The 115,343-nt window shown below is 37.3% G+C and carries 93 protein-coding genes, 13 tRNA genes, 7 rRNA genes, 2 pseudogenes and 2 riboswitches (2 of these 117 running past the window's edge); of the genes and pseudogenes, 95 read left to right on the top strand and 20 right to left on the bottom strand.

Annotation, left to right across the window (positions count from 1 at the left end; translation table 11 throughout):
- The 4 genes and pseudogenes from glmS to glpK all read left to right on the top strand — a co-directional run.
- On the top strand, window positions 1-1,495 hold the 3' portion of the coding sequence (glmS, locus tag AC0L8O_RS21630) for a glutamine--fructose-6-phosphate transaminase (isomerizing) (protein ID WP_473445262.1). Its footprint begins 311 nt before the window's first position; only the last 1,495 of its 1,806 coding nucleotides appear in the window; its start codon lies off the left edge, out of view; the stop codon is at window positions 1,493-1,495.
- Window positions 1,496-1,879: 384 nt separating this feature from the next.
- On the top strand, window positions 1,880-2,371 hold the full coding sequence (locus AC0L8O_RS21625; RefSeq protein WP_473445260.1) for an RNA polymerase sigma factor: 492 nt from the start codon (window positions 1,880-1,882) through the stop codon (window positions 2,369-2,371).
- Window positions 2,371-3,282, top strand: a complete 912-nt coding sequence (locus AC0L8O_RS21620; protein ID WP_473445259.1) for a sigma factor regulator N-terminal domain-containing protein — start codon at window positions 2,371-2,373, stop codon at window positions 3,280-3,282. Before AC0L8O_RS21625 ends, AC0L8O_RS21620 begins: the two co-directional genes overlap by 1 nt.
- Before the next feature lie 89 nt (window positions 3,283-3,371).
- Window positions 3,372-4,908: pseudogene (glpK, locus tag AC0L8O_RS21615) on the top strand (glycerol kinase GlpK).
- A gap of 74 nt (window positions 4,909-4,982) precedes the next feature.
- Here glpK and AC0L8O_RS21610 read toward each other — a convergent pair.
- Window positions 4,983-5,303 carry a thioredoxin family protein gene (locus tag AC0L8O_RS21610; protein WP_216776964.1) on the bottom strand — a complete coding sequence of 107 codons (321 nt, stop codon included), beginning with the start codon at window positions 5,301-5,303 and terminating at the stop codon, window positions 4,983-4,985.
- Between the two features lie 164 nt (window positions 5,304-5,467).
- On the opposite strand from AC0L8O_RS21610, the gene AC0L8O_RS21605 reads away from it, so the two are divergent.
- The 4 genes from AC0L8O_RS21605 to AC0L8O_RS21590 all read left to right on the top strand — a co-directional run bounded on the left by AC0L8O_RS21605 (window position 5,468) and on the right by AC0L8O_RS21590 (window position 9,126).
- On the top strand, window positions 5,468-6,217 hold the full coding sequence (locus AC0L8O_RS21605; protein WP_473445257.1) for a GTP cyclohydrolase II: 750 nt from the start codon (window positions 5,468-5,470) through the stop codon (window positions 6,215-6,217).
- Window positions 6,210-7,301 carry a bifunctional diaminohydroxyphosphoribosylaminopyrimidine deaminase/5-amino-6-(5-phosphoribosylamino)uracil reductase RibD gene (gene ribD, locus AC0L8O_RS21600; protein WP_473445255.1) on the top strand — a complete coding sequence of 364 codons (1,092 nt, stop codon included), beginning with the start codon at window positions 6,210-6,212 and terminating at the stop codon, window positions 7,299-7,301. Before AC0L8O_RS21605 ends, ribD begins: the two co-directional genes overlap by 8 nt.
- 330 nt (window positions 7,302-7,631) lie before the next feature.
- Window positions 7,632-8,414 (top strand): alpha/beta hydrolase, encoded by a 783-nt coding sequence (locus AC0L8O_RS21595; protein WP_473445253.1) that lies wholly within the window; start codon window positions 7,632-7,634, stop codon window positions 8,412-8,414.
- A 226-nt stretch (window positions 8,415-8,640) separates the two neighbouring features.
- Window positions 8,641-9,126 (top strand): GNAT family N-acetyltransferase, encoded by a 486-nt coding sequence (locus AC0L8O_RS21590; RefSeq protein WP_473445251.1) that lies wholly within the window; start codon window positions 8,641-8,643, stop codon window positions 9,124-9,126.
- Between the two features lie 83 nt (window positions 9,127-9,209).
- Here the strand turns inward: AC0L8O_RS21590 and AC0L8O_RS21585 are convergent, their stop codons facing one another.
- Window positions 9,210-10,193 (bottom strand): DMT family transporter, encoded by a 984-nt coding sequence (locus tag AC0L8O_RS21585; RefSeq protein WP_473445249.1) that lies wholly within the window; start codon window positions 10,191-10,193, stop codon window positions 9,210-9,212.
- A gap of 162 nt (window positions 10,194-10,355) precedes the next feature.
- Between AC0L8O_RS21585 and AC0L8O_RS21580 the strand changes: the two genes are divergently transcribed.
- From AC0L8O_RS21580 to AC0L8O_RS21570, 3 genes are all read left to right on the top strand, one after another.
- Window positions 10,356-10,874, top strand: a complete 519-nt coding sequence (locus AC0L8O_RS21580; protein WP_473445247.1) for a YfiT family bacillithiol transferase — start codon at window positions 10,356-10,358, stop codon at window positions 10,872-10,874.
- 337 nt (window positions 10,875-11,211) lie between these two features.
- Window positions 11,212-11,835 (top strand): LysE family transporter, encoded by a 624-nt coding sequence (locus AC0L8O_RS21575; protein WP_078433562.1) that lies wholly within the window; start codon window positions 11,212-11,214, stop codon window positions 11,833-11,835.
- Between the two features lie 69 nt (window positions 11,836-11,904).
- Window positions 11,905-12,516 (top strand): class I SAM-dependent methyltransferase, encoded by a 612-nt coding sequence (locus tag AC0L8O_RS21570; protein WP_473445245.1) that lies wholly within the window; start codon window positions 11,905-11,907, stop codon window positions 12,514-12,516.
- A 30-nt stretch (window positions 12,517-12,546) separates the two neighbouring features.
- On the opposite strand, the gene AC0L8O_RS21565 is transcribed toward AC0L8O_RS21570, so the two are convergent.
- Both AC0L8O_RS21565 and AC0L8O_RS21560 read right to left on the bottom strand, forming a co-directional pair.
- Window positions 12,547-13,014, bottom strand: a complete 468-nt coding sequence (locus AC0L8O_RS21565; protein WP_473449081.1) for a divergent PAP2 family protein — start codon at window positions 13,012-13,014, stop codon at window positions 12,547-12,549.
- 105 nt (window positions 13,015-13,119) lie between these two features.
- Complete coding sequence (locus AC0L8O_RS21560; protein WP_473445243.1) at window positions 13,120-13,701, bottom strand: LOG family protein; 582 nt, start codon at window positions 13,699-13,701, stop codon at window positions 13,120-13,122.
- 236 nt (window positions 13,702-13,937) lie between these two features.
- Between AC0L8O_RS21560 and AC0L8O_RS21555 the strand changes: the two genes are divergently transcribed.
- The 8 genes from AC0L8O_RS21555 to AC0L8O_RS21520 all read left to right on the top strand — a co-directional run bounded on the left by AC0L8O_RS21555 (window position 13,938) and on the right by AC0L8O_RS21520 (window position 23,458).
- Window positions 13,938-14,687 carry a hypothetical protein gene (locus AC0L8O_RS21555; protein WP_473445241.1) on the top strand — a complete coding sequence of 250 codons (750 nt, stop codon included), beginning with the start codon at window positions 13,938-13,940 and terminating at the stop codon, window positions 14,685-14,687.
- Between the two features lie 190 nt (window positions 14,688-14,877).
- Complete coding sequence (locus tag AC0L8O_RS21550; protein ID WP_473445239.1) at window positions 14,878-15,960, top strand: D-alanine--D-alanine ligase; 1,083 nt, start codon at window positions 14,878-14,880, stop codon at window positions 15,958-15,960.
- A gap of 92 nt (window positions 15,961-16,052) precedes the next feature.
- Window positions 16,053-17,414, top strand: coding sequence for a UDP-N-acetylmuramoyl-tripeptide--D-alanyl-D-alanine ligase (locus tag AC0L8O_RS21545; protein WP_473445238.1), 1,362 nt, complete (start codon window positions 16,053-16,055; stop codon window positions 17,412-17,414).
- Window positions 17,415-17,483: 69 nt separating this feature from the next.
- Window positions 17,484-18,191 carry an alpha/beta hydrolase gene (locus AC0L8O_RS21540; protein WP_473445236.1) on the top strand — a complete coding sequence of 236 codons (708 nt, stop codon included), beginning with the start codon at window positions 17,484-17,486 and terminating at the stop codon, window positions 18,189-18,191.
- A 499-nt stretch (window positions 18,192-18,690) separates the two neighbouring features.
- Window positions 18,691-20,172 carry a degradosome RNA helicase CshA gene (gene cshA / locus AC0L8O_RS21535; protein ID WP_473445234.1) on the top strand — a complete coding sequence of 494 codons (1,482 nt, stop codon included), beginning with the start codon at window positions 18,691-18,693 and terminating at the stop codon, window positions 20,170-20,172.
- A gap of 297 nt (window positions 20,173-20,469) precedes the next feature.
- Window positions 20,470-21,435, top strand: a complete 966-nt coding sequence (gene uvsE, locus AC0L8O_RS21530) for a UV DNA damage repair endonuclease UvsE (RefSeq protein ID WP_473445232.1) — start codon at window positions 20,470-20,472, stop codon at window positions 21,433-21,435.
- A 117-nt stretch (window positions 21,436-21,552) separates the two neighbouring features.
- Complete coding sequence (locus AC0L8O_RS21525; protein ID WP_473445230.1) at window positions 21,553-22,032, top strand: PH domain-containing protein; 480 nt, start codon at window positions 21,553-21,555, stop codon at window positions 22,030-22,032.
- Window positions 22,019-23,458, top strand: a complete 1,440-nt coding sequence (locus AC0L8O_RS21520; protein ID WP_473445228.1) for a PH domain-containing protein — start codon at window positions 22,019-22,021, stop codon at window positions 23,456-23,458. The genes AC0L8O_RS21525 and AC0L8O_RS21520 overlap by 14 nt, the downstream gene beginning before the upstream one ends.
- A gap of 45 nt (window positions 23,459-23,503) precedes the next feature.
- Here the strand turns inward: AC0L8O_RS21520 and AC0L8O_RS21515 are convergent, their stop codons facing one another.
- Window positions 23,504-24,226 carry a rhomboid family intramembrane serine protease gene (locus AC0L8O_RS21515; protein WP_473445226.1) on the bottom strand — a complete coding sequence of 241 codons (723 nt, stop codon included), beginning with the start codon at window positions 24,224-24,226 and terminating at the stop codon, window positions 23,504-23,506.
- Between the two features lie 302 nt (window positions 24,227-24,528).
- Between AC0L8O_RS21515 and acpS the strand changes: the two genes are divergently transcribed.
- The 13 genes from acpS (at window position 24,529) to AC0L8O_RS21450 (ending at window position 36,266) form a co-directional block, all read left to right on the top strand.
- Window positions 24,529-24,894, top strand: coding sequence for a holo-ACP synthase (gene acpS / locus AC0L8O_RS21510; protein WP_473445224.1), 366 nt, complete (start codon window positions 24,529-24,531; stop codon window positions 24,892-24,894).
- 201 nt (window positions 24,895-25,095) lie between these two features.
- Window positions 25,096-26,115: a LolA family protein gene (locus AC0L8O_RS21505; protein WP_473445222.1), complete on the top strand. Its 1,020-nt coding sequence runs from the start codon at window positions 25,096-25,098 to the stop codon at window positions 26,113-26,115.
- A 168-nt stretch (window positions 26,116-26,283) separates the two neighbouring features.
- The gene (gene alr / locus AC0L8O_RS21500; RefSeq protein WP_473445220.1) at window positions 26,284-27,453 is read left to right on the top strand and encodes an alanine racemase; all 1,170 of its coding nucleotides are present in this window, start codon (window positions 26,284-26,286) and stop codon (window positions 27,451-27,453) included.
- Between the two features lie 705 nt (window positions 27,454-28,158).
- Window positions 28,159-28,509: a type II toxin-antitoxin system endoribonuclease NdoA gene (ndoA, locus tag AC0L8O_RS21495; RefSeq protein ID WP_026562078.1), complete on the top strand. Its 351-nt coding sequence runs from the start codon at window positions 28,159-28,161 to the stop codon at window positions 28,507-28,509.
- Between the two features lie 450 nt (window positions 28,510-28,959).
- Window positions 28,960-29,790 carry an STAS domain-containing protein gene (locus AC0L8O_RS21490; RefSeq protein ID WP_473445218.1) on the top strand — a complete coding sequence of 277 codons (831 nt, stop codon included), beginning with the start codon at window positions 28,960-28,962 and terminating at the stop codon, window positions 29,788-29,790.
- A 3-nt stretch (window positions 29,791-29,793) separates the two neighbouring features.
- On the top strand, window positions 29,794-30,156 hold the full coding sequence (locus AC0L8O_RS21485; RefSeq protein WP_026562076.1) for an STAS domain-containing protein: 363 nt from the start codon (window positions 29,794-29,796) through the stop codon (window positions 30,154-30,156).
- A gap of 3 nt (window positions 30,157-30,159) precedes the next feature.
- Window positions 30,160-30,561: an anti-sigma regulatory factor gene (locus AC0L8O_RS21480; RefSeq protein ID WP_026562075.1), complete on the top strand. Its 402-nt coding sequence runs from the start codon at window positions 30,160-30,162 to the stop codon at window positions 30,559-30,561.
- A gap of 10 nt (window positions 30,562-30,571) precedes the next feature.
- Window positions 30,572-31,579: a SpoIIE family protein phosphatase gene (locus AC0L8O_RS21475; RefSeq protein ID WP_473445216.1), complete on the top strand. Its 1,008-nt coding sequence runs from the start codon at window positions 30,572-30,574 to the stop codon at window positions 31,577-31,579.
- A 56-nt stretch (window positions 31,580-31,635) separates the two neighbouring features.
- Window positions 31,636-31,968, top strand: coding sequence for an anti-sigma factor antagonist (locus tag AC0L8O_RS21470; protein ID WP_473445214.1), 333 nt, complete (start codon window positions 31,636-31,638; stop codon window positions 31,966-31,968).
- The gene (gene rsbW, locus AC0L8O_RS21465; RefSeq protein ID WP_026562072.1) at window positions 31,965-32,447 is read left to right on the top strand and encodes an anti-sigma B factor RsbW; all 483 of its coding nucleotides are present in this window, start codon (window positions 31,965-31,967) and stop codon (window positions 32,445-32,447) included. The genes AC0L8O_RS21470 and rsbW overlap by 4 nt, the downstream gene beginning before the upstream one ends.
- Window positions 32,413-33,204 carry an RNA polymerase sigma factor SigB gene (gene sigB, locus AC0L8O_RS21460; RefSeq protein ID WP_473445212.1) on the top strand — a complete coding sequence of 264 codons (792 nt, stop codon included), beginning with the start codon at window positions 32,413-32,415 and terminating at the stop codon, window positions 33,202-33,204. The genes rsbW and sigB overlap by 35 nt, the downstream gene beginning before the upstream one ends.
- Entirely contained in the window at window positions 33,201-33,800 is a 600-nt protein-coding gene (locus tag AC0L8O_RS21455; RefSeq protein ID WP_026562070.1) for a PP2C family serine/threonine-protein phosphatase, read from the top strand. The genes sigB and AC0L8O_RS21455 overlap by 4 nt, the downstream gene beginning before the upstream one ends.
- 303 nt (window positions 33,801-34,103) lie before the next feature.
- Window positions 34,104-36,266, top strand: coding sequence for a Tex family protein (locus AC0L8O_RS21450; protein ID WP_473445210.1), 2,163 nt, complete (start codon window positions 34,104-34,106; stop codon window positions 36,264-36,266).
- Window positions 36,267-36,287: 21 nt separating this feature from the next.
- On the opposite strand, the gene cmpA is transcribed toward AC0L8O_RS21450, so the two are convergent.
- On the bottom strand, window positions 36,288-36,401 hold the full coding sequence (gene cmpA, locus AC0L8O_RS21445) for a cortex morphogenetic protein CmpA (protein WP_098799762.1): 114 nt from the start codon (window positions 36,399-36,401) through the stop codon (window positions 36,288-36,290).
- Between the two features lie 92 nt (window positions 36,402-36,493).
- Here cmpA and AC0L8O_RS21440 point away from each other — a divergent pair, with 92 nt between their 5' ends.
- The 22 genes from AC0L8O_RS21440 to tsaD all read left to right on the top strand — a co-directional run bounded on the left by AC0L8O_RS21440 (window position 36,494) and on the right by tsaD (window position 47,560).
- A complete protein-coding gene (locus AC0L8O_RS21440) occupies window positions 36,494-36,952 on the top strand; it encodes a SprT family protein (RefSeq protein ID WP_473445208.1) in 459 nt (152 codons plus the stop codon).
- Between the two features lie 130 nt (window positions 36,953-37,082).
- Window positions 37,083-37,157, top strand: a tRNA-Asn gene (locus tag AC0L8O_RS21435).
- A 3-nt stretch (window positions 37,158-37,160) separates the two neighbouring features.
- Window positions 37,161-37,251: transfer RNA gene (locus AC0L8O_RS21430), tRNA-Ser, on the top strand.
- Window positions 37,252-37,261: 10 nt separating this feature from the next.
- Window positions 37,262-37,333, top strand: a tRNA-Glu gene (locus AC0L8O_RS21425).
- Window positions 37,334-37,429: 96 nt separating this feature from the next.
- Window positions 37,430-37,506, top strand: a tRNA-Asp gene (locus AC0L8O_RS21420).
- Window positions 37,507-37,579: 73 nt separating this feature from the next.
- Window positions 37,580-37,654, top strand: a tRNA-Gln gene (locus AC0L8O_RS21415).
- A gap of 61 nt (window positions 37,655-37,715) precedes the next feature.
- Window positions 37,716-37,791: transfer RNA gene (locus tag AC0L8O_RS21410), tRNA-Lys, on the top strand.
- A 12-nt stretch (window positions 37,792-37,803) separates the two neighbouring features.
- A tRNA-Leu gene (locus tag AC0L8O_RS21405) sits at window positions 37,804-37,889 on the top strand.
- Window positions 37,890-37,901: 12 nt separating this feature from the next.
- Window positions 37,902-37,987 (top strand) — tRNA-Leu (locus AC0L8O_RS21400).
- Window positions 37,988-38,074: 87 nt separating this feature from the next.
- Window positions 38,075-38,151 (top strand) — tRNA-Arg (locus AC0L8O_RS21395).
- An 11-nt stretch (window positions 38,152-38,162) separates the two neighbouring features.
- Window positions 38,163-38,239: transfer RNA gene (locus AC0L8O_RS21390), tRNA-Pro, on the top strand.
- Between the two features lie 12 nt (window positions 38,240-38,251).
- Window positions 38,252-38,325 (top strand) — tRNA-Gly (locus AC0L8O_RS21385).
- Window positions 38,326-38,433: 108 nt separating this feature from the next.
- Window positions 38,434-39,984, top strand: a 16S ribosomal RNA gene (locus AC0L8O_RS21380).
- 227 nt (window positions 39,985-40,211) lie between these two features.
- A 23S ribosomal RNA gene (locus AC0L8O_RS21375) occupies window positions 40,212-43,140 on the top strand.
- Window positions 43,141-43,348: 208 nt separating this feature from the next.
- A 5S ribosomal RNA gene (gene rrf, locus AC0L8O_RS21370) occupies window positions 43,349-43,464 on the top strand.
- The 16S, 23S and 5S rRNA genes sit together here with 13 tRNA genes alongside, the layout of an rRNA operon.
- A gap of 11 nt (window positions 43,465-43,475) precedes the next feature.
- Window positions 43,476-43,552: transfer RNA gene (locus AC0L8O_RS21365), tRNA-Met, on the top strand.
- A 76-nt stretch (window positions 43,553-43,628) separates the two neighbouring features.
- Window positions 43,629-43,705: transfer RNA gene (locus tag AC0L8O_RS21360), tRNA-Asp, on the top strand.
- A gap of 229 nt (window positions 43,706-43,934) precedes the next feature.
- Window positions 43,935-44,921: a thiamine-phosphate kinase gene (gene thiL / locus AC0L8O_RS21355; RefSeq protein ID WP_473445206.1), complete on the top strand. Its 987-nt coding sequence runs from the start codon at window positions 43,935-43,937 to the stop codon at window positions 44,919-44,921.
- 10 nt (window positions 44,922-44,931) lie between these two features.
- The gene (tsaE, locus tag AC0L8O_RS21350) at window positions 44,932-45,417 is read left to right on the top strand and encodes a tRNA (adenosine(37)-N6)-threonylcarbamoyltransferase complex ATPase subunit type 1 TsaE (protein WP_473445204.1); all 486 of its coding nucleotides are present in this window, start codon (window positions 44,932-44,934) and stop codon (window positions 45,415-45,417) included.
- Window positions 45,386-46,075, top strand: a complete 690-nt coding sequence (gene tsaB / locus AC0L8O_RS21345) for a tRNA (adenosine(37)-N6)-threonylcarbamoyltransferase complex dimerization subunit type 1 TsaB (RefSeq protein WP_473445202.1) — start codon at window positions 45,386-45,388, stop codon at window positions 46,073-46,075. The genes tsaE and tsaB overlap by 32 nt, the downstream gene beginning before the upstream one ends.
- 13 nt (window positions 46,076-46,088) lie before the next feature.
- Window positions 46,089-46,541, top strand: a complete 453-nt coding sequence (gene rimI, locus AC0L8O_RS21340) for a ribosomal protein S18-alanine N-acetyltransferase (protein ID WP_473445200.1) — start codon at window positions 46,089-46,091, stop codon at window positions 46,539-46,541.
- Complete coding sequence (gene tsaD, locus AC0L8O_RS21335) at window positions 46,538-47,560, top strand: tRNA (adenosine(37)-N6)-threonylcarbamoyltransferase complex transferase subunit TsaD (RefSeq protein WP_473445198.1); 1,023 nt, start codon at window positions 46,538-46,540, stop codon at window positions 47,558-47,560. The genes rimI and tsaD overlap by 4 nt, the downstream gene beginning before the upstream one ends.
- A gap of 406 nt (window positions 47,561-47,966) precedes the next feature.
- Here the strand turns inward: tsaD and AC0L8O_RS21330 are convergent, their stop codons facing one another.
- On the bottom strand, window positions 47,967-49,901 hold the full coding sequence (locus tag AC0L8O_RS21330) for an ABC-F family ATP-binding cassette domain-containing protein (RefSeq protein ID WP_473445196.1): 1,935 nt from the start codon (window positions 49,899-49,901) through the stop codon (window positions 47,967-47,969).
- A 307-nt stretch (window positions 49,902-50,208) separates the two neighbouring features.
- On the opposite strand from AC0L8O_RS21330, the gene moaC reads away from it, so the two are divergent.
- From moaC to tatC, 4 genes are all read left to right on the top strand, one after another.
- Window positions 50,209-50,697: a cyclic pyranopterin monophosphate synthase MoaC gene (moaC, locus tag AC0L8O_RS21325; RefSeq protein WP_473445194.1), complete on the top strand. Its 489-nt coding sequence runs from the start codon at window positions 50,209-50,211 to the stop codon at window positions 50,695-50,697.
- A 186-nt stretch (window positions 50,698-50,883) separates the two neighbouring features.
- Window positions 50,884-51,528, top strand: coding sequence for a redox-sensing transcriptional repressor Rex (locus AC0L8O_RS21320; protein ID WP_026561987.1), 645 nt, complete (start codon window positions 50,884-50,886; stop codon window positions 51,526-51,528).
- 24 nt (window positions 51,529-51,552) lie between these two features.
- Window positions 51,553-51,750, top strand: a complete 198-nt coding sequence (locus AC0L8O_RS21315; protein ID WP_026561986.1) for a twin-arginine translocase TatA/TatE family subunit — start codon at window positions 51,553-51,555, stop codon at window positions 51,748-51,750.
- Window positions 51,751-51,768: 18 nt separating this feature from the next.
- A complete protein-coding gene (tatC, locus tag AC0L8O_RS21310) occupies window positions 51,769-52,515 on the top strand; it encodes a twin-arginine translocase subunit TatC (RefSeq protein WP_026561985.1) in 747 nt (248 codons plus the stop codon).
- 14 nt (window positions 52,516-52,529) lie between these two features.
- Here tatC and AC0L8O_RS21305 read toward each other — a convergent pair whose 3' ends face one another.
- Both AC0L8O_RS21305 and AC0L8O_RS21300 read right to left on the bottom strand, forming a co-directional pair.
- The gene (locus AC0L8O_RS21305) at window positions 52,530-52,733 is read right to left on the bottom strand and encodes a YdiK family protein (RefSeq protein WP_026561984.1); all 204 of its coding nucleotides are present in this window, start codon (window positions 52,731-52,733) and stop codon (window positions 52,530-52,532) included.
- Complete coding sequence (locus AC0L8O_RS21300; RefSeq protein WP_473445192.1) at window positions 52,730-53,455, bottom strand: lysostaphin resistance A-like protein; 726 nt, start codon at window positions 53,453-53,455, stop codon at window positions 52,730-52,732. Before AC0L8O_RS21300 ends, AC0L8O_RS21305 begins: the two co-directional genes overlap by 4 nt.
- Window positions 53,456-53,772: 317 nt before the next feature.
- Between AC0L8O_RS21300 and groES the strand changes: the two genes are divergently transcribed.
- From groES to AC0L8O_RS21260, 8 genes are all read left to right on the top strand, one after another.
- Window positions 53,773-54,060 (top strand): co-chaperone GroES, encoded by a 288-nt coding sequence (groES, locus tag AC0L8O_RS21295; RefSeq protein WP_473445190.1) that lies wholly within the window; start codon window positions 53,773-53,775, stop codon window positions 54,058-54,060.
- Between the two features lie 48 nt (window positions 54,061-54,108).
- A complete protein-coding gene (groL, locus tag AC0L8O_RS21290) occupies window positions 54,109-55,746 on the top strand; it encodes a chaperonin GroEL (protein WP_473445188.1) in 1,638 nt (545 codons plus the stop codon).
- Window positions 55,747-56,093: 347 nt separating this feature from the next.
- Window positions 56,094-56,825 carry an ATP-binding cassette domain-containing protein gene (locus tag AC0L8O_RS21285; RefSeq protein WP_473445186.1) on the top strand — a complete coding sequence of 244 codons (732 nt, stop codon included), beginning with the start codon at window positions 56,094-56,096 and terminating at the stop codon, window positions 56,823-56,825.
- Window positions 56,822-57,631, top strand: a complete 810-nt coding sequence (locus AC0L8O_RS21280; protein WP_473445184.1) for an ABC transporter permease — start codon at window positions 56,822-56,824, stop codon at window positions 57,629-57,631. Before AC0L8O_RS21285 ends, AC0L8O_RS21280 begins: the two co-directional genes overlap by 4 nt.
- A gap of 62 nt (window positions 57,632-57,693) precedes the next feature.
- Window positions 57,694-58,407, top strand: coding sequence for an ABC transporter permease subunit (locus AC0L8O_RS21275; RefSeq protein ID WP_473445182.1), 714 nt, complete (start codon window positions 57,694-57,696; stop codon window positions 58,405-58,407).
- A 241-nt stretch (window positions 58,408-58,648) separates the two neighbouring features.
- A complete protein-coding gene (locus AC0L8O_RS21270) occupies window positions 58,649-59,539 on the top strand; it encodes a response regulator transcription factor (protein ID WP_473445180.1) in 891 nt (296 codons plus the stop codon).
- Entirely contained in the window at window positions 59,475-60,920 is a 1,446-nt protein-coding gene (locus AC0L8O_RS21265; protein ID WP_473445178.1) for a sensor histidine kinase, read from the top strand. Before AC0L8O_RS21270 ends, AC0L8O_RS21265 begins: the two co-directional genes overlap by 65 nt.
- A 19-nt stretch (window positions 60,921-60,939) precedes the next feature.
- The gene (locus AC0L8O_RS21260; protein WP_473445176.1) at window positions 60,940-61,644 is read left to right on the top strand and encodes a response regulator transcription factor; all 705 of its coding nucleotides are present in this window, start codon (window positions 60,940-60,942) and stop codon (window positions 61,642-61,644) included.
- Window positions 61,645-61,793: 149 nt separating this feature from the next.
- Here the strand turns inward: AC0L8O_RS21260 and AC0L8O_RS21255 are convergent, their stop codons facing one another.
- From AC0L8O_RS21255 to AC0L8O_RS21230, 6 genes are all read right to left on the bottom strand, one after another.
- The gene (locus AC0L8O_RS21255; protein ID WP_473445174.1) at window positions 61,794-63,194 is read right to left on the bottom strand and encodes a S8 family peptidase; all 1,401 of its coding nucleotides are present in this window, start codon (window positions 63,192-63,194) and stop codon (window positions 61,794-61,796) included.
- A 77-nt stretch (window positions 63,195-63,271) separates the two neighbouring features.
- Entirely contained in the window at window positions 63,272-64,639 is a 1,368-nt protein-coding gene (locus AC0L8O_RS21250) for a lanthionine synthetase C family protein (RefSeq protein WP_473445172.1), read from the bottom strand.
- 10 nt (window positions 64,640-64,649) lie between these two features.
- Window positions 64,650-66,491, bottom strand: a complete 1,842-nt coding sequence (locus tag AC0L8O_RS21245) for an ABC transporter ATP-binding protein (protein ID WP_473445170.1) — start codon at window positions 66,489-66,491, stop codon at window positions 64,650-64,652.
- The gene (locus AC0L8O_RS21240) at window positions 66,488-68,425 is read right to left on the bottom strand and encodes a lantibiotic dehydratase (RefSeq protein WP_473445168.1); all 1,938 of its coding nucleotides are present in this window, start codon (window positions 68,423-68,425) and stop codon (window positions 66,488-66,490) included. The genes AC0L8O_RS21245 and AC0L8O_RS21240 overlap by 4 nt, the downstream gene beginning before the upstream one ends.
- Window positions 68,419-69,702 carry a lantibiotic dehydratase family protein gene (locus AC0L8O_RS21235; RefSeq protein ID WP_473445166.1) on the bottom strand — a complete coding sequence of 428 codons (1,284 nt, stop codon included), beginning with the start codon at window positions 69,700-69,702 and terminating at the stop codon, window positions 68,419-68,421. The genes AC0L8O_RS21240 and AC0L8O_RS21235 overlap by 7 nt, the downstream gene beginning before the upstream one ends.
- A gap of 109 nt (window positions 69,703-69,811) precedes the next feature.
- A complete protein-coding gene (locus AC0L8O_RS21230) occupies window positions 69,812-69,973 on the bottom strand; it encodes a gallidermin family lantibiotic (protein WP_473449077.1) in 162 nt (53 codons plus the stop codon).
- Window positions 69,974-70,810: 837 nt separating this feature from the next.
- Between AC0L8O_RS21230 and AC0L8O_RS21225 the strand changes: the two genes are divergently transcribed.
- The 12 genes from AC0L8O_RS21225 to AC0L8O_RS21170 all read left to right on the top strand — a co-directional run bounded on the left by AC0L8O_RS21225 (window position 70,811) and on the right by AC0L8O_RS21170 (window position 83,957).
- Window positions 70,811-71,518: a hypothetical protein gene (locus tag AC0L8O_RS21225; RefSeq protein WP_473445164.1), complete on the top strand. Its 708-nt coding sequence runs from the start codon at window positions 70,811-70,813 to the stop codon at window positions 71,516-71,518.
- A gap of 1,168 nt (window positions 71,519-72,686) precedes the next feature.
- Window positions 72,687-73,661, top strand: a complete 975-nt coding sequence (locus AC0L8O_RS21220; RefSeq protein ID WP_473445162.1) for an aldo/keto reductase family protein — start codon at window positions 72,687-72,689, stop codon at window positions 73,659-73,661.
- An 83-nt stretch (window positions 73,662-73,744) separates the two neighbouring features.
- Complete coding sequence (locus tag AC0L8O_RS21215; RefSeq protein WP_473445160.1) at window positions 73,745-74,761, top strand: aldo/keto reductase; 1,017 nt, start codon at window positions 73,745-73,747, stop codon at window positions 74,759-74,761.
- A 231-nt stretch (window positions 74,762-74,992) separates the two neighbouring features.
- Window positions 74,993-76,105 carry a hypothetical protein gene (locus tag AC0L8O_RS21210; protein ID WP_473445159.1) on the top strand — a complete coding sequence of 371 codons (1,113 nt, stop codon included), beginning with the start codon at window positions 74,993-74,995 and terminating at the stop codon, window positions 76,103-76,105.
- A 102-nt stretch (window positions 76,106-76,207) separates the two neighbouring features.
- On the top strand, window positions 76,208-77,164 hold the full coding sequence (locus AC0L8O_RS21205; RefSeq protein WP_473445157.1) for a glycine-rich domain-containing protein: 957 nt from the start codon (window positions 76,208-76,210) through the stop codon (window positions 77,162-77,164).
- A gap of 367 nt (window positions 77,165-77,531) precedes the next feature.
- A complete protein-coding gene (locus AC0L8O_RS21200) occupies window positions 77,532-78,875 on the top strand; it encodes a Spo0B domain-containing protein (RefSeq protein WP_473445155.1) in 1,344 nt (447 codons plus the stop codon).
- Between the two features lie 20 nt (window positions 78,876-78,895).
- On the top strand, window positions 78,896-79,099 hold the full coding sequence (locus AC0L8O_RS21195; protein WP_473445153.1) for an ATP-binding protein: 204 nt from the start codon (window positions 78,896-78,898) through the stop codon (window positions 79,097-79,099).
- A gap of 23 nt (window positions 79,100-79,122) precedes the next feature.
- On the top strand, window positions 79,123-79,803 hold the full coding sequence (locus tag AC0L8O_RS21190) for a response regulator (protein WP_473445151.1): 681 nt from the start codon (window positions 79,123-79,125) through the stop codon (window positions 79,801-79,803).
- Window positions 79,804-79,975: 172 nt separating this feature from the next.
- A complete protein-coding gene (locus AC0L8O_RS21185; protein ID WP_473445149.1) occupies window positions 79,976-80,947 on the top strand; it encodes a tripartite tricarboxylate transporter substrate binding protein in 972 nt (323 codons plus the stop codon).
- Between the two features lie 99 nt (window positions 80,948-81,046).
- Window positions 81,047-81,496: a tripartite tricarboxylate transporter TctB family protein gene (locus tag AC0L8O_RS21180; RefSeq protein WP_473445147.1), complete on the top strand. Its 450-nt coding sequence runs from the start codon at window positions 81,047-81,049 to the stop codon at window positions 81,494-81,496.
- An 18-nt stretch (window positions 81,497-81,514) separates the two neighbouring features.
- Window positions 81,515-83,017 (top strand): tripartite tricarboxylate transporter permease, encoded by a 1,503-nt coding sequence (locus tag AC0L8O_RS21175; protein ID WP_473449075.1) that lies wholly within the window; start codon window positions 81,515-81,517, stop codon window positions 83,015-83,017.
- A gap of 358 nt (window positions 83,018-83,375) precedes the next feature.
- A complete protein-coding gene (locus AC0L8O_RS21170; RefSeq protein ID WP_473445145.1) occupies window positions 83,376-83,957 on the top strand; it encodes a nitroreductase family protein in 582 nt (193 codons plus the stop codon).
- 57 nt (window positions 83,958-84,014) lie between these two features.
- Here AC0L8O_RS21170 and AC0L8O_RS21165 read toward each other — a convergent pair whose 3' ends face one another.
- A complete protein-coding gene (locus tag AC0L8O_RS21165) occupies window positions 84,015-85,199 on the bottom strand; it encodes a DUF4317 domain-containing protein (RefSeq protein WP_026561969.1) in 1,185 nt (394 codons plus the stop codon).
- Window positions 85,200-85,503: 304 nt separating this feature from the next.
- Here AC0L8O_RS21165 and AC0L8O_RS21160 point away from each other — a divergent pair, with 304 nt between their 5' ends.
- Entirely contained in the window at window positions 85,504-86,634 is a 1,131-nt protein-coding gene (locus AC0L8O_RS21160; protein WP_473445143.1) for a CAP domain-containing protein, read from the top strand.
- 96 nt (window positions 86,635-86,730) lie between these two features.
- On the top strand, window positions 86,731-86,841 hold the full coding sequence (locus tag AC0L8O_RS21155) for an anti-repressor SinI family protein (protein ID WP_473445141.1): 111 nt from the start codon (window positions 86,731-86,733) through the stop codon (window positions 86,839-86,841).
- A gap of 58 nt (window positions 86,842-86,899) precedes the next feature.
- Here the strand turns inward: AC0L8O_RS21155 and AC0L8O_RS21150 are convergent, their stop codons facing one another.
- The 3 genes from AC0L8O_RS21150 to AC0L8O_RS21140 all read right to left on the bottom strand — a co-directional run bounded on the left by AC0L8O_RS21150 (window position 86,900) and on the right by AC0L8O_RS21140 (window position 92,607).
- Window positions 86,900-88,021: a response regulator gene (locus tag AC0L8O_RS21150; RefSeq protein ID WP_473445139.1), complete on the bottom strand. Its 1,122-nt coding sequence runs from the start codon at window positions 88,019-88,021 to the stop codon at window positions 86,900-86,902.
- A gap of 140 nt (window positions 88,022-88,161) precedes the next feature.
- Window positions 88,162-91,137 carry an ATP-binding protein gene (locus AC0L8O_RS21145; protein WP_473445137.1) on the bottom strand — a complete coding sequence of 992 codons (2,976 nt, stop codon included), beginning with the start codon at window positions 91,135-91,137 and terminating at the stop codon, window positions 88,162-88,164.
- Between the two features lie 222 nt (window positions 91,138-91,359).
- Window positions 91,360-92,607, bottom strand: coding sequence for a sensor histidine kinase (locus AC0L8O_RS21140; RefSeq protein ID WP_473445135.1), 1,248 nt, complete (start codon window positions 92,605-92,607; stop codon window positions 91,360-91,362).
- Between the two features lie 265 nt (window positions 92,608-92,872).
- Here AC0L8O_RS21140 and AC0L8O_RS21135 point away from each other — a divergent pair, with 265 nt between their 5' ends.
- Window positions 92,873-93,196 carry a hypothetical protein gene (locus AC0L8O_RS21135; protein WP_473445133.1) on the top strand — a complete coding sequence of 108 codons (324 nt, stop codon included), beginning with the start codon at window positions 92,873-92,875 and terminating at the stop codon, window positions 93,194-93,196.
- A 38-nt stretch (window positions 93,197-93,234) separates the two neighbouring features.
- On the opposite strand, the gene AC0L8O_RS21130 is transcribed toward AC0L8O_RS21135, so the two are convergent.
- Complete coding sequence (locus AC0L8O_RS21130) at window positions 93,235-94,413, bottom strand: DUF418 domain-containing protein (protein ID WP_473445131.1); 1,179 nt, start codon at window positions 94,411-94,413, stop codon at window positions 93,235-93,237.
- Window positions 94,414-94,565: 152 nt separating this feature from the next.
- On the opposite strand from AC0L8O_RS21130, the gene AC0L8O_RS21125 reads away from it, so the two are divergent.
- The 14 genes and pseudogenes from AC0L8O_RS21125 to AC0L8O_RS21060 form a co-directional block, all read left to right on the top strand.
- Window positions 94,566-95,285, top strand: coding sequence for a response regulator transcription factor (locus tag AC0L8O_RS21125; RefSeq protein ID WP_473445129.1), 720 nt, complete (start codon window positions 94,566-94,568; stop codon window positions 95,283-95,285).
- Window positions 95,282-97,042: a sensor histidine kinase gene (locus tag AC0L8O_RS21120; protein ID WP_473445128.1), complete on the top strand. Its 1,761-nt coding sequence runs from the start codon at window positions 95,282-95,284 to the stop codon at window positions 97,040-97,042. Before AC0L8O_RS21125 ends, AC0L8O_RS21120 begins: the two co-directional genes overlap by 4 nt.
- Before the next feature lie 159 nt (window positions 97,043-97,201).
- Window positions 97,202-98,164 (top strand): AAA family ATPase, encoded by a 963-nt coding sequence (locus AC0L8O_RS21115; RefSeq protein WP_026561957.1) that lies wholly within the window; start codon window positions 97,202-97,204, stop codon window positions 98,162-98,164.
- Window positions 98,165-99,373: a DUF58 domain-containing protein gene (locus tag AC0L8O_RS21110; protein WP_473445126.1), complete on the top strand. Its 1,209-nt coding sequence runs from the start codon at window positions 98,165-98,167 to the stop codon at window positions 99,371-99,373.
- Window positions 99,370-101,583: a transglutaminase TgpA family protein gene (locus AC0L8O_RS21105; protein WP_473445124.1), complete on the top strand. Its 2,214-nt coding sequence runs from the start codon at window positions 99,370-99,372 to the stop codon at window positions 101,581-101,583. The genes AC0L8O_RS21110 and AC0L8O_RS21105 overlap by 4 nt, the downstream gene beginning before the upstream one ends.
- A 24-nt stretch (window positions 101,584-101,607) precedes the next feature.
- Window positions 101,608-101,709: riboswitch (purine riboswitch) on the top strand.
- A gap of 205 nt (window positions 101,710-101,914) precedes the next feature.
- Window positions 101,915-103,456 carry a glutamine-hydrolyzing GMP synthase gene (gene guaA / locus AC0L8O_RS21100; RefSeq protein ID WP_473445122.1) on the top strand — a complete coding sequence of 514 codons (1,542 nt, stop codon included), beginning with the start codon at window positions 101,915-101,917 and terminating at the stop codon, window positions 103,454-103,456.
- An 84-nt stretch (window positions 103,457-103,540) separates the two neighbouring features.
- Window positions 103,541-103,642: riboswitch (purine riboswitch) on the top strand.
- Between the two features lie 130 nt (window positions 103,643-103,772).
- Window positions 103,773-105,095, top strand: coding sequence for an NCS2 family permease (locus AC0L8O_RS21095; RefSeq protein ID WP_473445120.1), 1,323 nt, complete (start codon window positions 103,773-103,775; stop codon window positions 105,093-105,095).
- 430 nt (window positions 105,096-105,525) lie between these two features.
- Window positions 105,526-107,076, top strand: a 16S ribosomal RNA gene (locus tag AC0L8O_RS21090).
- A 227-nt stretch (window positions 107,077-107,303) separates the two neighbouring features.
- Window positions 107,304-110,232, top strand: a 23S ribosomal RNA gene (locus AC0L8O_RS21085).
- 220 nt (window positions 110,233-110,452) lie between these two features.
- Window positions 110,453-110,568, top strand: a 5S ribosomal RNA gene (rrf, locus tag AC0L8O_RS21080).
- Window positions 110,569-111,104: 536 nt separating this feature from the next.
- Window positions 111,105-112,779 (top strand): annotated as a pseudogene (locus AC0L8O_RS21075) (DUF6044 family protein).
- Window positions 112,780-112,795: 16 nt separating this feature from the next.
- Entirely contained in the window at window positions 112,796-113,809 is a 1,014-nt protein-coding gene (locus AC0L8O_RS21070; RefSeq protein ID WP_473445118.1) for a glycosyltransferase family 2 protein, read from the top strand.
- Window positions 113,781-114,197, top strand: coding sequence for a GtrA family protein (locus AC0L8O_RS21065; RefSeq protein WP_473445116.1), 417 nt, complete (start codon window positions 113,781-113,783; stop codon window positions 114,195-114,197). The genes AC0L8O_RS21070 and AC0L8O_RS21065 overlap by 29 nt, the downstream gene beginning before the upstream one ends.
- A 288-nt stretch (window positions 114,198-114,485) precedes the next feature.
- Window positions 114,486-115,343 (top strand): 16S ribosomal RNA (locus tag AC0L8O_RS21060); it runs 693 nt beyond the window's last position.

Below are 115,343 nucleotides of genomic sequence, written 5' to 3'. Positions count from 1 at the left end.
CTATTCAATTTTAAAACGTGAGCATTTGCAAGACGTTCAGTTAAAAAGTGATACAGATACTGAAATTATTGTTCAAGTAATCGAAAAGTTCGTAAAAGAAGGATTAGAGGTTGAGGAAGCGTTCCGTCAAACGTTATCAATCTTAAAAGGCTCATATGCAATAGCATTATTGGATGAGCAAAATCCTGACATGATTTATGTTGCGAAAAATAAAAGTCCACTTCTAGTTGGTTTAGGCGATGGAAGCTTTAATGTAATTGCGTCAGATGCAATGGCAATGCTTCAAGTGACAGACCAGTACGTGGAAATTATGGATAAAGAAATGGTATTCGTTGAACGCGAAACTGTTACAATAAAAGATTTAAAAGGTAATGTAATTGAACGTGCTCCTTACAAAGCTGAGCTTGATGCAAGTGACATTGAAAAGGGCACATATCCTCACTACATGTTAAAAGAGATTGATGAACAACCATTAGTAACAAGAAAAATCATTGCAAAATACCGCAATGAAGATGGTGGCATTACAGTTGATGCCGATATCGTCGAGGCAGTTAACAGCGCGGACCGTATTTATATCATTGCAGCAGGTACCAGCTACCATGCAGGATTAATCGGTAAACAATTTATTGAAAATTGGGCGAAGATCCCTGTTGAAGTGCATATTGCAAGTGAGTTTTCATACAATATGCCACTCTTATCGCCAAATCCACTCTTTATTTTCATCTCACAAAGTGGAGAAACAGCGGACAGCCGTTCAGTATTAGTTCAAATAAAAGAACTTGGTCATAAAGCATTAACAATTACGAATGTTCCGGGATCTACGCTATCTCGTGAAGCGGATTATACACTATTATTGCATGCCGGTCCTGAAATTGCTGTTGCATCTACAAAAGCATATACAGCACAATTAGCTGTCTTATCGATCCTGGCAGCTGTTGCAGCAGAAGCAAAAGGTCAATCTTTAGAATTCGACCTGACAAAAGAACTTGGTATTGTAGCAAATGCAATGGAAGTTTTATGTGACCAAAAAGAAGAAATGGAAGCAATCGCAAAAGAATTCTTTGCAACAACACGTAATGCATTCTTTATCGGACGCTCTGTTGATTACTATGTTGGTCTTGAAGGTGCATTAAAACTAAAAGAAATTTCCTACATCCAAGCAGAAGGATTTGCAGGTGGAGAGTTGAAGCACGGTACAATCGCTCTCATCGAGAACGGTACACCAATCATTGCTTTAGCAACACAAGAACATGTAAACTTAAGCATTCGTGGTAATGTGAAGGAAGTAGTGGCTCGTGGAGCTAATCCATGTATTATCTCAATGAAGGGTCTAGAAGAAGAAGACGATCGTTTTGTTCTTCCGAGCATTCATGAGGAATTAGCGCCTTTAGCTGCCGTTGTACCGCTACAACTGATCTCTTACTATGCAGCATTACACCGTGGTTGTGACGTAGATAAGCCTCGTAATTTAGCTAAGAGTGTGACGGTTGAATAATTTTAAAGCAAAAGTATAATAGTCAATATAAAACAAAAAAGCCAAACCTAGTATCAAGGTTTGGCTTTTTGTTTTGCCCTATTTTTAGAATAAGGTATTTGTATTTGGAATATTATGTTAGTATTTTAGGAGACATTGGAAATGCCCTTGATGATAATAAGTAAAGGGCGTTTTGAAATAAAGAAGTTGCATTATGAGTAGAATTACTATGCAATTATAAAATAGAAGACCAAACATTTAGTATGGTACCTATAGATAGAACTCTTAATAAGAGAGTTACATCTATAGGTATTTTTTATAAAATGAGATTTCAAACTAAATAGTTAAAAAACTGTATACCTTTGTTTGACTCCATTCGTTGTATAAGTATAGGGAGGAAAAAAGATGAAAAAGGAAGATGTAGTAGCCTCCTATCTTATCAGTGTAGGAGAGGAAGTGTTCAAGCTATTATCAGCGAGGGGAGCAAAAAAAGAGGACGCGGAAGATATCATACAAAATACATTCTACAAAATTTACACACTGTTGGATGACCTGACAGAGAGTACTATACGTCCTTGGTTTTTTAGGGTGGCATTGAATCAGTATATTGATTTAAAAAGAAAAAAGGAGCAGCAGAACATTTATTTATCTGAAGAAATTTATTCCAAACTAATGCAGGTAGAGGATGAATTTGTTGCCATTTTAAACAAAGATGAAATTGTGTATTTATTAAAAGATGTTAAAAAAGAATACAAAGAAATTTTTCTCCTAAAGTATTATTATGACTTTTCATATGAAGAAATTGCTCCTATTTTGGGCATTCAAGTTGATAGTGTAAAGCAAAAACTATATCGAGCACGAAAATTAATCCATTCGAAAATAGGAGGGAAATGTTAATGGACTCATCGTTAAATAATGCGTTAAAAAGGGCTAAACGAAAACAAATAATTAAAATGATTATTACTACAATCATTGTCGTACTCTTTCTATTACCGATACTCTACAAAACAGGAAACTACTTTGCAGCGAAAAGTTCTACAAGACTTCATGAACGACTCTTCTTACATAACGAAATTGCTGAACCAAATATCCAAATTGATTCCCAAGTAACAAGTAATTCTTCGATGTTTGGTGGTACTATCATTACGAATCGTTCCAAGAACATTAATGGCTATTTAGTGCAATGGAGCACACTCACCAGTTCGTATGATTGGATTCGACTCAAAATAGACCACAATGAACTAATACCGGGAACTTACTGGTCTGACAATGAGTTCTATGAATATGATAAACAAACAAAGAATAAAGTTGCGACATTCTATCATCCGTTTATTCAAGAATACTATGATGGAATTCAAAATGAACTTGATGAAATTTCTCAAATGGAGAACTATGTTGCTGAGGTCGCTATATCGTTTGATAAACCATATACTTTACAGGAAGTACAAGCAAAAATTCCGAATAACTTAAACATTGTATGGTTGTACATGACATCACCAATCACAGATGAAAGTAATGACCCTGCTGGTATGCCTGTATATGGTTTTGATCCATCGGATTCACCTAAAGAAGCATACCATCGTTTTATTGATGCGCTTGAAGAGTATGATGCTGATGGTAGTAACGAAACAATTAGGGAGTACTTGAAGGTAAATAGAAACAAAGAAATGACGGAAGTGAAAATATTGGGAGTCATGCTTACTGGCCAAACTGAAAACTTCAAAGCTTTGGAAAATCAAGATTTTATTCGTGGTGCATCAGTAGGTACTACTGCAGAAATAGTTCCTTACATAAAACCGGAAAAATGAGACCAAAAATTTGGTCTCTATTTTTTCACTAGCGGAAAGGGTTTTCCCTAACAACAAAGAAGTATGTATATACATACCCATAGTGATGAATGGAGGACGTAGTTGTGACAAAGAAATATATTCTTGCTTTAGATCAAGGGACAACAAGCTCAAGGGCTATTCTGTTTAATAAAAAAGGAGAAATTGTTGAAGTCGCTCAACGGGAATTCCCTCAATATTTTCCGCACCCGGGCTGGGTAGAACATAATGCATTGGAAATTTGGAGTTCTGTACTAGCGGTGATAGCTGAATTATTAGCAAAAACAGCTATCTCACCTAAAGAAATTGCCGGCATTGGTATTACCAACCAACGTGAGACAGCCGTTGTTTGGGAGAAAGATTCAGGGAAGCCTGTTTATAATGCGATTGTGTGGCAATCAAGACAAACAGCTGATATATGTGAAATGTTAAAGGAAAGCGGTCATCAAGATGTATTTCGCAAGAAAACAGGATTATTAATAGATCCTTATTTTTCAGGAACAAAAGTAAAATGGATTCTTGACCATGTCGAGGGAGCAAGACAAAAGGCAAATGAAGGTAAACTGCTTTTTGGAACGATTGATTCATGGTTGATCTGGAAGCTTTCTGGTGGAGCAAAGCATGTCACCGATTATACAAATGCATCTAGAACTCTTATGTATAATATTTTTGATTTGCAATGGGATGATGAGTTACTAACTATTTTAGATGTTCCAAAATCTATGTTACCGGAAGTTTGTTCTTCTTCAGAGGTGTATGCCGAAACGGTTGATTATCATTTCTTTGGGGAAGCCGTCCCGATTGCAGGTGTTGCTGGTGATCAACAGGCTGCATTGTTTGGACAAGGCATGTTATGAGAAAGGAATGGCAAAAAACACCTACGGAACAGGCTGCTTTATGTTAATGAACACAGGTGAGAAGGCAGTATCTTCAGATAATGGATTATTAACAACCATTGCTTGGGGCATTGATGGCAAAGTTGAATATGCACTGGAGGGTAGTATATTCGTGGCAGGTTCAGCAATTCAATGGCTGCGTGATGGATTAAGAATGATCGATAATGCTCCTATATCGGAAAAATATGCTGAAAGGGTTGAATCAACAGAAGGTGTCTATGTTGTACCTGCATTCGTAGGATTAGGGACCCCATATTGGGACAGTGATGCAAGAGGTGCCATTTTCGGTTTAACGCGTGGAACGACGAAAGAGCACTTTATTAGAGCTACGCTTGAATCACTAGCCTATCAGACGAAGGATGTTTTAAAGGCAATGGAAGCAGACTCACGTATCAAGCTAAAGAAACTTCGTGTTGACGGTGGAGCTGTAAAAAATAATATGCTTATGCATTTTCAGAGTGATATTCTAAATGTTTCTGTGGAGCGTCCGATTATCAATGAAACAACTGCTTTAGGAGCGGCTTATTTAGCAGGACTTGCCGTTGGATTTTGGCAGGATCGTAAAGAGATTGCATCACTGTGGAAGGTGGAACAATCGTTCGAACCAGGTATGGATGAACAACGACGAAATGAACTTTATGATGGTTGGCAAAAAGCAGTGAAGGCTACAATGGGGTTTAAACCAGATGAAAATAAAAGTAATAGAAGTTGAATCTGAGTTTAATAAAATTTCCGAGGGTAAACACCTAGTGGGTTTACCTTCGGAAATTCCCATGTTTTTCTATCTTATTTAACGGATTCTGATAAAAACTCAATCACTTGATCAGGAGTTTTAGCGTTAGCACTATGTAAATGGGCTAGTTTTTCACCATTTTTAAACACCAATAAGCTTGGAATTCCCATAACACTATGTTTCTCTGCAATTTCTGGTAGTTCGTCTTTGTCAATTTCATACATCGTCACATTACCAACCTCTTCAAAAACAGTTGGCAAAAACATATCCATACGTTTGCAATCAGGACACCAGTCTGTAACGAATTTTACTACTACAGGTTCCTCACTTGTAATCAGATCTTGAAATTGTTTGTCTGTTTTTATATGTTCCATCATGATCACCTCTAGTACTTATTTTACCCATTTCTTGATGAAAAAAAGGATTTTGTCTATAACTTATTAGTTGGTAGAGAAAATCAGAAAAGTTGACGTGATTTATCTCCAAAACGTATACTTACTTACAATAAGTAAGTTAAATGTTAAGGGGAGAAAAATGTATGATTGAAGCAATAAAGGAGATTCCTCTAAAAACCTTAGAAGATAAAATAAAGGCAGTATCCTATGAAGAGGGAATGACATATATAGTTGGCCCAATTAATCTGCCAATTCAATTAGATGATGAAACATTATTTTTTAAATGGTATTGCTGGCTGAATGTAGAAGGGGAACAAGATTTTTCGTTGGAAGTGTTAATAGATAGATTACCTACTCTTGAATTAGCTGGTCAGCAGCAATCAAGTGTTCTGGTATACGGTGATTTTGAAACAGAAGAATCTGCACTTATCCGGATGCACAGCATATGCCATACAGGTGATATATTTGGAAGTAAAAGATGTGATTGTGGTTATCAATTAAAACAATCGTTAAGAATGATAAAAGAACATGGTGCTGGAGCATTATTCTACCTGGCAAATCATGAGGGTAGGGGAATAGGTTTATTTAGCAAGGCCTTTGCGTATCTTCTTCAGGAGGATGGATTAGACACTGTGGAGGCAAATGAGCAATTAGGGTTTGCCGATGATATGAGAAGCTATGAAGAGGCTATACGAGTGTTAGCATCTCTTAGAGAATTACCTGTTACATTAATTACAAATAACCCCCTTAAGCTTGAGGCACTTCAAAAGTCCGGTGCAAATGTAGATGGACGAATACCATTATGGGGAGATGTATCACACTATAATCAGCGATATTTAAAAACAAAAATGGATAAGGCTGGCCATTTTAGAGGAGGCTTTACGATTGAGTGAACATGAGATTTATATGAAATTAGCCATTAATAATGCGGCTGCGATGAAAGGACAGACTGAACCAAACCCATTGGTAGGTGCTGTTATTGTCAATCAAAACCGTATCGTAGGCGTAGGAGCACATTTAAAAGCAGGTGGTCCGCATGCTGAAATTCATGCTCTCAATATGGCGGGTGATCTGGCAAAGGGAGGCACAATGTATGTTACCCTCGAACCTTGTTCACATCACGGTCGAACAGGTCCATGTGCAGTTGCAATTGTAGAAGCCGGTATCAAAAAAGTAGTTGTTGCAACTCTTGATCCAAATCCACTTGTTGCAGGGAATGGGATAAAGATCTTAAAAGATGCCAATATAGATGTGACTGTTGGTGTTTGTGAAGAAGAATCCATTATGATGAACGAAGTATTTAATAAATTTATTACAACAAAGATCCCGTTTATTACGATGAAATCTGCTACAACTCTAGATGGCAAAATATCTTCTTTTACATCTGATAGTAAATGGATCACATCAGAAGAAGCAAGAAGAGATGTTCATCAATTAAGACATGAGCATGCCGGAATATTAGTAGGAGTTCAGACTGTCATGAAGGATGACCCTGAATTAACAACGAGAATTGAACATGGGAGAAATCCTGTACGCATCATTCTTGACAGTCGCTTAACTACACCGCTTCACTCTAAAGTAGTGACAGATCAACAGGCTGAAACATGGATCTTCACATCCCAAAACTTTTCACACTCTGCTAAGGACCAATTGGAAGCTTTAGGAGTAAATGTATTTATTACTTCTGGTGTTAAGCAGGTTGATTTACATGATACAGTCAGAATACTTGGTGAGAATGGTGTCTCTTCTATCCTGATTGAAGGTGGAGGAGAAGTGAATGCATCTTTTCTAGATAAACAATTAGTTGATAAGATCGTATTATATATGGCTCCTAAGATGATAGGAGGAAAAGGTGCCCCCGGTTTCATTGGTGGTCACGGAATTGAAAAGATGGCAGATGCTATTACTATAAATCATCTAGATATAATGAAAATAGGAAATGATTTTAAGTTTACAGGTTATCCGAGTTATAAATAAAGGCTGTTTTTTCAAAGATTGTTGCTTATGATTATTATTTTAACTTTATAGCTCAATGGAACGAACTAATTTAACCCAGAAAAATGCTTTTTAAAAACAAAGTATGCAAAACAGCCTTAATAAAAAAGGATGAAGTCAAATAATCTTGGCATCATCCTTTTTTAACATCAATCTCTGGTTGTGTAAAATGAAGGAATAGGATAAAATGAAAATATAAAACCAAGTAAACTTATAAGAATAATTTAAATTAAGGTGTTTAAATAAAAGCAGTAAACCTGGGATCTAGTAAATATGTAGGTAATATTAGAAGAAATAAGGAGGCGGTCTATTATGAATAACGAATTGCATCCCGTTCTTTCAGGAGCAGAAAGTTTATTTTTCAAAGGAAATGAAACAGGAATTGTTTTATGCCACGGTTTCAATGGTACACCGCAGAGTATGGAATATATAGGGGAAAACCTTGCTAAATATGGCTATACAGTCTCTATTCCCAGATTAAAGGGACATGGTACTCATGTGAAAGATATGGAATCGAGTACCTATGAGGAATGGATCGAAAATCTTCAGAACGCTTATGAAACATTGAAGCAAACTTGTGAAAGGGTTTATATAGTAGGGCAATCAATGGGAGGAGCTTTAACACTTCAAGTAGCTTTTAGACAGTATGTAGATGGCATCTTCCTCATTAATGCCGCTGTTACAGATGTTGCATACAATGAGTATCGATTTGAAAATACATTGAGCATGATTGAAGAGGGTAATCCTGATATAAAAAAACATGCTGTACATGAAATTACGTATAATCAAGTCCCGTTAAAAGCTATTCATCAATTGCTTGATTTAATGGATCATACAAAAAATAAATTGAAACATATATCAATTCCAACTATCATTTTTAAGTCGAAAATTGACCATGTTGTTTCACCAACAAATTCTGATTATATATATAACAACATCTCTTCTTCAGAAAAGTTGCTAATTGAATTGAAAAATTCATACCATGTTGCTTCAATGGATTATGATGCACCATTTATTGTGGATAACATTCATGAGTCTATTACAAACCTTAAAAAAAATCATCCATTTCAAGTGATTGGTAGTAGTTCCGTTTAATAATAGTATGTGGATAACATAGGTACTTACCCACAAGTTATCCACATATCAACTGAATTATCAACAATTTTGTAAACACTTTCAGCATTTCAGTTATTTTATTATTGAGGTTTCCATCCTATTAGGGCAATCTCTATTGAAATCGTTTGCATTTTTATTCGTTTTATGAAAAATAAATGTTATAATCTGTAATTATCTACTAAACTTTTTATTAAAGAGGGATTTTATGACATTACAAATTCGTAGAATGAATGAAGGGGATATAGAGCAAGTACAACTTGTTGCTAAGTCAAGCTGGCATAGTACATATAAGGGAATTATACCTGACCATATACAGGAGAGTTTTTTTAATACCGCATATTCATATGAGATGTTAATGCAGAGATTAACGGAAACACTATTTCTTGTTGCTGAACAAGAAGGTAATATTATTGGTTTTGCAAATTTCACCCCTCTTAAAGATGAAAAAAAGGTTGAGCTTGGAGCCATTTATTTATATGAGGAATACCAGGGTAATGGAATTGGCACAGAACTTTTAAAGACCGGTCTAGAGGAGTTGCAGTGCTTAAGGAAAATGTACGTAAACGTGGAGAAAGATAATCAAAGTGCTGTAAACTTTTATAAATCAAAAGGATTTATGATAGAAACAGAATATGATGATGTGTTTGACGGGCATACATTAAAAACAGTCAGGATGATGCTGGAAAAATAAATGCTGAGCCTGGTGTGTGAAAATAAGAGAAAAGGATAAGCGTACAATCGTTGCTTATCCTTTGAGGGCCTTAACTGATTTGATTATGAAAATTGTTTGGTAGCTTCAGGTTTTACTGTTTGTGTTACTTTGTCACTTCTGGAAATATAACTATGTAACACCATACCGACCATAACTAATGCCATCCCGGAGAGGGAAAGAGAGGTTGGCAAAGCTGCTCCTAAGAATAGAATTTCACCTAATAAAACAAAAAGTACTTGAATCGACTGAGTTGCCTCGACTGCTGCTAGCTGTGCCATATTATGTTGTACCATATTCGTAGCTTGAAAGAATAGTAAAGTTGCGATTAAGCCTGAACATATGGCTACCCAAAAGGATTGGATTGTTTGTGTTTTTGTCGGCAGACCTGTTGTGGATAAAGCAAAGATGGCAAAAATAATCCATAAAGGCAAGCTGCCTAATGTCATTCCTAAAACACGCTGAAATACATCTAATCTACCATCACAAAGTGCCATCATTTTGCGGTTTCCAAGCGGATAGGCAAATGAAGCAATGAGAACTGGGATGATCGTTAGCAATACAGGTTTTAGTGATAAATGACTGGCATGTTCATATTGCATAACGGCAACACCTAGAAGAATGATCATTGACATGCTCAGACCTTTGAGAGGGATTTGTCCCCGAACTTTTAAAGGGCCATTCGCTGTTTGAATTTCCTTGAAAAAGAGCGGAGCAAGAAGTGAGCCTGAAAGAATTGTCATTTGCCAAGTTGCCGCAATTAACCAACCGGGGCCAAATGCACCTGCAAAACAGATCGGAGCATAAAATAAACCAAATCCCACTGTACCCCATAATAGCCATTGAGCTGGATGTTTTTTCATTTCCTTCATAAGTGGTGACCATTTTTTTGTCACTATGACAAAAAGAATAAGAAAAGGGAGCATGAAAAAATACCTCAAGGATGAACTCCATAACCAACTTCCTCCAGATAACTCCATAGAACGATTTAAGACAAATGTAAAGGCAAAAAAGAAGGAAGAACAAACTCCCAGTAGGATAGCTCTCAAAGTAAACACCCCCAACGATATAATTTACAATTTAATGGAAAGAGATTGATCATACTATAACATAATAATAATATAAAGTGTGATTTTTCTGTATTGTTCGAAAGTTCCTTTAGAAATATAATGAAACAAACGATAATCTTGTAATGGAGAGTGAAAAGGATAATGAAAAAAAATCTGCAGTACCCCATCGGCGAATTTGTACCTCCTGAAAATATTACTGAAAAGGATTTAAAAGGGTGGATTGATACAATAGAAGGGGCTCCTGAACAACTAAGGAAAGTCCTTGATTCACTGCCGGAATCGTTAGTAGATACTTCTTATCGGCCTGGAGGCTGGACCGTAAGACAAATTGTCCATCATCTTGCTGATAGTCATATGAACAGCTATATACGTTTTAAGTTGGCACTTACAGAAAATTGCCCGACTATAAAAGCATATGATGAAAATGCTTGGGCTAATTTACCAGATTGCCAGACTTCAATAGAGGTATCCCTTCAGTTGCTGGAATCTCTCCATAAACGCTGGTGTCATCTGTTAAAGTCTATGTCATTATCAGACTTTGAAAAGGCTTTTTATCACCCTGAAACTAAGCAAGATGTTAAGCTGTCAACAAATATTGCATTATATGCATGGCATAGTAAACATCATATTGAACATATTAAATTAGTTTCGGTGCATTAAATAGCCGTAGCATTCTCTTTTTAGGGAATGTTTTTTTATCGTCAGGAAATGATAAAATTCTTGAACTGTGGATAAGTGCGCGACATCCAGCTCCAGCGCCTAGCCCCTCTAGGGTCTAGCCACAAAGGAATTGAAGACAAAGAACGTCTTCTATTCCTTTGCGTCTTATTTGCCCGAGGCTGTTCAAGGCGCCTGCGCTTTTGTTCTGAAAAAATATTATAGTAAATATTGAAAGTGAAACTTAAAAAACTTAGCCTACATAAACTGGGATTTTCCTGAATATGATGTACAAGCATACATAATTAAATGGTTACATCAGATACTGGAGGTTTGGATGTTGAGTAGTTTATTTAGCTATGTTTTTCTAGGTGTATCTTTGGCAGCACCAATCGGCCCTGTCAATGCAGGTCAAATTGATCGGGGGATAAAAGGCGGATTTTTCCATGCCTGGCTGTTTGGACTTGGCGCTACAACAGCTGATGTCGTATACATGTTTTTAGTATACCTGGGCTTTGTTAATATTCTTCAAATCTCTATTGTGCAAACTTTTCTATGGTTATTTGGATTTTTTGTTTTGGTGTATACAGGAATTGAAAGTCTACTATCTGCTAAAAAACATACGATGATCAATGGAAGAGGAAGTGTAAGCTACACTAAATCATATTTTTCCGGTTTTTTTATGTCCTTACTTAATCCGTTGAGTATCTTATTTTGGATTGGGATATATGGATCTATCTTAGCAAACACCGTAGTAACTGAAGGTGCTGCACATTTTATTTTTTATTCTGCTGCTATTCTCTGTGGTGTATTATTATGGGATTTTATGATGGCGATTCTTTCAAGTTTTTTGAGAAAGTATTTAACACATACATTACTTGCAGCTATTTCAGTTATTTCGGGAATTTCGTTAATTTTATTCGGTTTGTATTTTGGTTATCAAGGAATAAAAGCGTTATTTTGATTTAAAGTGAATTGTGTTTATGAAGGAATGAATAGGGTTATTGATAAGGGACCGAAGATGGAGAAAGAGGTGCCGAAATTGATAAAATCCTTCAAAAAACAATTTAGTGTTCCAAAAGGATACTTAGGAAAAATTGCTGGGAATATCATGGCATTAGAAAATAAACGCTTAAACCATTGGACCCTATCGTTATTGAATATTAACAGTAATGATTATGTACTTGAAGTGGGGTATGGACCCGGTGTGTGTATGAAGAAAATCCTCCAAGATTATTCTGAAGTGACAATACACGGAATTGACGTTTCTGAAACAATGAAAGAGCAGGCTGAACATAGATTAAAAGAGTTTATCGAAGCTGAAAGAGCGAAGGTTTTGGTTGGAGATATAGAAAGAGCAGAGCTGCCAAATGATCGTTACAACAAGGTACTCTCAGTTAATAACTACACCATTTGGAAGCGACCAAAAAAGGGATTAGAGCGTTTGTATAAATCGATGAAGGAAAATGGACAGATTGCTATTACTATGCAGCCGAGAGAAGAAAATGCAAGTACAATAAAAACAAGAATGTTTGCGAATCAAATTTATCATGACCTATGTGATTGTGGGTTTAAAGATGTAAATATCTCTTATAAGCGGCTTTATCCAATCCTTGCCGTTTGTGTGACGGCAACCAAGGTATAAAAAATCATGATATGAAGAGATAACTTCATATCATGATTTTTTAAATATAGAGCTAACCAATCCTATTAGGATACCTAAACACGCGCCACCTGCAACTTCAGCGGGCTGGTGACCAAGAAGTTCATTTAATTCTTTTTCTTGTTTCACATGAAAAAGACCAGGCATATGTCCGGATAAAAGTTCTATATCTGCATCAAGATCGTTTACGATCTTTGCAATCTCACCTGTGTGTCTTCTTATTCCTTGTGCATCATACATGACAATAATTCCAAAAATAACGGCTAAAGCTGTTTCAACAGAGTGCACACCTTTTTTAGTTGCAACATATGTTGCGAGAGCTGATACTCCTGCTGAATGTGAACTGGGCATTCCGCCTGTTTGGAAGATTGGTCGCCAATCCCAAACATCATTCTCTTTTTTGTGTGTAAATATTTTAAGACCTTGTGCAATTCCAATCGCTGAAAGAGCGGTCCAAATTCCTCGATTCATTTCCCTCACCTCTATGTGAGTAGTGTTTATCAAAATGAAAACTATATGCAAAGGGAAAAAAGAAAACTTTTAAAGAAGTAGGGATATTGAGGTAAAACAAACATAGGTAGTTACCTATGTTTGTTCAGAAGTAATCCATTTTGTTAATAAAGGTGGTTTATACGTACGGAATTTATTGATAAGTTCTTGTGGATCCTGTTCGACGATCACCATGGAATGATATTCAGGTTTTAAAAATTCTTCTTGAATCATGTGGTTAAAGAAAGCCAACAGTTTGTCATAGTATTGATTGGCATTAATCATTCCGATCGGTTTTTGATGTTCCCCTAGTTGAGCCCATGTGTATACTTCAAAAAATTCTTCCATCGTACCGGGCCCCCCAGGTAGCACAATGAATCCATCTGAGAGTTGTTCCATTTTTGCTTTGCGTTCGTGCATAGTATTGACAACAAGTAACTCTGTTAGGTTTGTATGTGCAAGTTCCCTTTCCATTAACATTTTTGGAATGACCCCAATAACCTCCCCACCAGCTTGAAGTGCTGCGTTAGCTACTGAGCCCATCACCCCGAGTTTAGAACCGCCGTAGACAAGAGTTATTTCTTCTTTGGCTAATTGTCTTCCGAGTTTTTCTGCTGCTTCTAAATATAAAGAAGAAGCACCCGGACTTGATCCACAAAAAACACTAATTCGCTTCATCTTCTTCCCTCCATTTCTAAAATGCTAAGGCACCTTTTAGTTCAATTCCTTGTTTAAGAACTACTTACTCTCTAGTTTAGATTGTTTTTAGCAAGATGAACATAATGTTTACACCTTTTTTAAAATTAAAATGAACTACCTTTTGTTCTTATATCAATTTGATGTTTTTTTACATAATTTTCAAGTATAAGTGGGAAGTTAGAAGCGTACTTATGTATTTTAGGAGAGATGCAAAGATGACGTTAGGATTGAAATGGTTTGTTATGGATTCGCTTCAGTCGTATATACAGGAAAATGAATTAGGTAATGCTGTTGATTTTTATTACGAAAAACTAAAGGAAACAAAAGGTAAAGTCCTTGAATTAGGTCAGAATCATTTGCATTTGCTTCCGCTATTTATCGCTCGTGGTTTGAAGATGGAAGGTGTCATTGAATCTGAGACTGGGAAAAAAGATTGTTATGAAAAATGTACAGAGGGTAGCCAGTCTCCAAAATTACTGCAAGCAATGCTTCCTAATTTCAAAACAGCCTCGTTATATGAAGTTGTCATCCTTCCTTTTGGAGTTGTGTCTTCAACGTCAAGAAGAGTAGATGCAATAAAAATAGTGAAAAATAGTTATGATCATTTAAAAGAGAGCGGTATCTTCATTGTTGATCTTTTTTTACAAAGTGAACTTTCAGTTCTGCAAGCGGAAAACCTAGTTCTTGAAAAAAATGATAACTTGTTTGTTGGAGAATCTAAACTTGTAAAGCTGGACTTAATCGAACAAAAAGCGACATATACCTTATCGATAGAACATTGGAAAGAAGGACAAAATCCATATAAGGAAAGTAAGGTTCAAACATATACATGGTTTGGAATTAAGGAATTTAAGTTAATTCTTGAAAGAGTAGGGTTTTCATCTGTAACAGTCTATGCAGACTACTCCAGTAGCAATCATGATTTATCAGAAGGAAAGGTGTTTACGTTTTTCGCTCAAAAATAAAGGCAAAACCTCCTCGGAAAATTCTTATTCTAAACAGTGTCACCCTATAAAATGTTGGTTGTAAACGGATTATATAGTGACAGTGACAAGTTTCCCGAAAACTTATTACATAAAAAAGGAATCATTAATAACAATTTTGCCTTAAAGTGATAAAATAAGAATGATGAAAGAACTGAGGAGGATAATCTAGATGAAAATGAAATTAGGTCTTATCTATGGTGGGAAGTCTGCAGAGCATAATGTTTCCCTGCAAACGGCCTTAGCTGTTATAAATGCTTTAGATATGAGTAAATTTGATATACATCCTATATATATTAAAGAAGATGGAGAATGGGTAAGAGGTAAGGCATTAAATGCGCCTGTCAAGGAAGTGAGTTCATTAAGACTGCAGGGAAATGGAGATGTTATTTCACCTGTTTCTCTTAATTCTGATTTATTTCCTGCAACTGTAGCAGAACAAGATAAAATTGATGTCATTTTCCCACTTCTGCATGGACCAAATGGTGAAGATGGTACAGTTCAAGGGCTTCTTGAGTTATTAAACATTCCATATGTAGGGAACGGTGTATTAGCATCTGCAGCTGGAATGGATAAGGTTGTCATGAAGAACCTCTTTGCTCAGGCAGGCTTAGCACAGGCAGACTATGTATCTTTTATTAAAAGTGATTATGATCAGTCACCGGAAACTGCTTGTGAAGAAATCGAAAAAAGACTTGGATACCCTTGCTTTGTAAAGCCTGCTAATCTTGGCTCAAGTGTTGGGATCAATAAATGTCAGGACCGTCTTTCATTAGAGGGGGCAATTAAAGAAGCCTTTGAATATGATCGGAAGGTTATTATTGAAGAAGCAATTACAGGTAGAGAAATAGAAATTGCTGTAATCGGAAACGATCAACCTCAATGTTCAGTTGTGGGTGAAATTGCTCCGAAAAAAGAGTTCTATGATTATAAAGCGAAGTATGAAGATGGAGATACAGATTTAATCATCCCGGGAAATGTGACAGATACAGAGTATGAAATGATTAAAGAAATGGCGATCGCATCCTTTAAAGCAATAGATGGTTCAGGTTTGGTTCGTGCAGACTTTTTCCTAACAGAGGATGGCAGAGCATTAATAAATGAAGTGAATACAATGCCGGGGTTTACTCCATATAGTATGTTCCCGCTAATGTGGAAGCACACGGGACTAGAATATGCACAACTCATCGAAAAGTTAGTAGATCTTGCATTAGAACGTTATGAGCAAAAACAACAAATTAAACATTCTTTCTAAAATAAAAAAAGCGTTTATATAAGATGAATGAGGGGAACTGAATAAAGCACCAGTCAGTTCCTTTTTCCATTTAACAAAATAGGAGTGGGGATATGATTAAAAGATCGTTGCTTGATATAGAAAAAATGGTAGATGGATATGGTTTAGAGGAAGAATATAAGAACCTTTACATCTCAGGTGTTACAACAGATTCCCGTCAGGTTGGAAAAGACAGTTTGTTCATACCACTTGTGGGGGATATTTATAATGGTCATGAGTTTGGAGAAAAGGCTTTAAAAGATGGAGCCACAGCAGTGCTTTGGCAAAAGTCGGAGAAGAATCCACCAAAAGATGCTCCGGTGATTTTTGTCGAGGATACACTTACAGCATTGCAGGCACTTGCGAAATCGTACTTGAGCCAACTGCAGGTAAAAGTTGTTGGAATCACAGGTAGTAATGGAAAAACAACAACAAAGGATATGGTGGCATCTCTATTAGAAACCACATATAACGTACATAAAACAAAGGGTAATTTCAATAATCATATTGGATTACCATTAACTGTATTAAGTATGAGTGAAGAAACTGAAGTGGCTGTACTGGAAATGGGGATGAGCGGCAAAGGTGAAATAGAGCTTTTATCAAAAATTGCTCATCCAGATGTAGCGGTTATTACAAATATTGGTGAATCACATTTAATGGATCTGGGCTCAAGAGAAGGAATTGCAGAAGCAAAACTGGAAATTACAAAAGGATTAAAAAGAGAGGGCTTGTTCATTTATCATGGAGACGAACCTTTGCTGCAGGAAAGAGTATCAGACTTATCGTTAAAAACAGCTACATTTGGTGAAAAGTCAACAAATGATTATTATCCGGCAGAGATCACCCAGAAGCTAACTGGTACATCATTTAGAATGGGAAATGAGGAATACTTTATTCCGGTCCTAGGAAAACATAATGTTTGGAATGCTTTAGCTGCATATGCTGTTGCTGAACATTTAGGTGTAAAAAAGGAAGATATTAAGGAAGGCTTTTTATCGATTAAGGTTACGGGTATGCGCTTGGAATTAATTGAAGCAAAAAGTGGTGCGTCTATCATTAATGATGCGTATAATGCCAGTCCTACTTCAATGAAGGCAGCAATTGACTTAATAGAAAACCTAAATGGGTTTGGGCAAAAGTTTGTTGTTCTTGGCGATATGTTGGAACTGGGTGAGGAAGAAAAAGAATATCATCGTGAGGTAGGGAGAGCGATCAAGCAAAATAACATCTCACATATCTTTACCTTTGGACCTTTAGGTGCAGAAATAGCTGCAGGGGCAAAAGAAAATTTTGCTCAAGAATTTGTTCATCATTTTGAAGAGAAAAGTGCATTGATTACATTGTTAAAATCACTGGTTCAAAAGAATGATGTTGTGCTTGTGAAAGCATCAAGAGGGATGAAGCTTGAAGAGGTAGTGAACGCTCTTATTTAATAATAATTCCCTATTGGGAACTGATAAATATGGATTTTCTGATACCGTTCAAAGGAGGCTTTTAATTCTATGAAAGGCTGTCTATTTATTCATGGTTTTACAGGTGCCCCTTATGAGGTTGAGCCGTTAGCGAGCTATATTAAGGAAAAAACAGGCTGGGTTGTTAAGGTGCCAACCCTGCCTGGACATGGTGTAACTCTTTCCTTAAAGGGGCATACATATATGGAATGGATTACACATGCTGAACAAGAGCTTTTAACCTTAATGGATGAGGTGGATGAGGTGTATGTAATTGGTTTTTCAATGGGAGGGATCATTGCCTCTTATTTAGCAGCTAATTATAATATCCAAAAGTTGGTTTTGCTTAGTGCCGCAGCATATTATGTAAATCCCAAACAAATCTTCCTTGATTCAAAAGAAATGATAAAAGATTTAATGAATGGGAATATTAAAGATAATGAGCTGTTTAACCGGTATAAAAAGAAAATCATGCATACACCAATTAAAGCTACTATTGAATTTCAAAAACTTGTGAAGAAAGTAAAGCCCTATTTTCAATATCTCAACATACCAGTTTTGATTATTCAGGGTGAGTGTGATGGAATTGTACCGGTGAAAAGTGCTTATTATTTATATAACAGCATTCCTTCAAAACAAAAAAAGCTACACTTATTACCGTGTTCAAAGCATCACGTTTGTCACGGAGATGATTATGAAGACCTAAAAAACTATGTAGAAGAATTTCTATATAAAGAAGATAAAGTACTAACACAATGATCTTTTAGGTCTTTTGTAAGGTGTATATTTAACAGATTTTGTTTTTCTGGTTTTGACATTAAGTTGAAATACATGGCTGGTAGTGGTATGATTACATTTAAAGTGTTTGCGGGCTTTAAATAAGGTAAACTGCTGCCCTTCGTTAATAAAGGGCATTTTTTCTTGCAAATAATCAGAACGGTTTAACATGTATAAGGAAAACTTTGTCATAAGATATAACATGTTTTCTAACACACCTGACTGTTTTTTCATGATGACACAACAGTTGATAATCTTTTTTTATACTATTAATAAGCATATAGCATATGGAAGATAGTATAAGAAGAACGAAGGCTTTCGCCATTAAAACTTGTCGACAAGCCAAGTTTTTCTAATGTTTCTGGTAGTGACCAGAGATTAGGATTGAATATAAACATCGTTTCATTATGAAGACGATTTTGGATTACCTATAAGGTCTGTAAATATTTACAGCAAACGATATAAAAGGAGTATGAATACATTGACAATAACGTTTCAAGATTTAGGTTTAAGTTCGTCATTGATGGAATCTATTAGCAAAATGGGGTTTGAAGAACCTTCACCAATTCAAGCCCAAACCATTCCGTTAGCCTTGCAGAAGAAGGATGTTATCGGGCAAGCACAAACAGGAACTGGAAAAACAGCCGCATTTGGTATCCCTCTTATTGAGAAAATTGATGTGAAAAATAACAATATACAAGCTGTTGTTGTTGCTCCTACTCGTGAATTAGCAATTCAAGTTTCAGAAGAACTATATAAAATTGGTTATCATAAACGCTCTCGTGTTCTTTCTATTTATGGTGGTCAGGATATTAACAGACAAATTCGTTCTCTTAAGAAAAATCCACACATCATTGTTGGAACTCCTGGTCGTTTACTTGACCATATTAATCGTAAAACAATTCGCTTAAACAACGTTCATACGATGGTTTTAGATGAAGCAGATGAAATGCTAAACATGGGATTCATTGAAGATATTGAATCAATCCTTTCAAATGTACCTGATGACCGTCAAACATTACTTTTCTCAGCTACAATGCCTGACCCGATTCGTCGTATTGCAGAAAAGTTTATGACAGAGCCTGAGCTTGTAAAAGTAAAAGCGAAGGAAATGACAGTTCCTAATATTACACAATATTATTTAGAAGCACAGGAAAGAAAGAAATTTGATATCTTAACAAGACTACTTGATATCCAATCACCTGAGCTTGCCATTGTGTTTGGTCGTACAAAACGACGTGTTGATGAATTATCTGAAGCATTAACTTTAAGAGGTTACACAGCAGAAGGAATTCACGGTGATTTAACACAAGCTAAACGTATGTCAACATTACGTAAGTTCAAAGAAGGTGCGATAGAAGTTCTGGTTGCAACAGACGTTGCTGCGCGTGGATTAGATATCTCTGGGGTAACACATGTTTACAACTTTGATGTACCACAAGATCCAGAAAGTTATGTTCACCGTATTGGACGTACTGGTCGTGCAGGTAAAACAGGTATGGCGATGACGTTTGTTACACCAAGAGAATTGGATATTGTGAAAAATATCGAGCGCACAACAAAACGCAAAATGGAACGTATGAAGCCACCGACTCTTGATGAAGCAATTGAAAGTCAACAACAGATGACAGTTGAAAAAATGCGCTCAATTATTGAAAACGATAATTTATCTTTCTACAAGCGTACAGCTGAAGAGCTTTTAGAAGAGTTTGATGCACAAGTAGTTGTAGCTGCTGCCATCAAATACATGACAAAAGAGCCTAACTCTGTTGAAGTAAAATTAACGGAGGAAGCACCAGCATACTCTAAATCTAAAAACAAAGGTCGTTCTTCTAACAACAACAGAAGAAAAGGTGATTTCAACCGCAGAGATGGACAAAAAAACCGTTCATCATACGGAAGCCGTGACCGTAATAAAAGTGGCCAAGGTAACAAACAACGCCGCTACTCTAACTCAAAATAATAAGTTTAGGAAGACTGAATCGTGATTAAGATTCGGTCTTTTTTGCTTAGGAAACTAAAAATTCTTTGTAATGGGGATAAGCGGCATCCAGCTCCGCAGCACAGGACGTGCAAGTGCAGTCGTTGCGACAGGTCGTCGCGGGTCAAGCCAATTTAGAATTGAAGGCAAAGAGCACCTTATATTCTAAATAGCCTTATTTGTCCTGGGTTGTTCAAGGCGCTTGCGCTTTTTTGGTTTTATATGAAATTAATAGTTGGGGAAGCTAAGGGAAAATGGGTTAAAGAGGTGTAATGTAACATGACCATTATCCAATTAGGCTATGTAGCGATGAGTATGAATTTGCAAAATTGCTCTCCCTCTCAGACGATGACATATGCTCAATTTCAAAAAATTCAAGACAGAGAAGCTGTTATTAAGAAACTTGAAAAAATTGCAAGGTCAAATCTCTCAAATTGTCTGCGGTTATTAAAGCATAATCTTGCTCATGACATTCACTTTTTTCGGTTTAGCTCAAAACTAATTCCTCTTGCTAATCATGAAGAACTGAGTGACTGGAAGTACATGAGAAACCTTTACGGACCACTACAAGAAATAGCAGAGTTTATTGGACAACACCCTATGCGAGTTGGGTTTCATCCGGATCATTTTGTTGTCTTGAATTCAACGAAACCGGAAATTATGAAAATGTCTGTCAAAACATTACATATGCATGAAATGTTGCTGAAAGGCATAGGGGTGAATCCTGAACATCGGTGTGTTATTCATATAGGTGGAGCTTATGACGATAAAATAAAGGCGTTAGAACAGTTTATTCATAATTGGGGGCTAATTCCAGCCTCCTTACAAAGAATGCTTCTTTTTGAAAATGATGATACAACGTTCCATTTACAAGATGCCCTTTATTTATGTGAAAAGCTTGGAGTGCCTCAAGTGTTTGACTATCATCATCATTTAGCCTTCCATGAAGAACCGGAATGGGAGAAGCAGTGGGAGAGAGTTATTGGTACTTGGCATGCATCTCCACTACCAGTTAAAATGCATATTTCAAGTCCAAAAAATGAAAAAGATTTTAGAGCTCATGCGGATTATATAGATCCAAACATGTTTTTGAACTTCTTACATAGTGTAAAGGGAAGTGTTCAGCAAATTGACTGTATGATCGAAGCGAAACAAAAAGATAATGCCTTATTTCAATTGGTAACAGATTTACAATCGGAAAAAAGCATTGAATGGATAGATCAGTCATCTTTTAAAATACATTAAATCCCCTCTGAAGAATATAAGCTTACTGTGCTATAATAAAATGGGATAATTTTCTTTTTTTATTATTGGAAAGCATAAGAAAATAGTTAAAATTTAAGCTTTGAAGGGGAGAGAAGGTTGAGGAAACAACCGCAAAATCAGATTAGTCTAAGGGCGCTAACTGTATGGAGATTTAGTGCTTTGATAAGTGCCGGACTATCATTATTAATCTTGATTGGTCTGGGGATTGGTGCCTATTTTCTTGAGCTGTCGTACTGGTATACTGTTGGTGCAGCTGGGATATGGGTGATTTACTCAATCATTAGTATATTTATAGTCCCAAAGGTCAGACATCGAGTATGGAGATATGAAGTTCATGAGCATGAAATTGATTTGCAATTTGGCCTCTTTATTATTAAGAGGGTGTTAATACCGATGGTAAGGGTTCAGCATGTAGATACCCACCAAGGGCCGCTTCTTAGAAAGTATAAATTAGCGTCAATTGAAATCTCAACAGCTGCTACAAAGCATGAAATACCTGCACTTGATCTTGCAGAGGCAGATCAGCTAAGAGATCATATCTCAAGGTTAGCAAGGGTGACAGATGATGATGTTTGAGCCGAAGAGAATTCATCCTGTAGGAATGATTTTGAGCTTTGTTAACATGATAAAGTCATACATTATACCTGCAATTATCTTCTTTTTCGTTAGTAGTAATGAATCCTTCAATTTATATATTATTATTGGAGGATGTCTTCTAATTTTATTCGTTGTGGTGACCAGTATATTAGAATGGTGGAAATTCACCTATATCATTGAAAATGGAGAATTAAGGATTGAACATGGAATATTCGTTAAGAAAAAAAGATATATTCCCATTGAGAGAATCCAAACCATTAATGTAAGCGCAGGAGTTATTCAGCAAATTTTCCGCTTGGTGAAGTTGCAAATTGAAACGGCTGGAAGCGGAATGGAAGCTGAAGTGAGTTTAACTGCTATTAAGAAACAAGAAGCGGATCGAATTCAGGAGGAAATATCCAAGCATAAGCAGCTATCGAAGTTATCGATTAGTGAGGATGAACAAGAAGAAGTCCTACTTGATCAGCCAACCTATAAAATGACTACAAAGGATTTATTAGTTGCTGCTAGTACTTCTAGTGGAATTGGCGTAATAATCTCAGCCGTAGCTGCCTTCGTTTCTCAATTTGATGAATTTATCCCGTATGATCAAGTTATCGATCGCTTCGACTTTTTAACAAATGCAAGTATTACCCTCTATGCAATTCTAATTTTTATTGCTTTTTTTATCGCATGGATACTGAGTATCATTGGTGTAGTCTTAAAGTATGCTTATTTTACTGTCATTAAAGCTGAGGAAGAACTAAAAATATCCAGAGGGATTTTTGAGAAAAGACAAATTACCATTCCAACAAAACGTATTCAAGCGATCCAAATTGTTCAAAATCCTCTAAGACAGCTCTTAGGATACACAACAATTTATATTGAAAGTGCGGGAGGAAATTCAGGGGATGAAGGTCTTTCTACCATTTTATTTCCTGTTGTACCAAAGAGAAACGTTGAACAGCTTTTATTAGAGTTTCTACCGGATTTTAAACAGCAAAGTGACTTGCATCGATTACCAAAGAGATCAATGATCCGCTATTGTTTCCGAAAGACAATACCTGCTCTTTTCGTCATGATACCGGTAGCGTATTTTCTTCAACCTTGGGGCTATGTATCCATCATTCTTTTACCTGTTGCTGCTTGGTGGGGATATGCTACCTATAAGGATGCAGGATGGAATTATCACGGAGATCAATTAAATATTGTATTCCGTATCATTTCCAAAACACATGTGCTTGTTAATCGGAATCGACTACAGTCTGTTAAGAGTAAAACAACGTACTTTCAAAAAAGAGTATCCTTACAAACCTTTGAATGTACAATAAAGTCAGGACTACTGGGACGCAATTTTACAGTTAAAGATCTTGATCAACAGGATGTGGAAAAGATCATAAACTGGTATTCATATGAAAAAAGTTAATAAGCTAATTAAAGAAACAGACACAGCAATTGGCTGTGTCTGTTTCTATAAAAGCCTAAAGATTAGGCCCAGTAAAATAAGGATAATAAACAAAATCCAAATGATATGCTTAGGGCTGAAGTTAAGACTGAATTTAGTTCGACTGTAGCTTGGGCTGTAAAAGGATTGGTGTGAAAATTGAGCGCTTTTCCTGATAACAAAGGGAGCAAATATAAATCCACCAATCATTCCAAATATATGTGCAACAACATTAATGTTTGTATTGAAAAAGGTCATAACAAGACCGATGACTAAAATGCTGATGATCATTTGCGAATTTGCTTGATCAATGAGCCCTTTTCTAAAAACAACAATAAATAGATATACACCTAAAATGCCGAAAATAGCACCAGAGGCCCCTATATGAGAATATTGAAGCGGTTCAATTATAAACGTTGCTATATTGGCAACCACTCCAGAGCTGATATAGATCAAAATAAATTTTGCTTTTCCCAGCATTCTCTCTAAAGCTGGCGCAAATAAGATAAGAGAGATGGAATTAAAAAACAGATGACCAAACGCAATATGTAAAAAGATAGGTGTAATAAGTCTCCAATACTCTCCGTTTGCAATCCCGGCATTATATCCATCTAATAAACCTAATAAGATCTTGAGTTGAGGTATAGGTATCTGAAGTAGTAACCAAAATAAGATGTGAATACAAACAAGAAACGATACAACAGGGTATAATTGAAGAAACGTACGAAAGTTTTCAGATCTAGTAAACATGTGTCCTCCTTGCAGTTATTTATTTTTAAGCTGGCAGGCGAATAGCTTTTTAAAAAGGTAAGAAAGTATAAATTTTTGTACTTAGTGATGGTGTCCAGCTCCAGCACCTAGCCCCTCTAGGGTCTAGCCACAAAGGAATAGAAAACAAAGAACGTCTTCTATTCCTTTGCGTCTTATTTGCCTGAGGCTGATCAAGGCGCTTGCGCTTTTCTTATCTTTACTATTAGTTTTATACTAACACGAATATGTACAAGATATGGCAATTAGTACTATTAATAGGTTTGGAAGGTGTTGTTATACATATGATAACAGGAATCGGCTTGGATATAATTGAACTTGATCGCATAAGAAGAATTGTTGAGCGCCAACCGGGCTTTATAAAGCGGATTCTAACGATGAATGAAATTGAGAAGTTCGCAACTCTTTCGAAAGAAAGAAAGGTTGAATTTTTAGCAGGGCGATTTGCTGCTAAAGAGGCCTATTCAAAAGCACTGGGAACAGGAATTGGTGAGGGAATAGGATTTCAAGATATCGAGGTTATTAATGATGAAAAAGGAAAACCGTACATCAATATATTAAAAGAAACACCGGAAAACCCAAGTATTTTTGTTTCCATTACACATACGCGCCAATACGCAGCTGCTCAAGTGATTTTACAAGAGAGGTAAGGGAAGTAGTCCTTACTTCTTTTTTCTTTTTCCTGGCTAGTTTGCATATTCGATAGTGTTGTCTCATATATTGGGTAATGCGATAGGGAAGACAAGTTGTTTTCTTAGATATCATCTGTAGATAAACTTGAGAGTTATGGGATGAGGTCTAGTGAACATTCTTCCTGTATAACGTTATATGAGGCAAAGGGGTTGAAAAAGTTGAAAAAAAGCTTGGTGTTATTATTAGTAGGGCTTTTAACAGTACTAGTTCTAGCGGGATGTGGGGAGAAATCACAGGCTGATGTCGTCCAAGCATTGGAAAAGAAAATTGAAGAAATGTCAGGTTACAAAGCAAAGGGAAAAATGACACTTCAAACAGGAAGTGAACCACAGGAGTATGAAATTGAAATTTGGCATAAAGGACCGACGTACTATCGAGTAAATCTGAAAAATTCGCAAAAAGATCAAAGTCAGATGATTTTGCGTAATGATGAAGGTGTATTCGTGTTAACTCCAGCACTTAATAAGAGTTTCCGATTCCAAAGTGATTGGCCTCAAAACAGCAGTCAAGCATATCTCTTTGAATCATTAGTTAGTGATATTTTAAAGGATACAGAAGCGAAATTTAGTGCTGCTGAGGACAAATATGTATTTGAAACAAAAACAAATTATCAAAATAATAAAATGCTACCAGCACAGGAAATTACGTTTAATAAAAAAGATTTAGCTCCTACAATGGTGAAAGTTATGGATACTGACAGAAACCCACTAGTTGTTGTTGAATTTTCAAGCTTTGAATTTAATGCATCGTTTGATGACAACTCATTTGATGTAGAAAAAAATATGTCGAGTGCTCAAATTGAAGTTCCGACAATGGCAACAGGAGACCGTGAGCCATTTGCTGTAAAGTATCCTTTAGAGCAACCAAACGGTGTTAAGCTTCTGGAGGAAACGGAAGTCGAAACTGATAATGGTAAACGAGTGATCTTAAGCTTTGGCGGAGAAAAATCATTCACGTTAATTCAAGAGACTGCAGAGATTGCGACACCGGCATCAGCTTCAGCATCAACATATGTTGATGGATACCCTGCTGATTTAGGATTTACAATCGGGGCGATGTCAGAGAATTCTTTAACATGGTCACATGATGGCGTAGATTATATGCTAGCCTCAGAAGATTTAACGGAAGAAGAAATGTTAATGGTTGCCCAATCAGTCCAAGGTCAAACAGCTAAGTAAAAAATCGGGTGGTCATCCACCCGATTTTTCTCTTCAATTTATACCCCTCACATTTTACCACATGGATATTTTTACCCAATTTCCTCAAATTTTTCTCATCATTATTTGACATTACTGTCTCTTAATCGGGATAATCATTCTTAGAAGATAAGATGAGGAAGTGGAGTTATGCAAGTGGGTTTTTATCGTGATACATGGGTGGAAGTAAATCTGGATGCAATTGAACATAATGTTAGAAGGATGAAAAAACATATAGGTGAAAAAGTAAAATTAATTGCTGTTGTCAAAGCAAATGGTTATGGACATGGGGCAAAGCAAGTGGCTGAATCAGCACTTCAATCTGGTGCATCGATGCTTGCTGTTGCGTTTATAGATGAAGCCATATCTTTAAGGCAACAAGGGATTAAGGCTCCAATATTGGTGTTGGGGGCAATTCGTGCTGCTGATATTGAACTTGCCGGTAAGTTTGATCTTATTCTTACGTGCTTTTCAATTGAATGGCTTAAAGAGGCAAGTGAGAATTGTGAGTCACAGGGGATTCATCTTCATATTAAGGTTGATACGGGTATGGGGCGCTTGGGAGTAAGAGAAGAGCATGAGTTGAAGGAAATAGTTGAGTTTGTTGATTCTTCACCATACTTTCAAATTACAGGGATCTTCACGCATTTTGCAACAGCTGATGAAGATGAACCATCATATTTTTTAACCCAATACGAAAGATTTCAGCAATTTCTATCAGTTATTGATCATGAACAATTACTTGTTCACTGTGCAAATAGTGCAACAGGATTAAAATTTTCTACAAACTTATATAATGCAGTGAGACTAGGGATTTCGATGTATGGATTATCCCCTTCAGTAGAAATGAAAAATAAACTTCCCTTTACATTGGAAGAAGCTTTTAGTCTACAAACGAAATTAGTTCATGTGAAAAAGGTACCGAAAGGAACAAAGATTAGCTATGGTGCCACTTATGAGACGCAGCAAGATGAATGGATTGGAACGTTGCCAATTGGATATGCTGATGGATGGATAAGAAAATTAAAAGACTCAGAAGTATTAATTGATGGTAAACGCTTGTCACTAGTAGGAAGAATTTGTATGGATCAGTGTATGGTAAGGCTACCTTACGAATTGCCTATAGGTACTAAAGTAACGCTGATTGGTGAGCAAAAGGGACAAAAAATTTCAATAGATGAGGTTGCAAAGCGACTTGATACAATTAATTATGAGATTCCTTGTATGATCTCAACACGTGTTCCTCGTACGTATCTGAAAGATAAACAAATTTCGGAACAAAGCAATCCTCTTTTAACTAATATGTCCAAGGAATCCTAACTTTTGAAATGTCACCAAGATAATGAATAAATTAAATATACATGACGATAATAGAGAAGGGTAAACATTTAAGGGTAGTCACGATCTTTTCTTTTGTATAAATATCAAGGATGCAGACTAAAGCACTTGTGCTTTTCTTTATTCGGTAAAGAAATATATTTAATTGGTACTAAGTTTTAGTGTCTAGCTCCAACGCCTATCACCTTACAAACTTCAGATCATCTCCCTACTTTAAGTCAACATCGGTTTGCTTCGCCTACCGTGTTTAAATCTTTAGTCGATGCTTCTCCAGTTTGTGCGGCGATGATCAAGGCGCTTATGCTTTTCTTATTAAAATGCTTTGCATCTCGTAAAGTAAATGTTATTATTAAATGTGGAATGAATATAATAGGATGGTAAGTTTGGTGGAGGTGTATGTTTGTGTCTGAATCCAGCGCAACAACAGAAATTTTAATTCAGTTACCTCAAGCATTAGTATCGGAATTGGATGGACTGGTGAAACAGGAGAACGGAAACAGAAACGAGCTTATTTATCAAGCGACAAAAATGTATATTAGAGAGCGTAAAAAACGTCAGATTCGTGAATCTATGCGACGTGGATACATGGAAATGGCAAAGATTAATTTAAACATTGCATCTGAAGCATTTTTGGCAGAATCTGAAGCTGACCATACCGTAGAACGCTTAGTAAGCGGGGTTAATCATTTGATTGTTAAACGTGGCGACGTTTATTTTGCCGATCTTTCCCCTGTTGTAGGCTCTGAGCAAGGCGGAGTACGTCCGGTATTAATTATTCAAAATGATATTGGGAACCGCTTTAGTCCTACAGTCATTATAGCGGCAATTACGGCGCAAATTCAAAAAGCAAAATTGCCAACTCATGTTGAGATTGATGCGAAGCGTTACGGGTTTGAAAGGGATTCGGTTATCCTTCTTGAACAGATTCGAACGATTGATAAACAAAGACTGACTGACAAAATTACCCATCTTGATGATGAAATGATGGATAAAGTTGATGAAGCTTTACAAATAAGCTTAGGACTTATCGATTTTTAATGTATGTTAATAATAGAACCGCGAACTTAAAACAAAAGGGTGCCAATTAAAGCATCCTTTTTTGTTTTATTAGAAAGTTCTATGTATAAAGATCTATTTGCCTAAGGCTGATCAAGGCGCTTGCACTTTTGTTCACGTTTAGGAATTATAAATTCTTGAACTGTGGATAAGCGCTTCGACATCCAGCTCCGAAGCGCAGGATATGCAAGTGCAGTCGTTGCGACAGGACGTCGCGTTTTTAGAATTCCAGCGCCTAGCCCCTCGAGGTCATAAGCCACAAATGAATTGAAGACAAAGAACGTCTTCTATTCATTTGCGTCTTATTTGCCTGAGGCTGATCAAAGCGCTTGCGCTTTTGTTCTTAGCGTATATCTTTTTTTTAACTTCTAATAACTGTATAATTGACAATGATGACATGATCGTTAATTTTTAAGGAGGAGTATCAGAAACATGAATCAAGCTTCTAATCCATTTTTGGCGTTTATTCAAGGTAATAGAGAAGAACTTATAGAAAAATGGGAACTAAAGATGAAAAAGGAAGATGATCAAAAGCTATCATCTGTTATCTCAGATCATACTTATACTAATATTTGCAATGAATATATTAATATATTACTACATTCTTTCATGAATCCGGATGACGAGGCTTCAAGTAAGATTGGCGATTTTTCACAAAAGATTGTTCAGCTAGGATGGTCATTACGTTTTCTTACAACCAGCTTATCTGACATGAATAAAATATTATTTGAAATGATGACAATTAATAGTACTGAAGAAGAAAAAATGAGTTTAGTTTGGGCGTTTGATCATTGGATAGCTCCTATAAATAGTGAAGTTCTGCACCAATATGCTTCTTCATGGGAGAGAACGGTATCTCTTCAAAAGATAGCCTTACAAGAACTGTCGGCACCTCTAATTCCAGTGTTTGATAATATTACAGTAATGCCCTTAGTAGGAACAATTGATACAGAAAGAGCAAAGCGCATAATGGAAAACCTTCTACAGGGAGTTGTTAAACATCGAGCTGAAGTAGTACTAATTGATATTACAGGTGTACCTGTTGTTGATACAATGGTAGCGCATCATATAATTCAAGCTTCTGAAGCTGTAAGATTAGTTGGGGCAAAGTGTTTATTAGTTGGTATCAGACCTGAGATAGCCCAAACCATTGTGAATTTGGGAATAGACCTAAGTCAAGTAATCACAAAGAACAGTTTGCAAAAGGGAATAGAATCTGCATTAGAAATGACGAATCGTCAAATTGTATCCTTGGGGGAATAGCAAATGAATCCTAGAATACCGATTTTAAAATTATATAATTGTTTGCTCATATCAATCCAATGGGAGTTAGATGATCAAACAGCCCTTCAATTTCAAGAAGATTTACTTCACAAAATTCATGAAACAGGTGCTAATGGGGTAGTCATTGATCTTACTTCTGTAGATGTTATAGACTCCTTTATTGCTAAGGTTTTAGGTGATGTGATAAGCATGTCGAAATTAATGGGGGCAAAGGTTGTTTTAACAGGAATACAACCAGCGGTAGCCATTACATTGATCGAGTTAGGCATCCAGCTTGAGGATGTGCAAACAGCCTTGGATTTAGAAAAAGGTCTTGAAACATTACAGCGGGAGTTGGGGGAGTAAAGCATGGAAAACCAATCCTGTGTTAAAATTGTCACCGAATGGGACATTGTAGCAGCTCGACAACTAGGTCGGAATGTTGCTAAAGAGCTTGGATTTGGTACGGTTGATCAAGCGCGAATTACAACTGCTATTTCCGAATTAGCTCGTAATATATATCTATATGCAGGACAAGGGGAAATGCGCATTGAACGCATTCAGGACCTTGGAAAAAAAGGTTTAAAAATAATAGCCATTGATAGTGGACCGGGTATTCCTGATATACGTAAAGTTATGGAAGACGGCTTCTCAACCTCCGGGGGATTAGGAGCGGGTTTACCAGGGGTAAAACGTTTAATGGATGACTTTGATATTTCTTCCTCTGTAGGTGAAGGAACTAATATTCAGGCGGTGAAATGGCTTCGGTAGGAGGGTGTAAATGGATTATCGTGATGTGCTTGAACCGAAATATCGGGAACTACTTAGAAACTATTTAAATGAACAAACTGAAACTGCATTATATCAAGGTCAAAAATTCAGTAGGAAAACGATTGAACATCAAATTCCACCTGAAGAGATTATTAGTACTCACCGAAAAGTATTACAAGAGCTTTTCCCGGGTATACAAAAGGATGTTTTAGCTTCGTTGGACTTTTTGCTTGAGGTTATGATGGGATATGGCCTTGCTTATCAGGAGCATCAAAGTTTACGGGATCAGCAACTTGAGATCCGATCTGAAATACAAATTGCTGCAAATGTTCAGCAAACTCTATTAGAGACAACTGTGCCTTGTATTAATTCGTTAGATATCGGAGCAATTAGTGTCCCTGCTAAGCAAATGAACGGAGATTATCATCACTTTGTCCAAGATGATCAAGGAATTAGTATTGCAGTAGCAGATGTGATTGGAAAAGGTATTCCTGCGGCTTTGTGCATGTCGATGATTAAATATGCGATGGATAGCTTTCCTGAATCACGTAAAAATCCGAATCAAATCTTGGAAAATCTAAATCGGGTGGTTGAACGCAACGTTGATCCGAGCATGTTTATTACAATGTTTTATGGGATGTATAATATTGAAGATCATACGTTTACATATGCCTCAGCAGGACATGAGCCCGGCTTCTACTTTAAAGCTGATACACAAACATTTGAAGATTTAGATGCGAAGGGGCTTGTTTTAGGTATAGATCAAAATTATAGATACCTGCAATATCAGTCCAAGGTACAACCTGGAGATATGATTGTTCTATTATCAGATGGAGTAACAGAATCACGAACAGACGAAGGGTTTGTTGAAAGATCTGCCATTACAGAATTGATTAACCGATACAAAGATTTATCAGCTCAGGAAATGGTGGATAAAATTTACAGGCATTTTGAAAAGATGCAGGATTTCCAATTGAGAGATGATTTCACACTAATAATAATGAAAAGAATGGTTTAAAGAAACTTTTTACGGGGTATGTAATAGCATAAAAGTTCTTTTCGAGGTGATAACGGATGAATATAAAAGTTGATATAAATAATTTTGATGCTCAGACGGTCGTTTCCGTAGCTGGAGAAATTGATGCCTATACGGCACCAAAGTTACGGGAGGCAATTTTGCCATTAGCTGAAGAAGCGGATCCAAACATTACGATTAATTTGAAAGATGTATCTTATATGGATAGTACGGGCTTAGGAGTATTCGTTGGGTTGTTAAAGAGTGTGAGAAAAAACAACGGTCAATTGAATTTGGTTGAGTTGTCGGATCGTTTGGAACGCTTATTTACTATAACTGGACTAAGTGACATCATTGATATATCTTCAAAATCAGAAGGTGGGGTACAATGAAGCAACTAGTAGATTATATAGAGATGAAGGTGCCGGCTAAACCAGAGTATGTAGGGATTATCCGTTTAACACTCTCTGGGATTGCTAGTAGAATGGGATATTCATATGATGATATAGAAGATTTAAAGATTGCGACAAGTGAAGCTTGTACGAATGCTGTGCAACATGCTTATAAGAACAGTGAAGAAGGCGAAGTAGTAGTAGGCTTTGGTCTTTACGATGATCGTCTTGAAGTCATGATTGCTGATAATGGAAAAAGCTTTGACTTTGAAAAAACGAAAAATGAACTTGGTCCTTATTCTTCTACAAGCCCTGTTGATCAACTTCCAGAAGGAGGTTTAGGTCTCTATTTGATGGAAACGCTCATGGATGAAGTCCGTGTACTTGTTAATTCTGGAGTAACGGTCTTCATGGTCAAGTATTTAAGCGGGGAGCGAATTGATCATGGCACAACCATCTCAAAGTATGAAACTAACTAAAGAACAGGTAATTGAGCTTATTCTTGAATTTCAACGAAATGAAAGTGAAACAGCTCAATTAGCCCTTGTTGAACACTATACAGGATTAGTTGAAACATTAGCGAAAAAATATTCTAAGGGGAAAAGTTTCCATGAAGATCTAAGGCAAGTTGGAATGATTGGTCTATTAGGAGCGATTAGAAGATATGATCCAACGGTTGGTAAGCCGTTTGAGGCATTTGCTATCCCAACCATTATTGGAGAGATTAAAAGATTCTTGAGGGATAAAACATGGAGTGTACATGTCCCTAGAAGAATTAAAGAGTTAGGACCGAAAATTAAAGCGGCAGTAGAACAACTAACAAATGATAATCAACGTTCACCTAAGGTGCAGGAAATAGCTGAATACTTAGATGTGACAGAAGAAGAAGTACTAGAAACAATGGAGATGGGTAAAAGCTATCAAGCCTTGTCTGTTGATCATTCAATTGAAGCGGATTCTGATGGAAGTACGGTTACAATTCTTGACATTGTAGGCTCTCAAGATCAGGGCTTTGAGAAGGTAAATCAAAAGCTTATGTTACAAAGTGTATTGCATGTTTTATCTGATAGAGAAAAAGAAATTATCGAATGTACGTTTATCTTAAATAAAAGTCAAAAAGAAACTGGTGAGCAACTTGGCATATCACAAATGCATGTGTCTAGGTTGCAAAGGAGAGCTATTCAAAAGTTGAGAGAAGCGCTTTCGAAAGATATGCCGCCGGAGCTAAATAGATGATTGTAAAAGAGTTTAATGAACATGTTCATACATTGGCTTTTCAATTACCTAAGGAAGGTAAATCCTGTTGTGGTGATAGCTTTTATATAAAAACAACAGATAACTTTATGATTTGTGCTTTAGCCGATGGTCTTGGAAGTGGTGAGCGAGCTAACGAATCTTCTGCTGCAATTAGCTCATTAGTTGAACAAAACTATGATGAAGATGTGGATGCTCTGATGCGATTGTGTAACGAAGAACTCAAGGATAAGCGTGGAGCCACTGTTTCGATCTTAAAGGTCGATTTTCACTCTAAAAGTTTTACGTATAGTTCTGTTGGTAATATTCGATTTATGCTTTATGGGCCTTCAGGAGCATTTATTTATCCACTTCCTATTCTAGGTTATTTATCAGGTAAACCACAAAAATATCGAACACAAACATATTCCTATGAGATAGGTTCGAAATTTATCATTTATACTGATGGCTTAGTATTGCCAGGGATAAAAGCATTATTGAATAAAGGAAATTCTGTTGAAGATCTATCACGACAACTTGACATATATACGAAAAAAAGAACGGATGATTTAACATACATAGTCGGTCAGCTTTTTTAATTATTGAATTAGCTGGTCGGCTTTTTTGTACGATCAGAAAGTATTTAAATTTTTTTGGATGATAGTATAAGAAAAACTAAGGCTTTCGTCATTAGGGATTGGCGACAAGCCATGTTTATCTAATTTGCTTATATAGTAGAAGGTGAAAATTGGTTCCTTCCATTCTGCTCCCGCAAGGCCCCCGGGAGGAAGCGAAGCTTATTGGGGGCATATTTTATTAGCTGCAAGATATTTGGTAAAATGGTTATAAGTGTTTTCAAGTTTTTACATAGAAAAGCAGATGTCTTGTTTGGAGGATTAAAAATGATAGAAAGACAAGAACGTATTATGAATCATATTAGCAAGGAGCTGGGAATCAATCTAAAACAGGTGTCTAATGTGATTTCACTTCTGGAAGAAGGAAATACAGTACCATTTATCGCAAGGTACCGAAAAGAACAAACAGGCGCATTAGATGAAGTGCAAATTCGGGATATATCAGAAAAATGGACATATACTCAAAACCTAGAGAGCCGCAAAGAAGAAGTATTACGTCTAATTGATGAACAAGGAAAGTTAACAGAACAACTTGCAGCTGAGATTCACTCATCAATGAAGCTCCAACAAGTTGAAGATCTATACAGACCTTATAAGCAAAAGAGAAGAACAAAGGCAACCGTTGCAAAGGAAAAAGGCTTAGAACCTTTAGCGAAATGGATACTTACATTGCCTAATCAAGGGAGCATAGAGCAAAAAGCAGAGGGGTTTCTCAATGAAGAAAAAGGAGTAACTTCTGTTGAAGAGGCCATTCAAGGAGCACAGGATATTATCGCTGAGCAAATTTCTGACCAACCTAAGTACCGTCAATGGATACGCGATACAACATTTCGTAAAGGGCAAATCTCTTCTTCTGCCAAAGATGAAGAGAAAGATGAAAAAAATGTATATGAAATGTATTACGAGTATGAAGAACCTATCCATAAAGTTGTCCCACATCGAATATTGGCATTGAATCGCGGAGAAAAGGAAGAAGTCATTAGGGTTTCTATTCAGCCGCCTGCCGAACAAATTATTGAGTACCTTAAGAGAGAAGAACTTAAGCGAAAAACATCCATAGTTAATGAAGTAATGATAAGTGCGATTGAAGATGCATATAAAAGGTTAATTCAACCTTCTATTGAGAGAGAGATTAGAAAAGAATTGTCTGAGAAGGCAGAAGACCGTGCTATTCATATATTCTCAGAAAACCTCAGAAATCTACTCTTGCAACCTCCGTTAAAAGGAAAGATGGTCCTTGGAGTCGACCCCGCATATCGAACCGGATGTAAGTTAGCGGTTGTAGATGAGACAGGTAAAATGCTTCAAATTGGTGTTGTTTACCCACATCCGCCAGTTAATAAGAAAGAGCAAGCAAAAGAAAAAGTTATGGATGTGTTAAAGACATATCACATTGAAGTGGTAGCGATAGGGAATGGGACAGCTTCAAGAGAAACAGAGCAATTTATTGCAGATATATTAAAAGAATTGAATGGTGATACTTCTTATTTAATTGTTAATGAAGCGGGAGCAAGTGTTTACTCAGCGTCTGATCTTGCCAGAGAAGAATTTCCGGGTTTACAAGTTGAAGAAAGAAGTGCAGTTTCTATTGCTAGAAGGTTACAAGATCCATTAGCTGAACTTGTAAAAATAGACCCTAAATCAGTCGGTGTTGGTCAATATCAGCATGATGTTTCCCAAAAGAAATTAAATGACTCTCTAACCTTTGTTGTCGAAACAGTTGTTAACCAGGTAGGTGTTAATGTAAATACGGCCTCACCTTCTCTTCTTCAATATGTGGCAGGACTAAGTAAAGCAGTTGCAAACAATGTTGTAAAGAAGAGAGAGGAATTAGGTAGATTTTCAAATCGAAAACAACTAAAGGATATTCCCAGATTAGGTGCAAAAACATTTGAACAGTGTATAGGTTTCTTACGAGTAATCGATGGAGATCATCCTTTAGATCGAACAAGCATACATCCTGAACGATATGGTGAAGTAGAAAATCTTCTAAAACAATTGGATGCATCACAATCAGACTTAGGAACTGAGGAACTTAGGGAGAAAATTAAAAACTTGAATATGAAGGAAGCGGCTGAAGCTCTAGGTGTGGGAGAGTTAACGTTAAAGGATATTTGTGACGCTCTTATTCGACCGGAAAGGGATCCCCGGGACGAAATTTCTAAGCCGTTATTAAAAAAGGATGTCCTTAAGTTGGAAGATTTACAAAAGGGGATGGAATTACAAGGAACAGTAAGAAACGTTGTCGATTTTGGAGCGTTTGTTGATGTTGGTGTCAAACAGGATGGCCTTGTTCATATTTCAAAGTTAAGCAATTCTTTTGTAAAACATCCATTAGATATTGTTTCCGTAGGAGATGTTGTAACGGTCTGGGTTGATGATGTGGATTTCAAGAAAGGCCGTGTAGCACTCACGATGGTAAATAAATAAGAATATAGAAGAAACACTGCCTTATGAGCAGTGTTTTTCTCTATAAAAGAACCAGCATTGATTGAGTAATTTTATTTGGTAACGATTTTTTTCTAAAAATGCACGTTGCATTTGATTTTGTAACCATGATGGCATGGCTCATACCTCCTCAGCTATTATAATGGAGTATGGGTGTTTATAATGTATGCAGGTACAAGTTTGAGTGTTACTCGAAATGGGGGATTTTTTTGAATGATCTAATGCTGCAAAGTTTAGTTGAAGAAATATCATTAACTTATTTTAATAAAAAATTTAAACATAGAGCATATTTTAACAGCCGTCTTAGAACAACTGGCGGAAGATACATGTTACATAGTCATAATATTGATGTAAATCCTAAGTATTTTCAGGAGTACGGACTGGATGAGGTGATTGGGATTATCAAACATGAATTATGCCATTATCATCTTCATTTAGAAGGTAAGGGGTATAAGCATGGTGACCAAGATTTTAAATTATTGTTAAAGAAAGTAGGAGCTCCGAGATTTTGCCGCTCATTAGGTAATGAAACAAAAGTTCAGAAAACATGTTTGATATATCGATGTAGAGATTGTCACCAAGAATATAAAAGAAAGAGAAGAGTGGATACAACAAGGCTTGTTTGCGGGAAATGCTCTGGAAAAATCTATCTTTACAGAAAGGGTTGACTCTAAAGTTGATACTGTGTTAAATTATAAAAGCCGTCGCAGGTGACGGTTAAGAATGAAACTTTTTAACAATCTTAGTTGACAGGACAAACCCTAATTAATATAATTAAGGAAGTCTGTAAGGAAATATTCCGCAGTAGCTCAGTGGTAGAGCTATCGGCTGTTAACCGATCGGTCGCAGGTTCGAATCCTGCCTGCGGAGCCATATGGGGAAGTACTCAAGTGGCTGAAGAGGCGCCCCTGCTAAGGGTGTAGGTCGCGTAAGCGGCGCGAGGGTTCAAATCCCTCCTTCTCCGCCATATTCATTGTGGCCCGTTGGTCAAGCGGTTAAGACACCGCCCTTTCACGGCGGTAACACGGGTTCGAATCCCGTACGGGTCATATCATATCGCAGGTATTACTAGGAAGTGGGTGCACTTACGAAAGATAAAAGCCCACCTCCTATTTATTTCTCGAAACTTATAAATAAAAAATCTTGGTCCGGTAGTTCAGTTGGTTAGAATGCCTGCCTGTCACGCAGGAGGTCGCGGGTTCGAGTCCCGTCCGGACCGCCATTTATTTTGAAAAAATATCTTGTGGATTCAAGGTAGATATGATATAATTTAATTCTTGTGACTTTAATGTTATTGGGCTATAGCCAAGCGGTAAGGCATCGCACTTTGACTGCGACATGCGTTGGTTCGAATCCAGCTAGCCCAGCCATTTTTTTAGTTGAGAGTCATTAAAACAAGAAGGAATCAACTTTTACATCTCATTATAAAATGAGCCATTAGCTCAGTTGGTAGAGCATCTGACTTTTAATCAGAGGGTCGAAGGTTCGAGTCCTTCATGGCTCACCATTTACACACCGTGCGGGTGTGGCGGAATTGGCAGACGCGCTAGACTTAGGATCTAGTGTCCTTGTGACGTGGGGGTTCAAGTCCCTTCACCCGCACCATTATTTAGTTTCGCGGTCGTGGCGGAATGGCAGACGCGCTAGGTTGAGGGCCTAGTGGGGGCGACCCCGTGGAGGTTCAAGTCCTCTCGGCCGCACCAACAAACATTTAAGTTTTTAAAAAAAGCACTTGACTTTGATGTTTGAAGGTGTTATTATAGTAAAGTCGCTTATTGATAATAAATATTGCGCCCGTAGCTCAATTGGATAGAGCGTTTGACTACGGATCAAAAGGTTAGGGGTTCGACTCCTCTCGGGCGCGCCATAATACATTTACGGGAAGTAGCTCAGCTTGGTAGAGCACTTGGTTTGGGACCAAGGGGTCGCAGGTTCGAATCCTGTCTTCCCGACCAGACGTATCTTTTGCGGGTGTAGTTTAGTGGTAAAACCTCAGCCTTCCAAGCTGATGATGAGGGTTCGATTCCCTTCACCCGCTCCAATTTAAATGATCTTTGAAAACTAAACAAAACCAAGCGTGCCAACGTTAATTTCGATTAACAAAAACGTACTATATAGTGCAAATTTTTTATGAGCTATATCAAACACTTTATTGGAGAGTTTGATCCTGGCTCAGGACGAACGCTGGCGGCGTGCCTAATACATGCAAGTCGAGCGAATCTGAGGGAGCTTGCTCCCAAAGATTAGCGGCGGACGGGTGAGTAACACGTGGGTAACCTGCCTGTAAGATTGGGATAACTCCGGGAAACCGGAGCTAATACCGGATAATATTTTGAACCGCATGGTTCAAAATTGAAAGACGGCTTTTAGCTGTCACTTACAGATGGACCCGCGGCGCATTAGCTAGTTGGTGAGGTAACGGCTCACCAAGGCAACGATGCGTAGCCGACCTGAGAGGGTGATCGGCCACACTGGGACTGAGACACGGCCCAGACTCCTACGGGAGGCAGCAGTAGGGAATCTTCCGCAATGGACGAAAGTCTGACGGAGCAACGCCGCGTGAACGATGAAGGCCTTCGGGTCGTAAAGTTCTGTTGTTAGGGAAGAACAAGTACCAGAGTAACTGCTGGTACCTTGACGGTACCTAACCAGAAAGCCACGGCTAACTACGTGCCAGCAGCCGCGGTAATACGTAGGTGGCAAGCGTTGTCCGGAATTATTGGGCGTAAAGCGCGCGCAGGCGGTTTCTTAAGTCTGATGTGAAAGCCCACGGCTCAACCGTGGAGGGTCATTGGAAACTGGGGAACTTGAGTGCAGAAGAGGAGAGTGGAATTCCACGTGTAGCGGTGAAATGCGTAGAGATGTGGAGGAACACCAGTGGCGAAGGCGACTCTCTGGTCTGTAACTGACGCTGAGGCGCGAAAGCGTGGGGAGCGAACAGGATTAGATACCCTGGTAGTCCACGCCGTAAACGATGAGTGCTAAGTGTTAGAGGGTTTCCGCCCTTTAGTGCTGCAGCAAACGCATTAAGCACTCCGCCTGGGGAGTACGGTCGCAAGACTGAAACTCAAAGGAATTGACGGGGGCCCGCACAAGCGGTGGAGCATGTGGTTTAATTCGAAGCAACGCGAAGAACCTTACCAGGTCTTGACATCCTTCGCTACTTCTAGAGATAGAAGGTTCCCCTTCGGGGGACGAAGTGACAGGTGGTGCATGGTTGTCGTCAGCTCGTGTCGTGAGATGTTGGGTTAAGTCCCGCAACGAGCGCAACCCTTGATCTTAGTTGCCAGCATTCAGTTGGGCACTCTAAGGTGACTGCCGGTGACAAACCGGAGGAAGGTGGGGATGACGTCAAATCATCATGCCCCTTATGACCTGGGCTACACACGTGCTACAATGGATGGTACAAAGGGCTGCAAGACTGCGAAGTCAAGCGAATCCCATAAAACCATTCTCAGTTCGGATTGCAGGCTGCAACTCGCCTGCATGAAGCCGGAATCGCTAGTAATCGCGGATCAGCATGCCGCGGTGAATACGTTCCCGGGCCTTGTACACACCGCCCGTCACACCACGAGAGTTTGTAACACCCGAAGTCGGTGGGGTAACCTTTTGGAGCCAGCCGCCTAAGGTGGGACAGATGATTGGGGTGAAGTCGTAACAAGGTAGCCGTATCGGAAGGTGCGGCTGGATCACCTCCTTTCTAAGGATATGAGGTACGCTTGGTATTTTGTTTAGTTTTGAGAGATCATACGATCTTTCAATAAGTAAGAAAACACATAGGAGTGAAAATGCATTCAGCATTTGATTAACCTGTGATTTATGTTCCTTGAAAACTAGATAACGAAAAACAATTCAAGTAATTCACTGAGTTTAAACGCTTAGTTTAGTGATTCTCTTAATAATGAAAGTGACATCTTTGATGTCAAAGGTTAAGTTGTTAAGGGCGCACGGTGGATGCCTTGGCACTAGGAGCCGATGAAGGACGGTACTAACACCGATATGCTTCGGGGAGCTGTAAGTAAGCTTTGATCCGGAGATTTCCGAATGGGGGAACCCACTGCTCGTAATGGAGTAGTATTTTCACCTGAATACATAGGGTGATAAAGGCAGACCCGGGGAACTGAAACATCTAAGTACCCGGAGGAAGAGAAAGCAAACGCGATTTCCTGAGTAGCGGCGAGCGAAACGGAATTAGCCCAAACCAAGAGGCTTGCCTCTTGGGGTTGTAGGACACTCTATACGGAGTTACAAAGGAACGGAGTAAATGAAGAGGTCTGGAAAGGCCCGTCAAAGAAGGTAACAACCCTGTAGTTGAAACTTCGTTCCCTCCAGAGTGGATCCTGAGTACGGCGGGACACGAGAAATCCCGTCGGAAGCAGGGAGGACCATCTCCCAAGGCTAAATACTCCCTAGTGACCGATAGTGAACCAGTACCGTGAGGGAAAGGTGAAAAGCACCCCGGAAGGGGAGTGAAAGAGATCCTGAAACCGTGTGCCTACAAGTAGTCAAAGCCCGTTAATGGGTAATGGCGTGCCTTTTGTAGAATGAACCGGCGAGTTACGATCCCGTGCAAGGTTAAGTTGATAAGACGGAGCCGCAGCGAAAGCGAGTCTGAATAGGGCGAATGAGTACGTGGTCGTAGACCCGAAACCAGGTGATCTACCCATGTCCAGGGTGAAGTTCAGGTAACACTGAATGGAGGCCCGAACCCACGCACGTTGAAAAGTGCGGGGATGAGGTGTGGGTAGCGGAGAAATTCCAATCGAACCTGGAGATAGCTGGTTCTCTCCGAAATAGCTTTAGGGCTAGCCTTGAAATGAGAGTCTTGGAGGTAGAGCACTGATTGGACTAGGGGCCCCCATCGGGTTACCGAATTCAGTCAAACTCCGAATGCCAAAGACTTATGTTCAGGAGTCAGACTGCGAGTGATAAGATCCGTAGTCAAGAGGGAAACAGCCCAGACCACCAGCTAAGGTCCCAAAGTATACGTTAAGTGGAAAAGGATGTGGAGTTGCTTAGACAACCAGGATGTTGGCTTAGAAGCAGCCACCATTTAAAGAGTGCGTAATAGCTCACTGGTCGAGTGACTCTGCGCCGAAAATGTACCGGGGCTAAACGTATCACCGAAGCTGTGGACTGTTCTTACGAACAGTGGTAGGAGAGCGTTCTAAGGGCTGAGAAGCCAGACCGTAAGGACTGGTGGAGCGCTTAGAAGTGAGAATGCCGGTATGAGTAGCGAAAGAGGGGTGAGAATCCCCTCCACCGAATGCCTAAGGTTTCCTGAGGAAGGCTCGTCCGCTCAGGGTTAGTCGGGACCTAAGCCGAGGCCGAAAGGCGTAGGCGATGGCCAACAGGTAGAAATTCCTGTACCACCTCCTCACCATTTGAGCAATGGGGGGACGCAGAAGGATAGGGTAAGCGCGCTGTTGGATATGCGCGTCCAAGCAGTTAGGCTGACAATGAGGCAAATCCCATTGTCACATAAGCTGAGCTGTGATGGCGAGGGAACTATAGTACCGAAGTTCCTGATTCCACACTGCCAAGAAAAGCCTCTAGCGAGGTGAGAGGTGCCCGTACCGCAAACCGACACAGGTAGGCGAGGAGAGAATCCTAAGGTGAGCGAGAGAACTCTCGTTAAGGAACTCGGCAAAATGACCCCGTAACTTCGGGAGAAGGGGTGCTTTTTAGGGTGAATAGCCCGGAAAAGCCGCAGTGAATAGGCCCAGGCGACTGTTTAGCAAAAACACAGGTCTCTGCGAAGCCGCAAGGCGAAGTATAGGGGCTGACGCCTGCCCGGTGCTGGAAGGTTAAGGGGAGAGGTTAGCGCAAGCGAAGCTTTGAACCGAAGCCCCAGTAAACGGCGGCCGTAACTATAACGGTCCTAAGGTAGCGAAATTCCTTGTCGGGTAAGTTCCGACCCGCACGAAAGGCGTAACGATCTGGGCACTGTCTCAACGAGAGACTCGGTGAAATTATAGTACCTGTGAAGATGCAGGTTACCCGCGACAGGACGGAAAGACCCCGTGGAGCTTTACTGTAGCCTGATATTGAATTTTGGTACAGCTTGTACAGGATAGGTAGGAGCCTGAGAAGCCGGAGCGCCAGCTTCGGTGGAGGCGTCGGTGGGATACTACCCTGGCTGTATTGAAATTCTAACCCACAGCCCTGATCGGGCTGGGAGACAGTGTCAGGTGGGCAGTTTGACTGGGGCGGTCGCCTCCTAAAATGTAACGGAGGCGCCCAAAGGTTCCCTCAGAATGGTTGGAAATCATTCGTAGAGTGTAAAGGCACAAGGGAGCTTGACTGCGAGACCTACAAGTCGAGCAGGGACGAAAGTCGGGCTTAGTGATCCGGTGGTTCCGCATGGAAGGGCCATCGCTCAACGGATAAAAGCTACCCCGGGGATAACAGGCTTATCTCCCCCAAGAGTCCACATCGACGGGGAGGTTTGGCACCTCGATGTCGGCTCATCGCATCCTGGGGCTGTAGTCGGTCCCAAGGGTTGGGCTGTTCGCCCATTAAAGCGGTACGCGAGCTGGGTTCAGAACGTCGTGAGACAGTTCGGTCCCTATCCGTCGTGGGCGTAGGAAATTTGAGAGGAGCTGTCCTTAGTACGAGAGGACCGGGATGGACGCACCGCTGGTGTACCAGTTGTCTTGCCAAAGGCATAGCTGGGTAGCTATGTGCGGAAGGGATAAGTGCTGAAAGCATCTAAGCATGAAGCCCCCCTCAAGATGAGATTTCCCATAGCGTAAGCTAGTAAGATCCCTGAAAGATGATCAGGTTGATAGGTCAGAGGTGGAAGCGCGGTGACGTGTGGAGCTGACTGATACTAATCGATCGAGGACTTAACCTAAATAGAAAAGCGGAAGAAGCCCGTTTAAATCCATAGGGCATTGGAGCGATCGAGAAGAAGTCGTTCTTTGACTTCGTCCGAGAGAGTGAAATGACCGTAGGATTTGGCTTCTGTAGCTGGACAATGTAAGAGCATAAACTCAGTTAGTGAATATGAATTGTCTATCGTTATCTAGTTTTGAAGGAATATGCCTTCAAACTTTATAATATCTGGTTATGATGGCGAAGAGGCCACACCCGTTCCCATGCCGAACACGGAAGTTAAGCTCTTCAGCGCCGATGGTAGTTGGGGGTTTCCCCTTGTGAGAGTAGGACGTTGCCAGGTATTATTATTATCGCGGGGTGGAGCAGTCTGGTAGCTCGTCGGGCTCATAACCCGAAGGTCGCAGGTTCAAATCCTGTCCCCGCAACCAATTTAAGTTGACGACGCTACGTCGAATATTCTTCATAGCGAGGCAACATAGTAGTACTGAAAAGTGCAACCATTATGGTCCGGTAGTTCAGTTGGTTAGAATGCCTGCCTGTCACGCAGGAGGTCGCGGGTTCGAGTCCCGTCCGGACCGCCATATAATTGATTGCTTGCGAAACATAGATGTTTCGTTTTTTTTATGCTCTTTTTTAGATTGAAACACAAACTAAAAATTATATTAATTCCACCTTTAGAATTAATATGGTACGATAGAATGTGTCAAACTTGGTTAAACTAATTATTAGTTTTCTACGACAAAACCACTTCCTTAGGAAATACTCCTAAGGTTTTTTCATAGGTAAAATATTAAGAATATGGAGAACGAAATGGATGAATTTGATTTTATTAATAAGGTAAAACCAGATCGTATCTTTCAACAAAATGTAAAAGTTGCTATAGGTGATGATGCAGCTATATATGAATCTTCTCATGGTTTTCATCAAGTAGTTTGTGTAGATACCATGGTTGAGGGTGTTCATTTCCTTAGAAACCTATCTTCTCCTTTTGAAATAGGGTACAAGGCGCTGGCCGTTAACGTGAGTGATCTTGCTGCTATGTCAGCAATTCCTCTGTATTATTTCATTTCTCTAGCTGTACCTTCAAATTGGAATGAAGATGATCTTATTGAAATTTATGAGGGAATGAAGAAGCTATCAGAGGAATACAAAATGGATCTTTTAGGTGGCGATACAGTTTCTACCTCAGATAAACTCGTGATTAGTGTAACAGTCATTGGAGAGGTGGAAGAAGGTAGAAAAACTCTAAGGAGTAATGCTAAGAATGAGGATATTGTCTTTGTAACAGGAACAATTGGTGATTCTGCTGCAGGGCTAGCCATTTTATTAGGTCAAACTTCTTTACGTAATGAATCTTTAAAAATGTATTTTACAAAAAAGCATAAGATGCCAATTCCTCAAGTGAAGGCAGGAAGATTGATAGGCAAGTTAAAAAGAGCATCATTAAATGATATAAGCGATGGATTGGCAAGTGAATTAAATGAAATTTCTGAAGCTAGTCACGTCGGAATCACAATAGATGAAGATGATCTTCCACTAAGTGATGAACTTTTATTATTACAGTCAACCTCTCTTCTTCAAGATTGGGCCCTATATGGTGGAGAGGATTATGAATTAGTTGGGACAACTTCACCAGATTCATGGGAAAAATTAAAGAAAGACTGTAATGAACTAGGGATAAAAGTCACTAAGATAGGTTTCGTTGATTCCAGCCATAAAGAGGTAATGCTAAAATCAAAGAATCAAGAGTATATAAAACTTAAAAAATCAGGGTATAACCACTTCAAAAAAAGTTAAGGTGAGCAGAGTGGATCAAATTAAATTTATGACAAAAAGTACTGAAGATACTGCAACTATTGCGCAATCTTTATCGAAGATGTTAAACAAAAATGATGTGATTACTCTTGAGGGAGATTTGGGTGCAGGGAAAACAACTTTTACTAAAGCATTAGCAAAGGGGCTAGGGATAGGTCGAAATGTAAATAGTCCTACGTTTACAATTATTAAAGAGTATAGAGATGGTAGATTGCCCTTGTATCACATGGATGTATATCGTGTTGAAGATGCGGATGAAGATCTTGGTTTCGATGAGTATTTTCATGGTAATGGTATTACAGTCGTAGAGTGGGCACATTTAATTGAAGATCAGCTTCCAAATGAACGATTAGATATAAAAATTCTTTATGTGGATGATACAACAAGGACAATTATAATGACACCTAGAGGGTCTCATTATGAGGAACTATGTAAGGAGTTAAGTGATGAATGCATTAGCTATAGACACGACGAATAATGTGCTTGGAGTTGCCATTGTCAATGGTGAAACGGTTATAGGTGAGTATATAACAAATTTAAAGAAAAATCATTCTGTTCGAGCCATGCCTGCTATTGAGAGACTACTACATGACTGTGACTTTACACCGAAGGATTTAGAAAAAATAATTGTAGCGACAGGACCAGGTTCATACACGGGTGTTCGTATAGGTGTATCGATTGCAAAGACAATGGCTTGGGCTCTAAAGATTCCTATTGTAGGTGTATCTAGTTTAGAAACTTTGGCTGGAAATGGCCGCTATTTTGACGGACTTATTTCACCGGTTTTTGATGCAAGAAGAGGACAAGTCTATACAGGATTATATCAATATGATAATAGTGAATTAGTGACCGTTCATAAAGATCAAAATTTACTATTAACTGATTGGATAGGGCACTTATATAAGAGTGATAAGAGTATTTTATTTTTAGGAAATGATGTTCATATCCATAAAGATACCATTATTGAATTGCTTGGTGATCGAGCTGTAATAGGCAATGTTTCTTTACATAATCCAAGACCTGCAGAACTAGGTCTAATAGGGGTAAAAAGAGAAGCAACAGATGTTCATAAACTTGTACCAAATTATATCAGATTAGCTGAAGCAGAGGCCAAGTGGCTTGAGCAACAGAAATAAGATGGTGTCTACTGTGGAATATCAATTTACAATTAGAAAAATGCGAAGAGAAGATATTGACGAAGTTTATCAAATAGAATGTCAATCTTTTTCGGTACCATGGACAAAAGAGTCCTTACATTATGAGCTGGAGCAAAATTTATTCGCGAAATATATAGTTGTTGAACATGAGGAACAAGTGATTGGATACTGTGGCTTATGGGTGATAATGGATGATGCCCAAATTACCAATATTGCGGTCCATCCTAATTTTAGAGGAAAAAGAATAGGTGAAGCTCTGTTGAGATTTGCCATGCAATTAAGTAGGGAAATGAAGGCACAAAGATTGTCATTAGAGGTAAGAGTATCTAATCATATTGCTCAATCTTTATATAAAAAAGTAGGGTTTGAACCTGGTGGTATAAGAAAAAATTATTATACAGATAACCAGGAAGATGCTTTAGTAATGTGGGTGAATTTAATATGAGTCAAACTGATCAATATATATTAGGAATTGAAACAAGCTGTGATGAAACCGCAGCAGCCATTGTGAAAAATGGAAGAGAGATAGTAGCGAATGTTGTAGCATCTCAAATTGAGAGCCATAAGCGATTTGGTGGTGTTGTCCCGGAAATCGCATCTAGACATCATGTTGAGCAACTAACCATTGTCTTTGAAGAAGCTATGAAACAAGCCGAGCTTTCGTTTGATGATATTTCAGCTATTGCTGTGACAGAAGGACCCGGTTTAGTAGGAGCTTTATTAACAGGTATAAATGCAGCAAAAGCTTTAGCTTTCTCACATTCTATTCCATTAGTAGGTGTTCATCATATTGCTGGCCATATTTATGCAAATCGTTTGATTAAAGAATTAGAATTTCCTTTACTTGCCTTAGTTGTATCTGGAGGACATACTGAATTAGTTTATATGAAAGAACATGGACACTTTAATGTGATAGGTGAAACCTTGGATGATGCTGCAGGTGAGGCATATGACAAGGTAGCTAGAACAATTGGTCTTCCATATCCGGGAGGTCCTCATATTGACCGTTTAGCCCATGAGGGACAGGCAACTATTGATTTACCGAGAGCATGGCTTAGTGAAGGCTCGTTTGACTTTAGTTTCAGTGGACTGAAGTCTGCTGTAATTAATACATTACACAATGCTAAGCAAAAAGGCATTGAACTTGATCCAAAGGACGTTGCTGCTAGTTTTCAGGCAAGTGTTGTGGATGTATTAGTAACCAAAACAGGACAAGCTGTGGATAAGTATAAAGTGAAACAACTATTATTAGCAGGTGGAGTTGCTGCAAATAAAGGTTTGCGAACAGCATTGGAAAAGAAATTTTCTCAAAGAGATGAGATAGAGTTAATTATTCCTCCTTTATCCTTATGTACTGATAATGCAGCAATGATTGCGGCGGCAGGCAGTATTTTATTTGATAAGGGAATGAGAAGTGATTTAGCGCTTAATGCTAATCCTGGCTTAGAGCTTAACTCATATTAATTTGTACAAAATTGGGCAGGCCTAATTCAGGTTCTGTCCTTTTTTCGGTATTTTTCGACAAAATCTTGAATCTCCCTAGCAAATAAGTCAATGTTCACCGAAATTAGGTTAAAAACAGAGTTATCCACAGGATGTTCACTCATTTTTGTAGAAATGTGTAAAAGAACTAAAAAAGCTGTCAAATCAACGAAAAATCCTATGTGAATAACTTGGTTAAAAAAACGAAAATATGTGGATAATGTGTATAAGTCTGTTGATATGTTGAAAATAGAGGATTTATTATGTGGATAAATAAGTGGATTGTGTATAACATGATTTCAATCTATTTTGAATGTTAAGAAGTTTGTCGAAACAATTTCTTTATCAAATGCTGGAACAAAAAAACAGCGAAAATGATCCGCTGTTTTTAATGTAACTGTTCCCACTCAGTCATAAGTTGTTCTAGTTCGGAATTCAGTTGTTCATTTTCAATATTAATTTTTTGAACTTGCTCATGATCCTGATAAATAGAAGGATCGCAAAGTAGCGCTTCGTTTTTTTCTATTGTTTCTTCAATTTCACTAATGCTTTGCTCTATTTCTTCAATTCTTCGTTGCTTTTGACGTTCGAGTTTTTTTAGTTCTTTTTCCTGCTGGTAGTTTAGCTTTCCTTCTGATGCAGATGAACTGAATTTTTGAGAAACGTTCTTTGTCTCTTCTTCCGCAAGTCGCTCTAGCTCTAATATTTCTTCTTTCTTTGTTAAAAAGTAATCATAGTCACCTAGGTACTCAGATAGGTTATGACTTGATAATTCAAAGACCTTTGTGGCTATGCGGTTTATAAAATAACGGTCGTGTGAAACAAAAAGTATGGTTCCTGGAAAGTCGATTAAAGCATTTTCCAATATTTCTTTACTATCTAAATCTAAATGGTTTGTTGGTTCATCAAGAATGAGGAAATTAGCTTTTTGCAGCATAAGCTTAGAAAGTGCCAGCCTTGCCTTTTCTCCACCACTTAGTGTTGAAACAGGTTTTAACACATCATCACCTGAAAACAGAAAGTTACCTAGTACGGTTCGAATTTCTTTTTCTGTTTGTTGTGGATATTCATCCCATAGCTCGTCCAACACACGTTTATTTGACGTTAAATCAGCTTGCTGTTGATCATAATATCCAATTTGCACATGTGACCCTAATGAAAAGCTACCAGTTAATGCATCAAGCTTTTGGACAATGGACTTTAACAAGGTTGATTTTCCAATACCATTTGGACCAACAAGAGCGATTGAGTCACCTCTGGATATAGAAAAAGAGATATTTGAGATAATAGGGTGATGTTTATCGTAAGAAACAGAAATATCTGTTGCTTTTAACACATCATTTCCACTTTGTCTTTCAATATCAAATTGAAAGCTTGCTGATTTTTCATCTCCAAGGGGTTTATTCATTAACTCCATTTTTTCCAGCTTTTTTCTGCGGCTTTGTGCAAGCTTTGTTGTGGATGCTCTTGCTATATTGCGCTGAATAAAATCTTTAAGTTTTGCCACTTCATTTTGCTGTCTTTCAAAGCTTTTCACTTCTTTTTCATAGTTTTCAGCTTTTTGTTTTAAATAGTTGCTATAATTCCCAATGAACCTTGTGCTTGTATTTCTGCTAATTTCATAAACTTGATTAACAATTTTGTCGAGGAAATATCGGTCATGTGAAACAATTAAGATAGCACCCGGGTAATTTTGTAAATATTGTTCCAGCCAAGTTAAGGTTTCGATATCAAGGTGGTTTGTTGGCTCATCCAAAATCAATAGATCCGGTTTTGTTAACAATAATTTACCTAAGGCTAACCGTGTTTTTTGGCCGCCACTTAAAGAAGAGATTTTCGTTTCCGGATCAAAGCTGCTAAAACCTAAACCATGTAGGACGGAACGAATATCTGCTTCATACTGGTAACCGCCTTCCTCTTTAAATTTCACTTGAAGTTTGTCATACTCTTTTAATAGTTGTTCAAACTTTTGAGTTTCACTGTTAGGATCTACAGTTGCCATTCGTTGTTCAAATTTACGCATATCTTCTTCCATTGATTTTAGATGCTTAAAAACTAAATTCATCTCATTCCAAATAGATAATTGTGATTCTAAACCAGTATCCTGCGCCAAGTAACCAATTGAAACATCTTTCGGTTTAATAATTTCACCAGAGTCATAAGACATTGCACCGGAAATTATTTTTAAAAGAGTTGATTTACCCGCACCATTGCGGCCGACAAGAGCAATTTTATCTCTAGTTTGTACTTCTAGCTTAATATTCGATAAAATAGGATCAGCACCAAAGTATTTACTAAGTTGATTTATTTGTAACAATATCATTGTTTTTCACCTCTACTAATGTCTTTAGTGTAGCCTAATAATACCCTTATAGGCAACAGAGACTGATTTCATATTGAAAGAACCTAAAGGGAAACTCTTCTTAAGGGTGATGAAGACAAAAGTCGAAGAGATAGAGTAGGAAAGATCTCTCATGAGGGTGATGAAAGACAATTGTCAGTAGGTCACCCAAGTAAAGTTACTTTTAACGAAGGAAAACGAACAAAAAACAAATCTATTAATTGTCACAATAACAAAACAGACAGATGCAAAAAAATAGTGTATAGTCTAGGTATAAGGGGATCTGTATATGTCAGAGTTTACTCATTTTAATGATCAGGGCAGAGCAAAGATGGTTGATATTTCTGCCAAAGAAGAAACAGTTAGAACAGCTCTTGCTAAAACCAGCATAACTGTCACCGAAGAAGTATACAAGAAAATCACAAATCATGAGATAGGCAAGGGTGATGTTTTATCGGTTGCCCAGGTAGCCGGAATTATGGCTGCTAAACAAACATCAAATGTTATTCCAATGTGTCACCCAATTTCAATTAAAGGTGTTAACGTTGAATTTGAATGGATCGTTAACGATCCTGATTATACTTTATGTATTTCTGTTACTGTCAAAACAAAAGGAAGTACAGGTGTTGAAATGGAAGCGTTAACCGCTGCAAGCATTACAGCACTTACTGTTTATGATATGTGTAAAGCAGTTGATAAAGGTATGATCATAGGAGAAACCTATTTAGTTGAAAAAACAGGTGGTAAAAGTGGTGATTTTTTAAGAAAAGAAAAATGAGAAAATATATATGTCATTTTAAAAATTATGATTATACTAAGTTTGAGTGTCTAGCTCCAGCGCCTAGCCCCTCGAGGTCATAAGCCACAAATGAATGGAAGACATAGAGCGTCTTCTATTCATTTGCGGCTTATGCTTGTCGGGCCTGATCAAGGCGCTTGCGCTTTTCTTAAGTGAGGGATCAGATTGAATATAGACCAAACGAAAATACCGCAGGCAACAGCAAAGAGGTTGCCGTTATATTACCGTTTTTTAAAAAATTTACACTCATCAGGGAAGCAGCGTGTGTCTTCAGCTGAGTTAAGTGATGCTGTAAAGGTAGATTCTGCAACGATTCGGAGAGATTTCTCATATTTTGGAGCATTAGGAAAAAAAGGGTATGGTTATAATGTGAATTATCTGTTATCCTTTTTTAGAAAAACACTAGATCAGGATGAAACAACAAAGGTATGTTTAATAGGAGTAGGTAACTTAGGTACCGCCTTTTTACATTATAATTTTACTAAGAATAATAATACGGTGATATCTTTAGCTTTTGATGTAGCACAAGAAAAGGTTGGGACAGAAATTGGCGGAGTACCTGTTTTTCATTTAGATGATCTTGAAACACAGCTTCCAGATGATGTAACAGTGGCTATCTTAACTGTGCCGGCTGCAGTAGCGCAATCCATTACCGACCGTTTAATTACAAAAGGCATTAAAGGAATTTTAAATTTTACACCTGCTCGAATTAATGTTCCAGATGAAATAAGAATTCACCATATTGATTTAGCGGTTGAACTTCAGTCACTTGTCTACTTTTTGAAACATTATCCAAATGATGAAAAATAACAGCACACAAAGGAGATGGATTTAATGCCAAATGTAGGAATCGGAAGCCTCTTATTGATTGTTTTTGTTGCACTCCTTATTTTTGGACCAAAGAAATTGCCACAGCTGGGAAAAGCAGCTGGTAATACATTACGAGAGTTTAAAAATGCCACAAAAGGTTTAGCTGATGATGATGACGATGATCAAGATGCTAAGCAAAAGAATAAAGAAGAGGTAAAGTAAGATAGGATGGAACCCGATATGAAACACGATGAAATGTCGGTCATTGAACATATAACAGAACTGAGAAAACGACTCGTCATTGTTGTCGTTTTCTTTTTCTTAGCTGTTATTGCCGGTTTTTTACTTTCAGGACCGATCATTAAATATTTACAGCATACAGACGAAGCAAAATCATTAACATTAAATGCATTTAATCTGACAGATCCATTGATGGTCTACATGAAGTTTGCATTTATTATTGCATTTGTTATTACATCGCCAATCATTTTGTACCAGCTTTGGTCTTTTGTTAGTCCAGGTCTATATGAGAAGGAGAGAAAAGTAACCTTAAGCTACATACCGATCTCAGTTTTCCTTTTCCTATTGGGTTTGGCATTCTCATACTTTATTCTCTTTCCATTTGTCATTGATTTTATGGAAAGAATATCGAATGATCTGGATGTAAACCAGGTAATTGGAATTAATGAATATTTCTCTTTCTTAATTCAATTAACTCTTCCATTTGGATTACTCTTTCAATTACCGGTTGTTATTATGTTCTTAACAAGATTAGGAATCGTCACACCGATGTTTTTATCAAGTGTACGGAAATATGCTTATTTTGTGTTATTAGTTATCGCAGCACTTATTACACCACCTGAATTAGCTTCACACTTGATGGTTTCAATTCCTTTATTTATTTTATATGAAATTAGTATTTGGGTTTCAAGAATCACATATAGAAAATCACAAAAATTGAGATTTGAAGAGGAAAATAAAAAATGAGACTTTCAGTAGTCTCATTTTTTTATGTTCATTTTTTTGATTTTTCTAGATAAACGAAACATCCGAATGGAAACACCAATATCGAATGTAGCAATAAGCATCAATAAGATTGTCGGAAAAGTAAAAATGCCTTCTTTTGCACTGTTAATCGCTAAATAGATAAACAGCAACCCCATAATCAAATAAAAAACAGCCATAGAAATAGGGTTTGTTCTCATGTTAAAAAGCCTCCAATAATGACTTGCATTTGTTCCATCTGCTTCATCATTCTTTCAATATCCTCTTGAAACGCAATTTGAAAAACCACGACCATTGTATTCATTGAAACATGTGCAAAGATGGGAACGAGAATACGCTTGGTCTTCACATAAAGAAAAGCAAAGGTAAAGCCCATCGAACCATACAACAACACATGCTGTGGTTCACCGTGCAATAGAGAGAAGATAAGAGAACTGATTAATGCTGCAATGAAAAAGTTTGTTCTTGTATATAGTACGCCAAAAAGGATTTTTCGGAATATGATTTCTTCAAGAATCGGGCCTATAATAGATGTAACAACCATAACTAAAGGGAAAAGCTCAATTATACTTACAATTCTTTGGGTATTTTCAGAACCCGGGTCCACTCCAAAAATATTAACTTCGATATTAGCAGCTACACCTTGTACCAAAATAGCTAAGAAAAACCCAATAATTGCCCATCCAATGGAAGCACCTACAGAAGCTGGTTCTCCACGAAAACGGTTTTCCTCATGACGTTCGTTTCTTAGGAAAAAGAGAATAATTAAGAACGTAAGTGTAAAGCTAAAGATTGTCCAATAGGCAAATCTCTCTACATTTGTCTCCCCGATGTTCAATAAGTCAAATAGCTTGATTCCCAGATAGCCTGATAACTGAAGAATCATATAGGCAATCATAATAAACCAATAATGCTTTTTCATGTAAACCTCCTAAGTAAAGCACAAACGTTTCTGTTTAGTTAGTCAGGTATATTGTAACATACCCTAATGTCATCCTATGTATGATACCCCATAAGAATGAGACAAATTAGTGAAGAGGTCACTTTTTGGCAGCGCACTCATCCCAAATTTATAATTAGTAGATAAGTTGAAAACTTCTAATAAAAATTTTAACTTCATACTTGAAATTAAAAGAAAATTTATATATTATATTAATTGTGTTAGCACTCGAAGGTTGTGAGTGCTAATAAAAAGGAAAAATAATCATTTATTCAAAGAATTTGAGGAGGTTGTTTCACTTGTTAAAGCCATTAGGTGATCGCGTTATTATCGAGTTAGTTGAATCAGAAGAAAAAACTGCTAGTGGTATCGTCCTTCCGGATAGTGCGAAAGAGAAGCCACAAGAAGGTAAAGTAGTTGCTGTTGGTACAGGTCGTGTACTAGATAGTGGAGAGAAAGTAGCTCTTGAAGTAGCAGAAGGCGATCGTATTATCTTCTCAAAATATGCTGGTACTGAAGTGAAGTATGAAGGTACTGAATACTTAATTTTACGTGAAAACGACATTTTAGCTGTTATCGGACAATAAACAGCACACATAATAGATTAGTTAAAAATTTGAGGAGGTTATGTAAACATGGCAAAAGATATTAAATTTAGCGAAGAAGCTCGTCGTTCAATGCTTCGTGGTGTTGACGCTTTAGCAGATGCGGTAAAAGTAACATTAGGACCTAAAGGACGTAACGTTGTATTAGAAAAGAAATTCGGTTCTCCTTTAATCACTAACGATGGTGTAACAATTGCGAAAGAAATCGAATTAGAAGATGCATTTGAAAACATGGGTGCTAAACTTGTTGCTGAAGTTGCGAGCAAAACAAACGATGTTGCTGGTGACGGTACAACAACTGCAACTGTTTTAGCTCAAGCTATGATCCGTGAAGGATTAAAGAACGTAACTGCAGGTGCTAACCCAATGGTAGTACGTAAAGGTATCGAAAAAGCTGTAACTGTTGCATTAGAAGAGTTACAAGCTATTTCTAAACCAATCGAAGGGAAAGAATCCATTGCACAAGTTGCTGCGATCTCTGCTGCTGACGAAGAAGTAGGTCAATTAATTGCTGAAGCAATGGAGCGCGTTGGTAATGACGGTGTTATCACAATTGAAGAATCTAAAGGCTTCTCTACTGAACTAGAAGTAGTTGAAGGTATGCAATTTGACCGTGGTTATGCATCTCCATACATGGTAACTGATTCTGACAAAATGGAAGCAGTTCTTGAAAACCCATATGTATTAATCACAGACAAAAAAATCACAAACATTCAAGAAATCTTACCAGTGTTAGAGCAAGTTGTTCAACAAGGTAAGCCACTATTATTAATCGCTGAGGATGTAGAAGGTGAAGCTCTAGCAACTCTAGTAGTGAACAAACTTCGTGGAACATTCAACGCTGTTGCTGTTAAAGCACCAGGTTTCGGTGATCGCCGTAAAGCAATGTTAGAAGATATTGCGATCCTAACTGGCGGTGAAGTAATCACTGAAGAATTAGGCTTAGACCTTAAATCTGCAACAATCGATCAACTAGGACGTGCTTCTAAAATTGTTGTGACAAAAGAAAACACAACAATCGTAGAAGGTGCTGGCCAACCTGATCAAATCTCTAGCCGTGTAAGCCAAATCCGTGCTCAAGTAGAAGAAACTACTTCTGAGTTCGATAAAGAAAAATTACAAGAACGTTTAGCTAAATTAGCTGGCGGTGTAGCAGTAATCAAAGTTGGTGCTGCAACTGAAACTGAATTAAAAGAGCGCAAACTACGTATCGAAGATGCTCTTAACTCTACTCGTGCTGCAGTAGAAGAAGGTATTGTTTCCGGTGGTGGTACTGCTCTAGTAAACGTATATAACAAAGTTGCTCAAATTCAAGAAGAAGGTGACACTCAAACTGGTGTTAACATCATCCTTCGTTCTCTTGAAGAGCCAGTACGTCAAATCGCACACAATGCAGGTCTTGAAGGCTCTGTCATCGTTGAGCGCTTGAAAAATGAAAAAGTTGGCGTAGGATTTAACGCAGCTAACGGAACATGGGTAAACATGTTTGAAGCTGGTATCGTTGACCCAACTAAAGTAACTCGTTCTGCACTACAAAACGCAGCTTCTGTAGCAGCTATGTTCTTAACAACTGAGGCTGTTATCGCTGACAAGCCTGAAGAAGGCGGCGGCGGCATGCCTGACATGAGCGGCATGGGCGGCATGGGTGGAATGGGCGGCATGATGTAAGGCTTCCTGAGCCAAACATCGACTTCCATTCTGTGATGTAGTCATGTGAAAAACTTATATCAATAGCAATAACCACTTCCTATAAAATTTAGGGAGTGGTTTTTTGTGTTAATAAAAGTTTCTGTACCAGGACTTATTGGATAACTGGCCTTTCAAGAACACAAATAGAAAATCTATCAATAGTGAAATTTTATGTTTTTGTTCATTAGAGATAAAATTTCTAATGATTAAGTATGTAATGAATACTTCCACCAAATTTACGAACAAATAAAAATGTATATTTTTCCAACAATTTTTATAATTTTTTTATAATTAGCTTTTATTCTTTCCTTATAGGAGGGATAAAAGTGAATAAAACAAAAGTATTAGAGGTCAAAAATATAAGTAAAATTGTAAAAGGAAAAAGGATCCTTGAAGATGTATCGTTTGATTTATATAGCAGTGATATATGCGGGTTTGTAGGACCGAATGGGTCGGGAAAGACCACACTTATTAGAATTTTAACAGGGTTAATTCATCCCACAAAAGGAGCGGTTTTTATAAATGGAAAAAACATCAACGAGAGACAAGCATCTGCGTTGCAGAATGTCGGAGCGATTGTTGAGTCACCAATCTTTTTTTCGTACATGACTGGCAAACAGAATTTAATCAATTTAGCGAGAATCACTCATGGTGTCAATAAAGCAGAGATAAAAGAGAAAGTAAAAGAAGTGTTAAAGGTTGTTGGATTAGAGGATCGAGGAAATGACAAGGTTGGAAGTTATTCCTTAGGAATGAAACAACGTCTAGGTATTGCACAAGCATTATTGGGTGAACCGCGTTTTATTATCTTGGATGAACCCTCAAATGGATTGGATCCGTTAGGAATGAAACAATTAAGAGAACTTATTTTATCATTAAATAAGAACAAGGGAATCACATTTCTTATCTCTAGTCATCTCATAAAAGAATTAGAGGTGGTCTGTCACTCTTGGGTAATGATTAATAAAGGGAGTATCGTTTGGCAGGGCAAAAGCAGTGAATTAGGTGATAAATACGAGGATCTTGAACAGAAATTTATTGGACTAATGAGTCAATGAAAAAACTCGTTTATGCCGAATGGCAAAGAATGTGGATAAGAAAAAGCACCTGGTTATTCTTATGTATGATTCCCATGCTATTAGTAGCTACCTCTCGTTATTTGTCGAAACATAATAAACTGATTTCTAAAGATTCTCCTGATTATACGTATGCAAATTCCTTTCCAATCATGGGTTTAGCAGAACAGTTAACCTTTACCTTTAATATCATTTTATTAATTATTTGTATATTGGGATTTGCACAAGAAATTCATACAGGTCAGTTGAGACTAATTATCCAGCGTTCGTATTCATATCGAGATGTGATCCTAGCAAAGTTAATTAATGTTTTACTATTTACTTTGCTATTCTTGTCTATCTATTTTGTATGCAGTTATGTTGTTGGATTTTCATTATTTGATAATAAGGATGATATTCTTTTATTCTTCCATGAAACACCGAAATCAGCTGGTCATGTTTTTTTGTATAACCTAGCATATTATGGTCTAGTCTATCTTTCATTAGTTGCAATGGTTAGCGTTTACGCATTGTTTTCAATTATTAGTAAATCGACCACCAGTGCGATTGGGTTAGGGATGGCATTTCTTCTATTCTCTCTAGCATACCCAACCATTATTAATATGTCTGGCACTTCTTCACCCTTTGTGTTATTTAGTTCTCTGCCAATGATTCAATATCAAGGAATTGCCGTCATGTTAGCATCAAATTCTGTATTCTATTTTAACCTGTTCGTACTAATTGCCTATATAGCCATTTCAAATGCTTTTATACTGTATTTTACGAACAAAAAAGACTTTTTTCTTTGAGGTGAAATAATGGGTTTACTAGTCAAAAATGAGTTTCAGAAAATTTTATTAAGAAAAAAACAATGCTCCTCTTCATCATATTTACAGTAATTGTGCTTGGGTCGTGTTTGTTTTTAAATTATTATGGTCTAGGTAATCACACCAGTGACTCTCCACAAGTCAAAGTCAATAATCTGAATTTACCTGTATTAGTGGCGAAAGAGTCTTTCTTTGTTTTGAATTTAATCATTTTCCCACTGCTATTTCTAGATAGCTTTAGTGGTGAGCTAAGCTCAGGAGCATATAGGATGACACTTATCCGCCCGATATCTAGAGTGAAACTGCTTTTTTCAAAGTATGTATCTCAACTGATCATTGCTTTGCTATTTTTAGCCATTCCCTTACTTGTCAGTTACATTTATGGGCAACTTTTAAGTCCGCATGTGAGTCATGTTACGTATTCTAATCAATATTCAAAACTGAACGGATTAGAATCTGTTTTATATACAGTAAAGTTCTATAGCTTACTACTGATTATTGGGATCAGTATTTTGACGATTGTAAGTTTACTAAGCGCGTTCATTCCGAATACTCCTTTATGTTTCCTGTTCACACTTGGAGTAATGATTGGCTCCATTTATATAAGTGATACATTTTCATACTTCTTACTTTCTGGTGAATATGTTTATAACCAATTAAATAATCAAGGTATTACCTTCTTTTTAACAAATGGTATAATTATCCTTTGTGGAGGGTTAGTTAATTCACTTAGGTGGAGAACCAAGGACTTTTTTTAAATAGGCTGTTTTCAAAACCTTGCTTGCAGCGAGAGATGCTCACTTTCTGCTGAGAGGGACGGTGAGCTTTCTCATTTGTAATCACCTACTTAAGTCTTATCTGTTCTACGATTTATTTCCATCATGCTTCAGCACCTAAACCCTTCATGGGTCATATAAGCCACTTTTGAATGAAGTGAAAAGAACATCTCTTATCTAAGGAGTGTCTTACGACTGTCGGGGTTAAACAACCGCATATGCATTGTTAAGCAGGAGTCTTGCAATCTGCTTAACAACCTTAAACAGATTATGTCAAAGCACCTATTTAAAAACAACCATTTCAAAAAGGCTTAGATTACAATACCTCGATCAAGAACTCGATGAAAAATATGGGGGGAGTATCATTACGAATACCATTTTAGTCGTAGACGATGAACAGGAAATCGTTAATTTCCTAAAAGAAATTCTCTTATTAGAAGGCTATTCTGTTGTAACTGCTTTAAATGGAACGAGTGCCATTGAAATGCTAACAGATGAGATTAGCTTAGTGATATTAGACGTCATGTTGCCAGATATGGACGGATTTCATGTATGTAAAGAAATAAGGAAATCGTTGTCTTGCCCGATCTTATTCCTAAGCGCTGATGCCACTGAAAAATCAAAAATAGAAGGATTGATGATAGGTGGCGATGACTATATCCACAAACCCTTTAGTATAAGCGAGCTAAAAGCTAGAATCATAGCTAATTTAAGGAGAGTAAAAAACGCTGAGGATGAGGAACAAAAACATGTACTATCCTTTGTAAATATAAAAATAAATTTAAAGTCCCATGAAGTGTTTGTTAAGGATCAACCCATTCGTTTTACGAAGACAGAATTTGATTTATTAAAAACGTTTGCTTTACACCCACAGCAGGTTTTGACAAAGGAGCAATTATTTAATCAAGTCTGGGGATATAATAGTGAGTCTGATTTATTAACAGTTGTTGAACATATAAAAAAATTAGAACAAAGCTATCCTTACTTGATCCTGATTATAAATACATTGAAACGTCATGGGGAATCGGATACAAGTGGAGTATTACTAAATGCTGAGAAACCTATCTATAAAAAAACAACTACAAATCGGTTTTTTCTTTATTATGACAGGTAGCATCGTTTTAACATTATTCACGATGATTATAGGAATAAATTACTTAATTGAAAATAACGATAAAGTGAAACCGGCAAATTACTATGAACAACAACTACCAATCATTGAGGACTATATTAACAAAAAAGGACAAAAGTTACTTGATCAAAATGAGCAGGAAAGTTTAGAGCAAATTATACCGAGAGAAGGTATTACATATCAAGTGCTCGATTCTGAAGGAAGGATAGTATATGGAACTTTATCCATAAATCTTATTAGTCCTTCCAATCCTTTAATCCATAACATTAATGAAAAGGTTCATAGCAAAAGGGATGAAAATAACCTTACTTATTACGTTCCGCTCTTAAGCCAGAATAATAACCTAATAGGAGCTGTAGCTCTTAATTATGATATTAAAATGTCGTATTCTTCGACATGGCCACTCCTAATTGTCGTAGGGTTAATATCATCTCCATTTATCTATATTATTTTGCTAACCTTATTCATATCTAACATAATTGGGAAGAGGGTTTCGACCCCTATCCATAATTTAATTGAGGCATCAAATAGGATTAAGAATAAAGATTTAAATTTTAAAATTGAATACGATGTAAAAAACGAAATAGGCGATTTAACAAGTTCATTCGAACAAATGAGAAACGAATTAGAAATTAGTTTGACCCATCAATGGAAGCTGGAGCAGGATAAAAGAGATTACCTTAAAGCCATATCCCATGATTTAAAAACCCCTTTGACAATCATTAAGGGCCATGCAGAAGGTTTATTAGAAGGTCTTTGGAAAAATGAAAAGTTACTATTTGCTTACTTACAAACCATTACATCAAATGTCGATCGTACATCAAAGCTTTTAAATGATATAAATCTTGTTACAGAGTTAGATAGTTTCTCCTTTAAATTATTATTACATAGGGTAAAGATTAAACCATTCTTCAAAGAACAGTTAACGAACTTTTCCTATCTAGCAGATAAAAAACAGATAGCTCTTGCCGTATCGATTACAAATGATCATGATGTAGAAATATTTACATTGGATAAAGAGCGAATAAGTCAAGTGATTGATAATATTTTAATGAATAGTCTGCGATTTACTCCATACAAGGGTACAATTCAGATTGATATCGACATTTGCCCTGATGAGTTATCATTCCATGTCCATGATTCGGGTCCAGGGATATCTTTAAAAGAAAACATGACTAAAATCTTTGAAAAATTCCATCAAGAAAATCACTCTCAATCTACACATAAAGGACATTCGGGCTTAGGATTATATATTGCTAAAACGATTATCGAGAAACATAATGGATCAATTTCCGCTAGAAACTCTATTAAATACGGTGGAGCACACATTTGGTTTACGATACCTAATCATATAAATACGTAATAGTGGAGGAAATTGTAAAGTGTCTACCTTAACTGATAAAAGAATTCTAATCATTGATGATGAATTTGAAATTACTTCCATGCTACAAAATAGCTTTGAAGCAGAAGGATACAAAGTAGTGACTGCTAACAATGGTGTAGACGGGATTATTCAAGCCAGAAGAGCCAATCCTAATCTAATTATCATCGATATTACGATGCCTGATTTGAATGGCTACCAAGTCATTCAGATCTTAAGAGAGGAAATGAATATACCCATCATTTTATTAAGTGCAAAACAAACGGAAAAGGATAAAGTCTATGGATTAGGTTTAGGAGCAAATGACTTTGTTGCCAAGCCTTTTAGTATCTCTGAATTAAAAGCAAGAGTCTTGGCTCACTTAAGTAGCTTTGACCGTATTAGTAAAAACATTGATGTCATTTCAAAGCAAATTTTGAATTTTGATAAGATAACAATCAACTTTAATAAACAAATGATCTATTATGACTGCAAGGAAATCTCATTGACAAATAGAGAGCTAGAAATCATTAAATTACTAGCTCTCAATCAAGGACAGACATTCACAAGAGAGCAAATTTATAAAAATTTATGGGATGACAGTAATTTTTATGATGAACATATTATTACTGAGCATATAAAAAAGATTAGAAAGAAACTAAGCAAATTCCAATGTCAAAACTATATACAAACAGTATGGGGAGTAGGGTATAGATGGGGATGTTAAGAGCGGATGGAAATCCATATATGGTAATCCCTACTCTTTTTGGATTAATCAAGTGTCAAACAATCATAGAATAAAGAAGAAAATTTGCGGAACACATTTGCAATCACTTATTGATAGCCGATGTTCCGCAGATCTCATGGTTTTCTAAGTTATTGAGCTAAAGCATTGTAAACATCTAACACACCATGTCCAAAATATTCCTTGTTTTTAGGTAATCCCTTATTAACACCGAATTTATATAGATGCTTTTCAGATTTACTTGGTTGGTCCTTTAGATTGTATTTTTCAATAATTAAAGCTAACGCTCCAGAAACCTTTGGGGTTGCTACAGATGTACCCGCAGCGTAATAATAGGCCCCATCTGGTGAAGTGCTTAATACATGCTCTTGTCCCATAAAGGATTCCGACATCCACTTTTCAAATCCATATTTCTCATAAAGCCGATAATCCCCACCAGGAGCAGCGATATCTATGATATTTTTTCCATAATTTGAAAAAGTGGATAATTCATTTGTTGGTCCTATAGATGATACTGTTACTACTCCACTTAAACTTGCAGGCACATCAACCCCTTTTCCTTTGAATGTGATTCCATCTAGTGCCAACATCTCTTTTAAAAAGCTGTTCACTTCTTTTTTGTCTTTTATGTTTAATGAATCATTTCCTACTGCAGCAACGACTACACTACCTTTTTTTCTAGCATATGTAATGGCCTTTTCGTAGGCTTTTATTTCTGCCAAGTCTTGCTGGGTTTTTCCCTCAAAGCTGTACATAGCACCCTTAAGTAAATAACTACCTAAACTTAAGTTGATGACGTCTACATCGTCTTTTGCGGCTTCAATAATCGCTTTTATGATCCAAATGGTTTCAGCAGATGTACTTCCGAACACTCGATATGACCTAATTCCTACTTCTGGTGCAACACCTTTCATAAAACCATTTGCAGAGATTTGACCTGCTATATGTGTGCCATGTCCTGTTAGGTCTGTAAGTTGATCTGATTCTCCGGTTTCTTCGGGCTCTTCTCCATTAAATCCATCTTTAGGGACAAAGTTTTTTGAGCCTGGGACAATATTAGAAAGTAGGTCCCTGTGCGATGTAATCCCTGAGTCAATAATTCCGACGATGACATCTTTGGAGCCACTAGCTAACGAATAGCTTTTCCCATCATTCGTTACAGATTTCATATCCCACTGTAAGTCCCACAAAAAAGGGAGAGTACTACTAACGGTGTTAGTTGGAGTTATTTCAACATTTGGCTTTACTGTTCTGACAGAGGGATTATACATGGAAATCGGAGTTGTACTTTTTACCTTTTCTATCGATTGTTCATTCGCTTTCACTTGTACGACTCCAATTTCCTTCACCTGATAAATAACCTCAAGCCCCCTAGCTTCAATTGCTTTAATATGTTTATCCCAGTCTTTAGTCGTGTCTAGTAGGAGTGTATAATTACTTTTTTCACCAGAAGAAGCCGTCGATATAGTGGGGGCAATAAAAAATAGCACTGTCAAAGCCATCATAAACTTTAAGAGAATAGTATACTTCATATCTGTACACTCCTAGAATGTTAATAGTTTTAAACTATCATTAGTCAATTTAATACGAAAAAGCTAATGCTTATAATTTAATTTAGTAGAAACAATGAATCCCACTCTGTAAAGCTCTTTCCATTAATAGAAGCAAGTAACACTAGAAGGACACCAGTTGCGCCATCTAATAAACCTGCTTTATTAAGGAATGTTATATCTGAACCTGAATTTTCAGTATCTTGGAAACCAAATGGATAATTTTCATCATATGCATCCAATAGGAATTGTTTTAAACGAATTGATTCTGTTTTTATTCGTGTTGATCCTATTGATTGATTCATTAAATCTGTAATATGCAATAAACCACTTATTCCGTGACAAAACGTAGGAGAGTCTAATCCCCATTCATTTCGAGTTCTATGAAAAACTGATGTAATGGCTTGTTGAGAGCTAGTAATAAATTTGTTATTTCCTAAAGATATACCTGCTAAGTAAAGCGCTCTAGATACTCCTGGCGACCCATAACACCATGCATCTCTAGTCGGAGAGGTAGAATAAAGATTTTGTACTTCTTGTTCCCAACTGACCGTCGGTGGAAAGTAAAAGTCGGTATCAGAAATCATGCCTCTTCGATCTAAAAGCCAATTTCCAATCTTATGTATTGCATCTCTTTGCCCATTAACTTCCACACCATTTAGTAAAGCAATCGCTAAGAAAGCCATTGGTCCTGTGATTCCGTGCGACATCCCACAATTAAAATTACCAACAGGATTAATCTTTTTTTCAACTTCAAGAAATTGATTTTCGCTTGGAATAAACCAGCCGGGGACCATTTCTCTATTGATTAATACATCCTTAGATAATTTGACCATATACTCTAGAATACGTTCAATTGTCTTTCTAATCTCGGCATCTTCTTTGTAAAACAGTAAGTATCTTCCTATGCCTGATAATCCCTCAATTACATCATAATCTGCCATATGAACATGAGAAGGTAGACGATTCTGTATATCTGTTAACCTCAATGTTACTTTCTCAATTAATGCAGTATTGATATTTTGGATAAAATTTTGATATCTTGTTCCTTTTCGGGAGAGAGCCCTTGCAGCATAACCAATCCCGGCTAAGCCACTAAACGTAGAGGTAACCTCAACACCATCCTGTTGAATATGGTGTTGAATTTCAAGCATAAACGTGTGTCCTACAAGATCCCATTCGTCATTCGGATACATCCCATCTAATTCTCCAAATAATAGACATAAACCAGGTAATCCATGGGACATACTAAGGTTTTCCCATGGGATTATATCAATTCCTTCAATTGTAATGAGATTTTCCCTTGATTGTGAGATTTCCCTTACAGATGAAGGGTCAGATAATCTTCGACTAATCTTTAGAATAATAGATAGGAAGAGATCATTTATGTTTTTTTCTTCCACTATTGTGTTTACCTTGTTTGCCATATTTTCACCCCTATAACGCCTGTAAAGACGGTTCATGAATGTAAGGTGATGCTTGCAAATTATAAAGTTCTGAATATACCCCACTTTCTTGTATCAATTCTGTGTGGGTACCTCTTTCTATAATTTGACCATCATCCATCACAAGTATTTTTGTCGCGTGTTTCACGGTAGAAAACCGATGGGAAATATAAATCCCTAATTTGTTCTGAATTAACTCATGGAATTTTTCAAATAATTCTTTTTCAGCTTTAGCATCTAAGGCAGAGCTAGGTTCATCTAACAAATAGACGTCTGCATCCATCATAAGGGTTCTTGCAATTGCGATTTTTTGCCATTGTCCCCCTGATAGCTGATGGCCATCAGCAAACCATTTCCCTAATTGGGTATCAAGTTTATTAGGTAGAGAATGGATGAGGCCTTGTATACCAGAAGCTTGGATGGAATGATCAAGTGCAGCATCATTTGTAAGCTGTTGAAGATTTCCAAAGCCAATATTTTCTCGTACGGAAAGCTCATATTTTACAAAGTCCTGAAAAACAACACCAATTTTTTCTCGTAAACTCTGGGTAGTATAGGAATTAAGTGGATGAGAATTAATAAAGATTTCCCCTTCAAAGTCTTCATATAATCTAGTTATTAGTTTTACTAGAGTGGATTTACCTGATCCATTTTTCCCGACGATCGCAACTACTTCGCCTTTGTTAATCACAAAGTCTAAGTTTTTCAATGCATAATTCTCTTTACCAGGATATTTAAAAGAGACGTTTTTAAATTCAATCGAATTGATTTGCTCAAGAGTCATTAAACTTTTATTCTCTTTATCGATATAGCTAAGCTCTCGCTCCGGCACATCCAGGAAGGAGAAGAGTTGATCTATGAAGAGATTATTTTCATACATAGAAAAGATTTGATGCAATAATGACTGGGAAGAGCTCTGTGTCGTTGACAAGGCTTGTATATAAGTAATCATCGTTCCGATCATGATTTGTTTCGTAAACGCGGCAAGTAAAATGAATAAAGATATGCCTGCAACGATAAATTGATTAACAAAATTGAATCCTAATGAGATCATCGTTCGTTTTTTCAGTAAACGTCGATCTACCTTTATAAAGTTGTTATAAATCCCTTTATACTGATTTAAAAGATGTGAGCTCAAACGAAAGAGTTTTATTTCCTTTATATGAATATCTTTGGTTAGTAAATAACTTAAATACCATAGTTTCCTTCGTAATGGGGCTCTTTCCCATTCAATATTAAATTCCTTTTTACCTAATCTTAAAAAAGATGCAGCAGAACAGATTGGAATAACCAATAGAAGAAGAACGATCCACCATTTCCAGACAATTAAAATCATTGCTGTGGAAAAAAAGGTGATAAAACTATTGATTACTTGTAAAATTTGTTCGAAAACTTGATAAGGACGACTATCGGCTTCCATTTGCGCTCTCTGTAATTGATCATAGATCACATCATTCTCAAAATCACAAAGAGCTAATTTTGTTGATTTTTCCATAAGCATGATTTTTACATGATTTGATAGCTTTAAGATAAAGATCCCCTTGCAATATTCAGAGATTTGACTAAAGAAGAGCTGGGAAAGATAGACAACTGTTAAAATAATCAACCCTTTAACTACAATATCAATTCCTTCTTCCCAACCAATCGATATACTATTGATCAAAAATTGATTAGATAATAATAGGAGGGAGGGGATGATCCCTAGAATGATATTGATGAGCATAATGAACATTAAGGTTTTTTTATCTACATTCCATAATAATTTAAAAACCCTTGGCCAATTTCTAAATGACGTAAGTACCTCTTTAAAGGTTATTTTTGTTTGCTCATTCATTTAATCCCCTCTTTTAGGTATCTTAGGTTATATAAGGTATGTCTTACATAGGCCATAATTTTTGACTCTCGTTTTCTATCAATCCCTAATAATCTGTTAAGATGGAGATGGATAATGCTTCCTAGGATATCTTCCACACTGTTGTACAATTTATGAGACTCATTTAGAATGTTCATGTTCGTAACAAAATCATGGACAGCCTCATGACGGAGATTCAGATCACCCATTAGCTGATGATAATCACTATTTTCTTTATCATCTTTACTCCCTTTATGATTCAGACTCATTAATAGCTTTCGATGCTCTCTAAATTCTTCAATATATTCTTTTTGTGAAACCATTGTATTAAACCAATTAAGCTGCTGTTTGAAGGTTAAACCAAAGTTGTCAAGATAATGTAAAACACTTAAAGTAGCCACGATATCAAGACTAAGATTAGTTTCCTTTACTCTTTGTTTTTCAAGGAGTAATTCGACACACTGGCTATCACGATAAAACAATGTTTCAGCTCTGTCTATTAGTTGAGGACCACCGTATCTTTCAACTTCTCGATCATAGGTTGAAATATCAACAGTCGTAATGAGCCCTTCTTGTTCTAATTTGAAAAACCATTGATAAAGCTGTGGTAATACCTTTTGGGATATTAATTCTTGCTGCCCCTTAAACCTAAGCCTGATATGTTTATTCGGATCAGCATAACGCATAAAAAAGTACTTTTCGATTATTTGTTGATTTTCCAATTCTCGACAAAAATCTTTGATAAAAAATGCGAGTAAATCGTCTTCTCGCGAACCATTTCCATAAATTTTAAGATACAGCCACTCACTGCCTGGAAGTTTCCTTGCGATATCACTATGATTTTTTATCGGTTCTAAATAATGGGAGTTTTTCTGAGACCTTCCTGTTTCTCCCGCTGCTTCGATAGAACTTTTCGATATAAGAGGGAAGGCATACTCGATATTGTAACTATTACCTTCGATATCCTTTTCCCAATTACTGAGAGAGTATGATTCCTTTTCAATTAAGGTGAGACTTTCTTCCTCTTTAAGACCTTTAAATTGTGTAAATAATTCCTCTATATGTAGTGGATTCTCAATATCTAGTAAAATTCTATTGTCACCAATTGTTTGATAAACAAACCTTGGTACATTCCACTTTGCAGCCCATTCATGGAAGACGAGTGTCCACTCAGCCAAATCGTCGATATTCTTTTTATGTGTCATGGTTCGTTCATTTACATTCCATTTCGCTAGGGAAATAATGGACTTATTTATTCTTACCCGAGGTAAAAATGGAGATGAATCTAATGAATACCACATAAATGGTGACCAAAGTTTGACACCATCACTTGAAATTTCAGATAAAAATCGATATACATTAGGGGCCGAACGGTTATTTAACATATTTGTCACAGTAACAATTAGTTCTTTTCCTAATGATTTTGATTTTAAATAAAAAGCATCCATAGAAGCACCAACTAGAATATCGGATAAGTCTATTGTATATTTTCCTTCTTTAGATGAGTTTGTACCAATAACGATTTCATAATCTCGGTAATTTTTAGTTAGGGTTACATTAGCAGTTCTTCCGACCACAGGTAAGTACACTAATTCTGCATATATGACATCCTGTTTCTTTTCATTCTCATAAATGGATGCAAACTTATTAGTAAATGTTTCATCTTCAAGTATATCCAAGAAGCGGCCAAAGGTTTTACCAGCCCCATCTGATCCGCCACTTATTCCCATCGTAAAGCGATAGTTTCCCTTATCTACATCTTCCTGGCATTGAGCAATCAATGTTCCGTAAACCTCTAAGGAAGGAGGTACACTACTCATGTCAAGGTTCGTTGGCTCCAATTCCTTTAAGTCCTCATTTGTTAAGACCATCTCTGTGGAGTTGGCATTCAAGGTCTCTACTAATTTTTTTAACATGTACTTTTCTCTTTTTCTAGATCAGCATGTTGAATATGATCTACTTCCCTAGAGCTCACAGGGTTCATATAGGATGCAGGAGCTCCTAGTCCCCTATCTTCATCTAATAGTTCTAAAAGTGGTATTTCTCGATAGATTCCATATTTCTCGATAAACTCATTTCGATATTGCCTAATGTGTGGAAGACCTTTCGTACTGACAGACGTTTTCCACAGGAATTCTGCTGTTTTTGCTATCTCTTGACCAATCTCTTGATTTAAATAGATAGGGTGACTATCTAATTTTGTATCAACCTGTAGAAAGTATTTTGAATCAACAATATCGTTCATTTTACTTTTAATGATTTGTAAAGAATTTAGGCCCTCTCCTAGTTTCATATTGTTATATTGATCAATTGCATGACTTAATTCACATACTTGTGCATGTAATTCATCGAATCCTTCTAATAAGGAGATCTTCTTACGTAAATATGAAAAAGGAGCGATACTAGTTAAAGGAGGACGTAATTCAGTTAATAGGTACTCTTTCTCAATTAATTGACTCAAAATACCAGTAATCTGTTCATCCAAAGCCGATGGGAAATTCGATTTAACTACCTTAGCTACATCACTAAATGAAAGTGGCTCTTTACAAAGGTCCAAAATTAGTTCTACTACGGGGGTTTTGTTAATGGAAACGACTTCTATTGAATTAATTGTTGTATGTTGACCACACTGAGAATTATAAGGAAGCTTATACCTTCCACCACAGTCCATCGTAATTGAATTGGTATGTATGGTAATTTGCTTTAATACGGAAAGATCGGATTCTAGCTTATGGACCAAAGATAGAATCCATGCCATATCCGGTCTAGCTCTTTTTCTATGATCATGGGAAGGATTTAATTGCAATTTAGTTTTAGTATGAAATTCACCGTATGTTACTCCTGAATATAATCCGAAAGGAGTAGGTCTTGATGACATACGAATGAGATATTTATTTAATGATTGAATAATTTTCTTATCTTTTGATTTGTTCCCATATGACCAATCGGTGATTGCTTCATACAATGAATAACTTGAAACCATGATTGCCTCTTGAATAAAAGGATTCTTTGATAGCTCAAAAATTCTTGATGAAATTTCATCGATACTTCTAACATTCCCTTCAGGTGAATAAAACAAGCTCTTATAAAAATCGATTGGTAATAAAGGGGAACGTACCATAAAAAAATCTAAGGGTGAAAATAGTGTTGATTCCTCTACTAATAAATCCTTTTTTTCTATGACAGTTTTCACACTAATCCTCCTAGAGTAAGGTAAAAATTCTTCAAAATTCCAAAAAATAAGTATACAGAAGATATATTGCTAATCCACTGTATACTTATTATGTAGTCACAATGTTAAATTAAGCACATGTAATACAAGTTTTAGTGATACAGCAATTAGAATTTAATGTAGCATCACCTTTGCAAGTTTTCGCGCATGTACCAGGAGTACATAACATGTAACTTGTAATACGTGGTTCATTGTTAGTAGATTGTGATACTTGAACATCTAAATCGAACATACTTTTATTTGGCATAATTTTTCCTCCCCAACCATAATTTTGTAATTTGATGATATCATCGACCTAATTATATATCCCGATTTGTATAATATATCCATTTATTTATATTTTTTTAGATTCCTTTATTTTTAATTATATTTATGATTAAAGGTTACTATTATCAACTTTAGTATTTAAAGCAAAGATGTATAGAAGAGGAGGATAGGGGAAAATTCACGAAAGAATTTAGACTGCCATTATAAACATTCATGTTGGTGAAAAAGATTATCATTATTACGCAAAAGACAAAAAGATAGGTATTGAATAGGAATGTTTCCTACCTTATGAAAATAGGAAGTATGTTTTAATTGGGATGGATTATCGATAAAAGGCAAAATACAAAGGTTAACGTATTGCTCATTGGGATCAGGAATCACTTAATAAATGGATTGATGTATTTCAAAAGGAGAAGGTGCGACAGAAGCGAAGACTGATGATGCATCTGCAAGTGCAGGAAATCCATCTGCTGTAAGGTAACATCGCCCTAAATAGTTTAAGCCGATACAACCCGTATCGTAACAACTCATTCAGAGTCAAGTGCCAATAATCGTTTGACGAAGCCTAGTTCCTTCTGTAAAAGGACAAAATCATTTGTTAGATTCTAATAGTTTTTTGGTGAATGTTAATGTGTTCTAGTTGTTTAGATTAATATATATGAGATGCATGGTGTTTATTATAAAAGATCTTTATCAGTCTACTCAATGGTTTTGCGACCTTTTCATCACTTGGTAGATATGGGCGATATACCTCTTGCATATATCTTTAAAAACCTTCATATTGGAAGGAAGGAGGTGCGATATGCGACACGATATACAAGCAAATGAACGAGCATTCTCTTCCAAAGAGGTGGCGGAAGAAGTGGGAATTGCAACTCCCACAGTTCGAAAGTATGGACAAATTTTAGAGCGTAATGGATATGAATTTTTGAAGGATGGAGACCGGCGTATCTTTGTTCAATCTGACATTAGAGCACTTATAGCGTTACGCGATACGGACAAGCCCTTGGACGATACAGCTAGAGAGCTTGTGGTTCAACAAAAAGAAAGATTAGAAGCATCTGATGAAACAGATATAGCGATAAACGATACATATGAAAATTTATCATACGACCCTAATCAAGTAAAAGAAGCTCTAAGGTTTTTAGTGAATGAGCTTGCTGCAGCACGTGAAATGAATGTCCAATTGATAAACGATATATCACAGCTTAAAACACATGTTTCCCAACTCCAACAAGATCATCATGTAATAAGTTCAAGCATCGCAAATTCAGCACAAAGAACGAATACTAAAATTGAAAAGTTAACGGAACAACAAAACACCCATTACGAAACATTACTGGAACAAGAAAAACAAAGAAGTGAACACTTACAAAAAGAATTACAAAATATGAGGGAGGAACAGAAAAAAGAATGGAAGTTACAAAACGATTTTAATAAACGCTTAGAAGTTTCGATACAACAACCGAAAGAAAAATGGGGATGGCTTTTTACCTTATTTCGAAAATAAAATGAAAATGATGATATTATCTAATACTATTTTCAGAAATAGTATTAGATAAATAGCTGGATAGAGTGGCTCTTTTTGTTGTTGTATCGCTTGGCGATATATCTTGTGAATAAACCTAAAGCTTCATGTTTTAATAGAAATGGTGGATCTATATGCGGTATGTTTTACAAATGATAAAACGATCTTTTGTTACAAGAAGTTAGCAGTCGAAGTGGGGAAATATCACCTTGGTTGCCTGTATGATCATATCATAGGGTGATATGTATAGGATTAAACGTATCAGGGAGCGACATAGAGGTTGCAAACAAGTTATATTTACAAGGTGAGATAATCAAAAACAGAGATTCGTTTGTTCTGACAATTCAGATATACTTTTTTTCAAATTACAACAAATTCCCGGGAAATATCGGCAGATTCCGAGTCGATATTTGACAAAATAAGATATGGATAAAGTTTATTTTGTAAAGCTCACAAATGAAAAGAGAAGATTTTCCCTACTTAGGGCATAAAACTCCGATACGAGTTTGTGATATTTCAGCAAAAGTCATGTTTTCCTATATGAAATGCGACATGAACAGCGATATGACAGAAATATCGGCTTCGTTCTACTGCCTGCTCAAAGGAAACGGTGCACCTATATGCTAGGGAAATGGATACATAAACAACTAGCTTCCCAGATGTTAGATTTGATAACTGGTCTAGTGAAAGGAAGAGTGGAGATCCGGGAATTCTCTACTAAATGCCATAAACATGTACAAGCAATAATACGGATGCCGTGTCTCGTCAGAAAAATCAATATAGTATGAGATTATCACTCTCTGATGGGAGCCCATGTTTCCGCTGTTGTGAACCCACAGTTTCATCACATATTATTCCTTCCCTTACCCCAATAGTAGCTACTATAAATTTTATATTATCTAACCTTTTTCTTACTATATCAAAAAAAATTCAGTACTTTAAATGAATTTCTTTACTCTTTATACTATAAAAACAAGGTTGTTTATTGTTTGATTATTAAGATATTCACGAACAACTTGAAGGCTTTTTAAAACCTATTGATTTGCTCTCAGTCTTATTTAGAGAAATATAAACATTTTTTAGTGATTTATATCTTCTCTAGGAACAATTTTTTCCGTTATCAAACTAAAATTAATAGGAGTGTTTCAAAATGAAGTATCGTCGTTTAGGCAACAGCGGGTTGAAAATTAGTGAAATTGGGCTTGGAAGCTGGCTAACGTATGGGGAAACAGTAGGAAACCAAAATGCCATTGATTGTATTCATCAAGCATATGAACTTGGTATTAATTTTTTCGATACTGCAAACGCATACAATGGAGGAGAAGCAGAGAAAGTGGTTGGTGAAGCCCTTAAATCTTATTCTAGAGAAAGCTATGTGCTTGCTACGAAAGTGTTTTTCCCGATGGGAGATGGTCCGAATGACCGAGGCCTTTCACGAAAACATATCATTGAGCAATGTGATGCGAGTTTAAAACGATTAGGTGTTGATTATCTCGATCTTTATCAATGTCATCGATTTGATGAAGAAACGCCAACAGAAGAAACTTTACGCGCATTAGATGATTTAGTTCAGCAAGGTAAAATTTTATATTATGGTGTTAGTGAATGGACTGCTGCACAGATCACCGATGCAGTTCATATAACAAAAGAAAAAAATCTACGTCCACTTATTTCAAATCAACCAATCTATAACATGCTTGTACGTTATATTGAAAAAGAAGTTTTACCTGTTTCTGAAAAAGAAGGAATCGGACAGGTTGTCTTTTCACCGTTAGCACAAGGAATCCTTACAGGTAAATATAAACCAGGTCAAGAGATTCCTTCCAACACTCGTGCAGCTAACGACAACATCAATCGTTGGATTAAGAGCTACTTAAATGATGAAGTGTTAGAACGAGTTGCCCGTTTAGAAGGAATTGCGAATGATTTAGGTATTAAATTATCTCAATTAGCTGTTGCCTGGATCTTAAGACAACCTGGTGTTAGTTCCGCAATCGTCGGAGCAAGTCGACCAGAACAGGTAACTGAGAATGTGAAAGCCTCTGAAGTTGATCTTTCTAATGATGTATTAATTGAAATTGAATCTACTTTAAAAGAAATTGATGGATTTGTACCTATTTGGTAAAGGGTGAACGAATTCAGTTTACACTAGCTTTTTTTGCTAATTGTCAGGTTTAACTGAAGTAGTCTATTAGGAGTGATGAATCAATGGAATATCGTTATCTGGGGAAAACTGGTTTACAAGTAAGTGAACTTTGTCTTGGAACAATGACATTAGGTCGTGAAACCAATGAAAAGGATAGCTTCAGCATTTTGGACCGTTATGCTGAAGAAGGCGGGAATTTTATTGATACTGCTGATGTCTATACACGTGGTGTTTCTGAAGAAATCGTCGGTAAGTGGTTAAAAAATCAAAATCGTGATGACTATGTTGTTGCAACAAAGGTTCGTTTCCCTATGGGTGAAGGACCAAATGATGTTGGGCTGAGCAGAAAACATATTATTTCCGGTGTTAAAGAAAGCTTACGGCGTTTAGGAACTGATTATATTGATCTTTATCAGGTTCATGCATGGGATCCTCGAACACCTTTAGAAGAAACGCTAAGCACGTTAAATGATCTTGTTCGTGAAGGTCTTGTACGTTACATTGGAGCAAGCAACTTTAAAGGTTGGCAGCTTCAAAAAGCAATAGACTTAAGTAAGCAAAAAGGTTGGGAACAATTTGTTTGCCTACAACCTCAATATAATTTGTTATGTCGTGCTACCGAATACGAATTGATTGATGTTTGTGAAAATGAAGGTTTAGGCGTTATCCCATGGAGTCCGCTGCGTGGAGGATGGTTAAGTGGTAAGTTTACACGTGACATGGTTAGACCGCCAGAAGATTCTCGTATATCTGTTGCTGAAGAAAAAGGGTATAGTGAGACATGGGATAAGTATAATAATGATTTTACGTGGAATTTGTTAGATACGTTATATAGTGTTGCAGAAGAAGCCGGTAAGACTCCGGCTCAGACAGCAATCAACTGGCTTCTAAACAGTCGTGGTGTTACGGCCCCAATTATCGGTGCACGTACAATGGAACAGCTTGAAGCTAACTTAGGCTCTGCTGGATGGTCTTTAACGAAGGATCAACTCAAACACTTAACTGAAGCGAGTGAATTATTTGTAAGCTATCCTTATGATATTGATGCAATAAATCAACGCACTAAAGGTAGAGAATAAGAGGAGGTTGGGCAGGTTTTTTGAGCCTCCTCCCTAAAGAATAGTAATCAAGGCTTCTCAAAAGTTCACTGATCTTTTGGGGAGCTTTTTTCTTTTTACTCTTCTCACAAAGATAGGTTTTCGTAAAATTGCTAGTACAGGATGGGGAATTTAACTATAGATCTATATAGAATAATTCATTACCACTTTACTGTTTCTGGTAAAATAGGGAATAGGAGGAGTTGTTGACTTATGGAAATGCAAACGAAAGATCATTTGAACTTTACGAATCAGCTTCCAAAGTGGGCCATTTGTTGCCATATTGGGTTAATCTCCTTGTTCCTTTTAATGGGAATGGGTATGTTCTTTTTTACTGTCAAAGAAGTCCCAGAGACTGGGCTGGGTATCTCAATTCCTTTATTCCTGATTGGTGTTGTCTTTCTTGGACTTTCGTGGTTTAGTTATAAAAACTTACAAAAGTATTTAGACTTCATTATAAAAATCCATGTTGGTGAAAAAGGTTATAATTATTACGCAAAAGACAAAAAGAAAGGTATTAAACAAGAATTTTCCCTACCTTATGAAAATATGAAATATGTTTTAATCGGAATGGATTATCGATTGAAGGCAAAATACAAGTATAGTGTTCATCATGATAGGACCAAACTTATTCCAGTACGGTCGGCAAAAATATTAATCTGTGGTGTCAGTACCAATAATCAATTAGAGGTTACAAGTTTTGCTCATTGGGATGAAGGATCACTTACTAAATGGATTGATATCTTTCAAAAGCACGGGGTAGACATTTTTCATACAGATAAAGCATTAACAGCAACCCCAAACAATCCAGAAGTTATTGAATCAATTCCAAAAAAGAGGTTTGAGGGAACACTTTCCTTTGAAATTGGTTCAGAGGCAGACGGTTTGGATAATATCTTTTTAACAGAAAAGCAGCAAGAATTGATTGAGGAAAAAGAGAAAAAAGGACGAAAGAGCGGCCTTTACTATACAATTTTGTTATCAATTTCACAGATCATGATGATTTGCTTTTGGTTTCCTCATTGGGAAATAGTAGATAAGTCCTTCAGTGATAGTTCCGGGGAGTTTGTTGCTCTTTTATTTACTCTTCTTTCACAGCTTTTTATCTATATAAAAATGCGAAAGATCAAATGGTATGTGCCGATACGGGATATTTTCATCATTTATCTAGGCATCCTAATCGGGACTCAACTTTCACCAGATGAACGAACAACATTTCCATTCGCGGTTCAGGGTTATGCAATGATGACGATCTGTTCATTTTTGCTCCTCTACTATGGAGTGAAATTATCTTCTTGGTTTCAAAAAGTAAGAAAAAAACGATGAATATAAGCAGGCTGGAAACTTTAAGGAAACTTACCAAAGGTTAATTCGTATATTTAAGGGATGAAGAGGATTATATAACAAGAATTTGAAAGGATGAGGGCCATGACAGGAATTTTCATAGGGGTTATTGTAATGGGGCTCTTTTTTCTGCTGGGACGCACATTCGGTGCAGGGAGGAAAAAGTCTTTAAAGAATGACCTTATTCCAGAACAACTAGGTGTACAGGTAGTAGAAGCAATTCCAATTGTGAATAAGCTCGATCTGTCCCTATCAAACTTTTATATAGATAATGTGAAAAATCGTGTCCTACAGAGTCATCCGAAATGGAAGGATCATGAGTTTGACTGGGGAATGTTTGAGTTAAAACGTTATTTCTTAATGAATAGTCTTTTAAAGTCAGTCCCGATGTTTAGTCATCATGTAGATGAAATTTGGCATGAAATGCTCATGTTTACAAGGGACTATGAGAAGTTTTCGAAGGACTTTTACAATGATACACTACACCACACACCTAATCTGGATAGTACTCCGATACCAGGTGAACGTGCCTTTTTTGATTGGGTGTATATTAGCTTATTTGAAGTGACTGAGAACAGTAGATCCATCTGGGGGCGTCTTTTACAGAACCCAATTAAGCGTGAGATTCTAGAAGATTTCCGTTTATTATCTGAAGATGAATTACTATCGAAATATTTTAGAAAAAATGAAGAATGGCTGGAAGTAAAGAGATTTTTAATTCATAAAATGAAAAAGGAGATTCATGAGGCTGGGCTGCAAAATACAAATTCTAAGAAATTTGCTCCGCATACCTCAGCGGTAGACAGTAATCTATATACATATGCAGCCGGGGCTGCGGTCTTTTATTCGATATACAATGAAGATCAATTTCATGAGCATATGAGTGAAGTTGTTCCTGAAGAGTACCAAAAAGGTATATCGTCCGGTGGAGGATCTAGTTGTTCCGGCTTTGCTTGTAGCAGTGATTCAGGTGATTCAAGTGGTGGTGGGGATTCAGGGGGATCCAGCTGCTCCAGTTGTGGAGGAGGCTGTAGTAGTTAGTTGGAAAATTTAGCAAGATTGCACATTGTAATTATTCGATTAGAAAAGGTCTTTCGGCAGTATACAAATCGGTTTGGAGGCATTTTTGGAGGGCCTATAAACATGGACTTTCGTTAACATAAAGAAAGCAAATTTAGAGGTCAAGAACTGTTAGAAAGTTTACTTAACCCATTGTGTATGTGTCTAATATTCCGTAGCATTATGAGTATTTACATAAGGTCTTTCATTACTCACAGTGGAAGACTTTTTTCTGTGTTTTAGAAAGTTCGTTTGAGTCAGAATATTCATTCATGTATTATAAAATATAAATATCTCAAATTATATTATTTATTTAAAATAGTAGTTTGCAAGTAAACTGGAGGTCGATATGAAAGTTCAATTTACATTACAAACAAAAATTCTAGGTCTCATTTTCTTTCTGATTTTACTTGTTATTGGAGTTCTAACAGGAACATTTGCTTTCAATGAAACAAAAGAAGATGTTAAACAGGCTGAAGAATTAGCACTTCAAACAGCCCAAACTCTTTCATTTATGCCTGCAGTCCAGGAGACTTTTCGGGAACAAAATAACAATCAGCAAAAACTACATTTGGTTATTAATAAGGTGATTGACCAGGTAGATGCTTCACGCGTTCTTATTGAAGATCGAGAAAAGAACATAATAGCTGGCGAAGAGCCGCCTTCTCAATATCAGGATACGTATAAGGCACTTGTATTTGGAAGTACCTATGTTACTCGTGTAGGACAAGGCGAAAGTGAGGTATTAAGGGGAGTTGCCCCAGTTATTCTTGATTACGAAGATTATAATAAGGTAGAAGGCGCTGTAATTGTGGAGTTTCATATGACGGAAATTAGTGGCCGTATTTCTAGTAAAGTAAAAGAAATGGTTACGACCTCTGGAATAGTACTGTTTATAGGGATTATAGGAAGTGTCATTCTTGCACGAAATATACGAAGAGATACTCTTGGGCTGGAACCTTATGAAATCGCTTTATTATTTAGAGAACGTAATGCAATACTTCAATCCGTCAAAGAGGGTATCATTGCCATTGATCAATACGGCAAGGTTACGATGATGAATAAATCAGCCCAACAAATTTTAGATATTTCTAGTCGAGATGAAGTACAAAGAATAAATGAAATGATTACATCTGATCATATTCTAAAACTTATGGAATCAAATAAAGATGTTGTAAATGAAGAAGTACAGTATAAGGATCGGACCCTTATTGTTAATACACAGCCGGTCTTAGAAGAGGGGAAAAGAGTCGGAACAGTTGCCACCTTTAGGGACAAAACGGAAATGAAGAAGATGGTTGATGCTTTTTCTGAGGTAAAGCAGTATTCAGAAGATTTACGAGCACAAGCTCATGAGTTTACAAATAAACTTTATGTCATATTAGGTTTAATTCAACTTGGTAAAAAAGAAGAGGTCATACAGCTTATTCAAGAAGAAACAAAATCACAAGAACAGCATACCGAACTTATTTTTAATCATATTCAAGATGAGAAAATCCAAGCCATTTTATTAGGGAAACTAGCGAAGGCATCAGAAAAGAAAATTCACTTTCATATTGAAGAAGAAAGTTCAGTTTCACCTCTATCAGAAAAATTTCAACTTGCACCATTAATTATTATTTTAGGAAACATATTGGATAATGCGTTTGATGCAGCTGCTGATAGTGAAGAAAAAAAGTTTCCTTTTTTGTAACAGATTTTGGAAACGATGTTTTGTTTGAGATAACAGATAGTGGTAAGGGAATTCCAAATGGGTTGGAAGAAACGATTTTTCAAAAAGGTGTATCACTTAAGGGAGAAAAAAGAGGATATGGTCTTGCGAATGTTAAAGAGGAGGTTGAGCTTCTAGGTGGCTTTATTGAATTAATAAGTAGGAAAGATGAGGGGACTGTGTTTTCTGTATTTTTACCAAAGTAATAGAAAAAGAGGGGGAGTCGGGAATGATTAACGTCATAATAGCAGAGGATGACTTTCGTGTAGCCCAAATTCATGAGGCATATTTAGCAGAAGTGAAGCAGATGAACTTAGTAGGAAAAGCAAGAAATGCTAAAGAAACGTTTGAATTATTGGAGAAACTGGAAGTAGACTTAATTTTATTAGATGTATATATGCCTGATCGGCTTGGAACAGAGCTTTTGGCACAAATTAGAGAAAACTATCCTGAAGTTGACATCATGATGATAACAGCAGCGACAGATAAGGCATTTGTAAATAAAGCGTTAAACTACGGAGTAGAACATTACTTAGTAAAGCCAATTACAATTGAGCGATTTAAAGAAATAATGGGTCAGTATAAAAAGAAAAAAGAGTTATTGAAGTCTGTTTCAGACGTGAATCAGGACTTCCTTGATAGTCTTTTTGGATCAGGTGATAAGCAAATTGAAAAGCCATTGCTTCCTTCAGGAATTGATTATGTCACACTTAAGAAAGTCAAAGAAATTATTAAATATGAAACAGATGGAATAACATCGGAAAAAGTCGGCAAAAAAATGGGAGCATCAAGGACAACAGCTAGGAGGTATCTAGAATATTTAGTCGGAACAGGGGAAGCAATATCTGAACATGTATATGGAATTGTCGGTAGGCCAGAGAGACGCTACTACTCAGGAAAGGTAGAGTAGTGGCGTCTCTCTGCTACTTTGTGAACAAAATGAACAAAACATAATTTAATTTATTTATCACACAATATTTTGAAAACGTTTACATTTAAAAGCTTGATAGATAAGATATTCCTAGGTAAAGCACATATGGGTATGTGTAGCAAAAACCGTTAAAAGAGGGGTGTTAGTTGATATGAAAAAAATAGGGATTTTACTTTTATTGATGGCAATTTTAACAGCATGTTCAAATTCAGCATCAGGGAACAAGGAATTTCCAAATAAAAATATTGAAATCGTTGCTCCTGCATCACCAGGTGGTGGTTGGGATTTGACAGCCAGGTCTATTCAACAAGGTTTAAAGGATAATAAATTAGTAGATAGTAATATTAACGTAATGAATAAACCTGGTGGAGGAGGAGAAGTAGGGTGGAAATACTTAGAGTCTAAGGATGCTCATTTCTTAGCTGTTAATTCAAGCTTACTTCTGACGAACAACTTATTAGGTCAAAGTCAGTTAACACATAAGCAATTTACACCAATTGCAACGCTTGCTACTGAATGGATTTCGATTGCAGTTCCAGTTGATTCTGAATTTAAATCAGCTGAAGAAGTAATGAAAAAATTAAAAGAAGATCCTAAGTCATTAAAAATTGGAGTAGGCCCTGCGCTAGGGAATAACGACCATTTATCATTTGTTCAAGCCTTTAGTGAATATGGTGGAGATCCATCTCAACTTGACTTTCTTGTCTATGAAGGTGGAGGAGATGTTGTAACAGCGTTATTGGGAAATCACGTAGATGTTATAACAACTGCATTATCTGAAGTGAAAGACCAACATATTGCTGGAAAGCTTAAAATTCTAGCTGTTTCATCTGAGGAAAGAGTAGATGAGCTTGATGATGTTCCAACTTGGCAGGAACAAGGAGTTGACATGGTATTCCCACACTGGAGAGGAATCATGGGACCTCCTGATATGACAGAGGAAGAAATGGCTTACTGGGATGAAAAAATTGGTGAATTAGTAAAAACTGAAGAATGGCAAAAAGTTCTTAAAAATAATGATTGGGACGATTTTTATAAAAACAGCTCAGAAACAAAAAGCTTCTTAGAGGAACAAGAGAAAACTTATACAGAGTTGGTTAATAATTCTGGGCTCGTTAAATAAAGAATGAAAGGTGAAAAGAAATCAGTTAACCTTCCCCTAAAAGGGAAGGTTAACTTTTCATCAGAAATAGAGAAAAAATATGGAAAGGAGAGAAATCTAATGAAAATCATTAAAATGGGGATGCCAATATTTTTCATTTTATTAAGTTGTCTTTTTTTAGTTGGGTCTTTCAATCTACCAAAAGCAAATTTGGGAAATCCAAATGGTCCGCTATATTTTCCGATCGGATTAAGTTGTTTATTATTAATTTTTAGTATTTTGTATTTATTTCAGGAGCTCAAAATATTAAATAAAGAAAATAAAAAAATAACACTTTTGCTTGCTGGGCGAACTCCTAAACTTATTGTACTTACTGTTTTGTTAGGGGTAGGGTATGCGTTCATTTTTGAGATTATCGGATTTTTATTCTCAACTGTTATATTTTTAGGGGCATTATTATTTGTTGTAAATGGTAAACAAAAGTGGAAAGTTAATGTTATTGTAACGGTTTGTTTCTCATTTTTATCCTGGTATGCATTTAGTGTGTTACTGGGTGTTAGTTTACCTTAGGAGGTGACCTGAATGGACATGAATAATTTTTTTGAAGGATTAATGACATCCTTAGAACCGATGAATATAGTATGGGTTGTAATTGGTGGATTTTTAGGAACGATTGTAGGGATGTTGCCAGGACTTGGACCAGCCACAGCTGTAGCAGTATTAATACCTATTACATTTGGAATGGAGCCCATTAGTGCGATTATTTTAATGGCAGCAATTTACTATGGTGCCATGTATGGTGGATCGAGAAGTTCCATTTTATTAAATACACCTGGTGATGGATCAGCTATTGCCGCAACTTTTGATGGATATCCTATGGCTCAAAAGGGCCAAGCTGGTGAAGCAATGGCCATTTCAGCAGTAGCCTCCTTTATTGGTGGAATTATGGCTGTTATCGGATTTATATTCCTTGCCGAACCCCTTGCAAACTTTGCATTGAAATTTGGACCAGCAGAATATTTTCTTTTAATGCTGCTTACTCTTTCTGCCATTGTATCACTTTCAATTGGCAAAATGATAAAAGGATTTTTGGCCATGTCACTTGGGCTATTATTAAGCACAGTTGGGATCGATACACAAACGGGTGTTTATCGATTTACATTGGGAATCTCACATTTCAGTGAAGGAATTGATTTCTTAATTGTGATTATTGGGGTTTATGCTATTGGTGAAGTATTGTACAATTTCCTCACAATAGATCATCTTAAGAAGGAAAAGAAAAAGGTAGGGAAAATATGGTTTAGCAAAGAGCAATGGAGACGTTCAAAATGGCCAATTTTAAGATCTGGACCACTTGGCTTTATTATTGGAGTTCTGCCGGGAGCAGGTGGATCCATTGCTTCAATGATCAGTTATTCTACTGAAAAGCAAATGTCTAAAAAGTCGGATGAATTTGGTAAGGGTGCTGTAGAAGGGCTTGCTGCACCGGAATCAGCTAATAATGCAGCATCTGTAGGAGCAATGATCCCGTTATTAACAATGGGTATTCCAGGATCCGGTACAACAGCTGTCATGCTTGGAGCACTTATTATGCTTGGGATTAAGCCGGGGCCGCTTCTATTTGAAAACGACCCAACCACTGTTTGGTCTTTAATCAATAGTATGTTTATTGGAAATATTGCTTTAGTAATTATTAATATATTACTAGTTGGTGTCCTTGTAAAAATACTTGATACACCAGCAAAAGTACTTTATCCAATCATTGTATTACTAGCTTTCATTGGAACATATACACTTAGTTATAGTGCTATTGATTTCTTCTTATTATTAGTTTTCGGATTATTCGGACTTATGCTTAAAGTACTAGATTTTCCGATCGCACCTCTTGTTTTGGCCTTAATTGTTGGAGCGGACATGGAACAAAATTTCCGAAAGGCAGTTTTATCATCTGATGGAAGTATAGATATTTTTTTTGCATCACCGATTTCTATAATCCTTATCTTCTTAACGATCTTATCAATTAGCTATCCAGCTATTGTAAAATTCTTTCAAAGACGTAAAGCGAGAAAAGATATAAATATTAATATGTGATAAAAGAGGCCAGTGCTATTCTGTTTAACAGCAGAATACGCTGGATTTTTTTATTACGTATAAAAGTATTAAAATGATACTTGGCGTAGTAGTTAATATCAAATGTGAAGTAACCTTTATGTAGGAGTATGGACATAACAGTGCATAAATTTTTTTACTAGTAAATAGGAGAACATAAGTCCAAACAAAAGGCACCACCATTTAAGGGAGCATCCCTTAGTGAGCAACGACTTCCTTAAGTGCCTAAGAAAGACAATAATCAGAAAATTACTAAAAAAGACCGATTCATAAGCCGTATATTTTGATTAGGAGGAAAATATTGCTAAAATAAATATATCTTGAGTATGGAGGATTATAAATGGTGAATGTTTCAACTAACCGTAAACCTAATTTCGAAGTATCTCCTCAATTTATCAATCGTTGGTCACCGAGAGCCTTTTTGGAAAAGGAAATTCCGGAGAATGTACTTTTCAGCCTTTTTGAGGCAGCGCGTTGGGCTCCATCAGCTTCTAATATACAACCTTGGAAATTTATTATAGCTCGCACAAAGGAAGATCTTGAAAAATTCCATTCTTTTATTATGCCTGGAAACCTTGTATGGTGTAAAAAAGCACCTGTATTAGCTGTCATTGCTTCACAAAAAACTACTGAACGCGGCCCTAATGCTTGGCATGCCTTTGATGCAGGAACGGCTTGGGGACATTTGGCTTTAGAAGCACATGCAAAAGGTCTAGTTACCCATGCAATGGGAGGATTTGAAAATGAGAAGGCACGTGAAGTTTTAAATGTGTCAGATGATATTGAAATTCATGCAGTAATAGCGATTGGATATCAAGGCGAAAAAGTAATACTGCCAGAAAATCTACAGGAGCGTGAACAACCAAGTGATCGCCGTCCGTTGAAAGAATTGCTTTTTGAAGGTACTTTTGACAATATATAAAACAAATGAAAATAAGAGTGAAACCTACAAGGTAAGTAGGTTTCACTCTTAATATTTCTATTCTTCCTCCGGTTTCACACCAAATGCCTCCGGAATCATCGTAAATCCTTCAATTACAGTATCTTCTTCCACTTCAATCATTAGGTAACGTTTGCCGCTTAATTGAACTTGTTTTACGTACCTTAAATCTTGCGGGCTAATCGAAATGTTTGCTATTTTTGTATTGATTTTAATTGATTTTGAAGTGAACTTCGGCAAAACACTGTTTGCTTTTATCTCATATTTATCATCATCAATTATTTTCTTGAAGGAGGTTTCGACCTTTTCTGTATTTACATCTTCAAGTCCGCTCATCTTTAGAACACGTGCTACGTCTATTGAATCTAATTTCGGTTGTTCTTCCTCTTCATTTTCTACGATCATTCGGTTTATTTCTTCATATACATTGGAGAGAGTAGAGGTATTCAATTGATCTCCTGTAACATCTTTAATAATTTCCTCAAAAACGATTTTATCATCTTTTGCGGTCATCGTTTCCTCGCCATTTAATACCTCTTCAATGAATTGGTGATCAGGTTCATATACCCTGCCTGATGAATATAGGATGTGATTAACATCTGCTGCATGATCAGTAAAACAAGGAAACAGAAATCCGCCCATAGGTGCATTAAGGTTAATGATTGGATCAACAACAAAGTTGTATTTAAACTCTCTTTCAACATAGTCAAAAAGCAGTTCTTTTTTGGGCTCTTGAGTATTATTGATGCTGCATAAAATAAAGGGATGAGAGTAAACAGTATCTCGTTCACTTTCCTCAGCTTCGTCATTTCGACGTTTCGTTGGTTTTAAATATTCTCCACGAATGAATGTAACGACAATGTCCATCTCATATTGTCGGGTGAGGAGCATTTTTCCTACGATTTGAAGCATTTGTTCCTTCCAGCCTTCCACATCTGTACTGAGTAATCCTTGATGTAAAATAAGCTGACTGCTATTGGCGGCATCTCGTTGGAACTTTAATTCAAAGAGCTTTTCATCCAAATTGCCAGCAAGTAATTTTTTAAAGTTACTCATAAATAGCTCTTTTTGATCATCATCAAGCATTTCAAATGGCTGGCTTTGATGATGATAAATGTCACTAGATTCCTTCATAATATACACATTAAAAATGTCAGAGATTTTGAGTAAATCATTATTTATTTTGAATTGTTTTCGAATAGTTGCTACATCTTTTTTATTCATGATTTGTTACACTCCTAAGCCACTCTACTTTTAGTCATTCCTTTATTTTAACATACTTGTTTTCAGGATAATAAGTATCGTAAGTGTGTATAAATACCTTAAGTCTTTTCACCAAATTTTCATAATCGGGCGTTATAATCAGCTTTAATTAGGTCAAAGTTTATAAAGAATCTTTTTTACTGTTACTAACAGATAGGATAAGAATTCTCATAAAGACTTGGCGATAAGCCGAGTTTATCTATCTATGAACCTAAATCTTTGCTAAAATCATGACTAAATGAAATACGGAACAGGAGTGTCGTTATTGCCGAGAGTACAAAATATTGTTGCTTTGCTTTTGGTTGCAGGTGGTTTTTGGTATTTTTATGGGGATTCCTTTAATCAAGCCGGTATTCAAGGTGTAGTTGAAGAAGTTCGTACAGATATTACAGAAATAAAGGAAAATCCTGAAGTAGTTTCTGCAATAAATAAAGTGAGTAATGACGTTCAGCAATTGTTTCAGAGGTTCATTCAAAATTTAACGGAAAAGGAAGAAGGAAATCAACAAGTCGTAGAGCCTCCAAAGCTTGAAGCTCCTTCTGAACAGTCATTTTCAGTTTATAATATAGAAATTGGTGATACTCGGGAACAGGTCGAACAGCAAATAGGGACAGCAAAACGATCGTCTTTAAATGAGTATGGAGTTGAGTGGGTTGCATATCACGAGAATTACCAAAACTTTATTATGGTCGCGTATGATGATCAAGACCGGGTTGCTGGCCTATATACAAATCAGGACCTATTAACAACAACAATGGGAATTTCCTTCGCAAGTTCAAGGCAAGCGGTCCTTGCGGAGATGGATGATCCACTTACAAGTATTCAAAAAGGATTTGTATCTTATCAAGTTCAAAATAATGAGGAGTATGATATATTTCGGATTGATCAAAATTATGTGACACTCTTTTATGATAAGCATGAGGAAAATACTGTTACAGCTATTCAAATGATCAGTGAGGAACTGGAAAATCAAAGAGAAAACTTCTTTGCTGTACCAAGTGAAGAGTTGAAAGAAGGGTTTGAGTACCAGTTGTTTGATTTAACAAATGCTGCCAGAGTGACTCATGGTTTATCTGTACTGAATTGGGAGGAACCAGTTCGGCAAACAGCTCGTGATCATAGCAAGGATATGGCGGATCATAACTACTTTAGCCATACCAACCTTAACGGTCAATCTCCGTTTGATCGAATGACAGAAGACAATATTACGTATCGAATGGCTGGAGAGAATCTTGCTACAGGACAAATTAGCAGTGTCTTTGCGCATGAAGGATTGATGAATTCACTCGGCCATCGAGAAAATATATTACAAACAGATTTTGAAGGACTTGGTGTCGGTGTAGCGTTTAGTAGTGATTCACGTCCGTATTATACGGAGAACTTTTTAACGAAATGATATGTTTTCATGGTTTAAGAGTTTTGTAAGAACAACCATATATGATAGTAATAGACCCACTGTTTCTATAAGTTCTTGGGAAAACTAATTACTGGAGTGGTTGAATTGAATCGTGATCTTGATAAAGAATGGGTGTACTTAATTTTAGAGGCAAAAAAATTGGGAATTAGCATAGAGGAAATTAGGTTGTTCTTAAGAAGCATATAAAACCACAAACAATGTAACTTCAACCTCAAATGAAATTACATTGTTTTAATAGGGGCCACTAGCTGGTTATCATCGACTGATACAATTGTTTCAGGGACCTTTCTGGCATGATTCCTAAGTCCTCCATAAGTAAATTCTCAAATTCTTGATACAGTTTAATTGCCTCTGATCTGTATCCTTGGTGAATGAGAATTTGCATGCTTTTTCTAACATTGTTCTCCAAATAAGGATTTAACTTTAGCTGACGTTGAAGGTAATAAAAAGCTTTGTTTGGGTCTTTGTTTTCATAAAAGTTGATCAGTTTATCAAAAAGATGCATAATCTTCTCATAATAATAAGTAGACTTATCATGGGCCCATTCATAGTGGTTCATTTCTAAATAATGGCCTGTATATGTTTCAATTAACTCTATGGCGATGTTCTGATTAGAATCATCAAGAACCTGGACACTCTCTATTGTTTTGTCAAAATGAATCGCATCACAATGAATGGTTTCCAACTGTAATGAATAACAATTACTTGAAAAAGAAATACAATTTGGGTATCCTAATTTGCCTAACATTTTCCGCAAATATGTTAAGCAGGTATGTAGGTGAATTTTTGATTTTTTATAATCTTGATCGGGCCATAGATTTTCAATAATAATATCCTTGTGGATATATTGGTTAAAATGAGTGAGAAGGAATGCAAATAGTTCCTTTACCTTAGCTGTTTTAAAATGAATCAATTGTTGATCTTGAAACACTTGTAGTTCATTAAAACAATTTATGATCAAGGGTTGTGTTTCTGAAATCGTTTTAGACCTATTTTGACTACTTCCAACTATGCTAATTAGCCGATCAATCGTTTTTTCGAGACGTTTACTGGAAATTGGCTTTAATATGTAGTCAATAGAGTTTACCTCAAAAGCTTGGACAGCATACTTCGAGTGTGCTGTGACAAAAACAATATGTATAGAGGATTGGCTGGACAGAATGGCTTCAGCTATATCCAATCCATTAGATTTCCCCATTTCAATATCTAAAAAAACAACATCAATTTTTTCCTCAATGAGATCATGAAAGATCTGTTCTTGTGTAGAATAAGTTTTTATTATTTGAATGATTGGAAATGCCTGTAGTTTCCTTTTTAATAAATGAATAGATAATTCTTCATCATCCATTATGACTGCACGAATCATAAAAAATCATTCCTTTTCACACAAAATCTACCATTATTATACAATATTAATTTACAAGAGATTATCGGGGATATAAAAGCTAACTGTTGTCCCAATTTTGGGGATGCTTTGAATAATCAACCCTTTACCATATAACTGTTTTAAACGGCGATCAACATTTCGTAGTCCCACACTAGTGCGTTCAAGGGATTTTTTTCTATAAAGAGTTCACTTACCTCATTTGCTGTCATCCCTTTTCCGTTATCACTTACAGAAACCTTAATATGATCAGACTGTTTTTTTATATGGATATACACTGTCCCGCCATTTTTCCTTTTTAAGATACCGTGTTTAACAGCATTTTCTACAAGCGGTTGAACAGATAGTGGAGGTAGGAATACATCAAGATCTGTATCGATATCCCACTGTACCAATAAGCGATTTCCAAATCTGACTTTCTCGATATATAAATAAGAGCGGACCAAAGAAATTTCTTGATTTAACGACACGATTGGATCAGCATTACGGAAATCGAAGCTGAGACGCAAATAATGGCTAAACTCTTCAAGAAGTTCTTGCATTTTATTAAGATCAATATCAGCTAGAGCAGCAATTGAATTTAATGTATTAAAAATAAAATGTGGATGTATTTGGGATTGAAGCCAAGCACCTTCCATACGAATACGTTCTTCAATTGAAACTTTTAACCTTGTTGAAGCATTCACCCTTGCCCTTAATTCCAAAGTGTCGACTGGTTTTAAAATATAATCATTAGCCCCTGATTGAAAGCCTGTCATGATATCTTCTGTGTGTGACCTTGCGGTAAGAAGTAATATAGGAAGTTCAGAAATTGAAAATCGTTTTCTAATTAATCGGGTTAGTTCATATCCTGAAACTTTCGGCATCATTACATCCGTAATGACTAGATCGTAAGACTCTCTCTCAAGTTTTGCCAAAGCCTGATGTCCACTCGTTACAGTAGTGACTAGGTAGTCTTTATTTAAGATGGTAGCTAGTATTTTTAAATTAATAGGGTCATCGTCCACTGCCAGAATCTTTTTCTTCTCTGGAAATTCACTTTTGTCACTAGAAGGTATAAATTCAAAAGTAGCATCGACATTATCCATAATTTCTTTTTTTATTAATTGCGTATGTGTTTCTGCTAACTCATCAGACCCTTGAAACAAAGGAAGCGTAAAAGAAAATATAGAGCCTTTACCTGGCGAGGATTGAACGCATATTGTCCCTCGGTGAAGCTCAACTAGCATTTTGCAAATACTTAATCCTAGACCAAAGCCGCCACCTGCTCTTCCTACATTTACTAATGCCTGTTCATAAGGTTCAAAAATTTTTTGTATGATGTCATGACCAATACCAATTCCAGTATCCTCTATGTGAATATGAGCCATACCATTCTCTACTGTAGCTTGAATTGTAATGACTCCTTCATCTGTAAATTTCACTGCATTATGAATTAAATTAAAAAGAATTTGAACCAGTCGTGTTTCATCAGCCATTACAGGTGGAAATGAATCGGGTATCTCTTCTTTTATTTGAATTGGCTTGCCGTCAATTAACGCGTTAGCCAAAGCGAGAACACCTCTAATAACTGCTTTTAAATAAACTCTCTCTAAGTGTAATTGGACCGTATTTTCTTTTAGTCTTGTGCTGTCTAGCAAGTCATTCAACATTAAAGACATCCGCTTACTAATATTAAGTAGTAACGATAATTGATCTTTTTGATTCCAGGCTGGGGATGTTTTGTTTTCTATAAGCATTTGAATAATGTTCATCATTCCGTGCAATGGATTTCTCAGCTCATGTGAAGTATTTACTAGGAATTCATCTTTGCGATTGTTTTCACTTTGTAATTTTTCAGCAAGCTGCTTTGCTTCAGTAGCAATCCTGAAAAAGCGCTTAAACCAAAAGGCTGCAAAACAAAGCAGTGCAATAATTAGATCAAAAGGATAATGCATCATCTCTAATAGTGTATTGCTTTTTAGTGTAGACCAAATAATATTCATTCCGATGCTTGTACAGCCTAGTATCAGGAAGATGCTCTCACTTTTATCAACCTTTGCTAATCGTAGTTTAATGGTTGATAGAATAATAGGCAAAATAAGCACAGCTAACAACAAGACTTTAGAAGAAAACAAAATATATCTTGTTGGAGATACTAGTATGAATAGTGCGTATAAAAGACAGTAGGTCAAAAAAAATTGTAGTTTTATGTCCTTTTTATTTGTCGGATACAATCGGTTTATGATGAGAGGAATAAAGGCCCCAACACCAATGTATGATAAATATGTAATTTTCACTTCCCAGTCATATTGAACTTCGATCCATTTGTATAATAGCTTGTCATCAGAGCCTAGAACACTAACTAGGGCACATATAAGTAATAAGGAGAAGTAAAGCAAGCCTTTGTTTAACGAAGGTCTGATGAAGTATAGGATACATCCATATGCACTGTGTAATAACAAAATTACACAAAGCAATAGTTGCAACCCTACCGATAATTGCGTTTGATAGCGAATTGCCTCTATCGTTCCAAACCTTATAGGTTTGACAATTCCTCCATTGTTACGGTTACTTGAAACTTGAATCATAAGGTCAATTTCATTAGTAGTTGGTTTGATTAAAGCTGTGTATGGAATATTACTCCCTTTATGCTGTTCTTCTGTTGTACTGACTTTTCCTGAACGACCAATTTGTTGACCATTTACATATATAGCTGAAGCATTATTCAATTTATTAATTCTTATTCCGAATGTGTCCACGTCTTTGTTATCAATTAGAATACGAAGTCTATATGTTCCATATTGATAGAGTTGATCTTCTTCAAACACTGTTTTCCAATTATTAGGGACAATAAGGTGATTTTCTTTCTTCATGTTTATTTGGTCTTTAGATGACAGAAATGTTGAGGGGTAAAACTCCCATTCTCCGTTTAACGGAAGTGTCTGATGATCGGAATATTTCCACCCGCGCAAATCTAGTACACCTTGTTTAATAGTAGGAATTTGTGGATAGTCCAACTGTGTCAAAAAACCGATCCATGATAAGCGAATAATTGTTATAGATATAATAAATAAAATAATAATTAGAACCCATTTATATGTTTTTATATGTTTCATTATTCTAATCTCCATCCTTAATATTACTAATTTATAATATAGTAAAAAAGATGGAAAAACTAACATAAAAATGGATATACTGGTAAATTTTATTAGGTTTATGGTTAATAGGGTTATATTGGTATGTATGTAGGCTTGAAAGGGGGATTATACAGCTAGAGGGGTTAAGTTAACAGCTTAGCAGCTTTTAATTAACCATCCTCTATTTTGCCTCAGTTTACATCATAGCTTTTTCATAGGTAATTTCACATAAAATGTAGTTTGCCCGTTGTTAGACTCTACAACAATTCTCCCATGATAAGTTTCCACTATTTTCTTCACAATATAAAGTCCTTGGCCTCTAATCTTTCGTTCTGAATTTTTCAATTTCGTCGAATATCCTGGAATGAATAATTTCTCTTTTTCTTCTGTTGAGATAACGGGGCCTGTGTTTGTTACATAGAGTACATATTCTACGCTGTTGTCTTCACAGTAGATGTCAATTTTACGTTGGTCATGTGGTAATTCACTTGTTGCATCGATCGCATTATCGATCAAGTTAGATAAGATTTTAACCAGGTCGATGGATTGGATGGATTCAAAGGAAGAATTTGAAATATGAAATTGAATATCAATATTATGATTCTGTGCTTTAAGAGATTTTACTTGGAATAAAACAGATAATGCTGGATTTTTAGCGTTACTTGGCATTTGATAGATGACTTTGGCTTCTTCACGCATTAAATTTGAATAATCCAGAGCTTCCTGCTGTTTTCCTAGTTTAAGTAACCCATTTAAAACTTGAATGTGGTTGGCAAAATCATGACGTAATGAACGTACAGACTGTACTAATGAATGAATTTCAACATGATATGTTTCTTCTGTTTCGCCAATTTGGTTCATTAATTCACGCTTGTACCATTTTTGTATAATGAAAAAAATCATTAATAATAAAATGACTAACAGTCCACTTATGATAAAGCTTGGTATACTGTTCTCAATTACCGTAGCACCAATTTGATCAAGGGTTGTTGTTTCAATATCTATACTTAAAAATCCGATTGTTTCTCCTTGTTTGTTTTGAATGGGTACTCCGGCAGATATATACTCGCCATAATGTGGATCCTTAATTTTACCTGTTACATACGGCTTGTTCGCGAAGGCTTGTTGAATTTGATCCAAAGGAACCAAACAGTCCATACCAATCGTATAGTAATTTTGATTATCTTTTGGAAATCCGGCAATCATGACTTTGGGTCTTGACTTTGGATCCTGGAAAGATAATGTATAAACATGCAAAGCTGCCGTATGTTTTTGTGCTTCATATAGAGATTGTCTAATCTTCCAGTAATCCTTCTTTCTTTCAGGTTTTTTAAGAAAACGCTCATAGGCATCTGTATCAATTGTTTTCGCAATTGAAGCAGCCATGACTTGTGCGTTGTTCCCTACCGAAATTTCTGCTGCTTTTTTAGCAGTATAATAAGAAACCAATATATTTAGTGTAACTAAACAAAGGAGAGTTGTTATCGCAAGTATAATAATGAATTTAATCTTTTTACTCTTTTTAATGATGTTATACTCCTTTCGACAGAATGTTTAAAGGAAAAATACATTTCTACTATAATAGGTATCTAAAGAATTCTACCCAATATTGGCTATAGTTACAATAGGTAGTACCAGTTTGCAAAATTTGGGTAGTGCAGGCTGAGAAAATAAAGGAACCATTATAAAAATCCTTCAAAATATAGAAAAAGGAATGGCTCACATAGAAGAAAAACTCAATACTGAGCAAAAATATTATAAGTTTCATATTGAACATATAGAAAAATTGACACTTGAAAAAGGTGCCTCAGCTGTGAACTTCAGAAACAAGTTTCCAACAGATTTTACAAGTAACAAACAACACAATCAGGGTTTTGGGAATATTTTTGGAAATGAAAATGACATTCATGATATACAGTCGCTTATGGAAGAAAAGGATACAGTGGAGGTTTACTATGACAGTCAAGAGAAGCCTGATGATAAATGGATGGAAATGCTTTTGAAGAGTAAAGATGAAGAAATTCAGGAAGGCGGATAGACATATGACGATATACGCCTATCCACTTTCACATTAAACTACATTGATACTGTTTGTTTTTTGTTATTTGGGCCTTTTATAGAGAAATTTGTAACAATTCTCAAAACCCTCTCGATAGGACCCTGTTTAGCTATTCTAAGATATAATGTACTAGCAATCATTTGAATTATAAATATACCTATTGCAAGGGTAATGCCTTCAATTACAGAGGACTTTCCAAAATATCCAAAGCCATATCCATAATAGATTGTTGTACAAATGATTGTTTGCATAAGGTAATTTGTTAGAGAAAGCTTTCCGACACTTATGAATGCCTTTTTAATCATTCCCTCTTTTGAAAGGGTAAAAAGAAAAGCAAATAAAAAGATGTAACCAATTGATAATAAGTTCGCTCCTATGAAACTGAAGACCTCTGACCAATTGAAATCAGGGAAAAAGAGTGAACAACTTTTTAATACCAAACCGACAGGTACTAAAATCGAGCCAAGTTTGTATTGCTTTTTTTCTAATTGGGGCATTGTAAATAACTCTATTTTAGCGCTATAAATTCCTAGTAAGAATAGTGGTGCAGAAATTAATGGAGCCAGGGCTAGAATGAAGAGAAATAATCCATCTGATATGTCTAATGGTATCTCATTGTTACGGTGTTCTTTAATTTCCGAATAAGTTCCTGTGCTGTAGATGTCGATTGTATCTCTCACATAGGTCTCCATCTGCTTTTGTTCTTTCTTCGTTTCTTCATAACCTCCATAGCCTAATAAGGACGTCAAACAAAGTAATATGACTGCCCAGATGAGAATGGTGTTACTTTTTCGGTTTAAGAAAAGTAATAAAAAGAACCCCATCATTCCGTAAAAGGTTAAAATATCTCCCTCCCATAGATATGTACCATGCAAAATACCTAGTAGTAAAAGTGCAAGAAATCTCCTGACAAAGTAGCGCTTATATTTGAGGGCTTTGCCTTCCAATTTTTCTTTCATTTTTACCAGTGAAAAGCCAAATAAGAAGGTGAAGATTGGCATAAAGCTCCCCTCAATGGCAATTTTTATAACATGATAGGCTGTATGATTAGCTTGTGAAAGAGAGTAAAAGCTAATCTCATCTTTTCCCCATATCCCATATTGAAAAATGAGCATATTTGCTAGTAAAATTCCAAACAAACTTGCACCTCTCATTGCGTCAATCATATCAATTCTGTTATGTGCAGTAGTCTTCATAATAAATCTCCTTTTGATCATTTGTACTTTTAGAATATCTATACAGCCTTAACTCAACGAAAAGAGAAGATTAACAGATACTTAATTTTTAATAAGGGAAATTAATGTTTTGGTAATGTTTGTATGTTACGATCGTCCTGAGGTGAGATTTGGTGCAAGAAGCAAATATATTATTGGTTGATGACGAAACATCAATTGTGAAAATGGTTGAAATGGTGTTAGGAAAAGAAGGATTTACGAATATTTATACTGCACACACAGCACATGATGCGTTAAAGATCATTCAAAATTATCCGATAGATTTTATTGTACTTGATGTGATGCTGCCGGATTTATCCGGCTTTGAATTATGTCCGAAAATCAGGGAGATATCTGATGCTTATATTTTGTTTTTAACAGCGAAAGTATCGGATTTAGATGTCCTGACCGGCTTTGCAATTGGGGGAGATGATTATGTAACAAAACCTTTTAACCCTCTGGAGATTGCAGCTCGGATTAAAGCGACTCTAAGAAGGAGAGAGTCGCCTAAGAGAATGGACAAAAATCTAAAGAAAAACTCAAATCGATTTGAGTTTGGAAGGTTTAGTGTTGATGTTGATGCAGGGGAATTACTTGTAGACGGAAACGTAGTGCAGTGTCCGGCACAGGTATTTTATCTGTTGATCTATTTCTGCCAAAATCCGAATATTGTTATTTCCAAACAAAAATTATTAGAAACCGTTTGGGGATTTGAAAGATACGTAGATGATAACACAGTAACTGTCCACATTCATAAGTTAAGGGAGAAAATCGAAGTAGACCCAAGCAATCCGAAATACTTAAAAACAGTGAGAGGTCTGGGATATAAGCTCGTCAAGGAGAGAGAAATGTGAGAGTCGTAAAGAGAAGATTAACATTTCACTTTATCATCCAATACTTTGCCATAGCGTTGCTGTTAAGCGTGATAGTTGTAGGACTTGTTATATTGTTATTTTGGTTTATTGCAAATGAAGATATGAAGCGCAGTTTTCCTGCAGGTGCATTAAGTTCACTTGCTACTGAGATTAATATTGTAGATGGTGAAGCAACGATTAGTAAAGGCTGGAACGAGGAATTGAAAAAGCAAGAAATGTGGTTTCAAATTATCAATGAAGATGGAAATGAAATTGCTTCTAGTAATACTCCGGCAAATGTTCCAAAATCGTACTCATTTAATGAGTTATTAAAAATTGATGAGGAAAATCGCTTTAGAGATTATCATGTTTATACTGAAATTGATACGTTTTCATTTTCTGACCCCTATTATTATTTGTTAGGATACAAAGATCCTTCCTATGAACATCTAATCGCTCTTATGAACAAGTACAGTCAAGATGGAGAAATTGAAAGCAGTCATATAAAAAAGGTTAACAACGAACTCCTAAAAGAGGATGAAACATTACATATCGTTGATGTAAATGGGGAAATTATACAAAGGTTTGGTAGGATGCTTGAAATTCAGGAATATAAACCTCTTGAAATCTTATCAAGAAGAATAGATCAAGGTATGTATCCAACAAAGATATCTGTAATCTCCGATGAAAAATCAAATTTCACATGGGTTTTACATTCGAAAAATAAGTTAACAAAGGAATATTCTAATCCAACGTTTTTCCGAAATCTTTTAATCGCGTTTATAGTGGTGGCAATCATTGTTTTGGTGATTACAATTAGTATTGCTGTTTGGCACGGGTTTCGATATGGACGTCCGATCGTAATCTTTACTAGTTGGCTAGGAAGAATGGAACAAGGACAATATCAAGAAGTTCTAACTGAAAGAGAAAGGAAAAGAATCTTTCGGAAAAGTGGGAAGGTAAGGACAAGGTATCGTTTATATCAGGAGGTTTTTCAAGCTTTTTATAGTATGGCAGAAAGATTAAGCTCAGCGGAGAAAGAAAGAAAACGTCTTGACCAAACAAGGGAAGAGTGGATGACGGGGATCTCGCACGACTTACGAACTCCCTTATCAACAGTACAAGGATATGGGCATTTATTAGAAAGTGAAAAGTATGAATGGTCTAGGCTTGAGATTAAGGATATGGGCAAGGTCATTCGCGAAAAGGGAGAATATATGCTCGGACTTGTTGAAGATTTCTCTCTTGCGTTCCAATTGAAAAATAATGCTTTAGAGGTGTCAAAGGAAGAGGTTAATATAAACATATTTCTTAGAGATATTGTTTCAAAGTATAAGGAAGATCGTACACTGTTGGGAGTAAATCTCTCACTAGTTGAAGAAGTGGATCATGTACAATTAACTATTTCAAGAAAATGGTTTGAACGAATCTTTGATAACCTGATAATGAATGCTATAAAGCATAACCCGACAAGTACAATCATTACGCTTATTATTAAAAGGGGAACGTATCCAGATTCAATAGCAATAAAGATTAAGGACAATGGGGTTGGCATGGAAGAAGAGATGAAGGAAAAACTATTTGACCGTTATTATCGCGGAACAAATACGGAGGAGAAAGTGGACGGGGCAGGGCTTGGCATGAGTATTGCGAAGGAAATTGTAAAACTGCATAACGGTGATATTCATGTAAGTTCACAGGTCGGTGAAGGGACTGTTATTACGTTAACATTTCCTGTACAAGTCGAATTGGAATGATGTGCCTAGGATAAACTCCTTACTATTAGTGTCTTAGTTGATTAGTTCAATGGGACACTTTTTTTGTAGTACATATTACTAAATGCAAAAGGGTTTCGCTTCGTTTCTAAAGAATACTATAATAGAAGATAGATAGAATTTCACCGTAGGAGGAAAATGATGTCTCAAATTGAAGAAATGCATCCAAAACTCGGTCGAGTTATTCAAAATATAGAAAATGTTATGGTTGGTAAAAGAGATGTAAGTATTTTAAGTCTGGTGGCCATTCTGGCAAATGGACATGTTCTATTAGAGGATGTTCCAGGTGTCGGAAAAACAATGATGGTTCGTGCGCTTTCTAAATCAATAGGTGCTGAATTCAAAAGAATACAGTTTACACCGGATTTATTGCCCTCAGACGTAACTGGGGTGTCGATTTATAATCCAAAGGAATTAAAGTTTGAATTTCGGGAAGGTCCTATTTTTGGGAATATCATATTAGCGGACGAAATTAACCGTACCTCTCCAAAGACTCAATCAGCACTTCTTGAAGGAATGGAGGAAGGAAGTATTACAGTAGACGGTGTAACCAGAGTTCTTACTAAACCGTTTTTTGTAATGGCGACTCAAAATCCAGTTGATTATGAAGGAACATATCCATTGCCGGAAGCCCAGTTAGACCGTTTTTTATTTAAGCTTAGAATGGGTTACCCAACAAAGGCTGAAGAATTAGAGGTATTAACCTTAGCTGAAAGAGAGAGACCTATTCATAAAATTGATAGTGTGATTACAAAAGAAGAGCTGGTAGAACTTCAAAATGAAATGCAATTTGTCTATGTTGATGGGACGATTAAAAATTATATTATCGATTTGACATCAAAATCAAGGTTGCACCCATCTGTTTATCTAGGGGCCAGTCCCCGTGCTTCTATTGCATTAATGAAGGCTGCCCAGGCGTATGCGTTTATTGTGGGACGTGATTATATTATTCCTGATGATATTCAGTATTTAGCTCCTTTTACATTAGCTCACAGGATTATTTTGAGGCCGGAAGCCAAGTTTGAAGGGAAAAGTGCTGATGATATTGTGAAGGAAATTATTTCAAAAACGCCTGTGCCAGTGCAAAGGGCAATGAGTAAGTAAATGAGTGATGTCCTAAAGAGTTTAAAGGCTGGCTGGAAGGTTGTTTCCCTCTTGTTTTTTACGTTGATTGCGTTTAGTTATGCGATGTTTCAAGGTGGGTTTGTAAGCTGGTTTTTATTTTACAGCTTTCTTCCCTTTGCTATTTACTCCCTTTTATTAATGATTTACCCTATTCGTTCATTCCGGGTTACGAGACGAATTAATCAGGATCAATTTTCGGTTGGCCAGCGATTAATTGGCACAATTACAATTAAGCGATCATTTCCCTTCCCGCTATTTTACTTACTTGTTGAAGATGAATTAACTGAAAAGCTAATGGGTGTGAAAAGATTGGAAGAGCCTAAGAAACTCTTTTTCCCTTGGTTTAATAAAACAATGTCATTTAGTTATGCTCTTCTTGAGATGCCGCGTGGTGAACATCATTTTAGATCAATTCGTCTCAGAACAGGAGATCTTTTTGGGTTGATTGAAAAAGAAATAACAGTAGAGGCGGAAAATTATTTCTTAGTGTATCCTTCAACTGTTGACCTTGTCTATCATTCAAATCAAAAGCAATATGAACAGGGGGCGGCATCAACCTTAACAAAATATTGGCAGGATTCAACAATGGCAGTAGGAGTCAGGGAATACCAACCGGGTGACAAGTTCGCATGGATTGATTGGAAGGCAACAGCTAGAAGAGATTCAATTATGACAAAAGAGTTCGAACAAATGCAAAGCCATGATGTGGTTATCTTTTTTGATCGTACCCCTTCGCCATTATTTGAAACGGCTGTATCTTATGCAGCCTCTCTGATTCAAGCTATTACAAAAAGCGGAGCGAGAGTAGGGTTTGTTTCGGTTGGAGAGCAATCACAAGTTTTTCCAATGCAATTGGATGAACAACATAGAAGGAATTTATTCTATCATTTAGCCAAGGTTGATTGTGAAAGTAAAACCTCCTTTGCCACTGTCTTAGAGGAAAATAGATTGAATACGGAGGTAAAGCAATCTACCAGCATTGTTGTTACATCAAATCTTTCCCTTGATCTAACCAGAAAATTGGAGTTGTTGTCAGGACAGCAACGAATGTTTATCTTATACCTTGTAAAAGAAAAAAATGAAAATCTCTCCAAAGAGGAAAATGTGTTAGTCGAGAGGTTGGCTCAACGTCAAATTCAACTTCAAATTGTGAAAGATCAAAACTATAAAGAGGTGAGCAGCCCGTGAAGACATCTAATAGTTTTGAGGGAAAATCAGTTGCTCTTTTATACTATATGTTTGCGTTTATTTTGTTATGGGAATGGTTGAGACCTCTAAATGCATTTACCGATACGGGAAATACTTTTATCTTTGTGTTTTTTATTGGTGTCAGCTTTCTCATGACGTTTTTTCATACGAACTGGTATATTACATTTCCTGTGAAGATGTTCATCATTATGTTTATGCTGCATGGACTATATTTCGAAGGAGTATTTTTCAGTTTCTTATGGATAAGTGACTTAATACGGGATATTGGCTTTAATTTCTCTCTTATTCCAAGTGCAGATTGGATGGGAATGACGCCAAATTTTCGGACATTACTATTCTTTATCCTGCTTTGGCTCTTGGTCTACTTGATTCATTATTGGATTTTATATCAGAAGAGAATTTTATTTTTCTTTGTGTTAACTGTCGTTTATATTACGGTATTAGACACATTTACACCTTATGACGCTACCTATGCCATTGTTAGAATCGTGTTAATTGGTTTTTTTATGCTGGGTCTGCTTTATTTTGACCGATTAAAGAAGCTTGAAAATCTTAAAGTGAAACGAATCACTTCTTTACGTTGGATTATGCCACTTTTTGTTTTCATTGTCTTTTCAATGATACTTGCCATTCTAGCACCTAAAGCTTCACCGCAATGGCCTGATCCTGTTCCGTTTATAACAGCAGTCGGGCAACAAGATGGAGGTGGAGGGGATACAAAAAGGATTGGGTATAGCCCGAATGATGAATCATTGGGAGGATCATTTGTTAGTGATGATACTGAAGTATTTAGACATACATCTACAGACAGGCATTACTGGAGAGTGGAAACAAAGGATGTATACACGGGTAAGGGTTGGCAGGCTTCTGATCCTGAAGCAGTACAGGAAGAAATTAGCTCCATTCCGGATGAGCTAAGCTGGTTTGATGATAGAGTAGAGACAAAAAGCCTTGAATCCAGTGTTACGATTAATCAAGAATATCGTTATCTACATGTGATCTATCCTCTTGGTTTAACATCTGTTAAAACTGAATCGGGGTTACCGCTATTTCTTAATCGGAATTCGGAAATGATCTCCCCATTTCAGGAGGATGAGGGTTCCAGGAAAGATTTCCTGTCCTATGACGTCACATATGATCTCCCGTTATATCCATTAAATGAGATGAAGAAAGTACGAACTTTTGAAGATGTACCAGAAGGTTTTATAGAAAGGTATACACAATTACCTGAATCACTACCAGAGCGGGTTCGGGAGCTTGCGGTATCTATTACAGAATCAAAGGACAATCAGTTTGATAAAGCGAAGGCGATAGAGGATTATTTAGGTAGTGCTGAATATACCTATGATAAAGAAGAGATACCTGTTCCTGGTGCTGAACAGGATTATGTAGATCAATTTTTATTTGAGACATTTAAAGGCTATTGTGATAATTTTTCAACGTCGATGATTGTTTTATTAAGAGCCATCGATATTCCTGCACGTTGGGTGAAAGGATATACAGAAGGTGAGTTTGTAAGTACGGCAGAGAATAATGAAAGAGAGTATGTTGTGACAAACAATAATGCTCATTCTTGGGTGGAAATATATTTTGATGGTGTTGGCTGGGTACCTTTTGAACCAACGAAAGGTTTTGTTAATCCTTACACGTTAACGAATGATTATAGGGATGTAACAAAAACTGAGGATAAAGAGGAACCTGAGAATGTTTTAGAAGAAGAAAAAGAACCTGAACAAACTCCCGAAAAGCCTGAGGAAGTGGAAAAGGAAGAAACTGCGTCCTCAACGAACAACTCTGGAGTAAACATAGGTGATTTTCGTTTAGGTAGTATGGGCTTGTATATACTGTTAATTGTGGGAGCTTTATTGATCTTTATCGTCTATCGAACAAGAATGAAGTGGCTTCCGGGATTGATTGTAATGAAATATAAGAATCGATCAGATGATGATGTGTTTTTCCAAGCCTATGAATCCCTGTTAAAACAGTATGAAAGACGAGGGATTAAACGAAAAGAAGGTCAAACTTTAAGGGAATATGCGCGTTACATTGATGAGTATTTTCAAATGGTTCATATGACGGCATTAACCAAAAACTATGAAAAGGCATTGTACAGACAAGATGATGCAAAAGATGAATGGAGAAAATCAGTTGAATTGTGGGAAAATTTAATTAAAAGGACATCATCTTGACCAATTGCATGTGAGATTGATAGAATAAAAAAATTAATAGACCTTCATATATCCTCGATAATATGGATCGAGAGTCTCTACCGGGTAACCATAAATCACCCGACTATGAAGGCAGAATAAGTTCGTAATGTAACTAGAATTCTGCCTTCTTCAATTATTGCATCATAAAGGTGTAATATACATGGATGTATTGTCCATGATGAAGGTGGATTCTAGTTTTTTGCTATTTAGACGATGGATAGGTGTATTTCCTGGGTTATGAACCTTTTGTATGGATACTATGGTCTTTTTAGCATACTAATAAGTGCATGAAATATACGATGAGGTGACGATGGTGGCAAACATTCATGAAATGGTAGTAGTTTTAGACTTCGGAAGTCAGTACAATCAGTTAATCACAAGACGTATCCGTGAATTTGGAGTGTATAGTGAGTTACATCCCCACACTCTTACAGCAGAAGAAATTAAACAAATGAATCCAAAGGGAATCATTCTTTCTGGTGGACCTAATAGTGTGTATGGAGAAAATGCATTTGATTGTGATGAGAAAATCTTTGATTTAGGTATTCCTGTACTAGGTATTTGTTATGGAATGCAGCTTATGACACATAAACTTGGTGGTAAGGTTGTTCCTGCAGATCACCGTGAATACGGAAAAGCGACAATAAATGTGCATGGAAATCCGGCTCTTTTTACAGAGTTGCCTGAGCAGCAGGTTGTTTGGATGAGTCATGGTGATTTGGTGCAAGAAATTCCGGAAGGGTTCCATGTGGATGCTACAAGCACTTCTTGCCCATTTGCAGCAATGAGTAATGAAGATCGTAAGTTTTATGGTGTTCAATTCCACCCTGAGGTTCGTCATTCTGAATTTGGAAATGAATTACTTAAAAACTTTGTTTTCAATATTTGCGGCAGTGCAGGTAACTGGTCTATGGAAAACTTTATTGAAATGGAAACGGACAAGCTGAAGCAAAAGGTAGGAAATAAGAAAGTTCTATGTGCATTAAGTGGTGGAGTTGATTCATCTGTTGTAGCAGTTTTAATTCATAAGGCAATTGGTGATCAATTAACATGTATCTTTGTGGATCATGGCTTACTGCGTAAAAACGAAGCGGAGAGTGTAATGAAGACCTTTAGTGAAGGCTTCAACATGAATGTTATTAAAGTGGACGCGAAGGATCGTTTCTTAGATAAACTAAAAGGTGTATCAGATCCTGAGCAAAAACGTAAAATCATTGGTAACGAGTTTATTTATGTTTTTGATGATGAGTCGGCTAAATTGGAAGGTATTGAATTTTTAGCTCAAGGTACTCTTTATACAGATATTATTGAAAGTGGTACAGCAACAGCTCAAACCATTAAATCCCATCACAACGTAGGCGGTCTGCCGGAAGATATGGAATTCCAACTAATTGAGCCGTTAAATACTTTATTTAAAGATGAAGTTCGTGCTCTTGGAACAGAACTTGGTATTCCTGATGAAATTGTATGGAGACAGCCGTTCCCTGGTCCAGGATTAGGAATCCGTGTGCTTGGAGAAATCACGGATGAAAAACTTGAGATTGTTCGTGAATCAGACTATATCTTACGTGAAGAGATCAAAAAGGCAGGGCTCGATCGTGACATCTGGCAGTACTTTACGGTATTACCTGACATTCGAAGCGTTGGTGTAATGGGTGATGCAAGAACATATGATTACACAATCGGTATTAGAGCTGTAACATCAATTGATGGAATGACATCTGATTGGGCCAGAATTCCTTGGGATGTATTAGAGGTTATTTCAACAAGAATTGTAAATGAAGTTAAACACATTAATCGTGTGGTGTATGACATTACTAGCAAACCACCTGCAACAATTGAGTGGGAGTAAAATACGAACAAAACGAACATTATTTAAAATAATGTTCGTTTTTTTGTTGACTAAAATAAGGTGTGCTGATAAAATGAAGTTAGAATTAAATAAGTCGGAATACGTCGTATAATGTCGAGGATATGGCTCGAAAGTTTCTACCAAGCTACCGTAAATGGCTTGACTACGAGGTATTAATAGCATGGTTCGATTAAACCTGCCATTAATATTTTTTAGTCAAGCGCTCACGTAATGTTGGGCGCTTTTTTATTTGGATATTAATGGGGATAATAGTCGTATATGCTAATGAACTAATACTGAGGAGGAATACCTATTTATGAAAAAGTTTTTTCAGTTTGATGAATTAGGTACAAATTATCGACGTGAATTTATTGGTGGTTTAACAACGTTCTTATCTATGGCTTATATTTTATTTGTTAACCCGAACACATTGGCAATGACATCCATTCCGGATTTGCCGGCTGATATGAGAATGGATACAGGAGCCATCTTTACAGCTACCGCAATAGCAGCAGCAGTCGGGTCGTTGTTAATGGGTCTCATAGCGAAGTATCCTATCGCTTTAGCACCGGGTATGGGATTAAATGCATTTTTCTCTTTTACAGTTGTATTGACAATGGGAGTACCTTGGCAAACGGCATTATCAGGGGTTTTAGTGTCAGGTGTTATTTTTATTCTTCTAACCCTAACAGGATTACGTGAAAAAATTATTAATTCTATTCCGGCTGAGCTAAAGTTCGCTGTAAGTGCTGGGATTGGTTTATTTATAACATTTGTTGGTTTTCAAAACGCAGGAATTATCGTTAATAATGATGCTACATTAGTTAGCTTAGGTGATTTTACAAATCCTCAAACATTGCTTGCGATCTTCGGTATTTTTGTGACTGTTATATTAATGGTTCGTGGAGTAAAAGGCGGTATTTTTTACGGAATGCTTATTACAGCTATCGTTGGGATGTTCACAAGCCAAATTGCTGTACCAGATAAGGTGGTTGGAGCAATACCAAGCTTAGCACCGACTTTTGGGCAGGCATTTATGAATTTAGATCAGATCTTTACAATTCAAATGCTTGTTGTTATTTTAACTTTCTTATTCGTGGATTTCTTTGATACAGCTGGGACATTAGTTGGGGTTGCGAACCAAGCGGGACTAATGAAAGACAATAAATTACCAAGAGCAGGGAAAGCGTTGTTCGCCGACTCAGCTGCTACGGTTGTAGGTTCTATCTTAGGTACATCTACGACAACATCATATGTTGAATCTTCTGCAGGGGTTGCTGCAGGTGCACGATCAGGTTTTGCCTCTGTTGTAACAGCCATATTATTCCTATTAGCTTTGTTTTTCTCTCCGTTACTAGGAGTTATTACATCTGCAGTAACTGCACCAGCATTGATTATTGTAGGAGCATTAATGGTAGCATCACTTGGTAATATTGATTGGAATCGTTTTGAAATTGCAGTACCAGCATTTTTAACTATTATTACAATGCCATTAGCATACAGCATTGCAACAGGGATTGCTGTTGGTTTTATCTTTTATCCAATCACAATGATGATGAAGGGTAAAGCGAAAGATATCCATCCTGTTATGTACGGTTTGTTTGTTATCTTTATTCTATATTTTATATTCTTAGCTTAATAACGATTTGAGAAGGGAGCATTTGCTTCCTTTTTTTACTATCAGAAAGAATAAAATTTTGTACTTAGTTTTAGTGTCTAGCAATTTGGAATTGAAGAGCGAAGAACGCCTTCTACTCCAAATTGTTTTATTTGAACTAGGGCTGACCAAGGCGCTTGCGCTTTTCTAATGTAAAATTTATTGTTGACTATATGATGTGTAGCTGATATAGTAGTAAAAGTCATCCGGTAGGCATTCAGTTGCTTTCGATTGACGGAAAAAACATGTTGACTTCGTAGATGACTACATGTTATATTAATAAAGTCGCTTCTGAGAGAACGACAAACAAATGATCTTTGAAAACTAAACAAAACCAAGCGTGCCAACGTTAATTTCGATTAACAAAAACGTACTATATAGTACAACTTTTTTAAGAGCTATATCAAACACTTTATTGGAGAGTTTGATCCTGGCTCAGGACGAACGCTGGCGGCGTGCCTAATACATGCAAGTCGAGCGAATCTGAGGGAGCTTGCTCCCGAAGATTAGCGGCGGACGGGTGAGTAACACGTGGGTAACCTGCCTGTAAGATTGGGATAACTCCGGGAAACCGGAGCTAATACCGGATAACATTTTGAACCGCATGGTTCAAAATTGAAAGACGGCTTTTAGCTGTCACTTACAGATGGACCCGCGGCGCATTAGCTAGTTGGTGAGGTAACGGCTCACCAAGGCAACGATGCGTAGCCGACCTGAGAGGGTGATCGGCCACACTGGGACTGAGACACGGCCCAGACTCCTACGGGAGGCAGCAGTAGGGAATCTTCCGCAATGGACGAAAGTCTGACGGAGCAACGCCGCGTGAACGATGAAGGCCTTCGGGTCGTAAAGTTCTGTTGTTAGGGAAGAACAAGTACCAGAGTAACTGCTGGTACCTTGACGGTACCTAACCAGAAAGCCACGGCTAACTACGTGCCAGCAGCCGCGGTAATACGTAGGTGGCAAGCGTTGTCCGGAATTATTGGGCGTAAAGCGCGCGCAGGCGGTTTCTTAAGTCTGATGTGAAAGCCCACGGCTCAACCGTGGAGGGTCATTGGAAACTGGGGAACTTGAGTGCAGAAGAGGAGAGTGGAATTCCACGTGTAGCGGTGAAATGCGTAGAGATGTGGAGGAACACCAGTGGCGAAGGCGACTCTCTGGTCTGTAACTGACGCTGAGGCGCGAAAGCGTGGGGAGCGAACAGGATTAGATACCCTGGTAGTCCACGCCGTAAACGATGAGTGCTAAGTGTTAGAGGGTTTCCGCCCTTTAGTGCTGCAGCAAACGCATTAAGCACTCCGCCTGGGGAGTACGGTCGCAAGACTGAAACTCAAAGGAATTGACGGGGGCCCGCACAAGCGGTGGAGCATGTGGTTTAATTCGAAGCAACGCGAAGAACCTTACCAGGTCTTGACATCCTTCGCTACTTCTAGAGATAGAAGGTTCCCCTTCGGGGGACGAAGTGACAGGTGGTGCATGGTTGTCGTCAGCTCGTGTCGTGAGATGTTGGGTTAAGTCCCGCAACGAGCGCAACCCTTGATCTTAGTTGCCAGCATTCAGTTGGGCACTCTAAGGTGACTGCCGGTGACAAACCGGAGGAAGGTGGGGATGACGTCAAATCATCATGCCCCTTATGACCTGGGCTACACACGTGCTACAATGGATGGTACAAAGGGCTGCAAGACTGCGAAGTCAAGCGAATCCCATAAAACCATTCTCAGTTCGGATTGCAGGCTGCAACTCGCCTGCATGAAGCCGGAATCGCTAGTAATCGCGGATCAGCATGCCGCGGTGAATACGTTCCCGGGCCTTGTACACACCGCCCGTCACACCACGAGAGTTTGTAACACCCGAAGTCGGTGGGGTAACCTTTTGGAGCCAGCCGCCTAAGGTGGGACAGATGATTGGGGTGAAGTCGTAACAAGGTAGCCGTATCGGAAGGTGCGGCTGGATCACCTCCTTTCTAAGGATATGAGGCATGCTTGGTATTTTGTTTAGTTTTGAGAGATCATCCGATCTTTCAATAAGTAAGAAAACACATAGGAGTGAAAATGCATTCAGCATTTGATTATCCTGTGATTTATGTTCCTTGAAAACTAGATAACGAAAAACAATTCAAGTAATTCACTGAGTTTAAACGCTTAGTTTAGTGATTCTCTTAATAATGTAAGTGACATCTTTGATGTCAAAGGTTAAGTTGTTAAGGGCGCACGGTGGATGCCTTGGCACTAGGAGCCGATGAAGGACGGTACTAACACCGATATGCTTCGGGGAGCTGTAAGTAAGCTTTGATCCGGAGATTTCCGAATGGGGAAACCCACTGCTCGTAATGGAGTAGTATTTTCACCTGAATACATAGGGTGATAAAGGCAGACCCGGGGAACTGAAACATCTAAGTACCCGGAGGAAGAGAAAGCAAACGCGATTTCCTGAGTAGCGGCGAGCGAAACGGAATTAGCCCAAACCAAGAGGCTTGCCTCTTGGGGTTGTAGGACACTCTATACGGAGTTACAAAGGAACGGAGTAAATGAAGAGGTCTGGAAAGGCCCGTCAAAGAAGGTAACAACCCTGTAGTTGAAACTTCGTTCCCTCCAGAGTGGATCCTGAGTACGACGGGACACGAGAAATCCCGTCGGAAGCAGGGAGGACCATCTCCCAAGGCTAAATACTCCCTAGTGACCGATAGTGAACCAGTACCGTGAGGGAAAGGTGAAAAGCACCCCGGAAGGGGAGTGAAAGAGATCCTGAAACCGTGTGCCTACAAGTAGTCAAAGCCCGTTAATGGGTAATGGCGTGCCTTTTGTAGAATGAACCGGCGAGTTACGATCCCGTGCAAGGTTAAGTTGATAAGACGGAGCCGCAGCGAAAGCGAGTCTGAATAGGGCGAATGAGTACGTGGTCGTAGACCCGAAACCAGGTGATCTACCCATGTCCAGGGTGAAGTTCAGGTAACACTGAATGGAGGCCCGAACCCACGCACGTTGAAAAGTGCGGGGATGAGGTGTGGGTAGCGGAGAAATTCCAATCGAACCTGGAGATAGCTGGTTCTCTCCGAAATAGCTTTAGGGCTAGCCTTGAAATGAGAGTCTTGGAGGTAGAGCACTGATTGGACTAGGGGCCCCCATCGGGTTACCGAATTCAGTCAAACTCCGAATGCCAAAGACTTATGTTCAGGAGTCAGACTGCGAGTGATAAGATCCGTAGTCAAGAGGGAAACAGCCCAGACCACCAGCTAAGGTCCCAAAGTATACGTTAAGTGGAAAAGGATGTGGAGTTGCTTAGACAACCAGGATGTTGGCTTAGAAGCAGCCACCATTTAAAGAGTGCGTAATAGCTCACTGGTCGAGTGACTCTGCGCCGAAAATGTACCGGGGCTAAACGTATCACCGAAGCTGTGGACTGTTCTTACGAACAGTGGTAGGAGAGCGTTCTAAGGGCTGAGAAGCCAGACCGTAAGGACTGGTGGAGCGCTTAGAAGTGAGAATGCCGGTATGAGTAGCGAAAGAGGGGTGAGAATCCCCTCCACCGAATGCCTAAGGTTTCCTGAGGAAGGCTCGTCCGCTCAGGGTTAGTCGGGACCTAAGCCGAGGCCGAAAGGCGTAGGCGATGGCCAACAGGTAGAAATTCCTGTACCACCTCCTCACCATTTGAGCAATGGGGGGACGCAGAAGGATAGGGTAAGCGCGCTGTTGGATATGCGCGTCCAAGCAGTTAGGCTGACAATGAGGCAAATCCCATTGTCACATAAGCTGAGCTGTGATGGCGAGGGAACTATAGTACCGAAGTTCCTGATTCCACACTGCCAAGAAAAGCCTCTAGCGAGGTGAGAGGTGCCCGTACCGCAAACCGACACAGGTAGGCGAGGAGAGAATCCTAAGGTGAGCGAGAGAACTCTCGTTAAGGAACTCGGCAAAATGACCCCGTAACTTCGGGAGAAGGGGTGCTTTTTAGGGTGAATAGCCCGGAAAAGCCGCAGTGAATAGGCCCAGGCGACTGTTTAGCAAAAACACAGGTCTCTGCGAAGCCGTAAGGCGAAGTATAGGGGCTGACGCCTGCCCGGTGCTGGAAGGTTAAGGGGAGAGGTTAGCGCAAGCGAAGCTTTGAACCGAAGCCCCAGTAAACGGCGGCCGTAACTATAACGGTCCTAAGGTAGCGAAATTCCTTGTCGGGTAAGTTCCGACCCGCACGAAAGGCGTAACGATCTGGGCACTGTCTCAACGAGAGACTCGGTGAAATTATAGTACCTGTGAAGATGCAGGTTACCCGCGACAGGACGGAAAGACCCCGTGGAGCTTTACTGTAGCCTGATATTGAATTTTGGTACAGCTTGTACAGGATAGGTAGGAGCCTGAGAAGCCGGAGCGCTAGCTTCGGTGGAGGCGTCGGTGGGATACTACCCTGGCTGTATTGAAATTCTAACCCACAGCCCTGATCGGGCTGGGAGACAGTGTCAGGTGGGCAGTTTGACTGGGGCGGTCGCCTCCTAAAATGTAACGGAGGCGCCCAAAGGTTCCCTCAGAATGGTTGGAAATCATTCGTAGAGTGTAAAGGCACAAGGGAGCTTGACTGCGAGACCTACAAGTCGAGCAGGGACGAAAGTCGGGCTTAGTGATCCGGTGGTTCCGCATGGAAGGGCCATCGCTCAACGGATAAAAGCTACCCCGGGGATAACAGGCTTATCTCCCCCAAGAGTCCACATCGACGGGGAGGTTTGGCACCTCGATGTCGGCTCATCGCATCCTGGGGCTGTAGTCGGTCCCAAGGGTTGGGCTGTTCGCCCATTAAAGCGGTACGCGAGCTGGGTTCAGAACGTCGTGAGACAGTTCGGTCCCTATCCGTCGTGGGCGTAGGAAATTTGAGAGGAGCTGTCCTTAGTACGAGAGGACCGGGATGGACGCACCGCTGGTGTACCAGTTGTCTTGCCAAAGGCATAGCTGGGTAGCTATGTGCGGAAGGGATAAGTGCTGAAAGCATCTAAGCATGAAGCCCCCCTCAAGATGAGATTTCCCATAGCGTAAGCTAGTAAGATCCCTGAAAGATGATCAGGTTGATAGGTCAGAGGTGGAAGCGCGGTGACGTGTGGAGCTGACTGATACTAATCGATCGAGGACTTAACCTAACAATAAAGCGAATGCTTAGTGAATTGAATTGTGTATCGTTATCTAGTTTTGAAGGAATATATATTCTTTCAATCAAAGTTCATATTAAGAGGGTTTCGAGAAACGAACAGTTCAAGGAATCGATTGAGGAGACACCGGAGAGTACTTCAGTACGTGAGGATGTTGACGAATGAGATGACGCAGAAATGTGATGTTTATCGGAAGCCGTAAACTATATTATTTGGTGATGATGGCGAAGAGGTCACACCCGTTCCCATGCCGAACACGGAAGTTAAGCTCTTCAGCGCCGATGGTAGTTGGGGGTTTCCCCCTGTGAGAGTAGGACGTTGCCAAGTAAGAAGAGGTAGAAAGATCAGTAGAGATACTGGTCTTTTTTTGTGTGTTAAAAAACTATTGCCCAAAACCGAAGGTTTTCTGTAAAAATGTAGAGACAAAGTATAACTCCTAGCCTGAGGCTTGGGAGAAGCAAGAAGATCAAGGAAGCGCCGAGAGAGAAGACCGGAATGTGCGCAGTTGGCACATGAGGATCTGAACGAACAAGCTGACGCGGAGATTCGCCGCTTATCGCAAGCCGAAATCCGAACACGGAAGTTAAGCTCTTCAGCGCCGATGGTAGTTGGGGGTTTCCCCCTATGAGAGTAGGACGTTGCCAAGTAAGAAGAGGTAGAAAAAAGATCAGTAGAGATACTGGTCTTTTTTGTGTGCAAAGGGAAATGATAACCGAGGTTTCTCCTGAAAAAAGAACCAGGTAAGAAATTTTTTATTTTAACTCTCTTTAGAATATTTTCATCTAACTTTTTAGTATTTTTATCCTGATTTTGTAAATCTTAATAAGTACTATTAGATATTTGTTCACTAATTAGAGGTGTGGATGTTGCGTGTTAAAGAAATGAGGAAAGAGAAAGTTTTAATCTTATTGGCTTTATTTATTATCTGTATATATCTATCTCCATTATATTTTTTAGGAGAGAATGCCCATATTCGTGTTCATGACAATTTAGATTCTAATATGGCCTGGTATAAGGTTTTGAGGGAAAGTGGGCAACTATTAGGTTCAACTAATGCAACAATCTCTCAAGTGATTAATGGGCTTCCCAGAAATGCGTATGGTACTGAACTCAGCTTGATTGTGTGGCTGTATGTTATGTTTCCCACTATGGTTGCTTATGCACTCAGTCAAACAATTACTAGAATATTTGCTTTTATCGGGATGTATTTACTTCTAAAAGATCACTTCTTAAAAAATCAAGAATACCATCTTATTTCTGTTGGGGTTGCATTAGCATTTGCATTGACACCTTTTTGGCCTTCTGGAATGCTCAGCACATTAGGAATGCCACTTGCTCTATGGTCCTTTTTACATATAAGAAACGGAACTAGAACATGGAAGCAATATCTTGTTCTAACCCTTTTACCCTTTTACTCCAGTGTTGTTTTAGGATTTTTCTTTTTTTTATTTGGGATGGGTGTTTTCTGGGTTGTTGATTTTATTAGAGGAAAACGAAATTATTATTTTTTATTTTCACTTTGCTACATGACAGCACTGTATTTAATAGTTGAGTATCGATTAGTTTACTCTTTTATATTTGATGAAGAGCCAAATAGTAGAGATGAATATTTTCACGCAAGACTAACCTTGTGGAGAGTAATAAGATTAACATTTAAAAATTTTGTGTTAGGTCATACACATGTAATGACAGTTCATGGAATTTTTGTTCTAGCTGTTTTATTTCTCTCTCTTATCATCATTATTTCAAAAAGGTTATGGAAAGAAGAGAAGGTGTTTATATATTTCCTAATATTAAATTTCTTATTATCCGCCTGGTATGCGTTTTGGTTTTACAAGGGATGGTTACCTTTAACCAAAAAATTTCATGTCCTGGACACTTTTAACTTTGCAAGGTTTCATTTTTTAAGACCATTGATCATATATGTTGGGTTTGGGTTAGGGCTCAAAATAATTTGGAATCATAGAAATAGCTGGAAGTCGCTAGCAACATTTTTTATCATAGCTCAAGTTGTTATACTACTAGGCTTTAATGATGAGGTTATTTATCATAAAAAACCGTCAGTAAAAGAGTTCTATGCTGAAGAGCAGTTCAAAGAGATTAAGCAATATATTGGATTGCCACAAGAAGAATACAGGGTTGTGAGTATTGGTATTCATCCTTCCATACCACAATATAACGGTTTTTACACTCTTGATACATATAATAATTTCTACCCTTTATCATATAAGTACAAATTTAGAGCCATTATTGAAAAAGAGCTTGAGAAAAATAAAACGATACGTACCTATTTTGATGAGTGGGGGGCGATGTTATCTATTCACAGATGAACTTGGCAAACATTATATGTTTAAAAAGAATTCAAAGAAAACGTTAAAAAACCTTGAATTAAATACAGGAGCATTAAAAGACTTGGGAGGAATGTATATATTTTCAGCAGTACCAATTGAGAACAGCGATATTAATCAATTGGTACTTGAGAGAACATTCGAGTCAAAGTCATCCGCTTGGAAAATTTACTTGTATAAAGTCTTATAAAGCTGGAGGTTTTACCATGAATGATCCTATTTTAACAATTGTTGTTCCATGTTATAACGAAGAAGAAGTGTTACCAGAAACTATATCGGTGTTATTAGAGGAAATAAATTACCTAATTGGGACTAATACCATCTCCGAAGACAGTAAAGTTCTGTTTGTTGATGATGGAAGTAGAGACAGGACATGGTCGATCATATATAAAAATAGTTTGGAAAGTGAATTTGTTCACGGATTAAAGTTGGCAAGAAATGTTGGCCATCAAAATGCACTATTAGCTGGATTAATCACTGCAAGTAAAGCATCGGATTGTGTTATTTCAATTGATGCAGATTTACAAGATGATGTAGGTGTAATTAAGGACTTTATGCAAAAGTTTAAAGATGGATTTGATATTGTTTATGGAGTAAGGAAAAGAAGAGACACAGATAAATTCTTCAAAAAAGCTACAGCATTAGGTTTCTATAAACTGATGCAAAGGCTAGGGGTAAACCTTGTCTATAACCATGCAGATTTTCGGTTAATGAGTAAGAGAGCAGTTGAAGAGTTAGAAAAATTTGAGGAAGTTAATTTGTTTTTGAGAGGGATTGTTCCTTTATTAGGTTTTCCATCAACATCTATTTACTATAACCGTAAAGAAAGACTCGCAGGTGATACAAAATATCCACTAAAAAGAATGCTGTCATTTGCATTTGAAGGGATTACGTCATTCTCTGTTACACCTATAAGGTTTGTAATGCTGGTAGGAATACTATCTTTTATCACTAGCCTGTTATTTGGGACTTATTTTATTACATTAAAATTTCTTGGAGAAACACAAACTGGTTGGACATCACTTATTACATCTATCTGGCTAATAGGAGGATTGCAGCTAATTGCGATTGGATTGATTGGAGAATATATTGGTAAGGTTTATAAAGAATCCAAAAGGCGGCCAAGATATAGTATTGATGTTAATACTCTTAACTTGACCCAACAATTGATGGAGAGGAATTTAGAATCAAATGGTGGAGATCATAGAGAATTACTTTAATAAATCAAGTACTTTTATTAGGTACATTCTTGTTGGGGTGTTAAATACTATTATAGGAATATCAATCATATTTCTACTGTTTGAAGTGCTTAAATTATCATATTGGAGTTCAACATTTATCGGAAATAGCTTGGGGGCAGTAGTGAGCTATTATATGAACCGTAACTTTACATTTAAAAGTAATGTTGAAAATAAAAAGGGAATACTACTTTTTACTATAGTTATATTAGGAAGTTACTTTATATCGTATCCTATAGGGTATCATCTTTTGTTTAGGGATATATTTAAATCAACTATATTAGGAAGTGAGTTATCCATCTTACTTTCTGCATGTGTATATACAATCTTAAATTATCTGGGACAGAGGTATCTAACATTTCGTAGATGAACTATATTCCTAAAAATACCAGTTGATTAATATTAGTTTGGTTGGTAAGATATAAATCTAGTCGCAGGAAGTTAAAGTTCCCTGACTTAGTAAGATATATAAAATTTCAACTTTATTGTTGACGATGTTTTATGAATATGTTAAGATTTAATTCCGGTCGTAATTAAGGTACTGGACAAGCTGAAAATGATCTTTGAAAACTAAACAAAACCAAGCGTGCCAACGTTAATTTCGATTAACAAAAACGTACTATATAGTACAAAACTTTTATGAGCTATATCAAACACTTTATTGGAGAGTTTGATCCTGGCTCAGGACGAACGCTGGCGGCGTGCCTAATACATGCAAGTCGAGCGAATCTGAGGGAGCTTGCTCCCAAAGATTAGCGGCGGACGGGTGAGTAACACGTGGGTAACCTGCCTGTAAGATTGGGATAACTCCGGGAAACCGGAGCTAATACCGGATAACATTTTGAACCGCATGGTTCAAAATTGAAAGACGGCTTTTAGCTGTCACTTACAGATGGACCCGCGGCGCATTAGCTAGTTGGTGAGGTAACGGCTCACCAAGGCAACGATGCGTAGCCGACCTGAGAGGGTGATCGGCCACACTGGGACTGAGACACGGCCCAGACTCCTACGGGAGGCAGCAGTAGGGAATCTTCCGCAATGGACGAAAGTCTGACGGAGCAACGCCGCGTGAACGATGAAGGCCTTCGGGTCGTAAAGTTCTGTTGTTAGGGAAGAACAAGTACCAGAGTAACTGCTGGTACCTTGACGGTACCTAACCAGAAAGCCACGGCTAACTACGTGCCAGCAGCCGCGGTAATACGTAGGTGGCAAGCGTTGTCCGGAATTATTGGGCGTAAAGCGCGCGCAGGCGGTTTCTTAAGTCTGATGTGAAAGCCCACGGCTCAACCGTGGAGGGTCATTGGAAACTGGGGAACTTGAGTGCAGAAGAGGAGAGTGGAATTCCACGTGTAGCGGTGAAATGCGTAGAGATGTGGAGGAACACCAGTGGCGAAGGCGACTCTCTGGTCTGTAACTGACGCTGAGGCGCGAAAGCGTGGGGAGCGAACAGGATTAGATACCCTGGTAGTCCACGCCGTAAACGATGAGTGCTAAGTGTTAGAGGGTTTCCGCCCTT

This window comes from Metabacillus sp. KJ11-3 (genome assembly GCF_055808295.1).
The sequence above is the reverse complement of the archived record's forward strand: the minus strand, read 5'-3'. Positions and strand labels throughout refer to the sequence as shown.

Coding starts and splice junctions, on each gene's coding strand:
- AC0L8O_RS21625 (WP_473445260.1), top strand. CDS start 1,880: ATGAAAAAGGAAGATGTAGTAGCCTCCTATCTTATCAGTGTAGGAGAG.
- AC0L8O_RS21620 (WP_473445259.1), top strand. CDS start 2,371: ATGGACTCATCGTTAAATAATGCGTTAAAAAGGGCTAAACGAAAACAA.
- AC0L8O_RS21610 (WP_216776964.1), bottom strand. CDS start 5,303: ATGGAACATATAAAAACAGACAAACAATTTCAAGATCTGATTACAAGT.
- AC0L8O_RS21605 (WP_473445257.1), top strand. CDS start 5,468: ATGATTGAAGCAATAAAGGAGATTCCTCTAAAAACCTTAGAAGATAAA.
- AC0L8O_RS21595 (WP_473445253.1), top strand. CDS start 7,632: ATGAATAACGAATTGCATCCCGTTCTTTCAGGAGCAGAAAGTTTATTT.
- AC0L8O_RS21590 (WP_473445251.1), top strand. CDS start 8,641: ATGACATTACAAATTCGTAGAATGAATGAAGGGGATATAGAGCAAGTA.
- AC0L8O_RS21580 (WP_473445247.1), top strand. CDS start 10,356: ATGAAAAAAAATCTGCAGTACCCCATCGGCGAATTTGTACCTCCTGAA.
- AC0L8O_RS21560 (WP_473445243.1), bottom strand. CDS start 13,701: ATGAAGCGAATTAGTGTTTTTTGTGGATCAAGTCCGGGTGCTTCTTCT.
- AC0L8O_RS21555 (WP_473445241.1), top strand. CDS start 13,938: ATGACGTTAGGATTGAAATGGTTTGTTATGGATTCGCTTCAGTCGTAT.
- AC0L8O_RS21550 (WP_473445239.1), top strand. CDS start 14,878: ATGAAAATGAAATTAGGTCTTATCTATGGTGGGAAGTCTGCAGAGCAT.
- AC0L8O_RS21545 (WP_473445238.1), top strand. CDS start 16,053: ATGATTAAAAGATCGTTGCTTGATATAGAAAAAATGGTAGATGGATAT.
- AC0L8O_RS21540 (WP_473445236.1), top strand. CDS start 17,484: ATGAAAGGCTGTCTATTTATTCATGGTTTTACAGGTGCCCCTTATGAG.
- uvsE (WP_473445232.1), top strand. CDS start 20,470: ATGACCATTATCCAATTAGGCTATGTAGCGATGAGTATGAATTTGCAA.
- AC0L8O_RS21520 (WP_473445228.1), top strand. CDS start 22,019: ATGATGATGTTTGAGCCGAAGAGAATTCATCCTGTAGGAATGATTTTG.
- AC0L8O_RS21515 (WP_473445226.1), bottom strand. CDS start 24,226: ATGTTTACTAGATCTGAAAACTTTCGTACGTTTCTTCAATTATACCCT.
- acpS (WP_473445224.1), top strand. CDS start 24,529: ATGATAACAGGAATCGGCTTGGATATAATTGAACTTGATCGCATAAGA.
- alr (WP_473445220.1), top strand. CDS start 26,284: ATGCAAGTGGGTTTTTATCGTGATACATGGGTGGAAGTAAATCTGGAT.
- AC0L8O_RS21490 (WP_473445218.1), top strand. CDS start 28,960: ATGAATCAAGCTTCTAATCCATTTTTGGCGTTTATTCAAGGTAATAGA.
- AC0L8O_RS21485 (WP_026562076.1), top strand. CDS start 29,794: ATGAATCCTAGAATACCGATTTTAAAATTATATAATTGTTTGCTCATA.
- AC0L8O_RS21480 (WP_026562075.1), top strand. CDS start 30,160: ATGGAAAACCAATCCTGTGTTAAAATTGTCACCGAATGGGACATTGTA.
- AC0L8O_RS21475 (WP_473445216.1), top strand. CDS start 30,572: ATGGATTATCGTGATGTGCTTGAACCGAAATATCGGGAACTACTTAGA.
- AC0L8O_RS21470 (WP_473445214.1), top strand. CDS start 31,636: ATGAATATAAAAGTTGATATAAATAATTTTGATGCTCAGACGGTCGTT.
- rsbW (WP_026562072.1), top strand. CDS start 31,965: ATGAAGCAACTAGTAGATTATATAGAGATGAAGGTGCCGGCTAAACCA.
- sigB (WP_473445212.1), top strand. CDS start 32,413: ATGGCACAACCATCTCAAAGTATGAAACTAACTAAAGAACAGGTAATT.
- AC0L8O_RS21455 (WP_026562070.1), top strand. CDS start 33,201: ATGATTGTAAAAGAGTTTAATGAACATGTTCATACATTGGCTTTTCAA.
- AC0L8O_RS21450 (WP_473445210.1), top strand. CDS start 34,104: ATGATAGAAAGACAAGAACGTATTATGAATCATATTAGCAAGGAGCTG.
- cmpA (WP_098799762.1), bottom strand. CDS start 36,401: ATGCCATCATGGTTACAAAATCAAATGCAACGTGCATTTTTAGAAAAA.
- thiL (WP_473445206.1), top strand. CDS start 43,935: ATGGATGAATTTGATTTTATTAATAAGGTAAAACCAGATCGTATCTTT.
- tsaB (WP_473445202.1), top strand. CDS start 45,386: ATGAATGCATTAGCTATAGACACGACGAATAATGTGCTTGGAGTTGCC.
- tsaD (WP_473445198.1), top strand. CDS start 46,538: ATGAGTCAAACTGATCAATATATATTAGGAATTGAAACAAGCTGTGAT.
- AC0L8O_RS21330 (WP_473445196.1), bottom strand. CDS start 49,901: ATGATATTGTTACAAATAAATCAACTTAGTAAATACTTTGGTGCTGAT.
- moaC (WP_473445194.1), top strand. CDS start 50,209: ATGTCAGAGTTTACTCATTTTAATGATCAGGGCAGAGCAAAGATGGTT.
- AC0L8O_RS21315 (WP_026561986.1), top strand. CDS start 51,553: ATGCCAAATGTAGGAATCGGAAGCCTCTTATTGATTGTTTTTGTTGCA.
- tatC (WP_026561985.1), top strand. CDS start 51,769: ATGAAACACGATGAAATGTCGGTCATTGAACATATAACAGAACTGAGA.
- AC0L8O_RS21305 (WP_026561984.1), bottom strand. CDS start 52,733: ATGAGAACAAACCCTATTTCTATGGCTGTTTTTTATTTGATTATGGGG.
- AC0L8O_RS21300 (WP_473445192.1), bottom strand. CDS start 53,455: ATGAAAAAGCATTATTGGTTTATTATGATTGCCTATATGATTCTTCAG.
- groL (WP_473445188.1), top strand. CDS start 54,109: ATGGCAAAAGATATTAAATTTAGCGAAGAAGCTCGTCGTTCAATGCTT.
- AC0L8O_RS21280 (WP_473445184.1), top strand. CDS start 56,822: ATGAAAAAACTCGTTTATGCCGAATGGCAAAGAATGTGGATAAGAAAA.
- AC0L8O_RS21275 (WP_473445182.1), top strand. CDS start 57,694: ATGCTCCTCTTCATCATATTTACAGTAATTGTGCTTGGGTCGTGTTTG.
- AC0L8O_RS21265 (WP_473445178.1), top strand. CDS start 59,475: ATGCTGAGAAACCTATCTATAAAAAAACAACTACAAATCGGTTTTTTC.
- AC0L8O_RS21255 (WP_473445174.1), bottom strand. CDS start 63,194: ATGAAGTATACTATTCTCTTAAAGTTTATGATGGCTTTGACAGTGCTA.
- AC0L8O_RS21250 (WP_473445172.1), bottom strand. CDS start 64,639: ATGGCAAACAAGGTAAACACAATAGTGGAAGAAAAAAACATAAATGAT.
- AC0L8O_RS21245 (WP_473445170.1), bottom strand. CDS start 66,491: ATGAATGAGCAAACAAAAATAACCTTTAAAGAGGTACTTACGTCATTT.
- AC0L8O_RS21240 (WP_473445168.1), bottom strand. CDS start 68,425: ATGTTAAAAAAATTAGTAGAGACCTTGAATGCCAACTCCACAGAGATG.
- AC0L8O_RS21230 (WP_473449077.1), bottom strand. CDS start 69,973: ATGTTCGATTTAGATGTTCAAGTATCACAATCTACTAACAATGAACCA.
- AC0L8O_RS21225 (WP_473445164.1), top strand. CDS start 70,811: ATGCGACACGATATACAAGCAAATGAACGAGCATTCTCTTCCAAAGAG.
- AC0L8O_RS21220 (WP_473445162.1), top strand. CDS start 72,687: ATGAAGTATCGTCGTTTAGGCAACAGCGGGTTGAAAATTAGTGAAATT.
- AC0L8O_RS21215 (WP_473445160.1), top strand. CDS start 73,745: ATGGAATATCGTTATCTGGGGAAAACTGGTTTACAAGTAAGTGAACTT.
- AC0L8O_RS21210 (WP_473445159.1), top strand. CDS start 74,993: ATGGAAATGCAAACGAAAGATCATTTGAACTTTACGAATCAGCTTCCA.
- AC0L8O_RS21205 (WP_473445157.1), top strand. CDS start 76,208: ATGACAGGAATTTTCATAGGGGTTATTGTAATGGGGCTCTTTTTTCTG.
- AC0L8O_RS21200 (WP_473445155.1), top strand. CDS start 77,532: ATGAAAGTTCAATTTACATTACAAACAAAAATTCTAGGTCTCATTTTC.
- AC0L8O_RS21190 (WP_473445151.1), top strand. CDS start 79,123: ATGATTAACGTCATAATAGCAGAGGATGACTTTCGTGTAGCCCAAATT.
- AC0L8O_RS21185 (WP_473445149.1), top strand. CDS start 79,976: ATGAAAAAAATAGGGATTTTACTTTTATTGATGGCAATTTTAACAGCA.
- AC0L8O_RS21180 (WP_473445147.1), top strand. CDS start 81,047: ATGAAAATCATTAAAATGGGGATGCCAATATTTTTCATTTTATTAAGT.
- AC0L8O_RS21175 (WP_473449075.1), top strand. CDS start 81,515: ATGAATAATTTTTTTGAAGGATTAATGACATCCTTAGAACCGATGAAT.
- AC0L8O_RS21170 (WP_473445145.1), top strand. CDS start 83,376: ATGGTGAATGTTTCAACTAACCGTAAACCTAATTTCGAAGTATCTCCT.
- AC0L8O_RS21165 (WP_026561969.1), bottom strand. CDS start 85,199: ATGAATAAAAAAGATGTAGCAACTATTCGAAAACAATTCAAAATAAAT.
- AC0L8O_RS21150 (WP_473445139.1), bottom strand. CDS start 88,021: ATGATTCGTGCAGTCATAATGGATGATGAAGAATTATCTATTCATTTA.
- AC0L8O_RS21145 (WP_473445137.1), bottom strand. CDS start 91,137: ATGAAACATATAAAAACATATAAATGGGTTCTAATTATTATTTTATTT.
- AC0L8O_RS21135 (WP_473445133.1), top strand. CDS start 92,873: ATGGCTCACATAGAAGAAAAACTCAATACTGAGCAAAAATATTATAAG.
- AC0L8O_RS21130 (WP_473445131.1), bottom strand. CDS start 94,413: ATGAAGACTACTGCACATAACAGAATTGATATGATTGACGCAATGAGA.
- AC0L8O_RS21115 (WP_026561957.1), top strand. CDS start 97,202: ATGTCTCAAATTGAAGAAATGCATCCAAAACTCGGTCGAGTTATTCAA.
- AC0L8O_RS21110 (WP_473445126.1), top strand. CDS start 98,165: ATGAGTGATGTCCTAAAGAGTTTAAAGGCTGGCTGGAAGGTTGTTTCC.
- guaA (WP_473445122.1), top strand. CDS start 101,915: ATGGTGGCAAACATTCATGAAATGGTAGTAGTTTTAGACTTCGGAAGT.
- AC0L8O_RS21095 (WP_473445120.1), top strand. CDS start 103,773: ATGAAAAAGTTTTTTCAGTTTGATGAATTAGGTACAAATTATCGACGT.
- AC0L8O_RS21070 (WP_473445118.1), top strand. CDS start 112,796: ATGAATGATCCTATTTTAACAATTGTTGTTCCATGTTATAACGAAGAA.
- AC0L8O_RS21065 (WP_473445116.1), top strand. CDS start 113,781: ATGGTGGAGATCATAGAGAATTACTTTAATAAATCAAGTACTTTTATT.